Raw genomic sequence first — 115,343 nt, forward strand, 5'->3', positions numbered from 1 at the left:
TTGCAAAAACTTCTGAAGCTTTAGGTGATGTAAAAATGACGGTTACTCAAATCAATGCAGGTTCTCAGCACAATGTGGTTCCAGGGCACGTAGATTTGGTGATTGATGTTCGTGTAAATGATGCCTATTCAAATCAAGAAATTGCAACTATTTTGCAAGAAAAATCACCTTGCACCAAAATTACACCTAGAAGTTTACGATTGAATTCTTCATCGATATCCGTAGAACATGATTTGGTCAAAGCAGGAATTGCAATGGGAAGAGAAACCTATGGTTCTCCAACCTTATCAGATCAAGCGGCTTTGAGCTGTCAATCTCTAAAATTAGGCCCTGGAGATAGCACTCGTTCTCATTCTGCCAATGAATTTATTTATCTTGCGGAAATTGAAGAGGGAATTCAGATTTATGTTGAATTGTTGAATCGTGTAATTATTTAATTCACAATGTCTCCTCGAGCGCAGTCGAGAGGTTATTTATATTAGCTAATTTAATTTAGGTCTCGACTGCGCTCGACCAGACAAACCAAAAACCAAATAAATATGAAGTTGTGGGATAAAGGATTTTCAATAGACAAACAAATAGAAAATTTCACGGTGGGTAATGATAGAGAAATTGACATACATATTGCTAAATATGATGTTCAAGCTTCTTTAGCGCATGCCATCATGCTAGAATCAATAGGCATTATTACTACGGATGAATTAAAAGATTTAAAAAAAGGTTTAAACGAGTTAGCCAAAGATATTGAAAACGGAACCTTTGTTATTGAGGAATCTTTTGAAGATGTGCATTCTAAAATTGAGTGGGAATTGACCAATAAACTAGGCGAAGTTGGTAAGAAAATACATACAGCTCGCTCTAGAAATGATCAAGTTTTAGTAGCCTTACAGTTATACTACAAAGAGAATTTATCAATTATTAATGATAAAACAAAAACACTTTTTGATACGCTTTTAGGTTTAGCGGATATATATAAAGAAAACCTTTTACCGGGTTACACCCATTTGCAAGTGGCAATGCCATCCTCGTTTGGATTGTGGTTTTCTGCCTATGCAGAATTACTAATTGACGATGTGTACATGCTAAATGCAGTCGCTAAAGTTGTTGACCAAAACCCTTTAGGTTCTGCCGCTGGATATGGAAGCTCCTTCCCTATTGACAGAGAATTAACGACCAGAGAATTAGACTTTGCTACTTTAAAATACAATGTGGTTGCTGCACAATTAAGTAGAGGAAAAAGCGAACGTTCTATAGCTTCTGCTTTAGGAGGATTATGCAATACCATGGCCCGTTTTGCCATGGATGTTTGTTTGTATATGAGTCAGAATTTTAATTTTATTTCTTTTCCTGATGAATTAACTACTGGAAGTAGCATTATGCCACACAAGAAAAATCCTGATGTTTTTGAATTAATCCGTGGAAAATGTAATAAAATTCAGGCTTTGCATACAGAAATGGTCATGATCACCAACAACTTACCAACAGGTTATCACCGAGATTTTCAATTATTGAAAGAAAATATCATTAATGCTTTTGAAGATGTAAAAGATATTTTAGACATTTTTAATTACTCAATTCAACAAGTAATTGTAAAAGATATTGATTTGAATGATGAAAAATATCAATACTTATTTACCGTAGATAGTATCAATAATTTAGTGGTTGAAGGCATGCCTTTTAGAGAAGCCTATCAAAAAATTGGAGGCCAAGTGCAAGCTGGAACCTACAAACCAGATTTAGGAAAACAACATTCGCATGTTGGAAGTATTCATAATTTGAGCTTGGATAAAATTGCTGAGAAATATCCTAAACATTAAATTGTAATTACACTCCATACAATTTTCAAAAGCCCAAATTCATTATGAATTTGGGCTTTAAAATTTATTGAGTATTTTACTTTTATAAATTAAAAATAAAAATTTACACCAATATCAGCACTAAAAACATCAATTAAATTAACTTCTTTTGTTACTATTGCATACCATAAATACGTTTCTACAGTTCCGAATTCTAAATAAAAATCTACCCCTTTAAAAATTTTTGGTTTCTTAAAATCTTTATGAATTAATCCTCCAGCAAAAAAAGTAAAGTGGACAGCAGTAGGAACATAATATCCCTCAGGGTATTTACTTGGAAGCGTTGTAAATGAATTCGTTCCTATATCTAAAGTTGTTGCAAAACCTACAATTGGAGTTATTGTTAAGTTCTTACCAATTTTTTTTCTAAAAATAGGAAACGTATTTTTACTAGTTATAAGATGTATATTATCTGCTTTAGATGCAGATTTTGGCACAAAACCATATAATAACTCTGAATATAAAATTTTATCGAATAACTGGTAACCAGCACCAATAGAAACAAGACCTATATTTCCTGCAAATTGTGCTTTCACATAATCTGGTGTATACCACGATTTTTCTTTAACTGAAATCGAATCTTGAGCATAAAAATTGTTAAAAAAAAATACTATTATTGATCCTATAAATATGTCTCTAATTTTCATTTAATTTATAATTCTATCAATTCAACGCTAAAACCCTTGTCCTTCACGGACACTATAGTATACGCTTTCTCTTTAACAGCAGGTGCCGTTAAATAACTGACTTCACCTTCTTCAAAATTGTAAGTGTGCGTATGGCCGTGTATAGATAATGGAACCTTATTTTCTGCCATTAATGATTTATACTTTTGTTCTAATTCATCATCAAATTGATCTCCATAAGGAGGAATATGAGCAATAACAAATACTTGATTAAAATTTGTATTTCCTTTTAATTCTGAAGTTAACCAGTCAAAATCTAACTCCTTCTCACTTTCCCAAACTATATCATCAAAAAGCACAAATTTGTTATTATTAAATTCGAAAGAATAGTTATAATCGCCAAACATTTTTTTATAAATGATTCCTCCATTTATATTATAATCATGATTCCCAATAACTGTGAGGTAAGGCTTCTTAAGCTTCGACATTATATCATGAAAAATCTCATATTCCCTTAATAATGCTTGATCTGCAATATCACCTCCAAAGAGTATAAATTTAATATCATCTCTTTTATTTATATCTCCAACCACAGCACTAAGTTGATCATAAAAAAAATGTACATCAGAAATAAAAGCAAATTTAAATTCTTTAGAATTTACTGGAATACGCTCCAATAATTTCAAATTTTTAACCGTCGTATTTTGTTGGTTGGTTTTTACGTTTGCTTCATAAACACTAAATTCAAAAAGGTGATCACAAGCTGCAAAAACAAACACGAGACTTAATAGTGCTATTCTTAAATACTTCATTTTTTTTATATTTATACTTTTTAAATTTTAAAGGTTCATCATTAATCTTTTTATAATTAATATAGTTCAACAAGTTTACATTCGCTCTAATAGACGACAAGAACACAAAAGCTTACAATTAAGAAGTAGAAAAATAATTTATAGCTACTTTTTAAATATTTATTATGAATAACAAAAAGAGATTCTCAATTTTTAACCAAACTAAAGTTCGATTTATAAGCTATTTTTATATGAAAAATACAATAAAATTTATTGGGTTAAAAAAGATACATTCTTTTTGTAAACTTCAATCTAAATAAAAGAGAAAAACAAGAAGGATAAAAAATTAATACAGTAGAAGAAATAGAAAAAATAGAAAGAATTATCCGAAGTAAGAAAACCTCAAATTATTTTTGTTTGTCATTACTGAGACAGCAGGAATCTATACTTACTTCTTTATAGATTACTATTCATCAATCTAATTGATTTTAAGCTTCATCGTATTACAAAATAGGAATATCAGAAATTACAATTAGATTCAAACCAATTTGTTTTTAATATTTTTTACATTGATTAAAAATAAAAATTATGATCACAAAAATTGAACACGTAAATATTACAGTTCCTGATATTGATGCAGCTGTAGCTTTTCTAAAAATTGTTGCTCCAGATTTTAAAATCAGAAATGATGAAAAACCAATAAATGAAAAACGTTGGATGCATATTGGTAATAAAGAATTCTATTTTGCTTTGCAAGAATCTCCTTTAGAAACTGAACCCAAAAAACCAAATCAAACCTATATTAATTATGGTTTTAACCATATTGGTTTAGTGGTTGCTGATATAGAAAAAATTGAGAACGAACTTATTAAAGCTGGTTATAATAGAGGTATTGGAACTCCCAATGAGAAATTTAGAAAGAGAGCTTATTTTTATGATAATGCTGGTTTTGAATGGGAATTGGTAGAGTATTTTTCAGAAAATATTGATGATAAGTTTTTGTATGAGTAAGGTTTTTTTAATAAAAGTTTATTAAAAATTTATCTGTTATAAGTATTTCACTTATAGCAAACTTTTTAAATAAAAAAGTTCGTTTAATGTTTAGATAAGAATATTAGCCAGTGATAATAGTAATTTTTTTCTGTTAACTTTAAATTTTGATTGGAGTATAAAATTATATTTACTGCTTTTTAAATTATAATTTTATGCTTTACTAACTATTCTTTATTTTTTTTAGTTCAATATGTCTATTATTTCCACAATATTTTCACTATTAACTATTCTAACTTTATCTCCCTTTTCTTTATTCATTATTGATATTGCTAAACGCGATTTATAATTAATATTTTGTATTTCGTTTGTGTTATTACCTGATTGATATTCAGTTATTTGTATCTTAAATTCCTTTTTAAACCCTAAATACTTTAGTTTAACTATACTATTTAAGGTAATCTTTTTATCAAATAAGTTTGTTTGTATTGTTGTGTTTTTTTTTGAAGTATTATCTATTTCTTTTTCGTCATAATTAAAATTATCCTGATTATCGGGAATAACAAGAGGCCCAGTTAATAATCTTTTCTGTAATTCTTTTAATGCATGTAATGACCTTAAATCATTAATCTTATTTGCTTCAAAAGATGATTTTATAAGCTTTATTAGCATGAGACGTTCATTAAATGTTTTATTTTTATATATTTCCTCTATGTTTTTAATATCCTTTGCACCTAAACTATTTTTTCTCACAAGAACTGAAACTAGTAACTTGTGAGAATCTTGTATTTTTGTTGTCGATTTGATTGTTGCTATTTTATCATTTTTTTCTTTTTTATTTGACTTTAGAGATTTCTCAGATTTAATAATTAATTCATTTTCTAAAGTTGAAATATTTTGCTTCTTTTCTTGAAACGAGATTACTTTATCTTTTATCGTATTTTTCTCGATAAAATTTACCATTTTTTCAATCTCATTACTTGGGCTCCGTTTATATGCTGAATATAATATTCTATAAACTTTCCAACCAACACGTTCCAGAAATTCTTGTCTTTCTACATCATAAGCAACATCTTCTGGTAATGAATGAAATGGATCTCCATCACATTCAATTGCAACCATTTTACCATTATTAGAAACCACAAGGTCAAGTTTGAAATTTACATATGTTTCTTTTTGAGAATGATGATTATAAAACCTTTCGTCTTCTTTTACTTTATATTGAGGTTGAATATATTTATAACCTTTATCTATAAGATTGCTTGTAATATCATATTCAAACCAACTGTCAAATGGTTTGGGAATATTATTTAAGTTTCTATCACTATCACTTTCAGGTAAATCGAAAGGTTTAAGTTTTTTTGTTTCATTATAAAAGAAACTAATAATTTTTAACCTAAAATCATTAATTCTTAAATCTTCAGATTTAACAGAATGAAATAATATCATTTGTTCTTTCGCTCTACTTAATGCAACATTTATCTTTTTGAAATCATCTTTTAATTTTCCGTCATCGACTATCGACCTTGGTTTTGGGTTGTTGTTCGATCTTATCTTCTCAGAGTCTAAAGCAACACCTAATGAAACTAGCATTACATCTCTTTCATCTCCTTGAAATTTTGGAGAATCTTCAATAATTAATTTTATCTTTTCAAGTTTATCCCTGCCAAATAATTCAGATAAATCTTCTTTTATATCTTTTAGTTTTTCGGTATGCTTTGTTAAACCTAAACTGACAACTCCAATTGATTTATTTTGGTAAATTGGATTCTTAATAATTTCAATTAAATGGTTTTTAATAGATTCTATTTCGTTATAAACAATTTTATCTTCAAGAAAACTGTTTTTTACAAAAACGGCTTTTATAGGTTCTAATCTGTTTTCGGTATTAATTTGCTTTAAAGGTTTTAATGAATTATCATAAAAATGATATTTTGAAAACTCAATGATTTCTGATACGCACCTAAAATGTTCTTTTAGAGTCAAATTTGATGCGCCCGCTACCATTTTGGATAATGTAAATAAACTATTATCACTTCTTATTTGTATTATATCGTCTCCTAAAAATTCCAAATATTTATTTTTTATTGATTGGAAATCATTATCATTTGCACCCGTTAAAGCACTTGGAGAAGTTTGTTTGTCATCTCCAACAATAATCATATTCTTAGCATAATAACCTAAAATCAAACTATTAAAATCAAGTTGACTTGCTTCATCTACAATTATACAATCAAAAATTTCTGGTTCAGTTCCTACAGAATTTAAAACGTCATTAAATTTCATTACCCAACAGGAAAGTTTATTGCTAATTTTCGTACTGTTTTTTCTCGCTAAAATTTGAAACTTAACTTTATCTCTTATTACTCTACTTCCTTGATATAAATTGTTTTGATATTCAACTAATAAATTTATAAAACTATCAATTTCATTAGGGTTGAAATTGTTTTTAAAATTACCTTTTGCCAAATCAAATAATATTTCACATTTTAGTTCATAAATTTTATTATTTATTTGACGTAATTTTTCTTTTGTTTTTTGTAAATCTATAATCTCATTTTTTGAAAAATAATTATTTGCGTGAGCAAATTCTATATTTTCTTTTGTAATATATTCGGAAGGAATATCTTTTATTTTATTAAGCGTTTTGGGCAATATTTCTGTTAAATAAAGTAGCGATTTATTAAATTTTTGCTCTTTACTTATTTGTAAAGACGTATCCTCTAATTTTGTTTGAAGTCCTTTAAATACTGCGGTTTCTGAAATGTTTTCAATAGGAATAAATGCTCTGAAATCATTAAGTAGTTTGGAATTTAGTAATGTGTTTGATATTTCTTTTAGTTCGAATAAATCATTTTTTACACTTGTTTCTAACTGCTTTAATTTTTCTAAATCTTCTTTATAAAAAATTGAAGTATCGTAAATTTTCTCAATATTTGAAATCTCAATATCAAATATTTCAGAAAAATTAATAATGTCTTTGTTGTTTTGTAATATGTAAACAAGTGTGTAATTTCGTTCTACTTGTTCAATTACATTATTTAATAATTGGTTTTTACTTGATAAATTAGAGTCTTCATCAATTGCGATGTTAAAACCTGCTTTTGAAATGTTGTTTAACTCTGAATGTATTTTTAGAATATCCTTAATGTAAATTTTCAATTGTTTTAATGATGTTTTATTATCACAATTTCTGGAATTAAGTACAATGTTTTCTAAATAATTTACTTGCTTATATTTTCCTTTGAATTTATTTAAAAACCCTACTTTTTCTTTGTCATTTTCAATTTGAGCCAAATAAGATTCAATATCTCTTAAATACTTCGAAGCATTTTCTGTAATGTCCGAGAATTTTAAATTAGAGGTACAGTCTTCAAAATCTTCATTGCTTAAATTTATTTTATTTTTTAATTGATTTATCTGATGGTAACTATTAATTACGATATCAGAATTACTGTATTTTTCAGTTATTTGAATAATAGAGTTTAAGTCTATTTGAAGCAGTTTAGATTTTAAAAAATCATTAATTTTTAAATGTTTTTTAAGTTCCTCAATTTGGTTTTTTGAGTTTAAAAAATTATTAAAATTGAAATTATTAATTTTATTAGAAATTAAAATTAAGTCAATATCTACATTTTTTAAGATTGAATTTTCGTAGTTCGATAGTTTTATGTATTCATCTATGATACTTTTTAATTTGCTAAAGTTATTAATCTGTTCTAACGAAATTTCATCTTTTAGCCAATTCCAATTTTCACAATTTTTAGATTGTAATTTATCCCACAGTTTATAACTTCTTAAGCCCTTAAAACTATCGTTTAAAGAAATCTCGTTGTATTCCTTTTCTAAAACTTGATGTATTTCCGATTTAAATTGTAAGTATTCTCCTTTTAAAATATTTAAAATAGAAATTTTCTTTTCAATATTAAGATGAAAATCATCTATAAGAATTGAACGAATATTATTGATGCTTTTTTCGAGAGAAAACCTTGTTTTATCAATTTCTAATTGAATTTTCGTAAAAACTAAATCATCAAATGTTGGAGGGATTTTGTCTAATAAAGATTCTAATGCTTTATCAGTTTGTGCAGTAACTAACACTCTTTTTCCTTGAGCAAGTAATGAGCATAAAATATTTACAATAGTATGTGATTTCCCTGTTCCTGGAGGTCCTGTAACGACAGTTATTCTGTTTTTTAAATAATTGTCGTAAATCTGTTTTTGTTCTTTATTGTAAGGTAGAGGGAAGAAAACTGAAAAATCTTGATCTGGATTTAAGTTTGAATTATTTTCTTTATGCTCTTCATATAATTCATCAATAAAATAATTTGGTTTTATGTATGAATTTGTATGTTCATTTTCAGGATTCCTAATTAGTAGGTTAAATAATTCCGCATCATTTTCTTGATTTTCATTTTTATCAATTATTCCTTTAGTAAGTTTATCGAAAAATCTTGGTTTTTGTCTTTTTATATTTATTGATGGCGAAAAAGAAAATTTAAACGAATCAACATTTACAGTATCAGATAAAGGTTTTAATATGGAGTTTTCAAATGTTGAGTTGTCGGATATTTGCTGTAAATTTTTAGAAATTATTTCTTTAAAACGGTCTTCATAAATATATTGAAATCCATTAGTATCAACTTCTTCGTCAAATCTATCTACAATATTGTTTAAAATACTTTTTTCAATAGGAGTGCTATTTAAAAAGAAAAAGTCTGCATAAGGTTTGTCAATATCTGAAAATGATAAATTTATTTTATTAGATATTGCTAATTCGATCTTTAAAGGAAAATGAAATAGATGCTGGTTTGTTTTTGAAATGCTATTTATTTTTCCTCTTCCTTGTTTTGAATATTGAATTAACCCAACACTTAAAACAATTTCTATATTTGAATCATTTTTTATGTCGTTAAATGCTCGGTATAGTTTAGAATATATTGCTTTATTACTTATGAAAGTTTGAATTTTTTTATTCTCCTCTATTCCCGCATTTGAATTTTTAAATGCAATTAAGTCGTTTTCATTTTCGCTTTCAAATTTGTTTTTTGCATCATTAAACTCAATTTTGTCTGAAAATTCAAATGGAATATTTACTGGTGGTTTTAAAGGTTTGTCAAGCGAAAAAATGATTGATTTGGTATTGTCTGATTCTCCAACAAATAATTCGGTAAGTGCTGTTTCGCAAAGATTTTCATTTATTAGTTTTTGAATGTCGTCAATCCAAATAAAACTTGGCGCAACCGTTTTTGCGAATATATTTTTCACTCCACGCTCCAATAGTTTTTTGTACTCTTGTAAAAATGTAACGTAGTTATTTAATATATTCATCTAATTTTTTTGCTTTTTTCTGAAACTTAGAGGGTAGATAGTCTCAAATATGTATCCTTTTAATGATATCTATTCTAAAATAACGAAGTTCGGCTATTTAAACGAAAAAATCAAGAAGAAAAACACCCTTTATCCATCCTCACTTTCTACAACAATATAGTTTTCAATATCCATTAATATAAGCTAATTTGCACCTATCAAATTTTCAATCACTAACAATCTATATTCATCATGAAATCAGCAAAAACCTTACAACAAGCTTTCACACTACCTTGTGGAGTTACCATTCCGAATAGAATTGTAAAATCTGCGATGAGTGAAAACAATGCTGATAAAGGAGGAAAACCTTCTAAACGCATTGTACAACTCTATAAAACTTGGGGCGAAGGTGGTACAGGAATTTTGATTTCTGGAAATGTAATGATGGATAGCAAAGCATTAAATGAGCCAAGAAATGTGGTTGTGGAAGACGAAAAACACATGGCAGAACTTAAAGAATGGGCCGAAGTTGCACAAAGACATGGAAGCCATCTTTGGATGCAAATTAATCATCCAGGAAGACAATCGCCTAAATTTAATAAAGATGTCGTAAGTGCTTCAGATGTTCAATTGCCTATGAAATCTATGTTTCCAAAGCCACGTCCTATGACGGAAGATGAAATATGGAAAGCCATAGATGGTTTTGGTAATTGTGCATTGATTGCTAAAAAAGCAGGTTGGAAAGGGGTGCAAATTCATGGCGCTCATGGGTATTTGGTCAGTCAATTTTTGTCTACCCTTACAAATTTACGAACAGATCAATGGGGCGGTTCTTTAGAAAACAGAGCTCGATTTGCTATAGAAATCTATAGAAATATACGGACGAAAGTTGGCCCTAGTTTTCCTATCGGAATTAAAATTAACTCTGCAGACTTTCAACGAGGAGCCTTCACAGAGGAAGAATCGCTAGAAGTTATTGATATGCTTTCTGCTGAAGGAATGGATCTGATAGAAGTTTCTGGTGGCACGTATGAAAAAGCTGCGATGATGGGTGCAGGCAAAAAAATAAAGGAAAGTACACAAAAAAGAGAAGCCTATTTTGCAGATTTTATTGTAAAAGCAAGAGCAAGAACAAAAGCTCCGCTATTATTAACTGGAGGTTTTAGAACTGTAGCTATTATGGCAAAAGCAATTGAAAATAACGAGCTAGATTTTGTTGGTTTAGCACGTCCGTTTGCGGTGTTTCCTCATCTTTCTAAAGAGTTTTTTGAAGGAACAAGAACAGAAGTTCATATTCCAGCTGTAAAAACAGGTTTAAAATTTATTGATAAAATGGGGTTCTTAGACATTGCTTATTTTTCTCAACAAATGAAAATAATGGGTAAAGGTAATTTACCAAATCCTGCATTAAGTGTTTGGTCTGTTTTATTTAACTTTATAAGACATACTGTGTTTTAAATTCTATTATCAAATCTAAAAGTAGTCTAAAAAATCCGTCTTAAAATGGCGCTCATAAATTTTTTAGTAGGCATTTTTAGCATCAGTTCTACATCTTGGTAAAAACATGTTTCCTCATCTAAAAATTTAAAAATAGTTTGAACCGGTAACCTTTTAAAAAGTTGTGAAAATAAAGATGCTCCTAAATAATTCTTTTGGTGTAAAATATCTAACAATAATAAATCGTAATACCAAAATTTAGTGACTTTATGGAATTTTGGAAGAGGTTTGTGTTCCTTTAAATGATTGATAAGATTGGTAGTTTTTTTTATTGTATTTTTAAACGTAAACCCTGTGCTTGCTTTAGACCAGCCTCCTGCCGTGCCGATATGAATTATATTTTTTGAATTTTTTTCCCAAAACTTATAGCAGGTCATAGGGATAGACCCTTTCTCCTTTTCTACAATTTCATACTCAATAATATTTTTTTGTTTTAGGTATTTTTCAATTTCTGATTTGTAAACATCATACGCCAATAGATCTTTTGAAAACAAGGTATATTCAAACAAAGCTTCTTTTTTACTCGTTGGTAAAATATACATAAAACGGGTATTTCCTTTTTGATCCACGGTAAAATCCATGAAAGTTGCAGCGGTATCGTCAAAAGAATTTATTTTTGTTCGGATAAAAAATCCAACAAAATGTTGTTGTAAAACAGGATATTGAGTTTGTCTTTTATAGGCATCATCAAAAAGAATACTATTAAGCAACGTCCTTGTTTTAAAAACTTGGTTTTCTGTAATTACTTCCGCCTCAGCATGGAGCTGTTTGATCTCTAAAACCGTTTCCTTCTGAAAACTAATATTTGATTTTTGGTCTAAAACATTCCAAATTTTTGAGTAAAAATCTTTGCTCCGAATCATTTTATAGGAGTATGGGGCAATATTTTCTTCAGATGTGTAAAAATCACTTTTAAAGATAATTTTATCCCAAGATGTATTCAAAATATCATCCCATTCACCTTCTTTTTGCTCCCAATAACACCAAGTTCTATCGTTCGTGTTTTTCTTCTCTTTGTCTACAATCAATATTTTCTTATCATCAAAAAAAGTATCTTTAGACATTTTGTAGGCCATCATTAGTCCAGATGCTCCGCCGCCTACAATTATAAAATCGTAACTATTCATAAAGCTATTAAAAAGAATAATTTATTCATAAACGATCAATTGAAGTACTATTTTATTTCAAGAATTTTTAACTTAAATTACATTAAAAATAGGCTGATTTAAAAATAGCTATATTGTTTATTTTGACGAATTTACACATAAAATTAACAGTCACCATGCAAAGCGAAAAAATAAAAGGAACATTATTGAGTACAACGAAGCCATCTCATAAGTATAGGTATTCTGAGCTATAAAATACAATGAAATAATTCTACTATTTTAATTAAAAATTTTGAAGCTCCTTAATAAAATTGAATTTAGCAATAAATTTAAATAATATTTAATTTATACTTTACATAACTTCTTGCTAATAAGTTAATTTTCATAGGGTCAGAAATACGAATTCTTGTATCCATAATTTTTTCTGAAGGTACTTTACTCAACTTTTTTAACAATCTTCTATAATATCGATACGCCATATAAACTCCGAATTTGGCTTCAACTGGCAACTTTAAAATGCCGTTATTGTATGCATAATCAAAATCAGCTTCTATCTCATCAATGATACATTGTTTTGATTCTTTATTTAATTTTCCCAAATCTATATTCGGAAAGTACGAACGGTTTAAGAGTTCAAAATCATCTTTTAAATCCCTTAAAAAATTTACTTTCTGAAAGGCAGAACCCAAACGCATTGCTGCCTGTTTTAAATCCTCGAACATTTTATCATCACCATTTACAAATACTTTTAAACACATTAGGCCTACAACATCTGCAGAGCCATAGATATATTCATCATATTCTTCTTTGGTTGCATACTGTGTTTTGTGTAAATCAGCTTTCATACTTTTTAAGAAAGCTTGCACCATATGATCTGGAATATTATAGCGATGTACTGTTTGTTGAAAAGAGTTTAAAATAGGATTTAAACTAATTTTTTGTTCCATTGCAAAGTAATAATCACGCTCAAAATGCGCCATCAATGCTTCTTTATCAAAATCATGAAACGTATCTACAATTTCATCTGCAAAACGAACAAAACCATATATATTATAAATATCCGTCCTTATTTTTGGCGATAAAGTATTGACAGCCATAGAAAAAGAAGTACTATATTTTTTAGTAACTAATTCACTACAACTATTAGAAACGCTGTCAAATAATTCTTTCATATCCTACTGATTTTTGATAATTAAATCTGTCGCTATTTTACCTGAAATAAGAGCAGGAGGAACTCCCGGACCAGGAACCGTTAATTGACCGGTAAAATACAAATTATTTACTTTACTACTTTTAATTTTTGGTCTTAAAAATGCAGTTTGAAGCAATGTATTTGCCATACCATATGCATTCCCTTTATAAGAATTATATTCTTCTTTAAAATCCTTAACACAAAAAGATCTTTTAAACAAGACACTGCTTTTAACTTCTTGCTTCGTTAATTTTTCAAATCTATCTATTATTTTATGAAAATATTCTTCTCTTAAAGCTTCAGTATCCTCGATACCAGGAGCTAGAGGAATTAAGAAAAAACCAGCTTCTTTCCCTTTTGGTGCAGAAGTTACATCAGTCATAGAAGTAAAGTTAGCATAAAACAAAGGGTCTGTTGGCCACTGCGGATTGTCATAAATTTCTTCTGCATGGGTGTCAAAATCGGTATCAAAAAACAAGGTATGATGACTTGCATTTTTTATCTTTTTATCAAACCCGACATAAAATAATAATGAAGATGGTGCAAAGGTTTTCTTATCCCAATATTTCTCTGAATACTGCCTTAAATCTTGCTCTAATAATGTCTCTGTATGATGATAATCTGCGCCACTTAAAACTAAATCTGCTTCAATTTTCTCGTTATCAATCAATAATCCAATTACATTTTTATTGGCATCCGTTAAAATTTTAGAAACATTGGCGTTTGTTCTAAACTCAACTCCTAAATTTTTTGCTAAAGAAACCATGCCTTCCACTACTTTATACATGCCTCCTCTGGGATGCCAAGTGCCTAATCCGAAATCTGCATAATTCATAAAATTATAAAATGCAGGCGTATTATTTGGTTTAGCACCTAAAAATAAAACTGGAAATTCTAAAATTTTAATTAATCGAGGGCTTTTAATATTTTTTCTAACTTGAGTTCTAATCGTTGAAAAAAATTGTGAAACCCTAGCTATGGTTGTAGAATTTACCAACTCTAAAGGAGAAATTCCTGGTTTATAAACCAAATCTTTTATGGCTGTATCATAATTAGATTTTGCTGAATCTAAAAAACTTTTTAAATGTTTGCTGCTACCTTTTTCTTCCTCTTCAAACAGTTCATAAATTTCTTCTAAACGATCTGAAACTTTTATAGAATCATTTTCACCAAAATACACCTCATAACCAGGTCTTAATTTATCTAACGTGTAATAGTCCGATGGCTTTTTGCCAAAATCACCAAAAAAACGTTCAAAAACGTCGGGCATCCAATACCAAGAAGGTCCTAAATCGAAGGTAAAGCCTTCTTTTTTATACTGTCTTGCTCTACCGCCTAAAGTATCATTTTTTTCTAAAACCGTTACTTGATATCCTTCTTTTGCTAAATAACAAGAAGCTGATAAAGATGAAAACCCAGAACCTATAATATATACTTTTTTATTCATTAAAGTTGATTGTTTAACAAAGATATAAATTAACTAAACAAGAGAGTAAATTGATTGACATTTTTATAAGTCTTTTAACAAATCTTGCATAGAATCGAATAATCTAATATTTGCATTTAATTGAAGGTGTTTTACTTTATCCACTTTTCTACCAACCGCAATAAATTCATTTTTTGTGCCTTTCATGATATCATTTATTTCATGAAAATAATCTTCTATTTTTTCATCATAAGGCTGAATCGTAAATGCAGATATAAAGCAAATTTCGCGCTCTCCCTCTATAAAATAATTAAGATTGTTAAGCGGTAGACTTTGTCCTAAATAAATAGTATGCAAGCCTCTTAAAACTAATTCATAATTTAAATATAGTAAGCCTAACTCATGAATTTCATTTTCAGGTAAAAACAAAACATAAGTTTTATTTTTATCGGTAATGTTATATTGTAATTCTTCTATGTTTGCTTGAATTTTTTGCGCAATTAAATTTGAAATAAAATGCTCATGCGCAGGCAATAAGGTTTCTGTTTGCCACAATAAACCAATCTCTTCTAAAAAAGGAATAAAAACTTCCTTAAAAATTTCTCTGAAAGTTTTTTTATGAAGTAAGGTATGATACGTATTATTAAATAATATTTTATCAAACTGAAACATAGAAACTTTAAGCGAATTTATAGCTTCATCATTGATCCCTGAATCAAAAGCTAATTTTCTTGATTGTAGCGTAATATCATCTCCTGACATGGCTGCAATTTTAGATATTTTAAACCCGTTTTTATTTAACAAAACAATGTTTAATAGTTTTGTTAAATCTTCTGGAGTATAATATCTTATATTCGTCTCGGTCCTTTTGGGCTCTAATAAATTATATCGCTTTTCCCATATTCTAATGGTATGAGCCTTAATCCCTGAGATGTTTTCTAAGTCTCTAATTGTAAAATCTTGCTTAATATTGTTCAACCTAATTTCCTTTTTATGCAACAAAGCTAGTAATATTATTGAAATAAAAAATTAATTCCTTAAAATTGTAACGTTTTTAACGATTTAACTACTAATAACTAAACTAACTAAGCAAGGGTGCAAAAAAATTTAGAGACTAAATTTTTATCGGACTTTGAAAAAAATCAAAATATTGCGCATAAAGTTTGTAGAGTATATACTACAAATCAAGATGCTCATAAAGATTTGTTTCAAGAAATCACTATTCAACTTTGGAAAAATTATTCAAAATTTAGAGGTGATTCAAAATTTAGTACTTGGATGTATCGAGTAGCTTTAAATACCGCAATTTCTTTATATCGAAAATCTACAAGAACAGTAAAAACCCAAGATATTAGCGATGTTGCCTTTAAAATAAAATCATCGGCATATGATGATACTGAAGAACGACAGCTGAGCCAATTGTATAAAGCAATTCATCAATTAAATGATATTGATAAGGCATTAATTTTTCTCTATTTAGAAGATAAACCTTACAAAGAAATATCAGAAACATTAGGCATAACCTCTGTAAATGCGCGGGTAAAAATGAATAGAGCAAAAGAAAAGTTAAAAAATATTTTAAACCCATAAATATGGATTTATTAGACAATTATAAAAAAGCTTGGGACAATCAGCCAGAAGAAGTTCAACAACTTTCTACTATTGATATCTACAAAATGGCACACTCAAAATCATCATCAATTGTAAAATGGATTTTTATTGTGGGGCTTCTAGAACTTGGTTTTTGGTTAAGCATAAACTTTTTAGTGCCCGATAGTTTTTACAAAATTTATGAAGATTTAAATTTAAAAAAGCAAGCCTTTTTTTTCACAGTATTGCATTACATCGTCATTCTTATTTTCTTGTACTTTTTTTATACAAGTTTCAAAAAAATATCAGTGATTGACAATACCAAAAGTTTAATTCAACGAATTTTACATATAAGAAAAACTGTAAAATTTTATGTGTACTACAATTTAGCCATTGTTTTTTTAACCAGTTTAGCTTTAAATATTGTTTTAATAAGCGACTCGGATAAATTGATGAAAATTATGAATCCCAAAAACATGTCGGTTGATATCAATCAATTAATTACAATTACAATCATTAGTCAAGTCATTGCAATTCTTATTTTTATGGCATTGTTATGGTTGTTTTATAAATTAATTTACGGCATTCTACTAAAAAAATTGACCCTAAATTATAAAGAATTAATTACTTTGGATGCCTCTAATTAACGTAAATTTTTTGAAAAAATTTAATATCCACTTTATTTCTTATACCAAAGCTGTTTTGAAATTACTGTAAAACAAAATGATGATTTTTTTCTTTTTAGAAAATAGAAAAATAAAGCATAGTATTCTTTTACGGTTTATTTTTTATGTTGAAATAGCAAGGAAAAAAAGGCGTTTTTATTGCGGTCGTTATATCAAATAGAATTTGGCATTTAACTTTCTAGTGCATTCAATGGTAACTTTACAAAACAACAAAACCCGTTTGGCTTGGTGAACACCAATTTTTCCTGCTCATATTTGGATGTTGCGCATCAAGGTAGATTTGCCGTAGATATTCGTAATAATTTTTTGTTTGATGAAATGTTTTTTACTTCCCCGATATTGCCCTTTTTGCGTTTTATTTCTAGAAATTTTTCAATTCTTTCAATAAAATTTCGTGCATCTCATTGGTATAATCTAAATGAGTAACGATTCTAATTCGTCCTTCTCCCATGGGCGTTAAAAGAATATTTTTATCTTTCATCCTGTTGATAAAATTGTCTGCCCCTATTTTTTCATCCACATAAAAAATAATGATATTTGTTTCTATAGGTTCTAATTTAGTTACATAAGAGAGTGACGCCAACACAGCTCCGATTTCTTTTGCCTTTTGATGATCTTCCGCCAATCTTTCTAAATGATTATCTAAAGCATAAATTCCTGCTGCCGCTAAAAAACCAATTTGCCTCATGGCACCACCGAATAATTTACGAATTCGCAATGCTTTTGCTATATGCTCTTTAGAACCTACTAAAATAGAACCCACAGGCGCCCCTAATCCTTTAGATAAACAAATAGAAATTGTATCAAATAACTGTCCGTATTGTTTTGGAGATTCATTTTTTGCCACCAAAGCATTAAACAAACGAGCACCGTCTAAATGAAAAGCTAGGTTATTTTCTTTGGCTATTTTTTGAACTTTTTCTAATTCGGCAAAGTCCCAACAAGCTCCTCCTCCTTTATTTGTGGTATTCTCAATACAAACTAATCTGGAATAAGGAACATGAATATCTGATCTGCCAACAACCGCATCTTGAAGTTGTTTTGCAGTAAACATCCCTCTATTTCCATTGATTAATTTACAAGTTACACCCGAATTAAATGCGGCTCCTCCACCCTCATAATTATACACATGTGCATATTTATCACAAATTAATTTATCGCCTGGCTGTGTATGTAGTTTTATAGCTGTCTGGTTTGCCATGGTTCCAGACGGAAAAAAAAGTGCATCTTCCATTCCGAATAACTGCGCTGTTTTCTCTTGCAATTCATTCACTGTTGGATCCATTTTAAACACATCATCGCCAACTTTTGCGTTCATCATTGCTTCCAACATTTTTGGTGTTGGTCTGGTTACTGTATCAGATATTAAATCAATTACCATATCATAAATTTATTAATTTTTGTTCTTCTTTTGAATGCTTTAAAACTAACCTTTTTTTATGATAAAATAAGGTTTGTTTCTAATTATGCATTCTTCCTTTTCTGTGTCTATAGATTTTAAAAAATCCAAAAGAAAAAACTTTCTTTAGAACTGAAAAAATGTATGAAAAACAAAGAGGTTTTCTTTTAATTCCCGATAGGTGAACCATCCGGAATTTGAGGAGCACTTGTTCTCTTAAATGAAGTCGGATTCTTTAAAAATCCTTCAATCATTTTTACCATCGCCCCATCATATATTTTTTGTGTTCCTTCAGATTTTTTATTTTCTAAAAAGGTTTTGATTTCATCTAACTTAAAATTAACAATGGCATTTACTTGGTTATACTGATTTTTATGGGCTGCTAAATAAAACAACTGCTCTAAAACTTGCATATTAATTACATTTTGTAATTCTTGATAATAGCTATCTTTATGATTCTTTTGAATCGTTTTCGCAATTAATTCATCAATCAATTCTTCTAAACCTAACTGTTTTTTATCTAAGCTCTTATGTGCAATTAATCTTGAGACCCTTTGCGGATGTAATAGTAAACTCAAAGACATTTCAGCAGCTGTTTCTACCGCAGAAAAGGCATCAAAAGAAACCCCTAATTTACTTTTAAAAGATTCTCGCGTTCTATTATAACCCAATGCTCTTGGTGGAAATAACGCTAATTTTTCTCTCGGAATTGCAATCTCATCTACGGCAATTGTTCTTAAAACTGCCTGTAAAGCAATCCTTTCTGTGGTTCCTGAAACTCTTTCTACTACTTTTTGATTTCCGCCTTTTACAGCATAATTATAATGTAATCCCCCTATTAATTTGGTTGTTGCTTCAGTTTGAAAACGATGTAAAAAATAAAGTGGCACAAACACATCTTCCAAAACAGAATACGGTTGATTGGTCTTTATATTATCCTCAGAAAAATTTAAAATTGCTGTTTTTCTTACTTTTAAAAGATGGTACAATTCGTCGTGAATATTACCCCCATTATCCCATAAATGGGCCGAGGCACTTGCACTTCCTGCGGGTCTAGCGTCTGAATCTGATAAATATTTTAATCCGCTAGCAAACGCATTTTCTAAAATGGAATTTAATTCTTCTAATTCATTTTTATCGTCTGTAAAATCTTGATATGAATACGCAACAGTTACTTTGTCCCAAGCACCAATTTTGGTATCATACGCATCAGAGAAATCAATTTTACCATCTTTTAAGGTAAATTTTGGGTGTGGATAATCCATGACAGAAGTTCTTCCGTTGGTACTTGCCGCAAAATTATGTGCAAACCCCAAGGTATGACCAATTTCGTGAGCCGCCAATTGTCTTATTCTTGCCAATGCCATCTGTAACGCAAAATCGTCATCAACGGTATTATTTTTATAAGGAGCTTGCAGCGCTTGGGCTATTAAAAAATCTTGACGAATTCTTAAACTTCCTAAGCTTACATGTCCTTTTATAATTTCACCCGTTCTTGGGTCAGCAATACTTGCGCCATAACTCCATCCTCTTGTAGATCGATGCACCCATTGCACCACATTATACCGGGCGTCTAACATATCGGCGCCTTCTGGCAACATTTTAAATTGAAAAGCATCTTTGTAACCAATGGCTTCAAAAGCTTGGTTCCACCATCTTCCTCCATCCAATAATGCTGATCTTACCGGTTCTGGTGTTCCTCGGTCTAAATAGTAAATTATAGGCTCTTTAGGTTCAGAAATTTCTGCACTTGCATTTTTCTTTTCTAAGCGATGCCTTGTAATAAATCGCTTCGTAATCGGTTCATTTACTGGTGTGGAATAATCCATATAACTCATTTGCCAAGAGCCAGATCTTGGGTCATATTTCCTTGGTTTATACTTATTATCAGGCAATTCTACAAAAGAATGATGTTGATGCACTGTTACCAAACTTGCGTCTGGCGTTACACTTCGAATATTATATCCTTTGGGTGTTCCTTTAAACGTTAACATAACATCGAACTCAACATTTTTTGGAAATGCTTTTGTGCGCTCTAAATAAAAAGCAGATTTACTTTTATCTAAACCATAACTCCCCTGATTCTTTCTTGCCAAAGTACCAGCAACTCCATGTGCATCTCTCATAAAAAAATCAGTAGCATCTACTAAATACACTCCTTTTTTTTCTTCTTTGATGTTAAATCCATGTAAAACTGATTTTGCAAAAGCCTCTTTTACAGAATTTCTTTCCTCTTCATTATCGGTAATAGCTCTAAAATCTTGATTCGGCTGAATCATTAAAATTTTATCACCCACTTTTTTAAAATGAACCACAACACCACTTCCTAATTTACCGCGATCTAAACCAATATCATTAGAACCAATTCCTTGCGAAAGTGAATGGATGTATAGAAATTCTGCATCTAAAGTATCTATTTGAAGAAATATTTTATCTTTATCTTCATCATAATAAAAAGTAATATATCCTTCGTATTTAGTAATTCCTTTTTGCAAATCTTTGCCAGATTTTTTTATGAAAAATTGAGAAAATCCGTTTAAACTAAATGTGATAAAAAGTAAAAAAAGTAATATTTTTTTCATGGTTTGGTTATTTTGGATAAAACTATAAAATAACGATCAGTTTAAAAAACTTGAATTCTTAAAATTTATTTATTTATTTATTTCATTGTTGTCCGATAAAAGATAAAAAGACCGCTTTCGCTGTTAGAATCAAGAACAAAGACTTGATTTTAACTAACTGAAAAACAATATTATTACGATTTTAAATTTTTCGAGACACCATAAATTCTAAAGCGTTTTTAAAAGTAAGGTGTACTACTTTAAAAGCTCCTGAAAATCAATACGATCAATACTTTAAAACACTTTAGCTAATTTTATATTTTAATCGGACAACACTAATTTATTTATTTATTAATTTTTGAGATACTCTAGAATATTGCGCCAAAAGTTTATGAAATTTGCAGGGAGAATTAATGCCAATTTTTTATAAATCCCTACTTTTTTCTGTGTGAATCTGTTAAGAAACGTTTTTTTAATATCTGTCAACTTTTAAAAGAAGAGTTCTTAAAAATTCATTTATTTTTGTTCTACTTATGATTACACAAGAACAACTTAAAGATATTGATACAAGAATTGAGAAACTAAAATCTTATTTAGAAATAGATAAAAAACTGATTGAAATAGCGAATGAAGAGGAACAAACAGTAGATCCCGATTTTTGGAACAACCCAAAAGAAGCAGAAATTTTAATGAAAGAACTCCGTTTTAAAAAGAAATGGGTAGAAGATTACAGAAAAGTAATTACTTTAAATGAAGATCTTGCCATTTTATATGATTTTTATAAAGAAGGGGAAGTTGAAGAAGCTGAAATTGAGGAAGAATTCGAAAAAGTAAGTACTTTTTTAGAAGATATTGAGTTTAAAAACATGCTCTCAGAAGAAGGAGATTCTCTTTCTGCAACCATTCAAATTACGGCTGGAGCTGGCGGTACAGAAAGCTGCGATTGGGTAGAAATGCTGTCTAGAATGTATACGATGTGGGCAGAAAAACAAGGCTTTAAATTAAAAACGCTCAATTATCAAGCAGGTGATGTTGTAGGCATTAAAACCGTTACCATAGAAATTGATGGCGATTATGCCTTTGGTTGGTTAAAAGGAGAAAATGGAGTGCATAGATTGGTACGTATTTCGCCGTTTGATTCTAACGGAAAACGACATACTACCTTTGGTTCTGTATATGTTTTCCCTGTGGCAGATGATTCTATAGAAATTGACATCAACCCGGCAGATGTAGAAATTGTAACTGCCCGTTCTAGTGGTGCTGGCGGACAAAATGTAAATAAAGTAGAAACCAAAGTTCAATTAACACATAAACCAACAGGAATTCAGATTTCATGCTCTAATTCTCGCTCGCAGCATGATAATAGGGCTACAGCTATGAAAATGTTGAAATCTCAATTGTATGAAATTGAGTTGCAAAAACAGCAAGCTGCAAGAGACGAAATTGAATCTGGGAAATTAAAAAATGAATGGGGTAGCCAAATTCGTAACTACGTGATGCATCCTTATAAGTTGGTAAAAGATGTAAGAACAGGATACGAAACAGGAAATGTAGATAATGTTATGAATGGAGATATCAATCCGTTTTTAAAATCTTACTTGATGTTACATGGACAGAAAGAGTAGCCCATCTTAATCTTCCCAAAGGGAAGAGATACTCTTGTGTTAAAAATATAAAATTGAATACGAATTCATCTTTATGAAATAATTTTTAAATCAATTTACCTTTAAACTTTCCTAATAATTTAAGAAAAAAATGACAAAATCAGACAAATTCTCCCCTTTGGGAGAAAGGGGACTTCTAATATATCACAATCCACGTTGTAGAAAATCTAGAGAAGGATTAGAAATTTTAAAAAATTCAGGAAAAGAATTTGAAATTATTAAATATTTAGAGGTAGTTCCTTCTGAAAAGGAATTAACAGAAATCATCCATATATTAGGGATCTCTCCTATTCAATTAGTTCGGAAAAATGAGAAAATTTGGAAAGACAATTTTAAAGGGAAAGAATTGTCTGATGCCGAAATTATTAAAGCAATGATTGAAAATCCAAAGTTAATAGAGCGCCCTATTATTATCAATAACAACCGAGGAGTTATAGGCAGACCGCCAGAAACTATTTTAGAAATCATCTAAATAACAGCTACTAAAATTGTTTAACTTTATTTTAACTCGATTAAACTAAACTAAAGGTCAAATTTGTAGTCTTAATTTAAAACTTAATTAGATTTGACTAAAAGATTTACTATAGTGTTGTTTTGTTTATTCTCAATTTCTTTATTGACGGCTCAACAACGAGAAACAAAGAGTGAAATTTTAATAACAGGTAAAATTGTGGATGCAAATTCCAATCAACCTTTAGAATACGCAACCATTGTTTTAAAGAATACGGTAACTCAGAAAATTTCTGGAGGAATTACCGATGAAACTGGAAGTTTTAAAATTAAAACTCCTAAAGGAACCTACGAGATTAGTGCTGAATTTATTTCATTCAAATCAAAAAAATACCCAAAACAAAGCATTACAAAAGATTTAGATTTAGGTGTCATTAAACTTTCTGAGGATACTGCTAGTTTAAATGAAGTAGTGATTATTGCAGAAAAAACAACCGTAGACATTCGTTTAGATAAAAAAGTCTTTAATATTGGTAAAGATTTATCCATTAGAGGCGGAAATGCGAGTGATGTTTTAGGAAATGTTCCTTCTGTTCAAGTGGATGTTGAAGGAACTGTGAGTTTGCGTGGAAATGAAAATGTAACTATTTTAATTGATGGTAGACCAAGTGCACTCGTAGGTATGAACGGAGCGGATGCTTTAAGACAGATTCCTGCGGAGGCTATTGAAAAAGTAGAGGTAATAACCTCTCCATCTGCAAGATATGATGCAGAAGGTACCGCGGGAATTCTAAACATTATTTTAAGAAAAAATAAGTTGGTTGGCTTTAACGGTTCTTTACAACTAGATTTAGGAATGCCTGAAAGAGTAGGAACCGCTTTTAATGCGAATTGGAGGACAGAAAAATGGAATCTTTTCACGAATACAGGATTTCGCTACAATGAAACACCTGGTAATGCTTTTACTGACGCCAGCTATTTGCAACCAACAGCAAGAAATGCTAGAGTTGTAGAACAACGAAATTTTGGCAGATTAGGCAGGTCTTTATTTACAAGTTTTGGTGCGGAATATTACCTAAATAAAAGTTCTAGCATTATTGGAAATATCGTTTTTAATAGTGGTAATGATGATGATGTTAATACCAATGATATCAACAGATTTAACGGCCAAGGAGCTATCAATGAAGCAACACTAAGGACAGAAAGCGAAGGTGAAGATGAAGAACGGATTCAATACACCTTAGATTATGTCAATAATTTTGATGATTCAGGTAAAAAACTATCCATTAATTTACAATATTCTACAGAAGTTGAAGATGTTTTAAACAATATTACAGAAGTAGATACACAAGTAAATCTTTTAAACGACTTAGAGCAAGTTCTCGAAGATCAAGATGAAAACAGTGCTTTACTACAAATTGATTACGTACATCCGGTAGGAGAAAACATTCAATACGAAGCAGGTTATAGAGGAAACTATAGAGATATTTTTAATAGTTTTTATTTGGCCGAAAGACAAGATTTTTTAAATAACGGACCTTTAGTACCTGATACCGGTTTAAATAACTCTTTCAGTTATGAAGAATTCGTGAATGCTGCTTATTTTCAATATGGTCAAAAATTTAATAAAATATCTTTTTTAGGAGGTTTGCGTTATGAATACACTTCTATCGAAATTGTACAAGAAACGTCAACAACCACAGACAATAGAAGTTACGGAAACTTGTTTCCAACTTTAAATCTTGGTTTCGAATTTAAAGATGGGGAAAATATTACTTTAGGTTATAATAGAAGAATTAGAAGGCCAAGAGGTAGAAATTTAAATCCATTTCCAAGTCGTTCTAGCGAGAGTAATCAATATAGTGGTAATGTCGGTTTAAATCCTGTAATTACAGATGCTTTTGATGTCGGTTATTTAAAACGTTGGGATAAATTTACATTAAGCACTTCTCTTTACTATAATATTAGTAATGATAACTGGGAGAGAATTCAAGAAGATACCGGAGAAATAACAGATAACGGAGATCCTGTTACCAATAGATTTCCTATAAATTTATCTACAGAAGAAAGAGTTGGTTTTGAATTTACACTAAATTACAGACCCTTTAAAGTATGGAATATCAATAGTGATTTTAATTTATTTAACGTTAAGAGTGATGGAGATTATACGAATCAGACAACCAATGTTACACAAAGTTTCGATTTTGAAAACACCGCATTTTTTATTCGTTTAAATCAAAAAATCACGTTACCAGGAAAAACTGATCTACAAATTAACACGAATTATAGAGGTCCGTCTCAAAATGCACAAACTAAAAGCGAAGGTATTTTTAGTATGAATATTGCGGCAAGTAAAGATCTATTCAATGAAAAAGCTTCTTTAAGTTTAAATTTTAGCGATGTATTTAACAGTCGTATTAGTCAAAGAACAACCAACCTTCCTGGTTTTTTAGAACAATATTCCGAATTTCAATGGAGAGAACCACAAGTTAGAATAAGTTTTGTTTACCGTTTCAACCAACAAAAAAAGAAAGGACAAGGAGGTCGAGAAGATAATGGTGGTGAAGATTTTGAAGGATAATTTTTTGGGCGTTTTAACGGGCTTTTCGCACTCGCTTTTTTTCAGAAAAAGAAAAAAGAGCTCAAACAAATGCTGCAATCCCTAACGCACTCAATCAGACCCACAAAAAAACTCGTAACGCAAATTGCGTTACGAGTTTTTTTATGTATATGTCTTAAATTCTACTTTCCTTCAGCAGCTTTTTTTGCTTCTTGCTTTAATTTAAAATTTTCCCAGATAGTTCCACCAATCCAATAAGGAACTACAAATGTTAATAAAAAGATTAGCAACCAAAAACCCGCTGTAAAAACAAACATGAATAATACTAATCCTGAAAATTGAGAAAAATCTAACATTTAATTATTTTTAAAAAATTTGTGCAACAAAAATAAGATATATTTTCAAATTTTACGAATATTTTAAAAAATATTTTAACAGGATTTCTGCAATTCTGTTCATAACTAATCACCCTAGATTTTGTAAATTTGTAAACACATCAAAAATGCAATCAAAATGACAAAATACAGAGTAGAAAAAGACACCATGGGCAAGGTACATGTGCCTGCTGATAAATATTGGGGAGCACAAACAGAACGCTCACGTAATAATTTTAAAATCGGAGCACCTGCCTCTATGCCTCTAGAAATTGTGTATGGTTTTGCTTATTTAAAAAAAGCAGCGGCATACACGAATACTGAATTAGGCGTTTTGTCTGCAGAAAAAAGAGATTTAATTGCTCAAGTGTGTGATGAAATTCTAGCTGGTAAATTAGATGATCAATTTCCTTTGGTCATCTGGCAAACAGGTTCCGGAACGCAATCTAACATGAATGTAAATGAAGTAATTGCCAATAGAGCGCATGAAATTGCTGGAAAAGTAATTGGCGAAGGCGAAAAAACAATTCAGCCAAATGATGATGTAAATAAGTCACAATCGTCAAACGATACATTCCCAACAGGAATGCATATTGCAGCTTACAAAAAAATTGTAGAAACTACAATTCCAGGAATTGAACAATTAAGAGATACATTAAAAGTAAAATCAGAGGCTTTTAGTGAAGTGGTAAAAATTGGACGCACCCATTTAATGGATGCTACTCCCCTGACCTTAGGACAGGAGTTTTCTGGTTATGTGGCACAATTAAACTTCGGAATTAAAGCTTTAAAAAACACCTTAGAGCATTTAGGTCAGCTAGCTTTAGGAGGCACTGCTGTGGGTACTGGATTAAACACGCCAAAAGGGTACGATGTATTAGTGGCAAAATATATTGCGGAATTTACAGATATGCCTTTTATAACAGCAGAAAACAAATTTGAAGCTTTAGCTGCACATGATGCCTTGGTAGAAACACACGGCGCTTTAAAACAAGTGGCTGTCTCTTTAAATAAAATTGCAAACGATATTAGAATGATGGCTTCTGGTCCAAGATCCGGAATTGGAGAAATCATTATTCCTGCAAATGAACCAGGAAGTTCTATCATGCCCGGAAAAGTAAATCCTACGCAAGCAGAAGCAATGACCATGGTTTGTGCACAAGTAATGGGTAATGATGTTGCCGTTACTGTAGGCGGAACGCAAGGTCATTATGAACTCAATGTTTTTAAACCCATGATGGCGGCAAACGTGTTGCAATCTGCGCAATTAATAGGAGATGCTTGTGTTTCTTTTGATGTGAACTGTGCGGCAGGAATTGAACCAAATCATGCAAGAATCACAGAATTAGTAAATAATTCTCTAATGTTAGTAACTGCTTTAAATACAAAAATAGGCTATTATAAAGCTGCAGAAATTGCCAATACAGCGCATGCAAACGGAACCACCTTAAAAGTAGAAGCAGTGCGTTTAGGCTATGTGACTCCTGAGCAATATGACGAATGGGTAAAACCAGAAGAAATGACTGGAGGCCTTAAATAGTAAGCAGTTTACAGTTGCAGTATGCAATTGACTCTTTTAAATTGCACTTTACAGTAGCAGTGAAGAAAAATAAATTAATATATTTAAAGGTTTATAAATCAAAACCTTACCGAAAATTAAAAAAGTTTGCAGAAATTCAGTTGGTTTTTGAATACTCCACTGTTAACTGTTACTGAAAACTGAACACTAAATTATGAATCATAAACATTTTATGAGTGAAGCTGTAAAAGCGGCTTTAAAAGGAATGCAAAATAATGAAGGAGGACCTTTTGGATGTATTATTGTTAAAAACGGAGAAATTATTGGTCGTGGAAACAATAAAGTAACCTCTACAAACGATCCAACTGCGCATGCAGAAGTAACGGCAATTAGAGATGCTTGTAAAAACATGTCTTCTTTTCAATTAGAAGGTTGCATTATGTATACTTCTTGCGAGCCTTGCCCCATGTGTTTAGGAGCAATTTATTGGGCAAGACCCGAAAAAGTATTTTATGGAAGCAACCAACAAGATGCTGCTGATATTGGTTTTGATGACGAATTTATTTATAAAGAAATTCCGCTTCCCTACAATAAAAGAAGCATTCCTTTTGAACAAATAGGAAGAGAAATTGCGTTAGAACCTTTTCAAAAATGGACTGAAAAACAAGATAAAATTGCATATTAAACAAAAAATCCTGATGTTAACATCAGGATTTTTTGTTTAAAACATATTTATAATTAGTGATTTTTACATGGGCAAAATAGTATTTTTGCATTCTTAAAACAAGCACATGACAAGAACGGATTTTAATCCCATTATTGAAACAATAGAAGAAGCTTATGAAATTCCGCATTTAAATGCAACAAGAAGAATTTCGGCTTTACTACCTCACAATTATTATGAAACAGATAAACGTTATCCTGTATTATATTTACAAGATGGCCAGAATTTATTCAATCCGATGGCACAATATGGAGATTGGGCAATCGATAAATCGTTAGCAAAATTAGCCGAAAAAGGCGAAGCAGATATAATTATCATCGCTATTAATCATGGAGAAGAAGAACGTATCAATGAATACTTACCTTATTATCATCCTAGATTTGGAGAAGGAAAGGGCAACTTTTACATCCAATTTATGACGGAAAAATTGATTCCTTACATCAACAAAAAATACAGAACATTAACCGATTTTGAAAATACAGGAATTGGAGGCAGCTCTATGGGGGGGTTAATTAGCTTACACGCAGGTTTATCAAATCCGCATGTTTTTGGTAAATTGATGATTTTCTCTCCCAGCTTATGGATTTCTAAAAAAGTTTTTGACAATACAAAAAGTTTTACTCCATTAGAGGAAGCTAAAATTTATTTATATTCTGGAGGACAAGAAAGTAGAGAGCATTTACCAAATGCAAAAAAATTAGGCGCAATTATCAAAGAAAAAATGATCAAAGGCTATCATATAGATTTTCATTTTTCAATTAATCAAGAAGGCAATCATTCTGAAGTTCATTGGCGAAAGGAATTCCCGAATGCAATTCAATGGCTTTTTAACAAATAATAGGTATGACTTACAAGCAAATACAAGAAATAGATTTTAATAAAAACCTCATTTTACCTTGTAAAAAAGACGATTTAAAATCAATTCAACAATTTTTACCAATCGAAAATCCTGATTTTGATGGAAGTTTTTTAACGCATCATTTAATCTACGGAAAAGAAGGAAATAGAATTTATTTGGTGGGTTTAGGCGAAGAGAAAAATAAATCACAATTAGAAAGTACTTTTCAAAAATTTGCTTTTGAAACTTGTAAATATTGGAAGGATGAAATTCAGGTTTTTACCGATCATTTAAACAATGATGACATTTTAAAAATTGTCATTGGTTTAGAAATGTCTCAATATTTTATCGGACAATTTAAAACGACCAAAGAAGATAAAAAGGAAATTATCCTTTCATTTTCATCAAAAAATACGATTGAAAAAATTCTTGAAGAAGGAAAATTTACAGGAGAAACCATTAACAAAATTAAAGGTTTGGTAGATGCGCCACCAAATATTAAAACACCCGAATATTTAGGAGATTGGGCAAAAAAGTCATCAAAAGAAGCTTCGTATTCCTGTACGGTTTTAAAACATAAAAAATTAGAAAAGCAAGGCTTTGATGCTGTTTTAGCAGTCGGAAAAGGAAGTGTGCATCCGCCAGTTGTCATCATCAATGAATACAAAGCAAATGACTCTGACACCATAGATATTGCTTTGGTTGGTAAAGGAATTACTTTTGATTCAGGAGGTTTGTCTATAAAACCATCCACAAACCTGCACTATATGAAAAGTGATATGGGTGGAGCCGCCGTGGTTTTAGGGGTTGTCGAATTGGTTGCAAAACTAAAATTAAACATCAATATTGTAGGTATTGTTGCATCCGCAGAAAATGCTGTTGATGCCAATAGTTATCGACCTGGCGATGTGATCAATTCCTATTCAGGAAAGACCATTGAAATTATTGATACCGATGCAGAAGGTCGTTTAGTTTTAGCGGATGGCATTAGTTATGCTATCAAAACATACAACCCAGAATATGTAATCGATATTGCAACCTTAACGGGAAGTGTTGTGAGAACTTTTGGATATGCTGCCGCAGGAATGTTTACTCAAAATCAAGAAATGGCAAATACCATGTCTGACCTCGGTTTTAAAGTTCATGAGCGTGTTTGGCAATTGCCCATGTTTGAAGATTATGAGAAAGATTTAGAATCTGATGTTGCTGACATTAAAAACTTTAATGGTAAGCCAATTGAAGGTGCCATTAATGCTGCAAAATTTTTGGAATTCTTTACAGAGAAACATCCAAAATGGATGCATTTAGATATTGCAGGAGTCTCTTTTGGCAGTTCTCAATATGCACAAATGAAAAGCGCAACGGGTTTCGGAATTCAATTAATTACCAATTTCATTAAAGAAAAAGTTAGAAAATAATATTCAATATTGTAAATATAATCCTACTAAAAAATAAAGTTATGTCTCATAATCCACTAAATTTTCTTTGTATCACGACCTATTTTAAAGGTGAAGATTTTTTAAAAAGTTGCAAAGAAGATGGCAATAAAGTCTATTTATTAACTAAGAAAAATTTAGAGAATGAAAATTGGCCTTGGGAATCTATAGAAGATGTTTTCTACATTGATGATTGGCATCAAGAGAATGTGATTAAAGGAATCGCGTATAAATTTCGAACTATAAAGTTTGATCGTTTTGTAGCTTTAGATGATTTTGATGTTGAAAAAGTTGCCTTATTGCGTGAACATTTTAGAATGCCTGGAATGGGAAGAACTACCGCACACTATTTTAGAGATAAATTAGCGATGCGCCTAAAAGCAAAAGAGGAAAATGTAAATGTGCCTGAATTTACATCTCTTTTTAATAATGATGATATTAATACATATGCGGACACCATTACTGCACCTTGGTTGCTAAAGCCAAGGATGGAAGCTTCTGCAACCGGAATAAAAAAAATACACTCTAAAGATGAATTATGGCAAATAATTAATGATTTGGGCGATGAAAGAGATAATTATTTAGTTGAAAAATTTGCCCCTGGAGATGTTTTTCATGTAGACGGACTCAATGTAGATGGTAAAGTTGTTTTTGCTAGAGTGAGTAAATATTTAGATACCCCTTTTGAAGTAGCGCATGGAGGAGGGATTTTTAGATCTGCAACTTCTGAAATTGGCTCGAAAACAGAAAAAGATTTACAAAAAATGAATACTGATGTGATGAAAGCATTTGGAATGCAATTTGGGGCTTCTCATACAGAATTTATTCAATCGAAAGCCACAGGAGAATTGTTCTTTTTAGAAACGTCTTCTAGAGTTGGCGGTGCTAATTTAGCTGAAATGGTGGCATTTGCTTCTGGCGTAAATCTTTGGGGTGAATGGGCAAAAATTGAGTCTGCAACTCTTAAAAAGGAAGTGTATACCTTACCAAAAATAAATAATCAATATGCAGGGATTGTCGTTTCATTAAGCAGATTTGAACATCCTGACACCTCTAGTTTTACAGATTCAGAGATTGTTTGGAGAATGAACAAAGCCTGGCATATCGGCTTAATTGTGGTTTCTGATTCTAGTGATCGTGTTTTGGAATTGTTAGACAACTACACCCATAGAATTGGCAATGAATTTCATGCGAGTGCTGCTGCTCCAGATAAATCTTTGTAATAGATATAGTTCTTAATTTTTTGAGACTTTATAGAAAAGAAAAGACCTGACAAGTATTAAAATCTGTCAGGTCTTTTCTTTGATTAACAATTACCTCTCACTCGGTATCACCACTACTTCATTTACCTCTTTATCATAATCTACACCAGGAACTTTAAAACCGAATAAACTAAAAAACTCATCACTGTATCCCTGTAAATCTCCTATTTCAGCCAAATTTTCTGAGGTTGCTTTTTTCCAAAGTTCGGTGATTTCTGCTTGCACATCTTCACGCATTTCCCAATCGTCAATTCTAATTCTTCCTTTTTCATCCAACGCTAAATCACCACCAAACAAACGTTCACTATACAAACGCTGAATTTGCTCAATGCAACCTTCATGAATTCCTTTTTCTTTCATCACTTTAAACAAAAGTGAAATATACAACGGAATTACAGGAATTGCAGAACTAGCTTGTGTAACCAATGCTTTATTTACAGAAACATACGCTTTTCCACCAATCGATTTCAAATCTTCTGTAATTGTAAAAGCTGTTGCTTCTAAATGATCTTTAGCGGCACCAATCGTTCCGTTTCTATATACAGGTTTTGTAACATCTGGTCCAATATAAGAATAGGCCACCGTGGTCGCTCCTTCAGCCAATAAATTTTCAGCTTTTAAGGCATCAATCCACATTTTCCAATCTTCACCTCCCATTACTGTAATAGTATTTTCAATATCCTCACCTTCCGCAGGGTTTATAGAGATTTCTGAGACATTGCCCGTATGAAAATCTACTGTTTTATTTGTAAATGTTTCTCCTATGGGTTTTAAAACCGATTTGTAACGTTTTCCTGTATCTGGATGCTTTCTTACCGGTGAAGCCAAACTATAAATAATCAAATCTACCTGGCCTAAATCTTCCTTTATTAAATTAACAACCTCTTGTTTTATTTCATTTGAAAATGCATCTCCGTTAATACTTTTTGCATACAAACCGGCTTTATGCGCATGCTTTTCAAAAAATGCCGTGTTATAATATCCTGGAGTTCCTGGTCTACCCTCTACAGGAGCTTTATCAAAAAACACACCAATAGTCGCTGCATCTGAACCAAAAGCACTGGTAATTCTTGATGCCAATCCAAATCCTGTTGAAGAACCAATTACGAGTACTTTTTTTGCGCCTTCAATTTTTCCTTTCGATTTTATATATTCAATTTGATTGATCACATTTTGATCGCAACCTGTGGGGTGCGACGTTAAACAAATAAATCCTCTTGTTCTTGGTTCTATAATCATGCTTGTTTGTTTTGTTTATTTTTTATATTGAAGTAAAAACTTCGATACATTTTTATTAATTCTATCTAACACATTTTCTGTGGAAGCTTTTACAAATTTTTCTCCTGTAATTTGTTCATATAATTCTATATATCTATTGGATATTTCTAGAATTTTTGCATCCGACATTTCTGGTATTTGCTGATTTTCTTTACCCTGAAATCCTTGTTCTATCAACCATTGACGCACAAATTCTTTTGATAATTGCTTTTGAGATTCTCCTTTATCTTGCCTTTCTTGATATCCTTCAGCATAAAAATAACGAGAAGAATCTGGGGTATGAATTTCATCTATCAATACAATTTTACCTTCTTTTGTTTTACCAAACTCGTATTTTGTATCTACCAAAATTAAGCCTCGTTTTGCGGCAATTTCTGTACCTCTTTGAAACAATTTTCGAGTATAATCTTCTAAAACAAGATAATCGGTTTCAGAAACAATTTGGTTTGCTAAAATATCTTCTCTAGAAATATCTTCATCATGTTCGCCGTTTTCTGCTTTTGTAGATGGGGTAATTATGGGTGTTGGAAATTGATCATTTTCCTTTAAGTCATTTGGCATTGCTACTCCGCATAAAACTCTTTTACCTGCTTTGTATTCTCGCGCAGCATGGCCCGATAAATATCCGCGGATCACCATTTCTACTTTAAAAGGTTTGCATAAATGACCAATGGCTACATTTTCATCTGGGTTGGCAATGAGCCAATTAGGAACAATATCCGAAGTATCGTTCATCATTTTTGTAGCAATTTGATTTAAAATCTGACCTTTAAACGGAATTTGGCGTGGTAAAACAACATCAAAAGCAGAAAGCCTATCTGTTGCTATCATTACTAAAAGTTCATCATTTATATTGTAAACTTCTCTTACTTTTCCTTTATAAACAGATTTTTGATTCGAAAACTTAAAATTAGTTTCGTTAATTGTATTCATTATTTTAGCTGTATTGATCGTTGAACAAAAATAAGTTAATTTTTAGGAAATCATTTTCTTAACAAAGAAAAATTACCATTTAAAACCTCACCGGTTTCTAGCACTAATTTGAACCAATAATTAGAAGAAATCGCATTTTTACCTTTGTACGTTCCGTCCCAAAACTCCCTATTACTTTTAATGTGCTTTAACAAAACACCAAAACGATTGAATATATAGATGTTATACTTTACATCGGGAAAATTTTCTAAACGCCAAACATCATTTTTACCGTCATTATTTGGAGAAAAAAAAGTAGGATACGTTTTTACGAAAACCTCTTCTGTAAAAAATTCGCATCCATCCAAACCTCTTATGTAAACCGTTTGCGCACCGCCATGAACATTATTAAAAATATTTTCTGTTTGATATTCCATGCCATCTAAAGAATATTCATAACCACGAGTAGAGGGCACAAAAACTTCAATTGAATTATTTCTTGAAGAAAAATCTTTAACGTTGATGTGAACATTCTCTAATTCATTATTTTTTATCAACTCTATATTTACTGTGGAAGAAGAGGTACCACAGGGGCCTCTATCCACTGTATACGTATAGACTCCTGAAGCATGTATTTTTGGGTCAAATATATTATTTGGTAAACTTGGGCTCCACACACCTCCTTTATCTGGCTCGCCATCTAACAACTCAAAAAGGTTCTTTTCATCCGAGAATTCGCAAATTTGATGTATAGAACTTTCTCCACTATTTGGTTTTAACAAATTAGTTATTGATATTTTAGATTGCAGCGTTCCACAATTTCTATCTACAATTGTATATGTATATTCTGTATTTGTATCTATATTTCTTTCGAACACACTTGTTTCGCTATTTAAAGCTGGCGACCAAAAGCCACCTGGAGAAGGATTTCCTTTTAAAGCGTTGAATAAATCTAACTGCTCAATCCCGTCACAAATGACAACTTCTGTATCGATACCTGGTGTTAAATCAGATATGAATTCTATTTGAATTTCGGCACTTAAATCTCCGCATATAGCATCTGTATGTGTATAAGTGTATACACCTTCTTTATCAATAGCAGGATTAAAAATATTGCCACCTGAAGCTAACGACGGAAACCAAATCCCTCCTGGATCAGGCTCTCCCTGCAATACTGTAAGTAAATCTCTAGGAAGATCGTTACGACAAATTTCTAAAATATTATTTTTTCCTGGACTTAAAATAGTTGCCTCTTGAAAATCAAAAATACCATTTGCATCTATATCTGAAGGTTCTGTATATCCTGTAGCTTCATTTATAATTAATCCTCTAGAATTAACATCATTCGGCACACTTCCTAAAATACCGTCATTATCTGGATCTTCAAATCCGGCTTCAAGTACGTCGAAACATTCATCACCATCACTATCTAAATCTAGAGAATCTGGATAGCCATCATTATCAGTATCCAACAACCCGTTACCCTCTAAAATATCTAAAATACCGTCATTATCATCATCTTCATCAATAATATTTGCAATACCATCATTATCAAAATCTAAATCGCATATTAAAATGACAGCAATAGAATTTATACAATCTCCAATATTATCCTGAATGGTAAGTGCTCCCGTAACCTCTCCGTTATTGATTAAATTACAAAGCCAAGAACAATCACTTAACATTGGGTTATTTTGAACCTGCAAAAAACCTTCAACCTTTTCCAAAAGGCCAAAACCTTTTACATTATTTAAAACATTATTGTCACTGACAATAAACCAATCTTCTAAAAAGTACTTTTCCCCTATCCTTTTTAAATTATTAAAGCCCTCAAAACTTGCAATACTAGTATTTTGGATTCTAAAAGCGCCCCCAACATCTTCTAAAAGATTAAAACTAGGTATTTCTTGCACACCAATTCCTCTAATATCAAAAAAACGCTCAATAGTTTGTAGTTTTCCGAAACCTTGTATAACCTTTGCGGATTCTATATTTAAATCATTCCCAATGGTAATTAGCTCTTCAAAACCAATTACTTCATTCAAATTAGGATTTGAAGTAAGATTTAAATCCTCTACGATTCTTTGTACTTTATTAAAAGAAGGAATACTTAACAACTTTGGGTTTTTACTTATATTTAGCTGACCTCCTAAATTCTCAAGTTTATTAAAACCAGAAATAGCTTGTATGGAAGGACTATTACCAATCTCCAGATCTTTAAAAATTCGTGATAAATTGTTAAAGCCATTTACAATTTCTAAATTTGCATTTAAAGCAATTGTTAGGCTCCTTGTTTGCTCTAAATTATTAAAACCACTAATAGTCTTTAGTTGATTAGAACTGGTAATTTCAAGATCTCCATTCACATTGATTAGATTATTAAAACCATTTAATTCGTCTAATTGAACTGAAATTTTTAAATCACCGTTTATAGTTTCTAAAAAGTAAAGCCCTGTAATATCGGTGATGGGAGGAGGAGCTACTGCACCAATATCGCCCGAACCAACCAAATCTGCTATAATTTCTACATTTCCCTCAATGCTTGTGCAATTGCTATAGTTACTCACAAAAGCGTCTACTTTTTCTTGAGAAGATAATATATTATCTCCTGGAGGTGGGCATTGAGCTTGGGCTTTTGCTAAAAAGCAAAGACTTAGTATGACAAAAATAAATCTCATAAAAAATATATCGTAATTGTAAAATTAAGGATAATCTAAATTTTACCAAGAATTTTACTTAAAAAAGACTATTTTAATAACCACAAATTTTCTTTATTTCTTTTAAATTATCAACAATTGGTTTTTGATTACTTTTTCAACTGGAAAAAAAAATTAAAGAAATAAGAAGCGCTTTTGTCAACATTTTTAATATTTAATTGTGTACATCTTTATTAATTAAGTTTTGATTCGGAAATGCAAAAATTAGCTTTGTTGATAGAATTCATTTGTTAGTTGCTGTTGAAGGTGAAAAAATAAGCTATCTAAAATGATTACTTTTTATTTTCGAGTAATTTTATCTGCTTTAAATTATCTGTAATTGGTGTGGCTGTAATTACTTTTTCACCTGGTATAAAATAGAAAAAATAGGCTGAATTTTGACCTATTTTTCGGACATCTAATCTCATATTATCTTTAAAAATTAGTGTATGATTTGGGATGATTTCTTTATTGGCATATTTATACCTCATACCAATTCCCATACCTGTTCTCATAGAAATAAATAATAGAAAGAAGATAAACATCATTCCTGGTATTATATTTTTTTTCTTGGCTAACGTTTCATATTTTTTATCCCATTTTTCGATATTATACACTTTTTGATACCATTTTTTCTCTCTCAGATAAGCATAAAGTTTAAATATCCATTTGGTAAAATACAGGTACATCAACCAAAACATAAACCCTAAAAACAATGAGATTTTCCAATTGTTTGTTAATAAACTAATTGGAGAAATTAAAGCATCTAAAATTGTGGTATAATTTAAATAAGAAACTCCGAAGATTCCATAAAAGATAGCATCACTAACAATTCCTAAAATAATAAGGTATAAATACCCAATATAAAAATAATCTTGTAGGCCTAATTTGTCTTGTTCAATCTTGATCATTCTGTTTCTATACTTTTATAGGCTGTAATTATTTTTTTCACTAATCGATGCCTCACAACATCTTTATCGTCTAAATAAACCTGAGCAATTCCTTGAATATCTTTTAAAGCCAATAAAGATTCTTTTAAACCTGAAACTTGTTTTCTTGGCAAATCTATCTGACCAGGGTCTCCAGTAATAATAAACTTTGCATGCATTCCCATTCTAGTTAAAAACATTTTCATTTGATTATGGGTTGTGTTTTGAGCTTCATCTAAAATTACAAAAGCATTGTCTAATGTTCTTCCTCTCATAAATGCCAAAGGAGCAATTTGAATAATTCCTTTTTCTAAATGAGATTCTAATTTTTCGTACGGAATCATATCTCGCAAAGCATCATACAAAGGTTGCATATAGGGGTCTAATTTTTCTTTTAAATCACCTGGTAAAAAACCTAAATTCTCACCTGATTCTACAGCAGGTCTTGTTAAAATAATTTTTCTAACTTCTTTTTCTTTTAGCGCTTTTACCGCCAATGCAACGGCTGTATACGTTTTTCCCGTTCCAGCAGGCCCCACAGCAAATAGCATATCATTTTTTAGCATTTCTGTAACCATTTTACGCTGATTCTCAGTTTTAGGTTTAATTAATCTGCCATTAACACCGTGCACTAAAACATCTTTGGCATTTCGCGCTGAAACTGCTTTTTCTTCATTTCCTGAAGATGTTAAAATACGTTCGATACTATTTTCATCCAACTTGTTGTATCTTTCAAAGTGTTTAATCAAACGTTCTAAACGAATTTCAAATTCATCTAAAATATCTGATTCCCCAAAAATCTTTAATTTAGATCCTCGGGCAACAATTTTAATTTTAGGAAAGTATCTTTTTAACTGCTCTACTGTGCTATTCTGTGTACCAAAGAAATCTTTTGGATTTATTTCGGTTAACTCTATCGTCCGTTCGTTCAAATGATTATTTTGATTAAAATGTTAGTTTCAATTATTAAAATAAAAATAGGCATTAAAATTAGTAAAATGATTAGATTTGCCTAAAATAGTTTAAGATTTTTTACACAATTAATTAACAACAAAAAAGGGAATGTCTTTTATTACATTAACTACAGATTTCGGAACTAAAGACCATTTTGTTGGGGCTGTAAAAGGGGCTATTTACTCGGAGCTTGCTGATGCTAAAATTGTAGACATTACGCATCAAATATCACCATTTAACATTACGGAAACAGCCTATATTTTAAAGAATTCGTACAAAAGTTTTCCTGAAGGAACCATACATATTGTAGGTGTAGACTCTGAACTAAGTGACAACAATAAACATATTGCTTTAGAATTAGATAAACATTTTTTTGTTTGTCCGGACAACGGATTAATATCAATGATTGCTTCTGAAATTAATCCTACAAAAATTGTAGAAATTAATATTCATGACCGAATAGAAAGTAGTTTCCCTGTTTTAGATATTTTTGTAAAAGTAGCCTGTTTTATTGCAAGAGGCGGAAACTTAACGGTTATTGGTAAAGAGATAAAAGCATATAAGAAATTAATTGAAATTCAGCCAAAAGTAAACCGGGCACATAGTCAGATCATTGGTGGAGTCTTGTATATTGATAATTATGGGAATTTAATTAGCAATATCCGTAAAAAAATGTTTTTAGATATTGGTAAAGGACGTACGTTTAAAATAACAGCTTCTCGTTATTCTTTCGATAAAATTTATAATAAATACAGTGAAATTACCATAAATAACGACCATAATTTAAAGCTATTTGATGGCAATAAATTGGCCCTTTTTAACGCTGCTGGTTATTTAGAAATTGCAATTTATAGAAGTAATTTAAAATCAGTTGGTGGTGCATCTACGTTATTAGGTTTAGAATATAGAGATCCAATAATTATTAATTTTTTTACAGACTCTAAACCAGAATATACAACTCTAAAATAAAGGAATGTTTGTACGCATTGTAAAGATGAGTTTTCACTCAAAATATATTCAAGAATTTCTAGAAATGTTTGAAGAAAAAAAACAATTAATTAGAAATTCTGAGGGTTGTAACTTATTAGAATTATATCAAGATAAAAATAATCCTGAAATATTTTTTACCTATTCGTATTGGGAAAATGAAAGCGATATAGAGCGCTATAGAAATTCTGAGTTATTTAAAGAAACTTGGAAACAAACAAAAACATATTTTAATGATAAACCTCTAGCTTGGAGCGTACATAAAAAAGTAAGTTTACAATAATTATGAATTATAATTTTACACCTTTTCCTGTTTTAGAAACAGAAAGATTATCACTCAGAGCATTAAATTTAGACGATGCAAAATCTATTTTTGGCTTAAGAACCAACAAAGAGGTCAATGAGTTTATTGATAGAAAAACACCTAATAACCTTTCTGAAGCAAGAGCTTTTATTGATCTTATTTCTAATTTAACTGCCAATAACAAAGGTATTTTTTGGGTAATAGAATCCAAAAGTAATCATCAATTAATTGGTACAATTGGTTTACGTCATTTTGAAGATGAAGAAAATTATGCAGAGATTGGCTACGAATTAGATCCTGTTTACCAACAAAAAGGTTTTATGAGTGAAGCTTTTGAAGTAGTTTTAAATTTCGGATTTACAGATTTAGCATTAAATACAATTGAAGCTTTTACACATAAAAATAATATTCCTTCTATTGCGTTATTAAAGAAACAAAAATTTGTTCTACATCCTGAAAGAAGAGATGAAGGCTTTGAAAACAATCGTAGTTATCGATTAGAAAGTGCATAAAAAGAACAACCTTTAGGAAGACAACTTATTTAAGCGATTAAGGAATCTGCAAATTGAGATGAATTAATCATTAACAATTAAACATTTACGCATTGATTGCTATTTTAAAAAAAGAATTTAACTCATTTTTTGCATCTCCCATTGCATATTTGGTCATTGGAGTTTTCCTGCTAATTAATGGTTTATTTTTATTTGTTTTTAACGATGATTTTAATATCCTAAACGCTGGTTTTGCAGATATAACTCCATTTTTTTATTTAGCACCTTGGGTTTTTCTATTTTTAATTCCGGCTATTACGATGAAAAGTTTTGCTGATGAATTTAGTAACGGAACCATAGAATTACTGAAAACAAACCCACTATCTAATTGGCAAATCGTTTTAGGTAAGTTTTCAGCATCGCTACTTTTAATTACTATTTCAATTATCCCCACCTTAACATATATATATACTGTTTATAGTTTAGGAAATCCTGTTGGAAATATAGATTTTGGCAGTACCATTGGTTCTTATATAGGCTTGTTTTTTTTAGCAACAACCTACACTGCTGTTGGTTTATTTACGTCAACTTTATCTAAAAATCAAATTGTAGCTTTTATATTAGGTGTTTTTATCACATTTTTTCTTTTCTACGGATTTGATGCCATCGCAGCTTCTTTTGGCAACGACAGTTTAACGATTCAGAAATTAGGAATTAACGAACATTTTAAAAGTATTTCTAGAGGTGTTATAGATACAAGAGATATTATCTATTTTTTAAGTGTAACTTTTTTCTTTTTATTCATGACTAAAACACGTTTAGAAAATGAATAAGAACACAAAAAATATCGTATTTTTAATTATTGGATTGCTTGTTTTAAACGTTATCAACCAAGGGTTCTATAAGCGATTTGATTTAACTGCGGATAAACGCTACACACTTTCTAAAACTACTAATTTAATTCTTTCTTCAGTTGATAGACCACTCTTTATAACGATGTATCTAGAAGGCGATTTTCCTTCAGAATTTAAAAGATTACAGGTTGAAACACGCCAATATTTAGAAGAACTTTCAGCGGAAAACCCAAACATAAAAATCCATTTTGAAAACCCTGATGATCAAAGAGAAAGCCTGATAAAAAAAGGAATGATGCCAAGTCAATTAACTGTTGAAGAAGATGGTAAATTATCGGAAGCAATTATTTTTCCTTGGGCAGAAATCAATTTTGGTAAAAAAGCAACGATCGTTTCTCTCTTACCAACAGCTATTGTTGCCAGCCAAGAAGAACAATTACAAAAAGCAATTGAAAACCTAGAGTATGGTTTTAGCAACGCGATAAATTCAATTATTAAAACGAAAAATAAACGCATTGCTATTATTACGGGAAATGGCGAACTACAAGATATTTATCAATATAGTTTTTTAAGCGAAGTTTCTAAAAAATATAAATTAGCAAAATTTACGTTAGATTCTGTCGCCACAAATCCGCAGCAGACATTAAAAGATCTCACTACTTTTGATTTGGCAATTATTGCAAAACCGACTCAAAAATTTTCGGAAGAAGAAAAACTAACGTTAGATCAATTTATTACAAACGGAGGTAAAACTTTGTGGATGCTAGACAATGTGCAAGCAGATCAAGACAGTTTGTTTAATAGCGGAAAAATGTTAGCCTATCCTAGAGGTTTAAATTTAACCGATTTGTTATTTTCATACGGAATTCGACTTAACACCACACTGATTAAAGATTTATATGCTGCAAAAATTGCATTAGCGACTGGCAAAGTTGGCAACCAAACACAGTTTCAAAATTTAGATTGGTTTTACCATCCTTTAGTGGGCGGAAATCCGAATCATGCCATTACAAAAAACATTGCTCCTGTAAGATTACAATTTGCAAATCAGATAGATACTTTAAAAAATAATCTCAAAAAAACACCCTTATTAATGAGCTCGCCTTTAACTCAAAAAGTAGGAACACCTGCAATTATTGAGTTGCAATCTGTTGCTGATGAGCCTCAAGAAAAAGAATATATTTCAGGAAATCAACTATTTGCTATTTTGTTAGAAGGTGCTTTTAATTCGGGATATAAAAATCGAATAAAACCTTTTGAAACTTCACTTTTCAGAGAAAGTGCTATCAATAATAAAATGATTGTAATTGCTGATGGTGATGTTGGAAAAAATCAAATTTTAAAAGGACAACCAACAGATTTATCAAGAGATAAATGGACCAACGAACAATTTGGAAATAAAGATTTCCTATTAAATGCTGTTGACTATTTGTTGGATGATTCTGGTTTGATGGCGTTAAGAAATAAGACTTTAAAAATTAACATGCTCGATAAACAAAAAGCTTTTAAAGAACGTACTTTTTGGCAGTTTTTGAATATTGGTTTGCCCTTCATATTCCTCTTTGCATTTGGAATTATATTTACTTATTTGCGTAAACGAAAGTATAGTTAATCGTTATAACCGGTTCCTTTTTCTCCTATTTTTTTAAAGGGGCTTTAGTAAATCATCATGAATAAAGGTATACCCTAAAACTTGTTGTACTTTTTTAGAACTGATAATTTTCCATTTATAAATCTCGTTATTTTCGAATTGTGGCATTTCGAGACCCATACTTAATTTGGCTGTGGTATAAAACTCCCTTCTTGTTGGGTGATGATTTGAACATACATTAAAAGTTTCATTCCAACAATTTTGAGCAATAATCGTATGGATAATTTCAATACAATCTTCCCGGTGAACCATATTTACGAATCCGTTTGGTTGTGGAATTTTTCGCCCGTTTTTAAACCAATTTGCAGGGTGTCTTTCACCACCAAACAAACCAGCAAAACGAATAATGGTGGTTTCAAAAAAAGTAGTATCTCTAAATAAATTTTCAATTTCTGTTAACGGTGTTTCTAAAACAGCATCTTCTTCTGTCATTACCTTATTTAAACTAGGGTATACAGAAGTTGAACTGATAAAAATTACTTTCTGAATTTTAGAATCCTGAATTTGAGCAAGCAAGCGCTCAAATCCGTCAATATCTTTAGAGGTAATTGCAATAATTAAAATATCGGTATCTAAAAAAGCATCGAATTTCTCAAAATCACTAATATCAACCAAAAAAGCTTCCATATTATGAGACTCTAAATCCGCTAATTTCTCTTCGGAAGTTGTTGAACCTTTTACATGAAAACCATCCTCTAAAAAAGAAATTGCCAAAGGTTTTCCTAACCAGCCAGCCCCTAAAATACTAACGCTATTCATAAACTAAAACTAAATATGTTTCAACTTTATCAAAAAAAATAAAGCTGATTTTTAAAATAATTATGCAAATCTACAGGCTTTAAATGAAAAAAGTGGTGAATTATTTGATGTTTTTTTATTAGCTATATGTTTCAATAAAAACTAAAAAAAACCGCAAGTTGGCAATGGCTTCTTAATACATAACAAAAAAATAATCAACATAGAGAAAATAAACTGAATTAAATGATTGATTTTAAACACATGGCAATTCAACATAAAAAATTGTTCCTTCTTGATCATTACTAATAAAACCAATGTTCCCTTTTAAATAGTTTTCGCCCAATAGTTTCATACTGTAAGTCCCTAGACCTCTATTTCTACCTTTCGTTGAAAATGAACGTTGAAAAATTTGTTTTTGCACATCCTCTGGAATAACCTTTTTATTATGTACCCAAAACCTAGCGATATCGCACTTTTTAGTGGAGCCTATACTAATTACAGCGTCGGCATTACCTTCAGCTTCAGCAGCATTTTTTAGCATATTTACTAGTATTCTTGACAATAAAACTTTATCACTAATTAAAGTTATGTTCTCGCTATTTGGCAGTTTTGCAATATTTGCCTTTAATTCTTTATTGCTTGAAATAAGGCTTGCAGCTTCATCAATAACATCATTTGATTGTAATTCTAAATTATTAACTTCTAGCTCACCAGATTCAGCAGATAAGATATTCCTAAAGGATAAAATTTGTTCAAGTAAAACTTTACTCGCTTTACCGATGATATCTATAACTTCTTTTTTCGATTCCTCATTCTCAGAGAATTCCAAAACGTCAGAGAGGCCACTTATTCCTCCTGCTGAATTCACCAAATCGTGTATAAATATTTTTTCCAATTGCAGTTTTCTTTTCTCAGAACTGATGTCTGTGAGCGTTACAATATAAAACTGACTGCTCGCCAAACTTACTGGTACAGAGGTTACGGATAATTCTAACGGAACTGTAAGCCCCTTTTTAACGGTTGTTATTCGTGCTTCCTTTGAAACTTTTTCATTTGTTTTTGCACTTTGCAAAATAGTTTTAAGTAAACCACATACATCGCAAGAGACTGAGTTACCGCAACCATGAGGAGACTCTTTTGAATGTACACAAGATATAACTTCTCCAGGCCTTTCACCCAACAGCCCTATTTCAGAGGTCAGTTCAAACGTTTTTAAAAAATCATTACTAGCAAATATTATTTGTCGGTTGCTATTTAAAACGACCGTTACCGTAGAAATAGAATTAAATATGCCCGTGAAGAATCCTAACGAGTCAATTATAAGCCTTTCATTTTTTACCTCTTCAATAGATTGTCTTGTTTGTAGATCCATTCCCAAAATTTTATACCGTTAATTCTAAAAATTATATTTGAAATATTTCTATGTAAAAATAAAGTTTAAATTTAAAAATTTATATGACAAAAATCACAAAATTCTTGGGTATAAATTCTCTCTTAAAAAAGCCTGTAAGGACCAACACTTTAGATTATGTTGTATAAATCCTTGAATAATTTTGCTAAAAACGAGCAAAAACGCCAGTATTTTTTTTTAATTGATAAACGGTTTAAAATATTTAACGCTAGAAGACAGCTATAAATACAATAATTAATTTACGTAGTTTTAGAGGCATCATCAATGCCCAATATTAGATGTGTCAAATCTATTTCAGTATAATACAAGAAAAAAATAATTTATGAGTCTTTTGATTCCATTGTTTCTTGCAAAATTTCTGGTAATTTATTTTTAAAACTTGCTGCATTCTCTCGGTAAGAAACTAATTTTTGTTTCGAAATCATCACTAATAAATCTTGCTGTAATGTAAATAAAGTTCCTGTCCTGAAAGATTCCATAAGTAAGCTTTCTAATTCGAGCATAGCGTTTTTTAAAGAAAATTTTTTGTATTTATTTTCGGTGGCATGTCGATATTTAAATTCAAAAATCTCCTGACCATCAATGACAAATGCACGCACATAGACATTTAAAAGACCTTCTTTCTTTCTGAGCGGCTTACTTAAGGTTAATTTTACAAAAACATCGTCTTTAACACTCTGTTGCAATACTTCAAAAAAATGTTCAAGTTTATTCATGCTGTAAAGGTAAAATGTTTTACAACAAAAAACGTCACTTAAAAGGGACGTTTTTTAGACAATAAATATCATTGTTGTCGGATAAAAGATAAAAAGACCGCTTTCGCTGTTAGAATAAAGAACAAAGACTTGAATGTAACTAACTGAAAAACAATATTATTATGATTTTAAATTTTTCGATACATCATAAATTCTAAAGCGGTTTTAAAAGCAAGGTATGCTACTTTAAAGGCTCTTCAAAATCAATATTATCAATACTTTAAAACACTTTAGCTAATTTTAATCGGACAACACTAAATAAATCTATTTAAAATTTTAATAATTTTTCTATACGCTCAATACTTCTTGTTTTGCCAAGTTTGGTGTTTTCTCCACAAAATCTTCTAAAACAGCAAAGAAGTTCAAAATATCTTCTTTTTCGTTATTGGCGTTAATCGTTACCAATCTTATAAAGGTATCTTCTTGGAAAGAACCAAAACCAACTACTGTAATTTGGTTTTTATACAAGGCGGTACAAAGCGTCTTCGGATCTATATTTTTATAATTAAAACATACTGAAATGGAATCATTAAAACTATACAAAGTATAATCAGGATTGCTTCTAATATACGCTAAAGCAACCTCTGCTAATTCGAATTGTTGTTCTACAATTTCTTTTAAACCATTTGTTCCAACAGATTTCCAAAGCGTCCAAAACTTTAAGGCATCATTTCTACGTCCACATTGAAAAGAAGTTTTCCCTAAATTAAAATCATCACCATCTGTTTGATATAAATAATCAGCGTCATTACTAAACGAATTGTACAAATGTTTTTTATCATTCACTAAAATAATAGAACAGGTTAATGGTGTTCCTAACATTTTATGTGCATTGTAACTAAAAGAGTTCGATCTTTCTACTCCTTTTACCAAATGTTTGTATTGATCACTAAAAATTACGCTTCCGCAATAAGCACCATCAACATGCAACCAAATTTTATACTTTTCTGTAATATCTGCAATTTTATCAATCGGATCGAAAGCTCCGAGCACTGTTGTTCCGGCAGTAGCATTTACATAGGTCGGAATATCGCCGTTTTCAATATCTTTTAGAATTTGCTCCTCTAAATCCTCTGGAATCATTCTTCCTTTTGTATCTACCTTAATATAACGAATATTATTTCTCCCAATTCCGGCAAAACTTGCATTTTTATCATTTGAATAATGACATTCTTTAGAAGTATAAATAATCAATGGTTTCGTCATTCCATTTAATCTACAAGCAGGATCTTTAGCGTCACGCCCCATAATTAACCCCATATAATTACTCATAGAACCGCCAGTAGGAAATGTCCCATTACTTTTAGCTCCGTACCCAATTAAATTGCACGATTGTCTTATAATTTCTTGCTCAATACCCACTTGTGGTCCTGCAACTTTATAAGTATACATGCTATTATTTAGCATTACCGCTAATAAATCTCCTAAAATTGCTTTGCTTTGTCTTCCTCCAAAAAGCTGATTAAAAAATAAGTTTGTTGCCGTTTTTGGCGTAGAAATCAAAACTTCACGAAGTAAAGATTTAAACGCATCATCGATCATTCCACTCTTGTTTAGCGAAAGATCAATAGTATTGTATAATGCATTGGATTCTATTCTTTCTGCCACAGGGTTTTCTGCTTCTTCGTTGATTAAAACTTCCACAAGTTCATTAAATAAAATTAAATCACTTTTTAAATCTGCCATATAGTATTTTATCTTGTACTTTTATTATTGATTATGTAGGGGTATTGTAACACAAATTTTTGGAGACAAAAGTTTTTGATTTTTCATCAAACATGTTACATATTCGGATTGGCTTCGCATATAAATGAAGAGACATACTTCTTTTGTTAGCAATATTTTCTAATCGATGAAACCCCATAAAATCTTTCATATAGCTAATTTCATTCGCTTTTGAAATGGCTGTTTTTACAAGGTTCAAATGACCATTTTTATCTTGCTTATAAATGGTTTCTTTAAATTCACCTTCGATAATTTTTACCCAGCATTCTTCTCCACCATGATCGTGAATAGCTGTTCGATGCCCTTCGCACCAACATAGTAAGATTAATTGAAATTTATCTGTATCTACAATACAATTTCGAGTGTAGCATTCTTCAGACCACGAAGCATAATTCTCAACGTCGGTCTTTTGGAGTTTTGTAGTATGTATTATGTGATTAAAAGTCGTCCTCTCCCCTTCCGAAAGCGCCGTAATTAAATCGTTTAAAGTTTGAAGTGTTGTTGTGGTATTTTCGTTTGAATTCAAAATAATAGATTCTTTTTGTTATTCATTTAATGCACAAACCCAAAGTTTTTCCCTAAGTATAACTACATAATTGAGCTCATGTATGTAAAAACACAATTTTTCAAATATAGTCAATTTTAGCCTTTTTTATTCAATTTTTAGCAATTTATAAAGAATTTAAAACTAAAATCATCAAAAATATCATTTTTTTGACTCATTTTAAAAATCTTCAAAATCTTGTTTTCATCTACTTTGTAAGATTTTTTAAGATCATAACTCAGTAAAAATAAACCACAACAATATAGCATAATGAAAGGTTCAAATTTCATCATCAAAATAACTGAAATGCGTCTATATGTTGTGTTATTTTTCTAATCGGAATTCTAGCTTATAGCCGCATAAAAAGCATGAGCAAGTGCTATATTGATGGTAATAAAATGGGATTTTAGGCAGTTGCCTTTTCCGTAAAAGCAGTAAGAATTTGGTTGGCTATTAATTGAAGTTCCTACACCTTCTTTTGCTGTATTGATGTTTGTTGGTGGTACTGTTTCAAAAAACACCCTCTAAGAATTGACGCTAATAAAGAATTTCTTGAAACAAACTATACTCAAGGCAGCCCCATAGAGGTAGCCGCCTGCCGGCAGCCAGGTTTCGCACGTTTCATACTGAATCAAGTTGAGCACAAGCTTTGACCTAAAAAGGTCATAAACCAAAATTCTATTATTTAGATTCCCGTTACCCAATCTAGTTGAGCATAAATTTCACGGGAATGACAATTTCAATGCCCCCCCAGGCAGCCCATCGAGGAATTCTTTTCGATTAAAATGATTGAAGAAATTGATGCGCAATCTAAAAGATAAAAAACATTGAAAATAAAAGCGTTTATCATTTGAATTTAGTGGTATCACTCATAAAAAAAGCTCAAGAACTAAATCTTGAGCTTTTGGGTTTATAATTTTAAGATTTCTCTTATCATCAAAATATTTATAGAAAATAAATTATGGTCTAAAAACAATCTTACGCATACGCAAGCTTTCTGGAGTAACCTCTAAATATTCATCAGCCTTAATATATTCCATATTTTCCTCTAAAGAGAAATCTATTTTTGGTGCGATTTTCATGGCATCATCTGTACCAGATTTACGCATGTTTGTTAATTGCTTTCCTTTAATTAAATTCACAGCCATGTCATCAGATTTACTGTTCTCTCCAATTACTTGACCAATATAAATTTCTTCGTTAATATCGATAAAGAAGCGACCTCTATCTTGCAAACGATCTAAAGCATACGCTGTAGCTTTACCCGCAGCAGAAGAAACAATTGCTCCTTTAATTTCTTCAGAGAACTCTCCTTTAAAAGGACCGTATTCACTAAATCTATGATTTATGATGGCAGTACCAGCGGTTGCCGTTAAAATCTTATTACGCAAACCTATTAAACCTCTCGAAGGAATCGTGAATTCTAAATGTTGTAAATCGCCTTTTGGCTCCATGACCAATAAATCGCCTTTTCTTAAAGAAACTAAATTAATTGCTTTAGAAGCAACATCTTCAGGAACATCAATAGAAAGGGTTTCATAAGGTTCAGATTTTACACCATCAATATCTTTTATAATTACTTGAGGTCTTCCTACTTGTAATTCATAGCCTTCTCTTCGCATGGTTTCGATTAATACTGATAAGTGTAAAACTCCACGTCCGTAAACGTTAAATTTATCTTCACTATCTGTTGTATCTACGCGTAAAGCAAGGTTTTTTTCCATTTCTTTAAACAACCTGTCACGCAAATGACGAGACGTTACAAACTTACCTTCTTTACCAAAGAAAGGAGAGTTGTTAATTGTAAATAACATACTCATGGTAGGTTGATCTACTTCAATTCTTGGCAAGGCTTCCGGATTTTCTAAATCTGCAATCGTATCTCCTATTTCAAAACCTTCTAATCCCGTAATTGCACAGATATCTCCACTTCTAACTTTATCTGTTTTGGCTTTACCCATCCCTTCAAAAATATGAAGTTCTTTAATTCTTACTTTTTTAGTAGAGCCATCTGCCTTCATTAACATATAATCTTTACCTTCTTCCAAATCTCCTCGAAAAACACGACCAATAGCAATTCTACCTGTAAAAGCAGAAAAATCTAACGATGTAATTTGCATTTGTGGCGATCCTTCTCTGTAAGGCGCTTCTGGTATCGATTCAATTACAGCATCTAATAAATCTAAAATATCTTCTTTTGGGTCTTTCCAATCTGTAGACATCCAACCGTTTTTAGCAGAACCGTAAATAGTTGCAAAATCTAATTGATCTTCTGTTGCGTCTAAAGCAAACATTAAATCAAATACTTTTTCGTGTACTAAATCAGGAGTACAGTTTTCTTTATCAACTTTATTGACAACAACAATTGGCGTTAATCCTAACTCTAAAGCCTTTCCTAACACAAAACGAGTTTGTGGCATAGGACCTTCAAACGCATCTACTAAAAGCAAAACACCATCTGCCATTTTTAATACGCGCTCCACCTCTCCTCCAAAATCGGCGTGACCAGGAGTATCAATTACATTAATTTTTACATCCTTATAATTTACTGATACATTTTTAGAAAGAATAGTAATTCCTCTTTCTCTTTCTAAATCATTATTGTCTAACAATAAATCGGTACGTTCTTTACGGTCGTCTAAAATTTTTGCCTGATCTATAATTTTATCTACCAAAGTAGTTTTTCCGTGATCGACATGGGCAATAATTGCGATGTTTCTTATTGATTGCATTTGTGCTTTCTTAAATTTCGTGCAAAAATAGTGGTTTACAGCCGATATATTTGTTTTTTTTCTATTTATTTTATATCGTTTATTGTATGATAAAAATCTAGTACTTAAAAGAAGCACAAAAAAGTTTTGCGCATAAAAAAAACCATCAAAAATTATTTTTTTGACAGTCTTTTTTTCTGTTTATTTATATGATATTTTGCTAATTAAAACCCATCTCCTCCTTGTGCTGGTGGTTCACTTCCAGGTGAGGATGCTTGGGATTTTTGAGGGTTTAAAAATATATAAGTTCCTAAAGCAGTTAAAGCAGCATACTTACCATAATCCCCTATTATTTTAATAGCCTCTTTACGTGTAATTTCTTCAGGAGTATCTTGTGTTTTATTATTTTTTTTCATAATAATTAGTTTTTAAAAGTATCTTGATTATTCTAAAATTATTTTTTTATTCAATATCCCGTCTGATGTTTCTAGCTTTACAAAATAAATTCCTTTCGAAATATCATTCGGTATCGCAATGTCTTTCGTGCCCATAGCCTCAAAAGAGGTACTTAACACTTGTTTACCAAGTAAATTATACATTTCTACAGTAGCCTCTCCTTGAGTTAAGCCTGTTATTCTTAAGTTGGCATTGTTCACTTTATATATTTGAACTGTTGATAACCATTCATTGGTATCGACACTTAAAGCATCTTGGGTGGTATGCATGTAAAAGCGACCTACACCGTCTAAAGCATTTTCTGTGGTGGCTTTGTAAGTACTATTGGCTTCGTCTAAACGAGTAAAAGTATTGGTAACACGATCCTCTAAGGTTATTTGTATATTTTCATCAAAATTAGAAGCCTCTAGGGAAAATACAATTTCGCTATCTGCTACTGCGGTTACACCCACAGGCACTATAAAGCTTTCTATATTTGTATCTGGTAAGGTTTGTATTTCTAATTTTTGACCCTCACTACCCTCTACTAATTCTGTATAGATAGAAAAATCATCGTTGTCTGAGAATAAAGAAGAATCAGATCCGTTATCGAACCCTGTAGTTCTATTTTCTGCGTAAAATACTCTCGTGGATCTCATAGTACCATTATTATCTAAAAATAACTCATAGGTTGCAAAAGGAATTGATTTACTACCAAACGTATCGGCAGCATCATGACTTAAGTTGTTGGTTCTAGAAAATGAAGCCGAACCTCCTGTTCCGTTGGCTCGCACGAAAAAGCCTTGACCAGGAGCAATTTTTATAGGGCTAACATCGTTGTATGCTGTATAACCTGACCCACTGCGTACCCAAACCGTTTCTTGAGTAAGTCTAGCCGTATTCGCTGCCAAGAAGTTAATAACATTAAACGAAGCTGTAAAAGGGTTGCCTAAAAGTGTGAATGCATCTGTATTCAAGCCTACGGATGCTGAACTAGCAAGCGACCCAAACATCTCTAGGGATTTATCAGAAATCAAGTTCACTGATACACCTGTACCTGCAGACATACTGGGACCAAAAAAACCAACAGAAGATATGTAAGACCATGCAGTTCCATTGTATCCGGCAACAGCAGCGTTATTCCCGAATGAAGGATGAGCATTACCAGTTATAAAAGTTGCAGTACCTCCATTATCGTTAAACAAATCATTACCACTATAACCTTCAACAGGCGCAGCAATTAAATACCAGCCACCTCCAGTTACAAATCTCTTGTAAGTTATATTTCCTGACCTAGTACCATTAAAAATTAAGGTACCAGAATCTGAAGCAGTTGAATTTATTGTTACACTACCACCAGTATTGATGTTTAAGGCCCCATCTACTGTTAACCCACCATCACTATCAATCGTTAAGATAGCACCATCCTGCACTGTCAAAGCTGCCGAAACCGCTGTGATGGCGGATATAGTAGGCTGGTTTGCTGGCGCCGACGGTATCACAACATCATCTGTTGCTAATGGCACTGTCCCATCACTCCAATTTGCTGCAGTATTCCAGTTTGTACTCGAAGAACCATTCCAAGTGTTAGTTTGTCCTAGCATAGTGCTAGTAAACAACAATAGTGTTGCCACGCCTAAAAATTTAAGTAGTTTTCTTTTCATCTTTTTTTTTGTTTTTATTATTGTTTTTAATCTATACTTCCTTTAGCAAGTCTAAAACTCACATAAATTTATAACTATGTAACGAATCCCTAATTTTCTGGTTGTAACCTAACGCTACCCTCCAAACTTCGATTTGGGATTTTTTTAATTTAAAATTATTTTAATTAACATAAAAAATAATCGAATATTTAGTTTTTGTTTTCACTAAAAAGTATTATATAGTGCAAAAATAAACAAATATCTCTAAATGATAGAGAATTATAGTTAATTCTTAAAAATTATTTTTCAATAAAAAAGCGATATATTATAAGATTAAACTATATGCTTTATCTCTATACTTTGTAAAGTTTAAAGAATTAGGCATAACGGTTTAAATTTCATCCAATTTTCAAAATTAGTTTCTTTTTAGGTTCCTTTTTATCAAAAAAAAATGGCATTCATCGCTCTGTGCACTTCGTTTTAATTTCAAGGTATCAAGCAAGAATTTGTTCTCTTTAAACGCTGTTACAAAATTAAATGGATAGTCAACTTGCACTAAAAATGGGTAATGAAAAATAGTAAGAACTTATAGAACTTGAAGTTACCGTTGAAATGTAATTTAAATTGACATGAAACTAAAAAAAGTTGTGAGCATAAAAAAGACTATCAAAAATTATTTTTTTGATAGTCTTTTTTATATGTTTCATCAGCTGATAGTATGCTAATCAAAGTCATCTCCTACTCCTGGAGGTGAAGCTGCTTGAGCTTTTTGAGGACTTAAAATCATATAGGTTCCTAATGCGGTTAAAGCAGCATACTTGCCATAATTCCCCATTTTTTTTATCGCCTCTTTTCGTGTAATTTCCACGGGAGCATCTTGTGTTTTATTATTTTTTTTCATAATAATTCGTTTTTAAAAGTATCTTGATTATTCTAAAATTATTTTTTTATTCAATATTCCATCTGCTGTTTCTAGCTTTACCAAATAAATTCCTTTCGAAATATCATGAGGTATTGTAATGTCTTTAGTGCCTATGGCCTCAAAAGAAGTACTTAATATTTGTTTACCAAGTATATTATACATCTGAACAGTAGCATCTCCTTGAGTTAAACCTGTTATTCTTAAGTTTGCATTGTTCACCTTATATATTTTAACTGTTGATAACCAGTCATTTGTATCGACACTTAACGCAGATTGCGTTGTATGCATGTAAAAGCGACCCACACCGTCTAAATCAGTTTCTGTAGTAGCTTTGTACGTACTATTGGCTTCATCTAAACGAGTAAAAGTATTGGTAAGTCTATCCTCTAAAGTTATGTTTATATTCTCATCGAAATTAGAAGCCTCTATAGAGAAAATAATTTCGCTATCTGCTAATGCTTTTACGCCCACAGGCACTACAAAGCTTTCTATATTTGTATCCGGTAAGGTTTGTATTTCTAGTTTTTGCCCTTCACTACCCTCTACTAATTCTGTATATACAGAAAAATCATCGTCTTCTGAGAATAAAGAAGAATCAGATCCGTTATCGAATCCTGTCGTTCTATTTTCTGCGTAAAATACTTTCGTAGATCTAACAGTACCATTATTCTCTAAAGATAGCTCATAGTTTGCAAAAGGAATTGATTTACTGAACGTATCGGCAGCATCATGACTTAGAGTAGCTCTAGAAAACGCAGCCGAACCTCCTACTGAATTCGCTAGCACAAAGAAACCTTGACCAGGTGCAATTTTTATAGATGTCACACTGTTATGTGCCGTGTAACCTGATCCGCCGTGGACCCAAACTGTATTTTCTGTAAGTCTTGCCCCATTCGTTGTTAAGAAGGCTTCAGCATTTAGCGAAGCTGTATAAGGGTTGCCTAAAAGGTTGAATGTATCTGCAATCAAACTCTTTGATACTGAACCTCTAAGAGTCCCTGACATTACTAGGGATGCAGAAGAAATCAAATTTACTGACACACCAGTACCTGCTGACATACTAGGACCACCAAAACCAAGATTAGACATGTACGACCAAGCTGTTCCGTTGTATCCCCCAATAGCAAGGTTAGAGCCCGCTACAGGATGAGCCCCCCCTTGTATAAAAGTTGAAGTACCACCATTATCGGTAAACAAAGCAGTACTAGTTACATTTGCAACAGGAGCAGAAAGGAAATACCAAGCACCTCCAGGTACAAATCTATTATACGTCACACTTCCTGAGGTAGCACCAGTAACGATTAAAGTACCAGAACTTGAAGTACTTGAATTTACTGTTAAATCACCAAAAATAGCTAAATTTCCATCTACAGTTAACCCACCACCGCTATTAATGGTTACTAAAGAACTAGAGTCTATGGTTAAATTTCTCGCAAGCGCTAAAGTACCAGAACTTATAATAGGTTGGTTTGCGACATTTTCTATCAAAACATTATCCGTGTCTACTGGCACTGTACCGAAACTCCAATTTGTTGCAGTATCCCAGTCTGTATCCGTAGAACCATTCCAGGTATTTTGACCTAGCATACTATTAGTAAACAACAGTAGTGTTGCTATACCTAAAAATTTAAGTAGTTTTCTTTTCATTTTTTTTCTTTTTTTTATTATTGTTTTCAATTTTCACTTTTTTTTGGTGAGCGCCTAAAAGGCACATAAATTTGTCATTAAGTATCGTATCCCTAATTTTCTGATTGTAACTTAAAGGTATACAAACAATACTTAACAGTGTTTTTTTTTAAACCTACTCAACTTATAAAGTAAGCCTTTTAAAATTATTTTATTCAACAAAAAAATTCGAATATTTAGTTTTTTCACTAAAAAACATTATACGCTACGAAACTATACAAATATTTTTAAATTTTAGACCATTATAGTTTTTTTTTCTAATATTCTTTTTCAATAAAAAAGCAATTCACTAAAAGTTTAAACTATTTCTCTTATTTCTTTGCAGTATAAATTTAAGTCAGCAAGATACTTATTTAAACTTTATCAGGTTTTCTTAACTAGTTTATTTTTAGTTCTTTTCTATCAAAAATTTGGTATTCATCGGGGCTGTAAGCTTCCTTTTAATTGAAATGTATCAAAAAATAATCTAATATACGTATGCGAACTATAGATTGGAATTCGATCATGATTGGTATTATTTCGGAGGTTCTCGCTTAAAAGCAGAGGGTAAAATGTCTGGAAGTAATTTAATTAAAAGCGGCAATAATAAAGCACCTCCAGGAAGTAAAAAAACAGCAAGTGAAGGAATTGCTTTGCAAATATCTAATAATTGAATTTTTATTTTCTCTTTTTCTTCTGGCGTTAAATTTGTGCTCGCAGACTTCCTTATGAGATACATTGCTTCTTTACTCTGAGATAATTCTTGATACAATCTCCACTTATTTTTACGCAATAACACTTTTATCTCTTCTACGGTAGTCATTATAATTTTCTGCGTTTTCTTTCTGTATCTAACAAGTTTAATTCTCTACTCGTTTGTCCTGCTACAGAAGTGTTTTCTGCAGCTCTTCTAATTAAGTAGGGCATCACATCTTTTACAGGTCCAAAGGGTAAATATTTGGCAACATTATAACCTTCATTTGCCAAATTGTAACTTATATGATCACTCATACCAAATAATTGACCAAACCAAAGACGGTAATCATTATTTTTAATCTTATTTTTTTTTGCTAATTCCATCACCAAATAAGAACTATCTTCATTATGAGTTCCTACAAATAAAGCCATTTTAGGATGCTTCATCATATATGTTGTCGCTGCATCATAGTTTTTGTCTGTGGCTTCTTTGTTCTCGCAAATTGGTGAAGGGTATCCTTTTTCTTCGGCTCTTTCTCTTTCTTTTTCCATATAAGCGCCTCGAACAACTTTCATACCGATATAAAAATCTTTTTCTATAGCTTTTTTATGCAACGTTTTTAAATACTTCATCCTGTCATGTCTGTACATTTGAAGCGTGTTAAAAACAATCGCTTTCTCTTTGTTATATATTTCCATTAACTCTTCAATAAGCTCATCTGCAGCTTTTTGCATCCAGCTTTCTTCACCGTCAATTAATATAGGAACATCTTTTGCCAAAGCAGTTTTACATACGGTATGAAAACGTGCTTTTACCCTATTCCATTCTTCTTGTTCTTTATCTGTTAGTTTTTTTCCTTCGGTTATTTTCTGATACAGGGCAAAACGACCAAATCCTGTAGGCTTAAAAACAGCGAAAGGAATTGATTTTTTTTCTTCACAAAAATTAATGATTTTTAGAATTTTCTCTAATGCTTCATCAAAACTAGCTTCTTGATCCTTGCCTTCTACAGAATAATCTAAAACACTATGCACGTTTCCATTGGTATACATATTCTCTATAATCGGTAAACAATCGTCTTCTGTTATTCCCCCACAAAAATGATTAAAGACAGTAGCACGAATTACTCCCTGAATGGGCAAATTTAATTTTAAAGCAAATTTGGCAACCGCTCCACCAATTTTTACCAAAAGCTGATTTTTTATCATACTAAATAGAAAATAAGCTCGATTTAACTGGTAATCAGATTTTAATGCAAAAGCAATTTTAGTGTTATTAAAAATTTTCATAAAGTAGAATTAAAAAGTAACAAAGATACTTTAAGGAGACCTATAATTCAATAATTTATTTTTAATTTGCGCCTTTAACATCAACTACCATGAAAACCATACAAGCAGTTTCTTATCCTATTCATTTTCAAGAAGAAAGCTATCAAGAACTTGCTACTTTGATAGCGGAAAACAACTATTCTACTATTTTTATTTTGGTTGATGAAAATACTTTTGAACATTGTTATCCTAAATTTATTCCGAATTTAGCTACCGATAAGAGAATAGAAGTTATTGAAATTGAGTCTGGAGAAATTCATAAAAACCTAGAAACCTGCATGTGGGTTTGGAACGCTATTACGGAGTTAGGTGGTGATCGTAAAAGTGTTTTAATTACCTTAGGAGGTGGGGTTATTACAGACTTGGGGGGCTTTGTAGCTTCTTGTTTTAAGCGCGGAATTGACTTTATAAATATTCCGACTACCTTATTATCTATGGTTGATGCCTCTGTAGGTGGAAAAACTGGGGTTGATTTAGGGGTGCTAAAAAATCAAATTGGCTTATTTGCAAATCCTGAAATGGTGCTTGTTGATGACCGCTATTTAGAAACAGTTGCTCCTCGTGAAATTAAATCTGGAACTGCAGAAATTATTAAATACGGCATTACGTATGATGTAAAATTATTTAATGAAATCAAAAATAATTCAGCTTTAAAAATAAGTGATTTAATTTTTAGATCTATAGAAATAAAAAATGAAGTTGTCCTAAAAGATCCGAGAGAAAAAAACCTGCGTAAAATTCTAAATTTTGGTCATACTTTAGGGCATGCCATTGAATCTTTTTACCTAGAATCTGAAGACAAAGAAAACCTAACGCATGGAGAAGCTATTGCGATTGGCATGGTTTGCGAATGTTATATGTCATCAAAATTATTAAATTTTCCTGCAGAAAAACTTAAACAAGTCAAAGATCTTGTTGTTTCAATTTATGATAAAACAAATTTATTAAAAGAAGATTTTTCTGCAATTCTGGATTTATTAAAACACGATAAGAAAAACACAAACGGACAAGTAAACTTTGTACTTTTAAACGATTTTGAAGATTTTAAAATAGATTGTAACGTTCCAGAAGCTTTAATTATTGAAAGTATGGAGTTTTATAATGTATAAAGTTCTTAAGAAAAGAATCAAAGCAAAAAGATTGATTACTGAAGATCTATTTTACAAAAAAATCCTATCAATTTAAATTGATAGGATTTTTTTTTAATTTGAAAGAAAGTATTCTTTAGATTTTCTTAACTTTTACTGCATTCATTCCACGCATTCCTCTTTCTAATTCAAAAGAGACTTTATCGTTCTCTGCAATCTGATCTATTAAACCACTTACATGTGTAAAATATTTTTCACTATTTTCAGCGTCAATAATAAAGCCGAACCCTTTAGAAGTGTCAAAAAAGTTTACCTTTCCTTTTCTTACTGGGTCTTCTTCCGGCAAGTCTTCTTTTTTAGTTACAGATATTTGTATATCCTCTAACTCATACTCTACTTTTAATTCTGGATCTGGTGGTGTATCTGTTAAATTACCATTATGATCTACATACGCAAACTGAATACCAGAAGTTCCATGTTCTTCTTTTTCAGCTTTTCTTGCGTCCATTTTCTTCTGCTTATCTAAACGCTTTTTTAAACGTTTCTTTTCTTTCTCACTTTTACTAAAGGTTTGTTGCGATTTTGCCATTAACTATTTAAATGTTATTTTTTTTGGATTAAGTATTTTATATCTTTTGCGAGAAATAATCAATATTTATTTAGAATGCTAAAAAATAATGAACTACTAATTATTTGAGTGATAAAAGTAGATTTTTAAATGTAAAGCGCTGTCGCTTAATTTATAATAATTGAAAAATTTCTAACGGTACAAATATATTACAAAAAAACAAGTTTTACAAAAATGATTGAAATAATAAACTGAATTTGAAAACAGTACAAAAGAGTTATTTGAAAAAAGTAAGAAAAATAATATATTAACCTTATTACTGCACAAAAAAACATCAAAATTTTCGGTAAAACTTGGCAATATTTCTTTAAAAAAAAGGTATTTTATGCTATTGGATCTAAAATTTAGTTTCTATGAACTGTAGGAAATAGTTATGAATTTAAAATATGTTAAATAAAATATAAAAAAAAAGATTCTTTGTGAAAGTGATAGTAATGCTATTATATTTGCCGGCAAATATTCAACCATGAAAAGTTTATTATCAATTCTTAAAATATCGGTTCCTGACAAAATCTACATTAAAGATCCAGAAACCTCTGAGCTTGGAAAACGAATTATAGAAAATAGTATTCTATTAATATATGAAATTGGTTTTGAAAGCTTTACTTTTAAAAAGTTAGGAAAAAAAATTGGTTCTAATGAAAGTTCTATTTACAGATATTTTGAAAGTAAACACAAACTTTTATTGTATTTATCTTCTTGGTACTGGGCTTGGTTAGAATATCAATTGGTGATTGAAACTTTTAGCATTTCTAATCATCATGAAAAATTAAACAAGGCAATTAGAGTGGTAACAAGAACCGTAGAAGAAGATAGTAATTTTTCTCATATTAATGAAAACCTTTTGTATAGAATCATTGTAAAAGAAAACTCTAAATCGTTCTTAACCAAAGAGGTAGATAACGACAACAAAGAGGGTTATTTTGAAATCTATAAACGCTTAATTTCTAGATTAGAAGAAATGATTATCGCTGTAAAACCATCTTATCTTTTTCCTTTAAGTTTAGCAAGTACAATTATTGAAGGCGGTTTACATCAACATTTTTTAAATGAACATTTTCCTTCAATTACCAATAGTCAAAACGGCAAAACGCCCACAAACTTTTTTATAAATTTAGTTGAAAATACTTTAAAATAAATTAATGGAAACCAAAAAATTAACTCCCTGGCAACGTTTTATCAGTCTTGTAAAGCTAGAGAAAAAAGATATATTTCAAATATTTTATTATGCAATTTTTGGCGGTGTTGTTGCACTATCGCTTCCTTTAGGAATCCAAGCAATTATCAATTTAATACAAGGAGCACAAATATCTACTTCTTGGATTGTTTTGGTAGTTGTTGTAACTCTTGGTGTTATTTTTTCTGGAGCTTTGCAATTAATGCAATTAAGAATTATTGAAACGATACAACAAAGAATTTTTATGAGAGCTTCTTTTGAATTGAGCTATCGTTTTCCGAAAATAAAAATGTCTGAATTGCGTAATTATTATCCGCCCGAATTGGCAAACCGTTTTTTTGACACCTTAACGATTCAAAAAGGATTGTCAAAAATTCTAATTGATGTACCCACAGCAATTTTACAAATTCTTTTTGCACTAATTCTACTTTCATTCTATCATCCCTTTTTTATTGTGTTTGGTGTTTTATTGTTGTTATTAATTTACATCGTTTTTAAATTTACTGCTCAAAAAGGATTAGAAACCAGTCTAATAGAATCTAAAAATAAATATAAAGTTGCTCACTGGATTCAAGAAGTTGCAAGAACTATGGTAAGCTTTAAACTTTCTGGAAACACTAATTTATCCATGTCTAAAAATGATGAATTGGTTAGTAAATATTTGGAAGCAAGAGAAAATCACTTTAAAATATTAATCTTACAATATTCTCAAATGGTTGGTTTTAAAGTAATTGTAACCGCTAGTTTGTTGTTAATTGGTGGTGCTTTGGTCTTAAACCAAGAAATGAATATCGGACAATTTGTTGCCGCAGAAATCATTATTCTTTTGGTCATTGCATCCGTAGAAAAATTAATTATTGGTTTAGAATCTTTTTACGATGTACTTACTTCTATAGAAAAAATAGGTCAAGTAGTGGATAAAGAATTAGAGTCTCAAGACGGAGAAAGACCTCTTTTTAAAGATGGGCTTACGTTAGAATTAGACAATGTTTCTTATGCAGTTCAGGAAAGAAAAAAAACAATTATTAAAAATGTATCTTTAAAAATAACACCAAAAAGCAGAGTTTTAATTGTTGGCGAAAGTGGTGCTGGTAAATCTAGTTTATTACGTTTAATTTCTGGAATTATACAACCAACGGAAGGAAATATTTACATCAATAATTTATCCTTAAGCAGCTTACATTTAAATCATTACAGATCTCAATTAGGTTTATCTCTTTCGCAAGAAACACCTTTTGAAGGTTCTATTAGACAAAACTTAATTTTTGGAAACGAAAGAATTGATGATCATGCAATTTTTGATATTTTAGATATTGTTGGATTATCTCAATTTTTAAAAGAACAACCTAATGGTCTAGATTCTGTAATATATCCTGAAGGAAAACAAATGTCTTACACGATTGCTAAAAAATTAATTTTAGCAAGGGCGATCATTAAACAGCCAAAAGTAATGATTTTAGAAGACCCTTTAGATCAATTTAATTTAGATGAAACTTTAAGAATTATTAGTTATTTAACAGATCCTAAAAGGCCTTGGGCTTTAATTGTTGTGAGTAGTAGAAAAAGTTGGAGAACTCAATGCTCGCAAACAATTACATTAGAAAAAGGAGAAATTAAAGCCATAAATTAAAGCTATGTTAAATATATCGAACAATCCAGTTGCTAAAAAAATAGATTTTTCAACATTTAAATCTTCTAAAAATATTTTTCATAAAAACTATTATAAATCATTAAACAAATTCTTATTAGTTTTTGGTCTTTTAGGTCTGATAATCCTATTTTTACCTTGGACGCAAAATATTACAGGTAAAGGAATCGTAACTACCTTAACCTTAGACCAAAGACCACAAGATATACAATCTCAAATTCCTGGTAGAATTGAAGAGTGGTTTGTAAGAGAAGGAGATTTAGTACAAAAAGGAGATACAATTCTTAGAATCTCTGAAATAAAAAGTGAATATTTTGATGATCGCTTGATAGAAAGAACAAATATGCAGATCAATGCAAAAACATCATCTGTAAATGCATATCAATATAAAGTAGAAGCTCTTAACAGGCAAATAGTTGCTTTAAAACAAGAACGTGTTTTAAAAACAGCACAACTTCAAAATAAACTTTTACAATCTAAATTAAAAGTAAAAAGTGATAGCATAGAGTTTGAAGCTGCCAAAACAAATATTAAAATAGCAGAAAGACAATACCAACGTACAGTAACTTTAGAACAAGAAGGTATCTATTCGGTAAAAGATGTAGAAGAAAAACGTCTTAAATTACAAGAAACACAAGCCAAATTAATATCTCAAGAAAATAAATTACTTGCCGCTAAAAATGAAGTTTTAAACGCAGAACTAGAGCTTACACGAATTGGAGCAGCATTTGCAGATAAGATTTCGAAATCACAGAGTGATATGTTTACCGCAAAATCTAGCGGTTATGATGCTGAAGTTCAAGTTTCTAAATTAGAAAACAGCAACAGTAATTATAAGGTTAGAAATTCACTTTTATACGTAACGGCTCCTCAAAGTGGATTCATCAATAAAGCCATTAAAGGCGGAATTGGAGGTACTTTTAAGGAAGGCGAATCATTAGTGGGCATTATGCCACAAAAATATGATTTGGCCGTAGAAACTTTTGTAAGACCCATCGATTTACCTTTACTACATATAGACGAAAAAGTACGTGTTCAGTTTGATGGTTGGCCTGCCATTGTTTTTTCTGGTTGGCCCAATGTTTCTTACGGAACGTATGGCGCAAGAGTCATTGCTATAGAAAGATTTATTAGTAGCAATGGTATGTATAGAATTCTATTAGCACCAGACGAAACCGACCATACTTGGCCTGAAGCTGTGAGAGTTGGTTCTGGCGCAAGAACCATTGCATTACTCGAAGATGTGCCAATTTGGTATGAACTATGGAGACAATTAAACAGCTTCCCACCTAATTATTACCAACCAGAAGGTGGAACAAAAGGTAAATCTGACGCAAAAAAATAGTCGAATGAAAAAATATATAATTGTATTCTTTTTATTGATTTTTTATCAGCAAAATGCTCAAGATCAAATTGAATCGAAGATGACCTTGTCAGAGTTTTTAGGCTACGTAAAAAATTATCATCCTATTGTAAAACAAGCAAATCTTATGATTAATAATAGTGAATCAAAACTATTAAAAGCAAGAGGTGCATTCGATCCAAAAATTGAAGTAGATTACGATAAAAAACAGTTTAAAGACAAAGAGTATTTTAACAAACTAAATGCTTCTTTTAAAATCCCCACTTGGTATGGCGTGGAATTTAAAGCGAATTACGAAGAAAACGACGGACTCTTTTTAAACCCTGAAGCTAACGTGCCTTTAGATGGTTTGTATAGTGCAGGCGTATCGGTTTCTATTGCAAGAGGGTTTTTAATGAATGAAAGAATGGCTTCTTTAAAACAAGCAAAATTCTTTTTAAATCAAGCCAAAGAAGATCAACAAATATTGGTCAATGAAATTTTATATAATGCTTCTTTGTCCTATTTTAATTGGCTACAAACCTATAACGAAAAAAAGGTTTTCGAAGATTTTTTAGAGAATGCAAGTATTCGTTTTCAAGGAACTAAACGAGCATTTCAGCAAGGAGATAAACCCGCAATAGATACTTTAGAGGCCGGAATAACCTTACAAACCAGAAAATTAAATTTAGAAAAAGCACGTATAAAATTGATAAAATCTTCTTTAGAGCTCTCTAATTTTTTATGGTTAAACGATGATACCCCTGTAGAGTTACAAGACAATATTATACCAGATATTGAAGCTATCAATAACGTAGATACTACTTTTAACATCGCCTTGTTTAACAATGCCGATTTTGATATTGAGAATCATCCAAAAATTAGATCTCTAAATTTTAAAAGAGAAAGTTTAGACATCGATAAAAGATTAAAAATGAATAGTCTTTTACCAAAATTAGATGTGCAATACAATTTTTTAACAGAAAATCGTAATCAAATAAATTCATTTAATGCCAACGATTTTAAAGGCGGTATAAAATTTAGCATGCCCTTGTTTTTAAGAAAAGAACGCGGTGATTTAAAATTGGCAAAAATTAAACTACGAGACATTAATTTTGAAAATGAATCTACCAAAGTAATCATATCAAATAAAGTAAATGCTATTCAGCAAGAGTTAGAATCTTATGGTATACAAACTAACTACACAGAAAATATTGTAAGAGATTATGGAGTGCTTTTAAAAGCAGAAGAACGAAAATTCTTTTTAGGGGAAAGTTCTCTATTTTTGGTAAATTCTCGTGAATCGAAATTAATTGATTCTAAGTTAAAAGCCATAGATTTAGAGAATAAATTTTTCAAAGCAAAAGCTAGTTTATTTAAAGCAGCAGTTATTTCTATTGCTGAATAACGTTATTTTAGACATATAATACCGTAACAAATCATTGCTTTTTTGTTAATTTATTTTTTTAAAACAAAAATGACCAAAACGACAACTGCACTCATTCTTGTTGATTTCAATCTTTCTAATTTCAATGAAGCAGAAAATAAATCAATTTAGATTTATGATATCATAAACCTAAATTGCTTTTTGTTAATCAGTTTCTTCCAAAATAAAAAAATCGTTTACAGAAATTTTAAAAATTGCTGATAACTTTAAAGCCAAAACGGTTGATGGAACGTATCTATTTTTTTCTATAGAATTAATAGTCTGTCGTGAAACACCAATTTTTTTTGCAAGTTGCTCTTGGGTTAAATCTAAAATAGCACGTTGTACTTTTAAAGTGTTTTTCATCTTATTTGTTAAATCTTTTCAATTGCCAAAAAACCATCAACTGAACAATTAGCATAAAAAACAATACTTGAAAATAATCAAAAGATTTTAGCTCTTCGTTTTCATTTAATAAATATCCTACTCCATAATTAACCAATGGCTGTAAAAGTGAGTATACGATTACCAAAATAAATGCTATTCTATAGGATTGCGCGCGTAAACTATCTATAAACTCGTCTTCTATTTTTTCTTTCGCTAAAGAAATAAGTAATAATCCTATTAATAAAATACCCTGTAAAATTGGTCTTATCCACTCAGAATTTTCAACATATTTTCTACCAATCATCCCTAAAAATGTTACAATAGCAATACTGTAGCCTACTTTTTTATACTGATTACCCAGTTGAAATTTATTCATTTTTGATAAATGCCTTCTTTCCCTTTCACAAATTGATTCTTTTGACATAATTAATGCTTTACATTTAGATTTAAATACTTTCCATAATGACAAATATACTTTACTTTTATGATTCTAACAATTTTTTTTGTACATTTAAAAAATAAATTTTAAACTTTTTATTATGGCTACACATAGCGTTAAAGCGTCTACTTCTTTTTGGGTTATTGCCGTTATTGCTTTTATATGGAATGGATTTGGTGTTTTGGCTTATCTAGGCAACGCTTTTATGTCTGAAGAAATAAAAGCAGCTTTACCAAAAGAACAATTAAACATGTTAAACAATACTCCGGCTTGGGTCACAGCCGCCTTTGCCATTGCCGTTTGGGGAGGTCTTTTAGGAAGTATCTTATTATTGGCTCGAAAAAAACAAGCAAAAAGATTTTTTGAAATTTCTTTATTAGGACTTATCGTTCAATTAATTTATAACTTTTTCATTATTGATTCGGTAAAAATTTACGGAAACACAAGTGTAATTCTACCAATTATAACATTGGCTTTTGCCATATTTTTAATAGGACACGCTAAAAGATGTACCAAGGAAGATTTGTTAACATAGCAACTAAACCTCTTATTTTTTTTGTTGGATACATAATAATTAAGATCCATTTAAAATTCATATCACAAAAAACAACAAGGACAAAATCAAGAATTACACCCAAAATAACTAGATTTTTAATCTTGTTATTTTGGGTGTAATTGTATAATAAAGAATCCTTTTCATTGACCAAATAAATACATAAAAAGACACTATTCCATATCAAAATACGATCTCTAAGAACGAATCGCTAAACTAGTTATCACTCAAATAATGCCGCTAAAAACTCTGCTACGCAAGCGGGTTTCTCCTGCCCTTTTATCTCGATCGTACAAGAAAAAGTTACCTTAATTCCATTATTTGCTATCTTTTCAATTTCCTTTACGGTAGTCAACATTCTCAACTTACTATTTACAGGAACAGGGTTTGGAAAACGAACTTTATTCAAACCATAATTCAAGCCCATTTTTACACTTTTAATTGTAAAAGTTTCTGCTAATATATTAGAAATCATAGAGACGGACATAAATCCATGTGCCACAGTGCTTTTAAATGGAGATTCTTTTGCCGCTCTTTTTTCATCCACATGAATCCATTGTTTGTCTAATGTTGCATTGGCAAAATCGTTAATCATTTGCTGTGTTACTGAATACCAATCTCCAATCGGCAACTCTTTGCCTAACATTTTAGAAAAAGCTGAAAAATTATCAAAAACTATGGGCTTCATAATATTTATTTTTATTAATTATTTTTGTCTTTTTTTGTCTTTAAGAAATGCTTAATTTAGTCAAAAATATTTTCACATGAAACCTTATTTCCTATTCTTTACCCTTTTTTCTCTGTCAATTTTTGGTCAGAATACCCCACAATGGATGCGACATTCCGCCATTTCACCAGATGGAACTCAAATAGCTTTTACTTATAAAGGAGATCTTTATAAAGTAAGCGCTAACGGTGGAAATGCACAACAGCTTACCTATCATAATGCACATGACTATAAAGCCGTTTGGAGCAAAGATGGTTCTAAAATAGCTTTTGCTTCTAACAGATATGGTAACTTTGATATTTACGTAATGAATTCAATTGGCGGTGCAGCAACCCGATTAACTTTTCATTCTAACAATGAATACCCTTATTCATTTTCTGCAAACAATAAAGAAATTGTATTTGGGGCATTACGACAAGACGCTGCCAGCCATCGACAATATCCTCATAGATCACAATCAGAATTATATAGTGTTCCTGTAAAATCTGGAAGGGTTTCGCAGTTATTAACCATTCCGGCAGAATATGTACAGTATTCTAAAGACGGAAAAAGCATGTTGTATCATGATAAAAAAGGAGGAGAAAATGAATGGAGAAAACACCATACCTCTTCGATAACTAGAGATATTTGGTTGCTAAATACCAAAACAAATGAGCACACAATGATTACCCAGAATGCTGCAGAAGATAGACAACCTTTTTTTAGTGAAGATGAAAAAAGCATCTATTATTTAAGTGAAAGAAGCAGTAATTTTAATGTTCATAAACGCTCTTTAGAAAACACAGACCAAGATATTCAACTTACAAATTTTAAGGTACATCCCGTACGCTTTTTAAGTTTTGCCAATGGTGTGCTTTCCTTTGGTTACGATGGTGAAATCTATACGATGCGAGAAGGAGAGAAACCTAAAAAGATAAACATCAATATTATTACACAAGACAAAGAAAATACAGATCAATTTATTGCTGTAAATGGCGGTATTAATGAAATGGCCATTTCTCCAAATGGTCAAGAAATTGCATTTATTGCAAGAGGAGAAGTATTTGTAACTTCTGTAGATAAGTCTTTTACAAAAAGACTAACCAACACACCAGAAAACGAACGTTTTGTTTCTTGGGGACCAGAAGGTAAATCTGTAATTTATAGCAGCGAACGGAATGGTACATGGAGCATTTATAAAACCGAAAAGGTAAGAAAAGAAGAGCCTTTCTTTTATGCAGCTACACTGATTAAGGAAGAACCTGTCATAGAAAACAACGCTGATAATTATCTTGCTCAGTACTCACCAGATGGAAAAAAACTTGCATTTATAGAAGGTAGAAGAACCTTAAAAATTAGGGATTTAAAATCTAAAAAAGAAGTTACTTTATTAACTCCAAAAGACCTATTTCACATACGAGACGGTGATCAATACTACACATGGAGTCCAGATAGCAAGTGGTTATTGGTAGATTGGGGAAAGACATTAAGCAACAGCGAAGTTTTGTTAATGGCGGCAGATGGCTCTAAAAGAATCAACTTAAACGAAAGCGGTTATTATGATTCTAGTCCAAAATGGGTAAACAAAGGAAAACAAATGTTGTGGTTTAGCAATAGAAATGGTCTTAAATCATATGCTACCAGTGGGCGCTCTCAAAACGATGTGTATAGTATGTTTTTTACCCAAGATGCTTGGGATGAATTTAATTTAAGTGATGAAGATTACAAATTAATGCAAGCTATTAAAGCGGAAGAAAAAAAGCAAAAAGATAAAGCGAAAAAAGAAAACGAATCTGACAAAAAAGATGCTAAAAAAACAGCAAAAAAAGAGGATCAAAAAGACACCATAAAAAGCTTAAAGTTTGATTGGGATTCTATGAAAGATAGAACCAAAAGATTGACCATTCATTCCTCTAATTTAGGGGATGCAGTACTTTCTAAAAAAGGCGATATGTTATATTATTTAGCAAGTTTTGAAGGGAAATCTAATTTATGGAGCACCAATTTACGCACAAAAGAGACGAAGATGATTCTAAAACTAGAAACCCGTTCAGGAAGTTTGGAATGGGATAAAAAAATGGATAATTTATATCTTTTAAGCAGTGGTAAAATTACCAAACTAAATCCTGAAACAAAAAAGACTAAAGGAGTTGAGATTAATTCTGAAATAAAACTGGATGAATATGCGCAAAGAGAAGCGATGTTTAATCATGTTTGGATTCGGACCAATGCTATTTTTTATCATCCAGATTTTCATGGAATTAACTGGAATAAAATGAAAACAGCATACCAAAAATATTTACCACATATTGGCAATGGATATGAATTCTCTGAAATGTTATCAGAAATGTTAGGAGAATTAAATGTATCTCACGCAGGTTCTAATTACAGCGGTAGCGATGTTTCAAATGCAGACAATACAGCCTCTTTAGGTATTTTTATGGATTTAAATTTTAAAGACGATGGTATTTTAATTGAAGAAATCATTAAAGACGGTCCTTTAGATAAAGCTAAATTTGCGATAGAAGTAGGAAGTATTATCAAAAAAATAGACGGAATTACAATTGATAAAAATGAGGATGTTTCTAAATATTTAAATAGAAAAGTAGGCAATTTTATGTTGTTAGATATTTTAAATCCTAAAACTAAAAAAACACAAACTATTACTGTAAAACCTATTTCTATTCGGGAAGAAAATAGTCTTCTGTATAAAAGATGGGTTAAAATAAATGAAAAAGAAGTAGCAAAATTAAGTAATGGCGCACTTGGGTATGTCCATATTCCAGGCATGGGAGACGGTCCTTACAGAAGTATCTATCAAGATATGATGGGAAAATATTCAGATAAAAAAGGGGTCATTGTTGATACTCGTTTTAATGGTGGTGGTGATTTAGTTGCAGATTTAGCGATGTTTTTTACTGGGGTTCCTTTTATTACCTACGCCACAGAAGCAAAAGTAGTTGGGGGTGAACCTACTTCTCGTTTTACCAAACCAACACTCTCTATTTTTAATGAAAGTATGTATTCTGATGGACATTGTTATGCTTCTGGTTACACCGATTTAAAAATTGGAAAAACCGTTGGAATGCCAGTTCCTGGAACCTGTAGTTTTGCTGGTTGGGAAGGTTTACCAAACGGAGCTAGCTGGGGAGTTGTGCCTGTAAGCGCTAAAAACAAAGCCGGAGAATGGATGGAAAACAATCAAACTGAACCGATGATTAAGGTTAAAAATATGCCCAATAAGATTGTTAATGGAATTGATGAGCAACTTTTACGTTCTATCAAAGAATTAATGAAAGACGTAAAATAAAATCTTTTTAAAAAGTAATAGCATTTATTATTTGGAATTACGGATACAAAATAATCAAATAACCTCAAAAAGCTGAATGCTATTTGAGGTTATTTTATGTTTTACCAAAAAGATCGTCCTTTATTTTAGGCAGTTCTAATTTAAATTTTACAGAAACTAACCGAATAGTGATGATAACAGAGGCTGAAATTATAAAGTTAAGATCTTTAGGAGCCTCAAAAAAAGCTAATAGTAAATAGGTAATTCCGCCAGCTAAACAAGCGGAAGCATAAATTTCTTTTTCAAAAATTAAAGGAACTTTGTTAGTTAATACATCACGCAAAACACCTCCAAAAACCGCAGAAATCATACCCATAATTAAAGCAATCACAGGATGTAAGTCGTAAGATAATCCTTTTTGTAAACCTAGTAAGGTAAAAACACTCAAACCAACCGTATCAAACAAAAACATGGTTTTACTTAATGGTAAAATTTTACTTTTAAACAGAAATGTAGCAATTACAGCGAACAAAATAGTCCACAGGTAATTTAGGTCACCAATCCAATTTATAGGATGTGCATTCATTAAAACATCTCTTAACATGCCACCTCCAACAGCGGTTACAAATGCAATAATAATCACACCAAACAAATCAAACTTTTTATCTGATGCCACCAGTGCCCCACTAACTGCAAAAGCAAACGTTCCGAGAATATCTAAAACGTAAATCAACTCCATTTACACCGTTACTTCTGTAAAATGAATTTGTAATTCTTTTTGAATTTCATGAACTCGTTCCATTTCATACGGCAAAACTAAGGCTATAGAAATCCCTGTTTTTCCAGCTCTTGCGGTTCTTCCACTTCTATGTGTATAATACTCGGTTTGTTCTGGCAATTGATGATGAATTACAAATTCCAAATCACGCACATCAATTCCACGTGCTGAAACATCTGTAGAAATTAAATATTGTAAACTTTCATTTTTAAAAGCACGCATCACTTTATCGCGTTCTTTTTGTTGCATATCGCCTTCTAGAGCGGCGGCAGAAAATCCTTCATCAATTAATTGCGTTGCTAAATTTTGAGCTCCTGCTTTTGTTCTACAAAATATAATACCTCTTTGTGCTCCTCTTTTTTCTAAAAAAGAAATAATTAAGCCCGTTTTTTCTTTAATCGTTGTTTTTACATAATGATGTCTAATATTTTCATTCACCAAAGAATTGGGATTGATTTCAACTCTTGGCGCATTCGCATCCATATAGGTTTTTACAATCTTTTTAATTTCTTCTGGCATTGTTGCAGAAAACAACCATGTATTTCTATCATTTTTAGTGGTAAACTTTAAGATTCTATTTAAATCTTGTTTAAACCCCATACTCAACATTTCGTCTGCTTCATCTAAAATAACGGTCGTAACATGACTAATATCAACATCTCCACGCTCTATCAAATCAATTAATCGTCCTGGAGTAGCCACAACAATATGTGTTGTTCTTTTTAAATTATTGATTTGTCTATCAATTTTTTCACCTCCAAAAACAGCTTCCAAAAAGATTTTTTCATCCACATATTTTGTAAACTTAAAAAGTTGCTTTTTAATCTGTTGCACTAATTCTCTTGTTGGCGATAAAATCAACGCTTGTATATGAGTTGACTTTGAATCTATTTGGTGCAAGACAGGCAAACCAAAAGCAGCTGTTTTTCCGGTTCCTGTTTGCGCCAAACCAATAAAATCCGTTTTAGAATTTAATAAGATAGGGATGGCTTTCTCTTGAATTTCAGAGGGTGTAGAAATACCGATTTCTTTGATAGACTTTATATATTCTTTGCGAATTCCTAATTCAGAAAATGTAGACATTGTTTTAAATTTTGTGCAAAGATACTTTTATTAAAGTTTAATGACAGAAATTTCACAAATTTGAATCTATTTAAAAATTTGTAATCTTCAAGTCAAAAACGAATGTATCTATATTTTAAAATTATTATTTTCTAGGCTGTAAAACGTTCAAGACATCCTCCCTAATACGGGCAGGTTTGTAGGTTTTTGCATCTAACATCGCCCAAATTGTTTTTGCTTTTACAAGTAGAACCTCTTTTTTATAAAATTCCATAAAACGAATAGAAGTAATACCTTTGGTCTCTCCTACCCATGTTTTTACAACAATTTCATCCCCTAAAGTAGCTTGTTTTAAATAATCAATTTCATGCCGCATTACAACCCAAATGTATTGTGGTAATGGATGATTTTTCGTCAAAAAAGACCAATGTGACGCTGCAATTTTGTCCATCCATTTTACGTATACCAAATTATTTACATGTTGCAAAGCATCGATATCGTCTAATGAAACTGTGATTGTCAGCGTAAAAACGTCCTTCATTTTTATCAGTTTTCGCAAATTTAAAGGTTTTCATATACTTATAACAATAATTGATACTAGTTTTACTTAAAACCTGCAATTTATATTGATATTTGCACTATAACTATGGCACAACTAGCAAACGAATTAGGTACAGAAAAAATCAGTAAATTATTGATAAGACAAGCAGTTCCTGCAACCATAGGAATTCTTGTAATGTCTTTAAACATGATTGTCGATACCATTTTTGTTGGACAATGGATTGGTGTTTTGGCAATCGCTGCGATTACAGTAGTCTTACCCATTGCTTTTTTGATATCCTCTATTGGAATGGGAATCGGAATTGGAGGAAGCTCCATTATTTCTAGAGCCTTAGGAGCTGATCGTTCTGAAAAAGCATTTTTAACTTTTGGGAATCAAATTTCTTTAACGCTTATACTAGCCATCATTTTTGTTACCTTAGGAAACATTTTTAGTGTGCCTATTTTAAATTTATTCGGAGCAAAAGGCACTATTTTACCCATTGCATCAGAATATTTTGGCGTGATTATTTATGGTGTGCCCTTTTTAGCATTTGCCATGATGGGAAATCCTGTAATTAGAGCAGAAGGAAAACCAAAATTTGCCATGTATGCCATGATGATTCCGGCGGTTTTAAATGTTTTGTTAGATATTCTTTTTATCAAAATTTTTAACTGGGGCATGTGGGGCGCGGGTTTAGCGACCTCATTATCGTATGCTAGTTGTGGTATCTATATTTTATCATTCTTTTTATCTTCTAAAAGTGAATTGCAAATAATACCAAAAAACTTTAAACTAAATCTAAATATTGTCAAAGAAATTTTTGCTTTGGGAGGCGTTTCTATTGTTAGGCAGGGTGCAATTAGTGTATTAATGATTGTCTTAAATTATTCTCTTTTCACCTATGGTGGTGAAATTTCTATTGCTGTTTTCGGAATTATAAATCGGGTGATGATGTTTTCTTTATCGCCGGTTTTGGGTGTTTCTCAAGGATTTTTACCAGTGGCTGGTTTTAATATTGGTGCAGAAAAAAATGATCGAGTAAAAGAAACTATTAAAACCTCTATTTACTTTGGATCTATTTTGGGCACAATTATTTTTATTGGTATCTTACTGTTTAAAGAGCAAATAATTTGGATTTTTACAAATGACGCAACACTTCTTCAGGAAACTCCGAATGCTATGTTAATTGTATTTTTAGTAACACCGGTGGTTACCATGCAATTGATTGGTTCTGCGTATTTTCAAGCCGCAGGAAAAGCACTACCTGCTTTAATTCTAACATTGTTAAAACAAGGAATTTTCTTAATTCCGTTAGCCTATATTTTACCCATGTATTTTGGAGTTCTTGGTGTTTGGTGGTCTTTCCCAATTGCCGATATTTTATCTACAATTATTACTGTTTTTGTTTTAAAACGTGAGGTTGATAAGAATTTAAAGTAGCCTCATTTTCATTGCCCAAAGTAGAAAACTACTACTCTTAAATGCTCTGTGAAACTTTGTACTTTTCTCTATAAATATATGTGATATAATTATTAGAAACTATGAACTAGTTCTAAATCAAAGACTCTCCATTTAAATTGGTTGTCAGAATGTCGCTAAACAAGTTAAAAAATGGGCGCAAGGCTCTGAAGCTTTTATCAACTTCTACTGTAAAATTTTCGGATAAAACTTGTTCATCCGTAAAACTCTTACTCGCTATAAATCCTTTTTTGCGCAATAAATCTACATCCGGATGTTCTTTATCAAAACCGCGTGGTGCAGTTTTTAATTCGCTAAAACTTTCAAATTGATTTCCAAAATGCTTTTGAAATTCTTTGGCTTCTAAAATTGCTCGAATTTCTGATGCGTCTTGTTCTATTTCTTTTCTAATTCTGAACAAATCTTCTTTACTGGGCTCCCAAAACCCACCTGCTAAAAAAGATTCTCCTGGCCGTATCCTTAAAAAATAACCGCCTCTTAAGGAAGCTCCTAATCTTGAATAAGAGTTTGCAAAATGGGCTTTATAAGGAGTTTTATCGGTAGAAAAACGAACATCTCTATAAATGCGCATCATTTTAGATTTCTCTATTTCATCATGCATTTGCATGTTTTTATGAATTTCAGAAAAGATGTTTTTTGCATTCTTTTGAGCTTTTAAATAAACTTCTTTATGATCTGCAAACCAATCTCTATCATTGTTTTTTTGTAAATCTTTTAGAAATGTAAAAGTTGATTTTTCGAATTGCATTTTAGTGAATTTTAAAAGTTCAATTTACAAAATAGATTTGTAACTTCGAATTTGACATGCATCAAAAAACAAAAGAAATTCAGAAAAGGTACGAAGGCTTTTTACAAACGCCAAGTTTGTGGAAAAACAAGGCTGTTTATAAATTAAATCAATTTAAACTCAACCCAAGGGCCTCAAAAATAAATACTGAGATTGATGAAAAATTAAGACTCGGAAAGTATATCGAACGTTTTGTTTCTTATCAACTAAAGCAAGAAACCGATCTGGAAATTTTATCAGAAAATATACAAATTCAACAAGAAAAAAGAACTTTAGGAGAATTAGATTGCATTCTTTTAAAGGATAAACAACCGATTCATTTAGAAATTATTTACAAGTTTTATGTATATGACAATTCCGTTGGGGAAACGGAAATAGAACATTGTATTGGTCCTAATAGAAAAGATTCGTTAGTAGAGAAATTAACAAAATTGAAACAAAAACAGTTACCATTGCTCTACTCTGCCGAATGCAATACTTATTTAAAATCTATTGCTTTAAATAATGCAGATATAATTCAACAGGTTTATTTCAAAGCACAATTATTCGTTAAGATTTCTAATACAAACAAAAAACTAAAGATGCTAAATAATGATTGTATTGTTGGTTTTTACAGCAATCAAAAAGAATTAGAACAATTTTCTGATTGTAAATTTCACATTCCGAATAAGAAAGATTGGTTACAAATTCCTCATAAAAATGTAGATTGGTTACTTTTTAATCCCTTTAAAATAGCCACAAAAATATATTTGGAAAGACATTTTTCGCCGCTTTGTTGGATAAAAAAACCAAATGGTGCGTTAGAAAAATTCTTTTTAGTATGGTGGGAGTAAGTTTGTAATTATCTCAACAGCATCGACTTTAAAAGATCTCATGTGAAACAAAAAATTAATATCTATTGATGTTTTAAAAAAAATGATTTTTTGTTTTACGAAACTTTAGCACAAAAAAAAAGGAACTTAAAAAAATTAAGTTCCCTTTTTATATTTATGAATTTCTAATCATTAATTGGTTTTCTCATCATCAGATTTGGAAGCTTTGTTCCATACCTTAATTTTTTCATCAATCGTAACTCCTTCTAAAACCTCAACATTTACACCATCAGAAGTGCCTAATTTTAGGGTTTTCTTTTCAAACGTTCCGTCTTCTTTTTGAATCTCAACATATGGCTCTTCAGTTTTATTATCAAACCTTAATAATGCTTCTTTAATAGATAAAACGCTATCTTTTTTCTCTAAAACAATGTCTGCATTGGCACTATAACCGGCTCTAATAAAATATTTATCGTCTAGAGAAACATCTGCTTTAATTTTAAACTGAACAGCGCCTGCTTCTACTGTTCCCTTTGGAGCAATAAAATTTAATTTTGCTGGAAATTTAGCTCCTTCTATAGCTCCAATAGAAACTTCTATATCGCTTCCTTTAATGAGCTTGCCTACTTCAGATTCGTCTACTTTTCCTTCAAAAATCATTTTACTCATATCTGCAATAGATGCAATGGTAGTTCCCGCATTAAAATTATTCGATTGAATAACCTGATCCCCTTCTTTTACCGGTATCTCTAAAATAGTACCAGACATTTGCGCTATAATATTTGTATTCGCAGAACCTCCTGACCCAGCAGAACCTCTTTTGATAATTAAATAATCATTTTGAGCATTTTTTAAATCTTGCAAAGCAGAATTGTAAGTTAGTTCTACTGCTTCATAATCTGCTCTAGAAATTACTCCTTTATCAAATAATCCCTTATTCCTATTGTAAGAAATTTCTGCATTTTTTAAACGGATTTTAATGTTATCTACCCTACCCTTTGCACTAATTAAAGATTGTTCGTTAGGCACCACTCTTACCGTTGCAATTAAGTCTCCTTTTTTCACTTTTGAACCCTCTAACAACAATATTTTATCAATAATACCTGTAATTTGTGGTTTAATTTCTATTTCTTCTAAAGGAGTTACGGTTCCGGTAGCCACCGTTTTTTTCACAATTGTTGTTCTAAAAGGCGTCTCCGTTTCGTAGGTTACAATACTTGTCTTGTTCTTTTTACCGAACCAAATTAAGGCAGCAATAAACAATGCAACGATAATGCCTAAAATAATTTTTGATCTTGTACTCATGATTTTGTTAATTGATTAATTGATTGATTTTATTCTTCTCTTAATGCTTCTATTGGTCTTACTACTGTTGCCATGTGTGCAGGTATTAAACCAATCAATGTTCCCAACACGATTAAAGTGGCAAATGCGATTATTATAATAGGAATATTAACTGTTGGGTTTATCAATGCTGCATCTTCTCCTTGGCCAAAAGCAGTATCAATTATAAACAAAACAAAGCTTCCAAAAATAATTCCTAACATACCTGCTATGGTTGTTAAAAAAACGGATTCTAATATAATTTGCTGACGGATACTTTTTGGTGTTGCTCCTAATGCTCTTCTAATTCCGATTTCTTGAGTACGCTCTTTTACTGTTATTAAAAGGATGTTACCAATTGCAAAAACTCCAGCAATTAGGGTTGCAATGCCCACAAACCACGTTAAAAACTGCATTCCTGTTAAAAACCCCGTTACTTTGGCAATCTCTTTTCCAAGATTAACACTTCCAAAAGCTCTTTCATCTTCTGGGTGTACTTTATGCAATCCTTTTAAGGTTAACAAGATATCTTTTTCCATTTGTTCGATATTTGTACCCTCATTTGCCGTAATCATCATCCAATCTACCTTATTGGCGGTATTGTATACTTTTTTATAGGTAGAAAATGGAATGTAAGCACAGTCTCCGTCAAAGTCAATTGTATTAGAGGGTTTGTACACACCAATTACTTTATAACTAATACTGTTTATTTTTAGGTATTGCCCTATGGGCTGTTCGTTGATTTCAAACAATTGTTTGTACATATCTTCTGAAATCACCGTAACTTTTGCCGTTGATAAAATATCATTTTCATTCAAAAAGCGTCCATACAATAATTGTTTTTTTTGAATTTGATCTAATATAGGATAATCTCCACTTACTTGAAAATTGCCTGATTTAAAATCTTTTATAATTAAGTTATTTGTTTGATTCCTAGGCGCTAATAGTTTTATTTCATTAGAATATTCAGATTTTAAAACCTCTAGATCATTCATAGTTAAAGAAAATCTTCTACCCTCTTGAAATCCTTTAAAAGGTGTATCGGTAGATTGTGTCCAAACAAAAACACTATTGGTTGCAAAATTTCCAAAAAGTTTATTGAATCCATTTTCCATTCCTCTAGCTGCTCCTAAAAGTACTACTAAAAGAAAAATTCCCCATAAAACCCCTATAATCGTAATGGAGGTTCTCATTTTGTTTTTACGAATGCTTCCGTAAATTTCTTGCCAAGTATCTGAATCGAATAAAAACTTCATAATTAATCTGCTCTTAATGCTACAATAGGTTTAATGTTTGCAGCTCTTTTAGCGGGCACATATCCTGCAATTAACCCAGAAAGTATCAACACGATAGTTGCTCCGACCACAATCCCTGTGCTTACACTTGGATCTTTAATAAAATAATCTTTTTCTAAACTATCCCCAATTAAAGATAAAATATAAGTACCTAAAGAAAGACCCAGATAGCCTGCAATTGTGGTAATCAATACTGACTCCTGAACGACCATTCCTACAATAGAGGATGGTTTTGCGCCTAAAGCTTTTCTAATTCCGAATTCTTTTGTTCTCTCTTTGATGACAAATATCATAATATTGCTAATTCCAATAATCCCTGCAATCAACGTTCCTGAGCCCACTAGAATTACAATAGCATATAAAATTCCCATAAATTGGCCAACACCTTTGTTGGCTTCTGCCATATTCCTGACAGAAAGCGCACTTTGATCATCAGGATGAATATTCAATTTTTTACGCAAATCGCGCTCCATTTGATTTCCGAAAGCCACAGCAGCATCTAAACTTAAATTCGGGTTATAACCAAATGCCATTTGGCTTATATAATCGTTATTACCATAAATTGTTTGCGCTGTACTTAGAGGTATAAATGCTTTTCTTTCTTCATTATCACCTCCTTCATCAGAGAAAATACCTATAATAAGATAAGAACTACCGCTTACATTTAATCGTTTTCCTAAAGCTGGTCTTTCTCCAAATAAATCTTTTTTAATTAAACGACCAATTACAATTACTTTCGATTTTTCTTTGATATCTCTTTCATTTACATATCTACCCTCATTGATAATCGTTTTTTCTATAAATTGATGATCAGGATTTATAGCCATTACATTATAATTACCCGCCTCACTTTTATATTTTAAGGTAAAGTTTTTATAAATTCTTGCTGATTTGTACTCAATTTTGCTAGCATATTCATCCGTTACAAAATTATAATCATCATTTTTAAGCTGCACTGTTCGTCCTGTTTGCAACCCTTTATAAGGTTTTGAAGTTTTCCAAACCCTTACAAACATCGAGTTTTGAGCATCATCGGAAAAAGCACTTTTAAACGTATTGCTCAAACCACTTACGATGCCAAATAATAAGGTGAAAAGTAAAATAGCAAAAGCTACTGTAAAACCAGACATTACGGAACGTAATCTGTTTTTATTAATACTTTGAAAAATTTCTCTCCAACGATCTAAATCAAACATAATTATACAGCTTTTGATGCCTTGGTTAATTCATCACTTATAATTTGACCATCTTTTAAACGAACAATTCTCTTAGTTTGTTCTGCTACATCCTCTTCATGCGTAATCACAAAAACAGTCATTCCTTCATTATTAATATCCTTTAATAACTCCATTACTGAATCTGATGTTACAGAATCTAATGCACCTGTAGGCTCATCTGCTAAAACAACTTTTGGTTTTGTTACAAGAGCTCTTGCAATGGCAACTCTTTGCTTTTGACCTCCAGAAAGTTCATTTGGCAAATGATTTGCCCATTCTTTTAAACCTACTTTATCTAAATAATCTAAAGCTTCTACCAAACGCTCTTTTCTACTCATCCCTTTATAATACAAAGGTAATGCTACGTTTTCTAAAGCAGTTTTGTATGAAATTAAATTAAAGGATTGAAAGACAAAACCTAAAAATTTATTACGTAACAAGGCTGCCTTTTTTTCATTCATGTCTTTTATGAGCTGACCATTTAAATAATAATCGCCTTCATCATGAACGTCTAGCAACCCAACAATATTTAGTAATGTGGATTTACCTGAACCGGAAGACCCCATGATAGATACGAATTCACCCTCTTTTATATGCAAATTAATACCTTTTAGAACGTGTAAAGAGTCCTTTCCTATCGGATAAGATTTATGTAGATTTTCTATTTTAATCATCAGTTAGTTATTTTAATATAAAAGTATCGAATGCTTTTAGTTACAGATATTAATATTATGTTAAAAACTTTTAACTACCATCAAATACAAGAATAAGACGACCAATTTACAATAATGTTACAGGAATTTTAAAAAAAGTTAAAGTATCTTTGCATCAACAAATATTTAAAGATTTAAATGATTGATATCCCAAATAATAAGAAAATAATTTTATTTGATGGAATTTGTAACTTATGCAACGACGCCGTTTTAAAGATCATTAAATATGATAAAAAACAAGTCTTTCTATTCACGGCTTTACAATCTGAAACTGGCAAAAAAATTACTGATTATTTAAAAATTGATACTTCTAAAATTGATTCAATTATTTTATACGAACCAGGAATTTCTTACGATTTAAAATCTACTGCGGCCTTAAAAGTGATGAAAGATTTTGGTGGCTTTTGGTATTTTACTCAAATAACAATGTTTTTCCCTGAAGCTTTTAGAGATCATATCTACGACTATATTGCTAAAAACAGGTACAAATGGTTTGGCAAAAAAGAAAGTTGCATGATTCCTACAGACGAATTAAAAGCAAAATTTTTGAACTAAAATAATGGCTGTGTGCGTAAAAACTAATATCTAATTCATGAAGATCCCAAAAGAAATAAAATGTGTCATTTTTGATATGGATGGCGTAATTATCGATTCAGAAGAAATCCATAAAAAAGCCTATTATGAAACCTTTGATTCTATTGGAGTTGAGGTTTCTGACTCGCTTTATAAAACGCTCACAGGTTCGTCTACAAGAAATGCTTTTCAAAAGTTAATTACTCATTTTCAATTAAAGTTAAATCCTGAAGAACTCGTTGTAGAAAAAAGAAAGCGCTACGTAAACTTCTTTGAAAATGACCCTACATTGCATTTGGTAAAAGGAGTTGAAGCATTGATACAACATTGCTATCAAAAAAATCTTACTCTAATTCTAGCTTCTTCGTCTGCAATGGTTAATATTGACCGTGTTTTTAACCGATTTAAGTTACAAAAATTTTTTACTGCAAAAATTTCAGGTGCCGATTTAACGGCTTCAAAACCACACCCTGAAATTTTTGAAAAAGCGGCTCTTTTAGGAAATACAGCAAAAGAAAACTGTATTATTATTGAAGACTCAGACAACGGAATTAAAGCTGCCAATGATGCTAATATTTTCGTTTTTGGTTACAAAAACCCAATGGCCGCAGATCAAACTTTAAAAAACGCCAATTTTGTAATTAATGATTTTAAAGCGCTTCTAAAAATTATTTAAATTAAACTCAGATTAAGAAATATCTAACAATTCTTTTACTTGCATTTTTATCTTTCTACTCTTTTAGGCAAATTAAAAAGGAAAGGTCTTTTTAATTTTCAATCGCTCTAGGAATGCAAAAAGAATTTGAAAGTTCGGGTAAATTGTTGGTTCCTATCACCTTAAAAAATTAAAAAAATCTTAGGAATACTTTGCAAATCAAGATAGCAGTTGTGTTTTTAATGTCAACCTATAAAACTAAAATAAATACATTTTTTGATCATAAAAACCTTGCAGAAATCAAAAATGCAGTTATATTTGCAGCTCTTTACCACGCGAAAGTAGCTCAGTTGGTAGAGCGTCAGCCTTCCAAGCTGAATGTCGCCAGTTCGAACCTGGTCTTTCGCTCATAAGACCTTATTTATATAAATAAGGTCTTTTTTTTCATGTATATTTTTAATCTTAATGGATCAAGTCAATAAGTTGTGTAATTTGCGCATGAAGCAAAAACATCTCTTTTTAAAAATTAAAGTTCTTAAATTTTAAGCTACTCCACCACTTTTCTATTGAGTCATCATAATCGGTCAATTTTGATTGTTAAGATCTGAAGCTCAAATGCTTTTTAAGCAAAGAATAGAATTCAAGTTTGGCAAATATTTCGAATACCAAATTTAATTCGTCAAAAAACACTTATGTTTTCTGAAGTTATTTTAATTTTCACTTCAAAATAAAGGACAAAATAGAATCAATTTTAAGGATAAGAAATTCTCTATAAGTTTTTCAATTTATCTCCAAAAATTAAGACTAAAATAATCGGAATTGCCAATAAAGAAACAAAAATAGTATCTGTAGAAAATAAAGACGGAATTAAAACTAGCGTTAAAACAAACCCACCGATAGCGCCTCCTAAATGAGCTGCATGCCCTGTATTTCCTAATTGCTTTTTCATTCCGTAAATGGAATACAATAAATAACCTACCCCAAAAATATAGCCTGGAATCGGAATTGCAAAAAACAATAATAATTGCATGTCTGGAAACACTAAAATTGATGCATATACAATTCCAGAAACCGCTCCAGAAGCACCAACTGCACTATAATAAGGTTCATCTTTATGATAATGTAAGGTGTACAAACTACCTGCTAATAAACTTCCGAAATAAATAATTAAAAAAGGAATAATACCTAAATTATTGGCAACAAAACCTCCAAATATATACAAAGCATACATATTAAAACCAAGATGCATCCAATCTACATGTAAAAAACCAGAAGTTAACATTCTAATTTTTTCATCGCCCTTTATTCTGCCAACTTGAAATTTGTATTTATCTAAAAAACTATAATCATCAAAGCCCTTCATAGAGAATAAGACATTGGCAATAATAATTAATATAATGGTAGTATTTGAACCCTCTAGCATGCTACAAAAATAGCAAATCTCTTTGGCTTTATGATCTTCTTTTAAATTTAAATATAGATATTTGTACTTATAAAGATATACGTATGCCTTTTTTAGTTTTTGCACTTACTTATCCTTTTATTTGGGTATTTTCAAGATTACCAATGCGGATTTTATATATAAAATCTGACATATTTTTCTTTCTAATTTATTACGTTTTTCAATATCGCAAAAAAGTAGTTTTAGAAAATTTAAGTTTGGCTTTTCCAGAAAAATCAGAAAGAGAAAGAAAGGAAATTTCTAGAAAATTCTTTAAACACTTTATAGATTTAATAATGGAAAGTATCAAGTATTTTTCTATTAGTGAAAAGGAAATAAAGGCGCGTTATAAATATTTGAATCCAGAAATTGTAGATTTTTATGGAAAGAAAGGACAAAATATTATTATTGTAGGTGCACATCAAGGAAATTGGGAGTGGTCTACGAGTATGCCCTTAGCTTTAGAAACAACGGTTTTAGGTGCATACACCAGAATTGCCAATAAGTATTATGAAAAAGCCATTAAAAAAAGTAGAATGCGCTTTGGTATCGATGGTTACAAAACTTCACAAACTGTGGCCAACATCAAAAAAAACATAGCGAATCATAAACATGCTGCTTATATTTTATTAAGTGATCAATCTCCACAATTAACAAAAACATTTTATTGGAGTACCTTTTTTGGCGTTAAAGTTCCTATTCATACAGGCGCAGAAATGTTGGCTAAAAAATTTGATTGTGTAATGATTAATTATGTGGCAAAAAAAGTAAAACGAGGTTACTATGAAATTGAATTTGAATTAATTACAGAAACCCCGAAAGCTTTTCATGATTATGAATTAACAGAAAAATATTTGACAATTACAGAAAAAAACATCAATCAACAACCAGAAATTTATTTATGGTCTCATAAAAGATTTAAACATAGAAATAAGTTTGAGGAATGGAAAGAAATGAAAATTTCTAAACCGAAAACCAAGAATTAACTAATGTTTTTTCAATAGGTTTAATTGTTTTGTGCACAAAATCATTCTTTATAGAATCGTAGGTATAATCTTTAGACCAATTTTCTATATTTTCTGATAATTCTTTTAAAGAATTACAAATAAAATCTAATTCTTTTGTTGTTATTGTTGGATGCAAAGACAGACGAATCCAACCCGGTTTTTGCGTATTACAACCGTGCAAAATTTCATCTTTTATTTTATGAGATGTTTCTTGATCTACATTTAACAAAAAATGCCCATAGGTTCCGGCGCAAGAACAGCCGCCTCTCGTTTGAATTCCAAAACGATCATTTAATAATTTTACCACCATATTAAAGTGGTATTTTTCAAAATAAAAAGAAAAAATACTTAATCGTTTTTTATGATTTGGAGCTAATATATTTACGCCCTTTAATGACTCTAAAGTTTTAAAGACAACTTCGTTAATTTCATCCTCTCTTTTATTGATATTATAAATTCCCATTTTTTCTTTCAACTGAATAGAAAGTGCAATTTTTATGGTTTGTAAAAAAGCAGGTGTTCCGCCATCTTCTCTAGTTTCTACATCATCAAAATAATCATGTTCTCCCCAAGGATTGGTATAACTTACTGTTCCTCCTCCTGGATTATCTGGAACTGTATTTTTGTATAATTTCTTATTAAAGATTAAAACACCTGCACTCCCTGGACCTCCTAAAAATTTATGCGGAGAAAAGAAAATAGCATCTAAATATTCTTCTTCTATTTCTGGATGCATGTTTATACTTACATAAGGTGCACAACAAGCAAAATCTACAAAGCACAAACCATTATATTGGTGAATTAATTTTGCAACTTTATGATAGGGCGTTTTAATACCCGTTACATTAGAGCAAGAGGTTATGGAAGCTATTTTTATTTTTCGATGCTCGTGCTTCTGAATACATGCTTCAAAATTTTCTAAACAAACCAACCCTTGTTCATTACACGGAACTACTTCCACATCTGCAATGGTTTCTAACCAAGAAGTTTGGTTAGAATGGTGCTCCATATGTGAAATAAAAATAATGGGTTTTAATTCTTCTGGAACATTGGTATAATTCTTTAAACTTTCAGGTACCCTTAAACCTAAAATACGCTGAAACTTATTGATAACTCCAGTCATTCCAGAGCCCGTAGTAATTAATATATCATTAGAATTTGCATTTACATGACGTTTAATAATGTTTCTTGCTTCATGATAAGCAAGCGTCATGGCTGCTCCAGAAGTTGAAGTTTCAGTATGGGTATTTGCCACAAAAGGTCCGAATTCATTACAAATTTTTTCTTCAATAGGTCTGTACAATCTTCCGCTTGCCGTCCAATCACAATACACCAAATTCTGCTCGCCATAAGGAGATGTAAATGTTTGATTAACTCCAATAATATGTTTTCTATATTGAGAAAAAAATTGTTCTAAATTTTCCATTATATTCTAAATTTACTTCCGATTAAAATATTTTTTTGTAAAAACAAAGAATCTTTCGAATCGCTATCTGCTGCATTTGTATTAATTTTAATATCAGATATATTTACAAAACCCTCTTTTACATCAGCTTGCACAAAAAAGTGTTTTAAAAAAGTTATATTCATACCAAATCCAGCAGAAAGTACGTAACCAGAAATATGGAAATCATCATGTCTTTCTTTACCTAATAAGGTTGTATCTCTTTTTGGATATATTTAGGCAATAATGGCTTTTATTTCGTTGATAAATCGTATTGCCAAAGCATCAGCTGCCTTTTGAGATTTAGCTTCCGTATAAATTCTAATAATAGGCTCTGTATTCGATTTTCTAAGGTGAATCCATTCCTCAGCAAAGTCAATTTTTACACCATCAATCGTATTTACATCTTCATTTTTATAGGTTGATGCCATCGTTTCTAAAATCTCATCAACATTAATTTCTGGCGTTAATTGAATTTTATTTTTACTCATAAAGTAACTTGGATACGAATCTCTCAAGGTTTTACAAGACATTTTTTGATGTGCTAAATGCGATAAAAATAATGCCACACCTACCAAAGAATCACGTCCATAATGAGAAGCCGGGTAAATAATACCTCCGTTTCCTTCGCCACCAATAACGGTATTGGTTTCTTTCATTTTAATCACCACATTCACTTCACCTACAGCACTTGCTGTGTACGTTCCGCCATGTTTTTCAGTAACATCCCGTAATGCTCTAGAAGAAGATAAATTAGAAACCGTATTTCCGCCACCTAAACGTCCTAAAACATAATCTGCACAAGCAACCAAAGTATATTCCTCTCCAAACATAGAACCATCTTCAGAAACTAAAGCCAACCTATCTACATCTGGATCTACCACAATTCCTAAAGCTGCTTTTTCTTTTACAACTAGCTCAGAAATGTCTGTTAAGTGTTCTTTTAAAGGTTCTGGATTGTGAGGAAATTGACCATTTGGTGTACAATACAATTCAATACATGCTACATTTAATTCTTTTAACAAAGCAGGAATAAAAATTCCTCCAGTAGAATTTACGCCATCTACAACAACTTTAAAGTTGGCATTTTTGATAGCTTCCACATCCACCAATTCTAGGTTTAAAACTTCGTTAATGTGTTTTTCTAAGTACGAATTATCTTTTGTGTACGTTCCTAAATCATCTACTTCCGCAAATTCAAAATCTTCACTTTCTGCCAAAGCCAAAATTTGTTCACCATCTTCACCGTTTAAAAATTCTCCTTTTTCATTCAATAATTTTAGAGCATTCCATTGTTTTGGATTATGGGAAGCCGTTAAAATAATTCCTCCATCAGCATTTTCTAAAGGCACAGCAACTTCTACAGTTGGTGTGGTTGACAAACCTAAATCTACTACATTGATGCCCAAACCAACCAAAGTGTTGGCTACCAAACTAGAAATCATTTTTCCAGAAATACGAGCATCTCTACCCACAACAACTGTTAATTTTTCTTTATTCGGATTTCTTCTTTTTAAGAATGCTCCATAAGCAGCAGCAAATTTTACAGCATCTATAGGGGTTAAATTGTCTGCAGTTTTACCTCCAATTGTACCTCTAATTCCTGAAATTGATTTTATAAGAGTCATAATTTAAATTTACTCGACAAATATAAATTATTTCAATCATTTTTTTGATGATTTCATTTCTAATAAAGAATTTCTTAAAACGAACTATCCTAGAGGCAGAGCTATAGAGGTATTTCACTCGTTTCATACAGAATCAAGTTGAGCACGAGCTTTGAGCTAAAAAGGTCAAAAACCAAAAATCTATTATTTAAATTCCCGTTACCCAATCTAGTTGAGCATAAATTTCACGGGAATGACAATTTAAACGGAAACCCCGACGCAGAGCATCGAGGAATTCTTTTCGATTAAAGGTAGTATTGCTGACTACCATCTTTTCCATTGCTCCCGTGGCATATAAAATCTTATTTATCAAACCATTAACTGAAGTTTAGCCTATAACTTTCTTCATCTTTAAAATGAACTCCAAAACTAAATATATCCACAATTAAATCTTTTATAATCAATTAAATATTCGAAATAATTAAAAAAACATGGCTATTGACGGACATTCAATATTTCTATTGATAATCCTTTACTAACAAAACGTCCTCATTTTTTATTATCTTTAAAACCTAATTATTTTTAAATGATACATTTATTCCGAAAAATTAGGCTGCAATTGATACGTGACAATAGGATTCATAAATACTTACTCTATGCTTTAGGCGAGATTGTTTTAGTGGTTGTGGGTATTGTTTTAGCACTCCAGTTTAACAACTGGAATCTTGAAAATGAAAATTCTAAAAAAGAAGAATGGTATTTGATTAATGTTGCTGAAGATGTGGAATATCAGAAAGCAGAGTTGGTTGATTTAATTGTAAACTATAAATACAGTATTGCAGTTTCAAAGTCGCTTTTAAAAGATTTTAACCGCTTTAACAGTTTTGCAAAAATTGATAGTTTAAATGAAAAACTGAATGCCCTCACTTTTGCTGACAATTTTCCAAATATCAATAATACGTACCAAGAATTAGTCTCATCTGGCCAACAAACTTTAATAAAAGAAAAAGAGCTGAGTTTAGAATTGATTGATTTTTACCTTTTTTGTGAAGACAATTTTCTGGATGTTAAAAGCAATAATGATAATCTCTATTATAAAGAGGTATATCCTGTGCTGAACAAGTTATCTCAAATTTATGTAACCTTTGAGGATCTTAATGAAGATGAAGAAATCGCTATTAATAATGTTCATTTATTAAATAGTTATTTAACCTCTGAGCTTGAAAAACCAGCAAATATTTTAGCTCTTTTAAATGCTATTAAGACTCAAACCATGATTTTAGTCGAACATCTTGAATTGGCAGAAGAAACCTTAATAGGTGGCAAAGAATTGGTTGCTCAAATTGATGAATATTTGGGATTAACTGCTGATATGGTGAATCACTATGATTAACTTCTAAATTTTTAAACCATGACAATTCCTATGAAAAAGATATCAATCCTATGTACTTTATTATTTGCTATCCATAGTTTTTCTCAAGAAACAAAACTCAAAAAATACTCTCATACTGAGTTTTTTAAAATGATTACTGCCGAAAAAGACTCGATTTTTACATTAGAAAATGCATTTATCACCTTTACAGAAAAGGATATGAGTTTAAATTATTTATATGTTAACGACGAACCTAAGGATTCTATAATTCCTTTAATCATAGCTAAAGAAATTGTATTAAAAAACGTGCATTTTGAGCATCAAAGAAATGATGATGCTATTCAAGGTTTTTACAACATTGTTTTCACTAAAAATGTAAGTATTTACAACACTACTTCTTTGTTATTTTTCAATTGTGTTTTTAAAGGGATTTTAGATATGGACACTAGTGTTTTAGGGAATGATCAAATTAATAACCTTTCTCAAAAACACGAAAATTATGATTCTGATGTTGGATTTTACTATTGCACTTTTCAGGAAGATACCCATATAGATATTGGCTCTATTGAATATTATTCTTCCATTCATTTTCATCTTTTTTTCTCGAAATTTAATGCTATCTCAGAAAGCATAAATGTTGGAATCTACACCAATAGTGTAAAAGACACGTTTATTGACGAAAATATTTTTAATGGAAAAGGATTTCTCATGCTTGGTGTAGACAATTCAACTTTTACAAGTATTTACGGAAACGATTTTGGTAATTTTAGAGTAAATATATCAAAAGAATCCTTTAATGACTCTCAAGTATATTTGGTAGAGAAAAATATTTTTAACGATGCCTTTTTACTTCATATCAATCAATTTAGTATTAACAATGTATATCGCTGGACTCAGTGGAAAGGAAAAGTTCTTTCTTCTGCAGGATATGACAACTACCTGAAGTACTTACTAGCAGAAGGCACCGATCTAGAATACGAGGAACTGTATAAAAGTGACACCGTTTTTGAGAATTACAAAAACAGGGACAAAGTAGCATTGGCTGATTCTTATAAATTTGAAATGCAGCAATTAGGACAGTTTTACGATTTCTACAAATTACAACACGATTCAGATTATGCAAACCAAGTATATATTGAATTTAAAAATTTAGAAACCAAACGCTATGCATATTTGTACAAAAAAGATCCATCATTCAATTCGTTTTTTACCTGGAAGATCAACCAGTTTTTAAAGATATTTTCTGGGTATGGTACAAATCCTTCTTTGTCAATCATCTTCTCTTTATATGTTATATTTCTATTTGCTTTTGTGTACCTGTTATTCCCCAATTCTTGGGATGCACATGGGCGTAAGAGAATCATGAACAGATATGCCTTCTTCTTTACCTATATGAATAAAAAAAGCGGAATTCATGAAGTGTATTTAGACAACCAAAAAGAAGATTTATTAGAATTTGAAGAGTTTAAAACCTTGATAGAACAACAAGGGAAAACAGTTCCTTCATTTTTTACATTCACTGCACTCCCACTCTACAAATGGGCAGTTTCTGGTACAAAGTTTTCTGCAAATGTGTTAAAACGAGTAGATATTATGAAAGGCACTTGGAGCGATTTACCAAAATCTAAAAGAATCTGGAAATCAATCTTATTAATTGGTGCGTTTACCATTGCTGTGTTCTATGATATTTTGATAAAAATGATCAATGCCCTAATGCTTTCCATCAACACATTTACAACTCTTGGTTTTGGTGAAATACCCATAAAAGGTTTGCCAAGATATTTGGCAATAATACAAGGTTTTATTGGTTGGTTTATGTTAACTATTTTCTCTGTATCTTTAATTTCTCAATTATTAAACTAACCGAAAATTATTTCCTATGAAGTACAAAATAGTTTTAGTACTTGTATTTACCCTTATAATAGCAAGTTGTAAGAAAACAATAAATTGCATCATAGAAACAAATGAAGGGAACCTGTTGATTGAATTATATCCAGAAAAAGCCCCAATATCTGTGGCTAACTTTTTAGAATATGTAGATAAAGGTTTATACGAAAACTCTTCTTTTTATCGGGTTACAACTCCTGCAAATGAGGCTGGTAGAACGATAAAAATTGAAGTGATACAAGGTGGTATTTTAGATGAAGAAAAACAATTAGCTCCTATTAAAATTGAAACCACAAAACAAACAGGAATTCTTCATAAAAAAGGAACTCTATCTATGGCGAGAGATGAACCCAACACCGCTACTAACCATTTTTTTATCTGTGTTAATGCACAACCGTCATTAGATTTTGGAGGTAAACGAAATCCTGATGGGCTTGGTTTTGCTGCTTTTGGTAAAGTAATTGAAGGTTCTGAAATTGTAAAGAAGATTCAAAACAGAGAAAACGAAGAGCAACGTTTACTAAAACCTGTCATCATTAAAAATATTAAAAGGGTAGAATAGTAATGAAGTATTTTATTAGAATATACATATACAACTCAATTAAATTAATGATATCAATAATTATAAAAAAAAGGAAAACAAATAATGGACGGATTTAATATTATTATGGTTATTGCAATTATATTATTTGCAAGATTAGGAGTTCGTTTATTATTAGGCTATAAAAAAATAAAAAAAGATGATGAAAATGAATAAAATCCTTTATCAAAAAACAAAGCAAAAAAGGCATTGGATACATAATAAGTATCTTCTTTTTTATGGTCTAATTGGTGTTTTAATTACTGCCTGTAAACCCAATAATAATTTACCAGATCCTTTAGAGGCTGGCTGGAAAGAGGATAAAGTTTGTAAAGTATTAGTTGAAAATGAAAAAGTAAGAACTTTAAAATGTGTGTTTCCTCCAAGAGTTGGCCATGATAAACATTTTCATGCAAAACATTTCGGTTATGCTATTAAAGGAAGTAGATTCAGAATTACAGATGCTACGGGAACTCGTGAAGTTAATGTACCATCTGGGTACAATTTTTATAATGAAAAAATTAAATGGCATAAAGTTTTAAATATTGGCGATAGCACCGCCATATTTTTGATTGTAGAACCAAAATAAGCTACAAATAAAAACTGAAACAATCTTATATCTAGTAAATCAATAACCAATATAAAATCAGTTGTATTGGTATAAAGAGTAAAAAGAGGCATTAAATAATCTTTTAAAAACTATCAATTCAGAATTAGAAAAATAAAAAGACAACACATGAAATATTTATTGATAATTATTAGTTTCCTTTTTTTAACAATCGGTTGTGTTAAAGAAGAAAAAATAGCAGAAAGTACTTTTAAAACTAAAAGCTATTCAGATTTGGTTCGCCTTTTTAAAGAATGGAGAGTTTTTGAAAATCCTCCTTTATCAGAGGGTGCTCCAGATTACACAAAAGCAACTTTTGCAAAGCGCTGGTCAATTTTTAAAGATTTACAAAACGATTTAAAAGCGATAGACACTACAAATTGGCCTGTAAAAAATAAAATAGATTGGATGCTGGTATGGGCAGAAATGAATGGTTATGACTTTAACCATAATATCTTAAAGCCTTGGGAACGTGATCCTGCTTATTACAAAGCTGTTTGGATGTACAAAAGTGATGTTCCTGCACATGAAGGCCCTACAAATCATGGGATTACAGAAGTATGGCAATATACTTTTCCATTATCAAAAGAAGAAAGAACAAAATTTATTAAAGACCTTAATGTTATAAAACCACTAAATGAACAAGCTAAAATAAACTTAACTGGTAATGCTAAAGATCTTTGGATTGCTGGTATTCGTGATATAAAAAACCAAAGTATTGCCTTAAATGCTATTAAAAAAAAAGAAGGAATTGAAACTGATACTGAAATCCTTAAAATCATAAACGAAGCAATTGTATCTACAAACGATTTTGTAAAATGGTTAGAAAATAAAGCTACAACTAAAACTGGCGTTTCAGGAATTGGGAAAGAAAACTATACTTGGTACCTACAAAAGGTGCATTTGGTTCCGTTAACTTGGGATGACGAAGTAATGATTCTAAAACGCGAATTAGCAAGAGCCTGGACTGCTTTAAAATTAGAAGAACATAGCAATAGAAATCTACCAAAACTCATCGCTGCCAATTCTCCTGAAACTTATAATAAAATGGCAGATGAAGCCGCTAAAAGTTTAATTACGTTTTTAGAACAGCAAGATATTGTAACGGTAAAACCTTATTTTGATACTGCTTTAAGAAAACATTTAGGAGAGTTTATCCCTCAAGAAGAACGAAACTTTTTTTCAATAGGAGAGCATTTTGATCCAAGACCTTTATACTCTCATTTTTATCATTGGTTTGAGTTGGCAAGAATGGATAATGAGCCTCATAAAAGCGAAATAAGACGTGAAGCTTTATTATATAATATTTTTGATTCAAGAAATGAAGGAACGGCAACTGCTGTAGAGGAAATGTTTATGCAAGCTGGTTTGTATGATGATAGCCCAAGAACAAAAGAAATTGTTTACATTATGATTGCTCAAAGAGCTGCAAGAGGTTTGGGTTCTTTATACGCGCATGCCAATATAATGACGATGGAAGAAGCTGGAGGAATTCATAGTGCATATACGCCTCGTGGTTGGATGAAAACAGAAAAAGAACTTTTAATTTTTGAACAACATTTATATTTGAGACAACCTGGTTATGGAACAAGTTATATTACCGGCAAATATTTATTAGAAAATGCCTTAGCTGATTTTGCAAGAATTAAAGAACAAGAAGGTACACCATTTAAAATTAAAGATTTCTTTGATACTTTAAATAATATTGGCAATATCCCGATTTCATTGGGCCATTGGGAAATGACAAAAGAAAAAAAACATCTTACACCAATTCTTCATTGAAATGATTAGATTCCGAAGAAAAAAATCTTTTAAATACTTTTAGACAGAAATTATAATTTAATAGCAAATAGATTTTTGGTCGAAGTAAAAAATATTAGGTCAATATTAAATAGTCTCTACATAGCATGGCTTTTTAAAAATTACAATAATTCATAAATATGGTTTATGCAATGCATAATTATTGTAAACCTCAAATCCGCAAAAAGATTAAACGATTAATTATTGAACTTTTTTTATAGTTATTATTCTTTTAAATTTAAATTTTGCCGTGTTTTACTATAGAAAGTAGCAAAATTGAAGCGGTGATTTATCAAAACTAGATTACTATTTAACATGCTATATCTGTTAAATTACATATTTCTAAACAGCTAAAATGCGCTTAAGCTAAATCACTGATTATAATTCACTTAAGTTTGTGAAATAAATGTAGTTATCCCTTTAAAGTCAGTTGATTACATTTTTAAATCAACTTTTTAAATCAAATTTTTAAATCAAAATAGGGTTTATCAGAGAACAATCTAAGCTTATATTGTCTTGCTTCATAAATCCACTGACCTGCTACGGCTATAAATTTAAAAACAAAACGTTTTAATCGAGAGGTGGGCTTTAAATCCTCAAATTTCTCTGACACCATATGTATGAAATACGTATAGAAATTTTTAATCATTGCTGTAATGATGATAAATGTACCGTTCTGATCTAAAAACGAAAAAGGGAAGTGTTTCCATTCAAAATCATTATTCATCACATCAAAGGTAGACACTCCAATTTTCTCACTTTTGCCTCGTTGATTATAATATTCAATCACTTCTTTTTCAGCAGAATCCCAGTCATTTGTTAAGATTTTTCGGTATTTCAGATTTTCTTGTGTAAAAAATCTATTTGTGTTGAGTTTGATTTTTCTCTCATAATTACTAGACGATAATTACGCTCTTGATGAAATTACTTGAATGGTATCGAGGCTACTTCGTATTTTTTATAGTTCAGCTCTATGTCTTGCCAATTTTCAATCTCGTTAATCTGCTCAAATACACTAGTACTTTTATTTGCTCTAAAGAATATCCTTTAGGTGTTTTCTAAAACTTGTGTTTAAATCCTCTATAACATCACCGCCACTCATAAACATGCTGGTTAAACTTTTGAAAATGTCACTATACTGATAACCAACGGTTTTTACACGTTTACCCAAGGTTGAATCAATAAGATTGGCTATCCCAGATGTTTTAAAAGATTCGTTTACAAAAGATATTCCTACAAAAGGATTGATTGTTTTGTTGCTTTTTATTACTTTCGTAAAAATATTCACATTTTTTAAAATGTAGGAATCTTAAAAATACGTGATATTTTTTTAATGTCAAAACAGTAAGGGATATATCTCCCTTACTGGATTTGACTAAGGTTGGTCTAATCTGTCTGCGGATTTAAGGATAAATAAAAATAAAATCTTCAGTTAAATTAAATTAATCTTCAAACTTTAAAGGTGTATTTATCCAAAAATCATTTTTAAAGTCAAATACAGCTAAATTCGCATTCAACAATGGCTTATTCTTATCAATAAAATTTTTATTTTTAGGTAGTTCTTTATTTTTAAATATTTTCTGCACAAACAACTCTCTAAATTGATAAAATTTAAAAGGTGGTGCATCGTTTACAAAAAAATCATTTCTATCTTTTATTCTTTTAAACTCTACTGTAATTCTATTAATAAAATCAGTTTTATTATTAGTTCCATTAAAAAATGAATCCAATCTTTTACTATCAATAGTAATAAATAGAAATGGTGATTTCTTATTAGTAACCATCATTTGTTTTATCTTGACACTAGAAATTTTAAGTCTTTTGTTGTCAAAAAATAAATTTATTTTTCTCTTCCAAGACTTTACAGAACCATAATTAACAGGATTATTAAATTTAAAAACAAGCGTGTTATCTTTTGGTAAAAACCCAACATAATTAAGTTCTGTTTGCTCTGTATTCTTTATTTCTAATAAATTATTGAAAGAAATATAGTCTAAATACATTTTACCATGATAAGGCTTGTATTCTAAATTTATACTATACTTTGGTTTTTTTATAGGATCAAAAAATAAATAGTAATTTAGTTTAAAAATCGCAAAATTATTTTTTGATATATAAATTTTACCATTGCCTTTATGAATTTTAGTAGTTTTAGCCTTTATAGTTCTGAATGAAATTTCATATAGCGTATCATTTTGTACTTTTTGCTTTCCTTCTAATTTAAAATAATGATTTTTAATAAAGTCTTTATAAAATGAATTTATAAAGGATATTGATTGTGATTTATAGTTTCTTATTGGATTTGCTATTTTTAAAATATTAAGCTCATTTCCGCCAAATGATTCGATTCTAATACCTTCACTAAATTTAGCATTAAAATTGTCATAAGGTATAATTAAAGTTGTATCAACTATGTACTTGTTATTTAATTTAAAATCATATAATGCATCTTGATTGTTAACACCTGAAACAGGTTCACTTTTAAAGCCACTATCAAACACCTCAACAACTCCTTCGTTTAAATTCAAGTATTTCACATCTTCTTTTAGCTCTTTTGATATTTTGTAAATATCATTTGTAGGCTGAAGGTAATCTCTATAATGTGCTATATAAGAGTACGGTTTTGTTGGGTGATTATTTAAAATTTCATCAATTGCTCGTTGTACGATTTCTTTTGCTTCAAGGTTCCTTTTCTTACCCTTTTGAGCCTTAAGTATAATGTCATCCAAAACAAAAACAGCGTTTGTTAGATATATTTTGTTTACACCATTTTTGGAAAAATCTGATAAGATAAATTCTATAGTATTATAGCCAATTGCAGAAACTACAAAAATCTCATTAGTTGTCAAAAGCTTAGGGAGTTGAAAAAATCCATTAAAATCAGCATGTGTTCCTCTGTTTTGTTTTTTTAATAAAACTGTTGCATAAGAAATAGGCTCTTTTGTTTCATAATCAAATACTTGGAATGTAAATTGATTATTTTCCTGTGCATGTATAAAACCAACAAAAAAGAAAACCAAAAACTTTATACGGTTTTTCAGTTTTAATGAACTACCCCGAGGCAGAGCCATCGGGGTATCAAAACAATCGGAGTTGATCTGTATGTAACTTTTCATATTCTGATTTACCTTGATTTTGAAGATACTTTTTGATAACTTCTTCATTTGCATACTGACCAACTGTATTGACATAATAACCACTTGTCCAAAATTTCCCTCCCCATAAAAATCTTTTAACTTCTGGATGTAACCTGAAAATCTCCTTTGCTGTAATACTTTGAACAGCACTAATTATCTTTTTAGCTGAATTCAGAGGAACACTCTGAATCAAAAAATGAACATGATTACCATCAATACCAATTTCCAAAAAATGAATCTCATACCTTTCTGATATTTTCAAACAAACTTCTTTAAATGTATTTGAAACTTCTGGACTAAAAACTGTTCGTCTATATTTTACAGGACAAACAAAATGATATAATATCAAGCTTTTATTATGACTTTTATGAATATGTTCGCTCATGGAAAACAAAAGTACATATCTTTACGCTACACCCGAGGCAGAGCCTCGGGGAATTCTTTCGATTAAATATTTACAATGCGGTAATTCTTGCAGAAAAATTATAATTAAAAACTTTGTACTCCCAAATGAAGTAAAAGCATACTATATATGTTTAGACTAATATATAAAATTTAAAGCTTAATAATATTAGTAGTGATTTTAAAAACATTGTTATAATTTCAAAAAAATGAAATCAATCCAACTCCTAATTGAAAACTATCATATTCAACAAAAAACGGATAATCTAATTAAATTCTCTAATATAGAAAAACTTAAAAATCAAATTAGAGAATCAAAAAAATTATTAGATAGCTTAAGAGAAAATATCATAACAACACAAGACGAACTTTTTAAAGCATCTATTGCAGATAAAAAAAACCTTCAATCAATCGTAAATCCTCTGTTATTATTTCACCTGTGCCCCTCATTTCTTTCTTAAAAATAATATTTTTATTATAAGATGTAATTAATTTTTTTGGTGAAGAAACGTCTGTAGTATAAAAACCATCTTTATGAGATATTTCAGAAATACTTCTACTATTGCAATGTAATGGATGAAATCCTTTTATCTCGTTACGATTTATTCCTGAAAAACAAAATCAAAACGCATTTAAGCCAAACCTCAACGAGTAGGAACTAGAAGAAAGATATGGGAATCGTGTGCATTCTCGAATGCGACAGCTCTTTAATTTAATTGCTTTTAACCAAACGAGTAAAGATAAAAGAATGTGAGAAAATGAAGATAGCAAATAATTCAACCCCTCCTAAATTTAATTTTAAAAGCTTATTTGTAGGTACTTTTAGAAGAACTTTAGCTTTAATAAATGGCAGATAATCTAACAGATAATCGCGTTCATATTTTAAAAGCAATTATTTAAAATAGCAATTGTTCATAAATATGGTTTATGCAATTCATAATTATTATAAATAAAAATACTCGAATTTAATATTACATCTTTGCAGCGTTCAAAAAATCATAAACCAAAACACAACCAAACTACTAAAATTATTAAGATGGATCTTGAAAAAAATTTAAGCACAAACCCCCAGACTTCAGATGCGAAGCCTGTAGTCGCGATGCTTGTCACTTATTTCCTATGGTTTCTTTTTATTGGAAACCTCACCTATCTAACTCTCAATTTCTTCAATATGCCAGATTGGAAATTTGAAAACATTTTAAAAATAAATGGGTTTACAATTTTAATATGGACCACTGTTACTTTTTTTAGTGCTGTTGTAAGCAGTTATGCGAAGAGCTATTTGACAGGTTTTCAGTATTATTCTAAATTCATGATACTTTGCTTGACGTTCACTTTATCTGTAATGCTATTGGTCATGTCTAATCACATCTTTCTTTTACTTTTTAGCTGGTTGATGATGGGTGTATTAATGTCGCAATTAATTGGAATTGACAAAACTTGGGGAGAAGCCACTGAAGCCTCAAAATTTACACTAAAATATTTTCTAACCGGTACCTTGTTTTTAAGTATTGGCTTGCTACTTTTAGCTTTTACTAGTGATCAATTTACGGTAACTGGTTTGGCTAAGACGGTCAAAGATGTCCCTACTTACATTACCATGATCGCTGCCCTATGTGTTATTGCAGCCGCTATTGTACAATCGGCAATCTACCCTTTTCATCGCTGGTTATTATCAGCAATGACCGCTCCTACCCCAGCCTCTGCTTTGATGCACGCAGGCTTTGTGAACGGTGCAGGAATTTTATTGTCGTTGTTTGCCACCCTATTATTTGCTTCAGATACCTTAACAATTTTGTTTGTCATTGGTGGCTTAACCGCCATTCTTGCTCAATTTACCAAACTTTTACAAGTAAATGTAAAGCAGCGATTGGGTTGTTCTACCATCGCTCAAATGGGTTTTATGATCATGCAATGTGGTCTTGGCTTTTTTAATGCTGCCGTGGTACATTTAATTCTTCATGGTTTTTACAAGGCCTATTTATTTCTTTCATCTGGAGAAGAAATTGCCCAAACAAAACCAGAAAAAACAGAACCTTTAAAAATTAAACCCTTTCAAGCTTTGGTTGTTTTAATTTTTGGTGGATTGGGTGCATATCTTTTTATTCTGTGGACAGGAAAAAGAATGGAAATGGATAGTAGTGTGTTTTTAACTTTAGTGGTTGCTATTACCGTTGGACAGGCGACCTATAATATTGTCAAAGAAAAAAGTTTATCCATAGTTCAAAAAATTGTCTTTCCCGCAGTGTTGTTTATCGCAGGGATTGGCATCTATGCACTGATGTATAACGGCGTTACTATTTTAATGGCGGATATGCCAATGATTGCAAAACCAATGCCTTTATCTTGGGTGCAGATTGTCTTTGGATTTATTTTCTTGATTGGATTTTTTGTCATGAAATTAAGAGTGTATAAAAAAATTCCTTGGCTCTATGTAAAATTAATGAACCTTTCTCAGCCTTTTAACAAATCCGTTCTAATGTTTAAATCTAAATAATGATGAAGCAGCACATAATAAACAGTATTGACGAAGCATCAAAAGTAATCGGAAAGACTTGGCCTTTATACACATTTGTAGCTTCGAACCCTTTATCAGGTTATGAAAACTCATCGTTTTCTGAAGCTGTAAATTCGGCAGAAAAAAACTTTAACGCCAATGCTTTTCCATCCGCAGCCTTATATCAACAAGCCTTTAAGAAAGGTGATATCGATACCACTATTTTAACAGGTTTATTAAAAGAAAACAAACTAACTGAATCACCTGAATTCTATTTAAATCTTTTAGATTCAAAAAAGAAAACACAAGTTTTAAATGAAAATCACGCTGTAGATGTGGTCATGGTAAAGTGGTTGTCTTCTTTTATGGATGAAGGTTTGGCAGAATGGGAAATGCCTTATAAAACGGAAGGTTTTTACACGGCATGGAGACTTCTCGTAGTATACGATTCTGAATCTACAGGAAAAACCGCATTAAAAGATATTCCAAAAACAAGTATTGCAACCTTAGAAGAAATTTTAAAAGATTATAAAGAAAGTGATTATACGGCCATTTTTACGCATCATTTGGCTGCACTTCCAGGTTGGACGGGCTATTTAAATCATAGAACACAATCAGGCTCAGATTGGCAAAAAGAATACCCAATTGAAGCAATGGATTATTTAGCGGCTAGACTTTGGACTGCTAAAAAATTAAATTCGCCTATTTTACCTTCAAAAGTAGCCGAAAATAAAGACGCGCTTGTATTTAAAATTCAATATACTTTTTTAAAAGCTTGGGAACAAAGCTGGCAAAATCAATTGGTAAAAACGTTAGAAAATGAATCGATTGCGACAACTGCCGTAGAAAATGCAGTTCCTGATGCCCAACTCGTATTTTGTATTGACACGCGTTCTGAATTGATTCGAAGACACATAGAATCTAAAGGGAATTACGAAACTTTTGGATACGCAGGTTTTTTCGGAATTACGATGGATTATGAAAGTTTAAACGACGGAATTACGCGTAAATCATGTCCGCCAATTGTAAATTCTGCCTATAAGGTTTCAGAAATAGCACAAACAAATAAGGAAGGAAACCTCAAAAACTATCAAAATAAAAATAGCATCTCAATCTTTAAGGAATACTTTAGAAAACGAATGAAAAATATGATTCCTTCTGCTTTTGGGTATGTTGAGGGTTCTGGTCTTTTCTATGGAATTTCATTAGTCGCAAAAACTTTAATGCCTCGAAAAATGTATCAATTAGAGGATAAAAAAGCTTCTAAAGTGGAAGGAATGTGTCAACCTGACATCAACAAAAGCATCATTGAAAATTCTGAAGATGTAGGCATTCCGTTAACAGAAAAAGTAGCGATTGTGAAATCTGCTTTCGATTTGATGGGCTGGAAACAATTTGCGCCATTAGTCATTTTTGCCGGTCATGGAAGTCATTCGGCTAACAATCCTTTTAGTTCTAGTTTAGATTGTGGCGCCTGTGCAGCAAGTCCTGGAAGACACAATGCAAGAATGCTCGCCAAATTAGCAAATTTACCAGAAGTTAGACAAGTGCTAAAAGAAATGCATCACATCAACATTCCTGAAAACACCTTATTTTTAGGTGCCGAGCATAACACGACGACAGATGCTATCATCCTTTTCGATTCTGAGGCTTCAGATATTCATCAACCTTTGATTCATAATTTAAAGGTCAGTTTAATTCAGGCTCAAAAAACGGCTACAGAAGATCGATTAGGGAATAAAGGGAATAGTGTTTCATCCGCAGAAAAAAAAGCAAATAATTGGGGGGAAACAAGACCAGAATGGGGATTGGCAAAAAACGCAGGTTTTATTGTTGGCCCGAGAAATTTAACCAAAAACACAAATTTAGACAGCCGTTGTTTTTTGCATTCTTATGAATGGGAATTAGACACGGAAGGCAAAGCTTTAGAGGGCATTATGCAAGGACCTATGACTGTAACACAATGGATTAACAACCATTATTACTTCTCAACGGTAGATAATAATGTGTATGGAGGTGGTTCTAAAATAACACATAATATTACGGGAAAATTTGGAGTTGTTCAAGGAAATGGCGGAGATCTTAAAATGGGTTTACCCTTACAATCTTTATTCGGATCTGATGAGGTGATGTATCATCAACCCTTGCGATTATCGGTGATGATTCAAGCGCCTTTGACTAGAGTTTCTGAGATTATCGCCAGAAACGAAGGCATGAAAAGATTGTTAGATAATGAATGGATTTACTTAATGGTGATGGATCCTACTAGTAAAAATGAGATTTTTAATTATAAAAAATCGATTCAATGGAAATCGAATTCGATATAACTTTTGAAACTTTTAAAACCAGTAACTTTTGTTGCTGGTTTTTTATTTCGAATAGTTGACCCGATTTAAATATTTAACTTGAATTTAAATCTCAATTTTGTACTTTTGTTTTACTAATGAAAAAAATATTCCATAAAATAGCATCTTTATTAATGGCATTTGTAGTGTTACTTTCTACAATGTCATTTACTGTTGATATGCATTACTGTGGAGATACGTTAGTAGAAACCGCCGTTTTTCATAAAGCTACAGGCTGCGGAATGAAAATGCAAAAACCTTCGAGCAAAGATTGTGAAATCATCAAAAATAATTGTTGCAAGGACGAGCAATTAGTGCTTAACGGTCAAGAGGAGCTTCAACTAAAAGTAGATACAATTTCTTTTGATCAGCAACTTTTTATAGCTTCATTTATTTTTTCTTATCAACAGCTTTTTAAAGGCTTTGATAAAAATAGCTCTTTTTATAAAAACTACAAAGTACCACTCGTCAGTAGGCAACGCTACAAACTAGACGAGACGTATTTAATTTGATTTAAAACAATAGACTGTAATATCCTTTAACCACTGTGTTATTTGGATGCATTTCTGAACGCGATATTTTCGTGCGCTTCCAATGTCTAACTCTTTAATAATCAAATCTAATGCTCAATAAAAGCATCAAATTTCTAATAGAAAATAAACTCGTAGCGGTTTTATTACTCGTACTTTTTGTAGGTTGGGGAACTGTAAATGCTCCTTTTAATTGGAACATTCCATTTTTACCAAGTAACCCGGTTGCTGTAGATGCCATTCCAGATATTGGCGAAAATCAGCAAATAGTTTTCACAAAATGGGAAGGTCGCTCACCACAAGATATTGAAGATCAAATTACCTATCCTTTAACCACTTCTCTATTAGGTATTCCAGGAGTTAAAACTATTCGTAGCTCTTCTATGTTTGGTTTTTCAAGTATCTACATCATTTTTGAAGAAGATATCGAGTTTTATTGGAGCAGAAGTAGAATTTTAGAAAAACTAAATTCTTTACCAAGCAACCTATTGCCAGAAGGAGTAAATCCTGCTTTGGGTCCAGATGCCACAGGTTTAGGTCAAATTTTTTGGTACACGCTAGAAGGTCGTGACGAAAAAGGAAATGTTACTGGTGGTTGGGATTTACAAGAATTACGAAGTATTCAAGATTACTATGTAAAATACGGATTATCATCTGCGAGTGGTGTTTCTGAAGTTGCCTCTATTGGTGGTTATGTTCAGGAATATCAAGTGGATGTGAATCCTGAATTAATGCGACAATACAATATTGGTTTGAATCAAGTTGTAAAAGCGGTTAAAAGTAGCAATCAAGATATTGGAGCGCAAACTTTAGAAATAAATCAAGTTGAATATTTAGTCCGTGGATTAGGGTATGTAAAATCCATCGAAGATATTGAAAACGCCGTAGTTACTTCCGAAGATTTTACAGCCATCAAAATAAAAGATATTGGTAAAGTTTCTTTAGGCCCAGCAACAAGAAGAGGAATTTTAGACAAAGAAGGTGCAGAAGTTGTGGGTGGTGTTGTCGTTGCAAGATATGGCGCAAACCCGATGGAAGTAATTACGAATGTAAAAACTCAAATTGAGGAATTAAAAGGAGGTTTACCAACTAAAGTTTTAGCCGATGGAAGAACCTCTCAATTAACAATTGTTCCTTTTTATGATAGAACAGAATTAATTGAAGAAACATTAGACACGCTTAATGAAGCATTAACATTAGAAATTCTGATTACCATTTTGGTAATTATTGTCATGGTTTTTAATCTTCGAGCTTCAATTTTAATATCTGGTTTATTACCAGTTGCCGTATTAATGGTATTTGTGACCATGAAACTATTTAATGTGGATGCAAATATTGTGGCACTTTCAGGAATTGCCATAGCGATAGGAACCATGGTTGATGTTGGCGTCATACTCGCCGAAAATATGATCCGTCATTTAGATGATGAAAAATCACAAATTCGTGAAGATGGTACAAAATATACTACAGACGAGATAATTTACAATGCAACTGCAGAGGTTTCTGGCGCCATCTTAACAGCCGTTTTAACTACAATTATTAGTTTTGTTCCTGTATTTACAATGATTGGTGCAGAAGGAAAATTGTTTAGACCTTTAGCTTTTACCAAAACAATGGCTTTATCTGCATCTTTGGTCATTGCTTTATTTTTAATTCCGCCTTTTGCAGCCTATTTATTTAGAAAATCAACTCTTAAAAATTCAACCAAATATATCTGGAATGGTCTTTTAATAGCTGCTGGACTCTTTACGATGATTTCTGGATTTTGGTTGGGTATTATTTTGATTGCTTTCGGAATTATAAATATTCAAAGATTCACTAATTTTCTTCCCTTTGGGAAGATGCCAATGGCAGATGGGATTGTTTCTTGTACTGCTATTATATTTTTACTTGCAGAATATTGGCGACCATTAGGTTTTGATAGAAGTATACTGATCAACTTGATTTTTGTAGCCATTATTTGCTTCGGTATTTTAGGAATATTCTCAGTTTTCAGAAAATATTACTCGCAAATTCTAAAATTAGCTTTGGCTCATAAAATCATGTTTTTAATGATTCCTGCAACCGTGCTTATTGCTGGAGGTTGGATTTTAAACAACACTGGTAAAGAATTTATGCCTTCGCTAAATGAAGGATCATTCTTATTAATGCCCACTTCATTACCGCATTCTGGTGTTGCAGAAAATAAGCGAGTTTTACAACAATTAGATATGGCCGTTGCCACCATTCCAGAAATTAAAACTGTGGTTGGTAAAGCTGGTAGAACAGCATCTGCTTTAGATCCTGCACCTTTATCAATGTATGAAAATATGATTCAGTATAAATCTGAATATATGCGCAATTCAGAAGGAAAAAGGCAACGTTATAAAGTAAATGAAGATGGTTTATTTGAATTAAAAAATGGAAGTTTTTGTGCTGATGGTTCTAACAAAAAAGCCCAAAACGCCTCACAGGTTTTTAAAACTTGTGAGGTCTCAAACAAAGAATTAATTGAAGACAATGATGGCGAATTTTACCGTAATTGGAGACCAGAGATCAATAGTCCAGATGATATTTGGAATGAAATTGTAAAAGTTACCAAATTACCAGGCGTTACTTCTGCTCCAAAATTACAACCCATAGAAACAAGGTTAGTAATGTTGCAAACAGGTATGCGTGCACCCATGGGAATAAAAATAAAAGGGCAAGATTTAAAACAAATTGAAGCTTTTGGTCTGCAATTAGAAAGCCTTTTAAAACAAGCAGAAGGCGTTAAAATAGAAGCTGTTTTTGCTGATAGAATTGTTGGAAAACCTTATTTACTGATTGATATTGACAGAGAAAAAATTGCACGTTATGGAATTTCTATTGAAGATGTGCAGAATATTTTAAAAGTTGCCGTTGGCGGAATACAATTAACGCAAACTGTGGAAGGAAGAGAGCGTTATGGAATTCGAGTGCGTTATCCGAGAGAATTGCGCAACAATCCAGAATCTATAAAAGATATTTATATTCCTGTTTCAAAAGGAAACCCTATTCCTTTAAGTGAATTAGCAACCATTAGATATGAAAAAGGTCCACAAGTTATTAAAAGTGAAGATACTTTTTTAGTAGGGTATGTTTTGTTTGATAAATTAGATGGTTTTGCTGAAGTTGATGTGGTTGAAAATGCCCAAGCTTTATTTCAACAAAAAATAGATGCTGGCGAATTAACGGTTCCAAAAGGCATCAGTTACAAATTTACTGGAACGTATGAGAATCAATTAAGAGCAGAAAAAACACTGTCTGTTGTAGTTCCTTTAGCCTTGGCAATTATTTTCTTGATTTTATATTTTCAATTTAAATCGGTTGCTACATCATTCATGGTTTTTACAGGAATTACGGTGGCTTTTGCCGGTGGTTTTATTATGATTTGGTTGTATGGTCAAGATTGGTTTTTCAATTTTAGCTTTTTTGGAGAAAATATGAGAAATCTCTTTCATATGAAAACCATCAATTTAAGTGTGGCTGTTTGGGTTGGTTTTATTGCGTTATTTGGCATTGCAACAGATGATGGTGTTGTAATGGCAACTTATTTAACGCAAACATTTGAACGTGAAAAACCTTCGGATAAAGAAAGTATTAGAGCGGCTGCTTTAAAAGCTGCAGAAAAACGAATTCGTCCTTGTTTAATGACAACGGTTACTACAATTTTAGCATTATTACCCGTTTTAACTTCCACAGGAAAAGGAAGTGATATTATGATTCCGATGGCAATTCCGATTTTTGGTGGAATGGTCATTGACATTACCTCCTATTTTATTGTGCCGGTTTTATTTAGTTGGCGAGAAGAGTTGAGGTTGAAAAGAAAAGAAAAAAAAGAGAATAGTATATAGACCAAAAAAAATCACAATGAAAAATTATACATATCCAATTATATTAAAAGTAGTCTTTGTTCTTTCTTCTATTTTCTCTTCGCTACAAGGAACTACTCAAGAACTAGAATCTTTAATTAACGAAGCTCTAAAAAACAATCCTGAAATTCAAAAATTTGAATTACAATATAAAATTGCCAAAGAAAAAATAAATGAAGCAAATAGTTTACCCAATACCGAATTTGGTGTGGGCTACTTTGCAAGCGAACCAGAAACCAGAACGGGAGCGCAACGGTTTAGAGTATCTGCAAAACAAATGCTGCCTTGGTTTGGCAATATTACTGCAAGAGAGAATTATGTAAGTTCTTTGGCGAATGCTAAATATGAAGACATTGTGATTGCTAAAAGAAAACTAATGGCATCGGTATCACAATCCTATTACAATTTGTATGCACAGAAAACAAAGCAAAAAGTATTTCTTGAAAACATCAAATTATTAGAAACCTACGAAAAATTGGCACTGACTTCTGTTGAAGTTGGCAAAGCATCTGCAGTCGATGTTTTGCGCTTACAAATGCGACAAAACGAACTAAAACAAATCAAGCAAATTTTAGAGCAACAGTATATAGCAGCACAAAATGCCTTTCATAATTTATTGAATAGAGAGCGCAATGTGGTCATTAACGTTGTTGATGAATTGAATATTCCTTCGGATGATTTTGATATCACTACTGAAAATTTAGCATTGCATCCTGAACTATTGAAATATGACAAATTATATCAATCTATAGAAAAATCAGAATTATTAAATCAAAAAGAAAGCAGTCCGATGATTGGTTTTGGGTTAGATTACATCAATGTAGAAAAACGCCCAGGCATGACTTTTAGTGATAACGGAAAAGATATTATCATGCCGATGGTTTCTGTTTCTATTCCGATTTTCAATACTAAATACAAATCAAAAACCAAACAAAATAAATTGCAACAACAAGAAATTGATGCACAAAAAGCAGAACGTTTAAACTCTTTAGAAACCATTTTAGACAAAGCCATAAACGATAGAATTTCTGCAAGAATAAGCAATACGACCCAAGCTAAAAATATACAACAAGCAAAAAATGCAGAAGAAATTTTAATAAAAAGCTACGAAACGGGAACAATCGATTTTAAGGATATTTTAGACATTCAAGAATTGCAATTAAAGTTTCAAATTAATCAAATTGAATCGGTTAAAAACTATTATTTACAAACCACGATTATTAACTATTTAACACAACAATAATGACACATCTATATACCATAAAAGGAATGACCTGCAACGGCTGCAAGGCTTCTGTAGAAAAAAATCTGCTAGCTTTAGAGCACGTTAGCGATGTTTCTATAAATCTTGAAAAAGAGGAAGCCTCTATAAAAATGGATAGCCATATTGAACTCAAAACTTTTCAAAAAGCGTTATCTGACAAGTATCAAATTTCCGAAAAAGAAGAACTAAAAAAAGAAATACCCGAAGTTGCTTTTGAAGGTGAAGAGCAATCTAAATTACAACAACTAAAACCACTGCTTCTCATCATTTTTTATATTTCAGCAGCAAGTATTTTATTGCATTTTAAAAACTGGAGTTGGAACGATTTTATGCTCGATTTTATGGGCTTATTTTATATCGTATTTAGCTTTTTTAAAATGTTAGATTTAAAAGGTTTTCCAGAGTCTTTTAGAATGTACGATCCACTTGCAAAAAGAATTCCTGTTTATGGGAAAATCTATCCATTTATAGAGACTGGTTTAGGTTTGATGTTTTTAATGCGATTTGAAATCAAGATTGCTTTGATAATTACGCTGATCATTTTAGGAATTACAACCCTTGGCGTAACCAAAACTTTGTTGGATAAAAAATCAATTCGTTGCGCCTGTCTAGGAACTGCTTTAAAACTGCCTATGACCGAGGCAACTTTTATAGAAAACACCATCATGATTTTGATGGCAATATTGATGTTAGCAAACTTACTGTAGTATGAAAAAATATATCGTTTACGTTGGAATTTTAGTAATTGGAATCATCTTTGGATGGTTGCTTTTCGGAAATTCATCCGAAGAAAAAAAAGCACATGACCATGCTGAAGTATCAGAAACCAATAAAATGTGGACCTGCTCAATGCATCCGCAGATTATGCAACCAGAAGCTGGTGATTGCCCAATTTGTGGGATGGATTTAATTCCTGCAGAAACAAGCCAAGACGGTTTAAATGCTAATGAGTTTAAGCTCACTAAAAATGCAATGGCTTTAGCAAATATTCAAACATCTCTTGTGGAAAACACCATCAATAGGGATGCCACTGCTACGCTATCCGGAAAAATAGCAGAAAATGAAGAAACAAATGAGATACAAATAAGCTATTTTTCAGGAAGAATAGAACGTTTGTACATCAATTTTACTGGAGAAAAGGTTCAAAAAGGCCAGTTATTGGCAACGATGTATTCTCCAGAATTAGTTGCCGCACAACAAGAATTAATGACAACAGCCTCATTAAAAGAAACACAACCTGCGCTATACAATGCAGTTCGAAACAAATTAAAACTTTTAAAAATTTCTGAAAGTGCTATTCAAAAAATAGAAAAATCTGGAATCGTAAAAGAGAATTTCCCTATTTACGCAACGGTTTCAGGAACGATATCTGAAAAATTAGTTACCCAAGGAGAAACCGTAAAACAAGGTACCACTTTGTTTAAAATTGTAAATCTGAATACGGTTTGGGCAAATTTTGATGTCTATGAAAATCAAATAGAGCAATTTAAAAAGGGGCAAGAAATTTTAATTACAACCCAAACAAATCTTAATAAAGAATTTAAAGGAACAGTGGCTTTTATAGATCCTGTGGTAAACACAAACACAAGAACTGTAAAATTAAGAGTTGAGCTCAATAATAAAGAACAATTTTTAAAACCCGGAATGTTTGTAAAGGGCAAGATCAAAATTGTACATAACAGCAGTGAACAAAATCTTACAATTCCTGCCTCTGCAGTTTTATGGACGGGAAAAAGATCTGTTGTATATGTAAAAACCACACCCGAACAACCCATTTTTAAAATGCAAGAAATCACTTTAGGATCTAAAATCGATGCGAATTATGAAGTTCTAGAGGGATTAAAAAGTGGAGATGAAATTGTAACCAACGGTACCTTTACTTTGGATGCTGCTGCGCAATTGCAAGGAAAAAAATCAATGATGAACAGAAACGGAGGAAAAACTATGACCGGACATGAAGGACATCTTGATATGGAGGAATCTACCGCGTTAAATAATGAAAAATATACGAATATCAATCAAAGAATGGAGGTCTCTAAAGATTTTCAAAAGCAATTAAAGGTAGTTTTTAATGAGTATATCAACTTAAAAGATGCTTTCGTGAAAGGGGATTCGGAAGCCGGAATTGAAATATCAAAAAAACTTTTAAATAATTTATCTCAAGTTGATATGAAATTACTAATAAATAAAGAAGTTCATCAACATTGGATGTCTATAGAAAAAGAAATAAAAGCATCGGCTACTTTCATTTCAAAGACAGCTGATCTCAAAAAACAACGAAATCATTTTAAACAATTATCATCCTGGTTAACAAAAGCAATTGAGGTTTTTGGCATCAATGAAAAAGTATATCATCAATTTTGTCCAATGGCAGATGGCAATAAAGGCGCCTATTGGTTAAGTACAGAAGAAAAAGTAATCAATCCATATTTTGGGAAAGCCATGCTAACCTGCGGAGAAATAAAACAAGTAATAGAGTAATAATTAAATTTTTAAACAATGAAAAAAGTAATTTTAAGTGTAGCAATCATCGCTGCTATGGGTTTAACCAGTTGTAAAAACGAGACCAAACCAAAAGAAACGGTAACAACAGAAGCAGCTACAAAAATAGCTGTAAAAGTAGCAATGACCGACTTATCCTTTGGTGTTCGAGGTAATTGTGGCATGTGTAAAACGACCATAGAAGAGGCCGTAACAAAAGTTGAGGGAATCTCTAAAGCTAACTGGGATAAGGATAAAAAGAAAATAGACGTTTCTTTTGATGAAACAAAAACAGACGTTATGGCAATTCATAAAGCCATTGCAGCATCTGGCTACGATACCGAAAAAATGATGGGTAGCGAGGAAGCTTACGAAAACTTACCTGGTTGTTGTAAATATGACCATAGTATGGAAATGAATATTGAATAAAAATTCATTTTAAAGTTACCTTGACCAGTAATGGTGAAGGTAACTTGCTTTTTTTTCCTTTTGTCTGTGGCTTTAATTGCGTCTCACCTACTTCTTTTGAAATTTTCAAATTGGTTGAAGATAAATTTAAAACTGTCGAAATTCAAATACAACTTCCAACTATAAATTTTAACGTAACTTTTGTTTAGCTAAAAACAAAACAGATTAAACAATTCGTATCTTTGTATCTCTAAACAAGAAATTAGGATACATGAAATGTTTTGATAGTAACGATATTAATAGCTTAGACAAGATTTTTAGAATCAACTTAATTAATAGTTGTTCAGGCTTTAAATCTGCCAATTTACTGGGCACTATTTCCACAGAAGGCAATACAAATGTTGCTGTTTTCAGCTCAGTAACGCACCTTGGCTCCAATCCGCCGACTTTAGGTTTTATTTTAAGACCTACTACAGTTCCAAGAAATACCTATAAAAATATCAGAGATATGGGTGTATTTTCTATCAATCATATTTTTGAGGAAATTATCGAAGACGCCCATCACTCTTCAGCAAAATACCCAGAAGAAATATCAGAATTTAACGTAACTGATTTAGAAGCCGAGTTTAAAGAGGGCTGTAAAGTTCCTTTTGTAAAAAATTCGCCCGTACAAATGGAAATGAAATATGTAGAACAAGTATATATAAAATCCAACGATGTCATTATGGTGGTGGCGCAAATAGAAAAGTTGTTTGTAAATGAACATTTAATTCATGAAGACGGATTTATAGATTTATCATCTGGTAATGTAGTGGCGATAAACGGATTAGATGGATACGCAGCTCTCACCCTAAAAGAAAGATTCGGCTACCAAAGACCTAAAAAATAAATACAATGAAAATATTAGTTACAGGTGCAACAGGATACATTGGCAAAAGATTGATACCCTTATTAATCAAAGATGGTCATGTGGTGGTTTGTCCTGTAAGGGATGTAAAAAGAGCTGAAAGTTATTTTAAAGAAGAAAAAAATATTAGTTTAGTTGAAGCCGATTTTTTAAATGCAGACTCATTAAATAACATTCCGAAAGATATTGAAGTTGCCTATTATTTAATCCATTCGATGTCTAATTCTGCCAAAGAATTTCATGTTTTAGAGGAAAAATGTGCCTTTAACTTTAAACGATTTGCAGAAAACACAACGTTAAAACAAGTCATTTATCTAAGCGGAATTACCAATGACACCAAGCTTTCAAAACACTTGTTATCTCGCAAAAATGTAGAAAAAACATTAAGCTCTAACAAATATGCCTTAACCACCTTTAAAGCAGGAATTATAGTGGGTTCAGGAAGCTCTTCTTTCGAAATTATTAGAGATATTGTAGAAAAACTACCTATTATGGTCGCGCCAAAATGGCTAAATACAAAAACGCAACCTTTAGGAATTAGAGATGTTCTCACCTTTTTACACAAAGCATTGTTCAACGAACAATTATACAACACTTCTTATGATATTTTTGGTCCAGAAATTATGACCTATAAAGAAATGTTGTTACAGTTTGCTGAGTTTAGAAAGTTAAAAAGAAGAATTATTACAGTGCCGGTTATGACCCCGAAATTATCTTCCTACTGGCTATATTTTGTAACCTCAACTTCCTATAAACTAGCTACTTCTTTGGTCAATTCAATGGGAGTAGAAGTTATCGGAAACAAGAGTAATATCAATGAAATCATTGGCATTACACCAATGGCATATAAAAAAGCATTGGAGTTAGCCTTCAAGAAAATTGAGCAAAATAGCATCATTTCTAGCTGGAAAGATTCTTACGTAAGCAGTCAACTAGGAGGTTTTGTAGACCAATTTATCAATGTTCCGGAATATGGTTGTTTTAAAGATTTTAAACAACGAAAAGTAAAAGATCGAAAAATTGTACTCGATAGAATTTGGGCAATTGGAGGCGAAACTGGCTGGTATTATGGAACATTTTTATGGAAAATTCGTGGATTTTTAGATCAGTTTTTTGGAGGCGCCGGGTTGCGAAGAGGAAGAAGACACCCTACGGAATTAAATTTAGGTGACGCCCTAGATTTTTGGCGTGTTATTTTTGCAGATAAAGAAAAAGGTAAATTATTATTATATGCAGAAATGATTATGCCGGGAGAGGCATGGCTAGAATTTAAGATCAAAGATGGTATTTTATACCAAACCGCAACCTTTAGACCTCATGGCTTGGCAGGCAGATTGTACTGGTATGCAGTAATGCCTTTTCACGGGTTCGTTTTTAATGGAATGATCAATAATATTAACAAATTAAAATAAAAAGCAAGATTTTTTTCTTGGTCACAAAAATGCATAAAAAACCACATTTACCAGAAAAAGAGTGTATCGTTTGTAAAAAACCTTTTTCATGGAGAAAAAAGTGGGAGAAGAATTGGAACGAAGTTAAATTTTGTAGCGAAAAATGCAGGAGAAACAAAAAAAATTAGGGATCGTATGGTTTCGTAATAACTTACGAACACAAGACAATATAGCATTAAAAAAAGCAATTGACCAACACGATCAAGTGATTGCACTGTATATTTTTGATCCTAAAATGTTTGAAAAAGATACATTCGGATTTAAAAAAACAGAAAAGTTCAGGGCACAATTTTTATTGGAAACCATAGCCGATTTAAAAGTAAACTTAGCCAAATTAAACATCACTCTCCTCACCTATTTCGAAAAGCCGTCAGTAGTTTTTAAAAATATTTGTACAGATTTTAAGGTGGATGCCATTTATACGCAAAAAGAGTGGACTCCTGAAGAAGCAAAAACTAATAACTTTATTAGAGAAGGAATCTCTAATAACATCAAATTTATAGAAGATTACGATCAGTTTTTATACCATCCGGATACGGTCAGTAAAAAGTTTGAAAACATCCCAAACGTATTTACTAGCTTTCGAAAAAAGCTAGAAAAATATGTGGCTATTTTACCCGAAAATAACGTCGGAAAATTAGCTTCAGAAAATCTGATAGAAAATCATACTGAAATTCCTACTTTAAAAATGTTAGGTTTTGATGCTTTCGAAACGCATAGGAATTCAGCTTTTCCTTTTCACGGGGGAGAAACTGAAGCGTTGAAAAGAATTGAAAATTACTTTTTTGAAACGAAAAAAGTTGGATTTTATAAAAAAACTAGAAACGGATTGGTAGGCGTTGATTATTCTACGAAATTTTCTCCTTGGTTGGCAAATGGAAGTCTATCGGCGAAAACTATTTATTATAAAATTAAAGAATACGAAAAAGAAAATGGAGCAAATGAGTCTACTTATTGGGTGATTTTTGAATTGATTTGGAGAGATTATTTTAAATATATATCACTTAAATATGAGTCTAAACTATTTAAAATAGGAGGAATTTTAGATAGAGCTTATGACTGGAATACAAATCAGGAAATGGTTCAGCAATGGATTGAAGGAGAAACTGCAGATGATTTTGTAAACGCAAACATGATTGAGTTAAAAGAAACGGGTTGGATGAGCAACCGAGGCAGACAAAATGTAGCTTCGTATTTTGCAAAAGAATTATTACTAGATTGGCGTATTGGAGCTGCTTATTTTGAATCCCTTTTGCTTGATTATGATGTGCACAGCAATTATGGAAATTGGATGTATGTTGCCGGTGTTGGTAATGACCCAAGAGACAGAAAATTCAACACGCAATTGCAGGCAGAGCGTTATGATGGCAATTATAAATTTAGAAAAATTTGGCTAGAAAAAACATTATTTTAAAATGAAAAAGTTACGATTAGTTTTAGGAGATCAATTAAATAGTCAACATTCTTGGTATCAAAAAGTCGATGACAACATTTTGTATTGTTTTTTTGAAATGCGACAAGAAACAGATTATGTAACCCATCATATTCAGAAAATCGCTGGCTTTTTTGCTGCCATGAGAAATTTTGCAGAAGAATTAAAAAGTAATAATCATGCTGTTTTTTATGTTCGTTTAAACGATGAAAACAATACACAAAGCTTAACGGATAATCTCTCTAAAATTATCAAAGAACAGGGTGTTAACAAGTTTGAATATCAATTGCCCGATGAATATCGCTTAGATACCCAATTAAAAGATTATTGCAAGAATTTAAACATTGCATCTGAACCCTTTTCAACCCAACATTTTTATACCAAAAGAGACGATTTAAAAACTTTTTTCAAAGGAAAGAAAACTTTTCTAATGGAAAATTTTTATCGAGATATGCGCAAAAAACATCAGATTTTAATGATTTCTGAGCAACCTGAGGGTGGCAAATGGAATTTTGATGCAAGCAACCGTAAAAAATGGAAAGGAGATACGTTTATTCCACCTCCAAAAAACTTCGATAATGATGTATCAGAAATTGTTGTTGAACTTGAAAAATCTGGAGTACAATCAATCGGGAAAATCAATCCAAAATATTTTGAATACCCTATTTCTAGAAAACAGTCTTTAGAGCAATTAGCATATTTCTGTGAACATTTATTAATTCATTTTGGCGATTTTCAAGATGCCATGCATACCGATAATTGGTATTTATTCCATTCCAAATTATCTTTCGCCATGAACACCAAAATGATTTCTCCGAAAGAAATTATAGCTGCAACTTTAAAAACATATAGAGCGCGTAAAGATGAAATCGACATCTCTCAAGTAGAAGGTTTTATAAGACAAATTATTGGTTGGCGCGAATATATGCGCGGCATGTATTGGATGTTGATGCCCTCTTATAAACAAGAAAATTTCTTAGACAATAAGAATAAGCTCCCTGATTTCTTTTGGACCGGCAACACAAAAATGAATTGCATAAAAAATGCCATTCATAATTCTTTGGATAATGGCTATGCGCATCACATTCAACGTTTGATGATTACGGGTAATTTTGCCTTGTTAGCGCAAGTAAATCCTGATGAGATTGATGCCTGGTATTTAGGCATTTATGTGGATGCCATAGAATGGGTGCAGCTGCCTAATACCAGAGGTATGAGTCAGTTTGCAGATGGCGGTAAAATTGCTACAAAACCGTATGTTTCTAGTGGAAGTTACATCCATAAAATGAGTAATTATTGTGATGGATGCAAATACAATAAAAAAACAAAATTCGAGGATGATTCTTGTCCGTTTAATACGTTGTATTGGAACTTTTTAGATGAAAAGAAAGAAAAATTAGCATCGAATTTTAGAATGAAAATGATGTACAGTCTACTCAACAAAATGTCATCCGAAGATAGAAG

General features: G+C 31.2%; 96 protein-coding genes, 1 tRNA gene and 2 pseudogenes (2 of these 99 cut by a window edge). 52 read left to right on the forward strand and 47 right to left on the reverse strand.

Features of this window, described 5'->3' with window-relative positions; all coding sequences use genetic code 11:
• Window positions 1-437, forward strand: partial view of a M20 family metallo-hydrolase gene (locus K8354_RS08835; protein ID WP_223447356.1) — the final stretch only. It extends 631 nt beyond the left edge of the window; only the last 437 of its 1,068 coding nucleotides appear in the window; its start codon lies off the left edge, out of view; the stop codon is at window positions 435-437.
• Between the two features lie 102 nt (window positions 438-539).
• The gene (argH, locus tag K8354_RS08840; RefSeq protein ID WP_223447358.1) at window positions 540-1,817 is read left to right on the forward strand and encodes an argininosuccinate lyase; all 1,278 of its coding nucleotides are present in this window, start codon (window positions 540-542) and stop codon (window positions 1,815-1,817) included.
• Between the two features lie 89 nt (window positions 1,818-1,906).
• Here argH and K8354_RS08845 read toward each other — a convergent pair whose 3' ends face one another.
• Together K8354_RS08845 and K8354_RS08850 are read right to left on the reverse strand one after the other, a co-directional pair.
• Entirely contained in the window at window positions 1,907-2,503 is a 597-nt protein-coding gene (locus K8354_RS08845; protein ID WP_223447360.1) for a hypothetical protein, read from the reverse strand.
• 5 nt (window positions 2,504-2,508) lie between these two features.
• Window positions 2,509-3,294, reverse strand: coding sequence for a metallophosphoesterase family protein (locus tag K8354_RS08850; RefSeq protein WP_223447362.1), 786 nt, complete (start codon window positions 3,292-3,294; stop codon window positions 2,509-2,511).
• Window positions 3,295-3,861: 567 nt separating this feature from the next.
• On the opposite strand from K8354_RS08850, the gene K8354_RS08855 reads away from it, so the two are divergent.
• Complete coding sequence (locus K8354_RS08855; RefSeq protein WP_223447364.1) at window positions 3,862-4,284, forward strand: VOC family protein; 423 nt, start codon at window positions 3,862-3,864, stop codon at window positions 4,282-4,284.
• Between the two features lie 222 nt (window positions 4,285-4,506).
• Here K8354_RS08855 and K8354_RS08860 read toward each other — a convergent pair whose 3' ends face one another.
• Window positions 4,507-9,594 carry a PDDEXK-like endonuclease domain-containing protein gene (locus tag K8354_RS08860; protein ID WP_223447366.1) on the reverse strand — a complete coding sequence of 1,696 codons (5,088 nt, stop codon included), beginning with the start codon at window positions 9,592-9,594 and terminating at the stop codon, window positions 4,507-4,509.
• 231 nt (window positions 9,595-9,825) lie between these two features.
• On the opposite strand from K8354_RS08860, the gene K8354_RS08865 reads away from it, so the two are divergent.
• A complete protein-coding gene (locus K8354_RS08865) occupies window positions 9,826-11,031 on the forward strand; it encodes an NADH:flavin oxidoreductase/NADH oxidase family protein (protein WP_223447368.1) in 1,206 nt (401 codons plus the stop codon).
• Between the two features lie 26 nt (window positions 11,032-11,057).
• Here the strand turns inward: K8354_RS08865 and K8354_RS08870 are convergent, their stop codons facing one another.
• From K8354_RS08870 to K8354_RS08885, 4 genes are all read right to left on the reverse strand, one after another.
• A complete protein-coding gene (locus tag K8354_RS08870; protein ID WP_223447370.1) occupies window positions 11,058-12,197 on the reverse strand; it encodes a lycopene cyclase family protein in 1,140 nt (379 codons plus the stop codon).
• 308 nt (window positions 12,198-12,505) lie between these two features.
• A complete protein-coding gene (locus K8354_RS08875; RefSeq protein WP_223447372.1) occupies window positions 12,506-13,348 on the reverse strand; it encodes a phytoene/squalene synthase family protein in 843 nt (280 codons plus the stop codon).
• Window positions 13,349-13,351: 3 nt separating this feature from the next.
• The gene (gene crtID / locus K8354_RS08880) at window positions 13,352-14,815 is read right to left on the reverse strand and encodes a bifunctional phytoene desaturase/3,4-desaturase (RefSeq protein WP_223447374.1); all 1,464 of its coding nucleotides are present in this window, start codon (window positions 14,813-14,815) and stop codon (window positions 13,352-13,354) included.
• A gap of 63 nt (window positions 14,816-14,878) precedes the next feature.
• Entirely contained in the window at window positions 14,879-15,772 is an 894-nt protein-coding gene (locus tag K8354_RS08885) for a MerR family transcriptional regulator (RefSeq protein ID WP_223447376.1), read from the reverse strand.
• Between the two features lie 117 nt (window positions 15,773-15,889).
• On the opposite strand from K8354_RS08885, the gene K8354_RS08890 reads away from it, so the two are divergent.
• On the forward strand, window positions 15,890-16,384 hold the full coding sequence (locus K8354_RS08890) for an RNA polymerase sigma factor (protein ID WP_223447378.1): 495 nt from the start codon (window positions 15,890-15,892) through the stop codon (window positions 16,382-16,384).
• A 2-nt stretch (window positions 16,385-16,386) separates the two neighbouring features.
• The gene (locus K8354_RS08895; RefSeq protein ID WP_223447380.1) at window positions 16,387-17,031 is read left to right on the forward strand and encodes a DUF8845 family protein; all 645 of its coding nucleotides are present in this window, start codon (window positions 16,387-16,389) and stop codon (window positions 17,029-17,031) included.
• Window positions 17,032-17,431: 400 nt separating this feature from the next.
• Here K8354_RS08895 and K8354_RS08900 read toward each other — a convergent pair whose 3' ends face one another.
• Together K8354_RS08900 and K8354_RS08905 are read right to left on the reverse strand one after the other, a co-directional pair.
• The gene (locus K8354_RS08900; RefSeq protein ID WP_223447382.1) at window positions 17,432-18,451 is read right to left on the reverse strand and encodes a threonine aldolase family protein; all 1,020 of its coding nucleotides are present in this window, start codon (window positions 18,449-18,451) and stop codon (window positions 17,432-17,434) included.
• Between the two features lie 185 nt (window positions 18,452-18,636).
• Entirely contained in the window at window positions 18,637-21,051 is a 2,415-nt protein-coding gene (locus K8354_RS08905; RefSeq protein ID WP_223447384.1) for a zinc-dependent metalloprotease, read from the reverse strand.
• Window positions 21,052-21,563: 512 nt separating this feature from the next.
• On the opposite strand from K8354_RS08905, the gene prfB reads away from it, so the two are divergent.
• The 3 genes from prfB (at window position 21,564) to K8354_RS08920 (ending at window position 25,725) form a co-directional block, all read left to right on the forward strand.
• Window positions 21,564-22,655: a peptide chain release factor 2 gene (gene prfB / locus K8354_RS08910; protein WP_223447385.1), complete on the forward strand. Its 1,092-nt coding sequence runs from the start codon at window positions 21,564-21,566 to the stop codon at window positions 22,653-22,655.
• Between the two features lie 130 nt (window positions 22,656-22,785).
• Window positions 22,786-23,166, forward strand: a complete 381-nt coding sequence (gene arsC, locus K8354_RS08915) for an arsenate reductase (glutaredoxin) (RefSeq protein ID WP_223447387.1) — start codon at window positions 22,786-22,788, stop codon at window positions 23,164-23,166.
• Between the two features lie 93 nt (window positions 23,167-23,259).
• Entirely contained in the window at window positions 23,260-25,725 is a 2,466-nt protein-coding gene (locus K8354_RS08920; RefSeq protein ID WP_223447389.1) for a TonB-dependent receptor, read from the forward strand.
• 161 nt (window positions 25,726-25,886) lie between these two features.
• Here K8354_RS08920 and K8354_RS08925 read toward each other — a convergent pair whose 3' ends face one another.
• On the reverse strand, window positions 25,887-26,060 hold the full coding sequence (locus K8354_RS08925; RefSeq protein ID WP_223447391.1) for a hypothetical protein: 174 nt from the start codon (window positions 26,058-26,060) through the stop codon (window positions 25,887-25,889).
• A 157-nt stretch (window positions 26,061-26,217) separates the two neighbouring features.
• Here K8354_RS08925 and fumC point away from each other — a divergent pair, with 157 nt between their 5' ends.
• The 5 genes from fumC (at window position 26,218) to K8354_RS08950 (ending at window position 31,818) form a co-directional block, all read left to right on the forward strand.
• On the forward strand, window positions 26,218-27,618 hold the full coding sequence (fumC, locus tag K8354_RS08930; RefSeq protein ID WP_223447393.1) for a class II fumarate hydratase: 1,401 nt from the start codon (window positions 26,218-26,220) through the stop codon (window positions 27,616-27,618).
• 193 nt (window positions 27,619-27,811) lie between these two features.
• Window positions 27,812-28,282 carry a nucleoside deaminase gene (locus K8354_RS08935; protein WP_223447395.1) on the forward strand — a complete coding sequence of 157 codons (471 nt, stop codon included), beginning with the start codon at window positions 27,812-27,814 and terminating at the stop codon, window positions 28,280-28,282.
• A 106-nt stretch (window positions 28,283-28,388) separates the two neighbouring features.
• Complete coding sequence (locus tag K8354_RS08940) at window positions 28,389-29,159, forward strand: alpha/beta hydrolase (RefSeq protein ID WP_223447397.1); 771 nt, start codon at window positions 28,389-28,391, stop codon at window positions 29,157-29,159.
• 5 nt (window positions 29,160-29,164) lie between these two features.
• On the forward strand, window positions 29,165-30,577 hold the full coding sequence (locus tag K8354_RS08945; protein WP_223447399.1) for a leucyl aminopeptidase family protein: 1,413 nt from the start codon (window positions 29,165-29,167) through the stop codon (window positions 30,575-30,577).
• A gap of 41 nt (window positions 30,578-30,618) precedes the next feature.
• On the forward strand, window positions 30,619-31,818 hold the full coding sequence (locus K8354_RS08950; RefSeq protein ID WP_223447401.1) for an ATP-grasp domain-containing protein: 1,200 nt from the start codon (window positions 30,619-30,621) through the stop codon (window positions 31,816-31,818).
• 90 nt (window positions 31,819-31,908) lie between these two features.
• On the opposite strand, the gene fabV is transcribed toward K8354_RS08950, so the two are convergent.
• From fabV to K8354_RS08975, 5 genes are all read right to left on the reverse strand, one after another.
• Window positions 31,909-33,096, reverse strand: a complete 1,188-nt coding sequence (gene fabV / locus K8354_RS08955) for an enoyl-ACP reductase FabV (RefSeq protein ID WP_223447403.1) — start codon at window positions 33,094-33,096, stop codon at window positions 31,909-31,911.
• A 15-nt stretch (window positions 33,097-33,111) separates the two neighbouring features.
• Window positions 33,112-34,068 carry a phosphoribosylaminoimidazolesuccinocarboxamide synthase gene (locus K8354_RS08960; RefSeq protein WP_223447405.1) on the reverse strand — a complete coding sequence of 319 codons (957 nt, stop codon included), beginning with the start codon at window positions 34,066-34,068 and terminating at the stop codon, window positions 33,112-33,114.
• A gap of 50 nt (window positions 34,069-34,118) precedes the next feature.
• Complete coding sequence (locus K8354_RS08965; RefSeq protein ID WP_223447407.1) at window positions 34,119-36,725, reverse strand: T9SS type B sorting domain-containing protein; 2,607 nt, start codon at window positions 36,723-36,725, stop codon at window positions 34,119-34,121.
• A gap of 311 nt (window positions 36,726-37,036) precedes the next feature.
• Window positions 37,037-37,654, reverse strand: coding sequence for a hypothetical protein (locus K8354_RS08970; protein WP_223447409.1), 618 nt, complete (start codon window positions 37,652-37,654; stop codon window positions 37,037-37,039).
• Window positions 37,651-38,604, reverse strand: coding sequence for a PhoH family protein (locus tag K8354_RS08975; RefSeq protein WP_223447411.1), 954 nt, complete (start codon window positions 38,602-38,604; stop codon window positions 37,651-37,653). The genes K8354_RS08970 and K8354_RS08975 overlap by 4 nt, the downstream gene beginning before the upstream one ends.
• A gap of 130 nt (window positions 38,605-38,734) precedes the next feature.
• Between K8354_RS08975 and K8354_RS08980 the strand changes: the two genes are divergently transcribed.
• The 5 genes from K8354_RS08980 to gldG all read left to right on the forward strand — a co-directional run bounded on the left by K8354_RS08980 (window position 38,735) and on the right by gldG (window position 42,874).
• Complete coding sequence (locus K8354_RS08980; protein WP_223447413.1) at window positions 38,735-39,595, forward strand: SAM hydrolase/SAM-dependent halogenase family protein; 861 nt, start codon at window positions 38,735-38,737, stop codon at window positions 39,593-39,595.
• Between the two features lie 4 nt (window positions 39,596-39,599).
• Entirely contained in the window at window positions 39,600-39,896 is a 297-nt protein-coding gene (locus tag K8354_RS08985) for a putative quinol monooxygenase (protein ID WP_223447415.1), read from the forward strand.
• A gap of 2 nt (window positions 39,897-39,898) precedes the next feature.
• The gene (locus K8354_RS08990; RefSeq protein WP_223447417.1) at window positions 39,899-40,429 is read left to right on the forward strand and encodes a GNAT family N-acetyltransferase; all 531 of its coding nucleotides are present in this window, start codon (window positions 39,899-39,901) and stop codon (window positions 40,427-40,429) included.
• Between the two features lie 92 nt (window positions 40,430-40,521).
• On the forward strand, window positions 40,522-41,241 hold the full coding sequence (gene gldF / locus K8354_RS08995; RefSeq protein ID WP_223447419.1) for a gliding motility-associated ABC transporter permease subunit GldF: 720 nt from the start codon (window positions 40,522-40,524) through the stop codon (window positions 41,239-41,241).
• Window positions 41,234-42,874: a gliding motility-associated ABC transporter substrate-binding protein GldG gene (gene gldG, locus K8354_RS09000; RefSeq protein WP_223447421.1), complete on the forward strand. Its 1,641-nt coding sequence runs from the start codon at window positions 41,234-41,236 to the stop codon at window positions 42,872-42,874. The genes gldF and gldG overlap by 8 nt, the downstream gene beginning before the upstream one ends.
• A 33-nt stretch (window positions 42,875-42,907) precedes the next feature.
• On the opposite strand, the gene K8354_RS09005 is transcribed toward gldG, so the two are convergent.
• The 12 genes from K8354_RS09005 to K8354_RS09060 all read right to left on the reverse strand — a co-directional run bounded on the left by K8354_RS09005 (window position 42,908) and on the right by K8354_RS09060 (window position 57,448).
• Window positions 42,908-43,672, reverse strand: coding sequence for an NAD(P)H-binding protein (locus K8354_RS09005; RefSeq protein ID WP_223447424.1), 765 nt, complete (start codon window positions 43,670-43,672; stop codon window positions 42,908-42,910).
• Window positions 43,673-43,904: 232 nt separating this feature from the next.
• Window positions 43,905-45,023 carry an ATP-binding protein gene (locus tag K8354_RS09010; protein ID WP_223447427.1) on the reverse strand — a complete coding sequence of 373 codons (1,119 nt, stop codon included), beginning with the start codon at window positions 45,021-45,023 and terminating at the stop codon, window positions 43,905-43,907.
• Window positions 45,024-45,382: 359 nt separating this feature from the next.
• A complete protein-coding gene (locus K8354_RS09015; RefSeq protein ID WP_223447429.1) occupies window positions 45,383-45,778 on the reverse strand; it encodes a hypothetical protein in 396 nt (131 codons plus the stop codon).
• 327 nt (window positions 45,779-46,105) lie between these two features.
• Entirely contained in the window at window positions 46,106-47,503 is a 1,398-nt protein-coding gene (locus K8354_RS09020; protein ID WP_223447432.1) for a pyridoxal phosphate-dependent decarboxylase family protein, read from the reverse strand.
• Window positions 47,504-47,534: 31 nt separating this feature from the next.
• On the reverse strand, window positions 47,535-48,068 hold the full coding sequence (locus K8354_RS09025) for a cysteine dioxygenase (RefSeq protein ID WP_223447434.1): 534 nt from the start codon (window positions 48,066-48,068) through the stop codon (window positions 47,535-47,537).
• Window positions 48,069-49,045: 977 nt separating this feature from the next.
• The gene (gene typA, locus K8354_RS09030) at window positions 49,046-50,818 is read right to left on the reverse strand and encodes a translational GTPase TypA (protein ID WP_223447436.1); all 1,773 of its coding nucleotides are present in this window, start codon (window positions 50,816-50,818) and stop codon (window positions 49,046-49,048) included.
• A gap of 203 nt (window positions 50,819-51,021) precedes the next feature.
• Window positions 51,022-51,213 carry a hypothetical protein gene (locus tag K8354_RS09035; protein WP_223447438.1) on the reverse strand — a complete coding sequence of 64 codons (192 nt, stop codon included), beginning with the start codon at window positions 51,211-51,213 and terminating at the stop codon, window positions 51,022-51,024.
• Window positions 51,214-51,240: 27 nt separating this feature from the next.
• The gene (locus K8354_RS09040; protein ID WP_223447440.1) at window positions 51,241-52,896 is read right to left on the reverse strand and encodes a T9SS type A sorting domain-containing protein; all 1,656 of its coding nucleotides are present in this window, start codon (window positions 52,894-52,896) and stop codon (window positions 51,241-51,243) included.
• 700 nt (window positions 52,897-53,596) lie between these two features.
• Window positions 53,597-53,776: a hypothetical protein gene (locus tag K8354_RS09045; RefSeq protein WP_223447442.1), complete on the reverse strand. Its 180-nt coding sequence runs from the start codon at window positions 53,774-53,776 to the stop codon at window positions 53,597-53,599.
• Between the two features lie 27 nt (window positions 53,777-53,803).
• Window positions 53,804-55,444: a T9SS type A sorting domain-containing protein gene (locus K8354_RS09050; RefSeq protein ID WP_223447444.1), complete on the reverse strand. Its 1,641-nt coding sequence runs from the start codon at window positions 55,442-55,444 to the stop codon at window positions 53,804-53,806.
• A 553-nt stretch (window positions 55,445-55,997) separates the two neighbouring features.
• The gene (locus K8354_RS09055; protein WP_223447446.1) at window positions 55,998-56,285 is read right to left on the reverse strand and encodes an LETM1 domain-containing protein; all 288 of its coding nucleotides are present in this window, start codon (window positions 56,283-56,285) and stop codon (window positions 55,998-56,000) included.
• The gene (locus tag K8354_RS09060) at window positions 56,285-57,448 is read right to left on the reverse strand and encodes a proline dehydrogenase family protein (protein ID WP_223447448.1); all 1,164 of its coding nucleotides are present in this window, start codon (window positions 57,446-57,448) and stop codon (window positions 56,285-56,287) included. Before K8354_RS09060 ends, K8354_RS09055 begins: the two co-directional genes overlap by 1 nt.
• 89 nt (window positions 57,449-57,537) lie before the next feature.
• On the opposite strand from K8354_RS09060, the gene aroB reads away from it, so the two are divergent.
• Window positions 57,538-58,596 carry a 3-dehydroquinate synthase gene (aroB, locus tag K8354_RS09065; protein ID WP_223447450.1) on the forward strand — a complete coding sequence of 353 codons (1,059 nt, stop codon included), beginning with the start codon at window positions 57,538-57,540 and terminating at the stop codon, window positions 58,594-58,596.
• A gap of 115 nt (window positions 58,597-58,711) precedes the next feature.
• Here aroB and K8354_RS09070 read toward each other — a convergent pair whose 3' ends face one another.
• Complete coding sequence (locus K8354_RS09070) at window positions 58,712-59,164, reverse strand: cold-shock protein (protein WP_223447452.1); 453 nt, start codon at window positions 59,162-59,164, stop codon at window positions 58,712-58,714.
• A 505-nt stretch (window positions 59,165-59,669) separates the two neighbouring features.
• Here K8354_RS09070 and K8354_RS09075 point away from each other — a divergent pair.
• From K8354_RS09075 to K8354_RS09090, 4 genes are read left to right on the forward strand one after another with little or no spacing between them, the layout of a single operon-like run.
• A complete protein-coding gene (locus tag K8354_RS09075) occupies window positions 59,670-60,341 on the forward strand; it encodes a TetR/AcrR family transcriptional regulator (RefSeq protein WP_223447455.1) in 672 nt (223 codons plus the stop codon).
• A 4-nt stretch (window positions 60,342-60,345) separates the two neighbouring features.
• Complete coding sequence (locus K8354_RS09080; protein ID WP_223447457.1) at window positions 60,346-62,010, forward strand: peptidase domain-containing ABC transporter; 1,665 nt, start codon at window positions 60,346-60,348, stop codon at window positions 62,008-62,010.
• 4 nt (window positions 62,011-62,014) lie between these two features.
• The gene (locus K8354_RS09085; protein WP_223447459.1) at window positions 62,015-63,373 is read left to right on the forward strand and encodes an HlyD family secretion protein; all 1,359 of its coding nucleotides are present in this window, start codon (window positions 62,015-62,017) and stop codon (window positions 63,371-63,373) included.
• A 4-nt stretch (window positions 63,374-63,377) separates the two neighbouring features.
• Window positions 63,378-64,778, forward strand: a complete 1,401-nt coding sequence (locus K8354_RS09090; protein ID WP_223447461.1) for a TolC family protein — start codon at window positions 63,378-63,380, stop codon at window positions 64,776-64,778.
• Window positions 64,779-64,961: 183 nt separating this feature from the next.
• On the opposite strand, the gene K8354_RS09095 is transcribed toward K8354_RS09090, so the two are convergent.
• Both K8354_RS09095 and K8354_RS09100 read right to left on the reverse strand, forming a co-directional pair.
• A complete protein-coding gene (locus K8354_RS09095) occupies window positions 64,962-65,162 on the reverse strand; it encodes a helix-turn-helix transcriptional regulator (protein ID WP_223447463.1) in 201 nt (66 codons plus the stop codon).
• Between the two features lies 1 nt (window position 65,163).
• A complete protein-coding gene (locus K8354_RS09100) occupies window positions 65,164-65,559 on the reverse strand; it encodes a hypothetical protein (RefSeq protein WP_223447465.1) in 396 nt (131 codons plus the stop codon).
• A gap of 163 nt (window positions 65,560-65,722) precedes the next feature.
• On the opposite strand from K8354_RS09100, the gene K8354_RS09105 reads away from it, so the two are divergent.
• The gene (locus K8354_RS09105; RefSeq protein ID WP_223447467.1) at window positions 65,723-66,157 is read left to right on the forward strand and encodes a hypothetical protein; all 435 of its coding nucleotides are present in this window, start codon (window positions 65,723-65,725) and stop codon (window positions 66,155-66,157) included.
• Window positions 66,158-66,398: 241 nt separating this feature from the next.
• Here K8354_RS09105 and K8354_RS09110 read toward each other — a convergent pair whose 3' ends face one another.
• The gene (locus K8354_RS09110; protein WP_223447469.1) at window positions 66,399-66,863 is read right to left on the reverse strand and encodes a MaoC family dehydratase; all 465 of its coding nucleotides are present in this window, start codon (window positions 66,861-66,863) and stop codon (window positions 66,399-66,401) included.
• A 76-nt stretch (window positions 66,864-66,939) separates the two neighbouring features.
• On the opposite strand from K8354_RS09110, the gene K8354_RS09115 reads away from it, so the two are divergent.
• Window positions 66,940-70,191 carry a S41 family peptidase gene (locus K8354_RS09115; protein WP_223447470.1) on the forward strand — a complete coding sequence of 1,084 codons (3,252 nt, stop codon included), beginning with the start codon at window positions 66,940-66,942 and terminating at the stop codon, window positions 70,189-70,191.
• A gap of 94 nt (window positions 70,192-70,285) precedes the next feature.
• Here the strand turns inward: K8354_RS09115 and K8354_RS09120 are convergent, their stop codons facing one another.
• The 3 genes from K8354_RS09120 to K8354_RS09130 form a co-directional block, all read right to left on the reverse strand.
• Window positions 70,286-70,909: a trimeric intracellular cation channel family protein gene (locus K8354_RS09120; RefSeq protein ID WP_223447472.1), complete on the reverse strand. Its 624-nt coding sequence runs from the start codon at window positions 70,907-70,909 to the stop codon at window positions 70,286-70,288.
• Window positions 70,910-72,031: a DEAD/DEAH box helicase gene (locus tag K8354_RS09125; RefSeq protein ID WP_223447474.1), complete on the reverse strand. Its 1,122-nt coding sequence runs from the start codon at window positions 72,029-72,031 to the stop codon at window positions 70,910-70,912.
• A gap of 124 nt (window positions 72,032-72,155) precedes the next feature.
• The gene (locus tag K8354_RS09130) at window positions 72,156-72,551 is read right to left on the reverse strand and encodes an acyl-CoA thioesterase (protein ID WP_223447476.1); all 396 of its coding nucleotides are present in this window, start codon (window positions 72,549-72,551) and stop codon (window positions 72,156-72,158) included.
• Window positions 72,552-72,656: 105 nt separating this feature from the next.
• On the opposite strand from K8354_RS09130, the gene K8354_RS09135 reads away from it, so the two are divergent.
• On the forward strand, window positions 72,657-73,994 hold the full coding sequence (locus tag K8354_RS09135; RefSeq protein WP_223447478.1) for an MATE family efflux transporter: 1,338 nt from the start codon (window positions 72,657-72,659) through the stop codon (window positions 73,992-73,994).
• A gap of 112 nt (window positions 73,995-74,106) precedes the next feature.
• On the opposite strand, the gene K8354_RS09140 is transcribed toward K8354_RS09135, so the two are convergent.
• Entirely contained in the window at window positions 74,107-74,781 is a 675-nt protein-coding gene (locus K8354_RS09140) for a DUF2461 domain-containing protein (RefSeq protein WP_223447480.1), read from the reverse strand.
• Window positions 74,782-74,837: 56 nt separating this feature from the next.
• Between K8354_RS09140 and K8354_RS09145 the strand changes: the two genes are divergently transcribed.
• Window positions 74,838-75,653, forward strand: coding sequence for a DUF1853 family protein (locus K8354_RS09145; protein ID WP_223447482.1), 816 nt, complete (start codon window positions 74,838-74,840; stop codon window positions 75,651-75,653).
• A 171-nt stretch (window positions 75,654-75,824) separates the two neighbouring features.
• Here K8354_RS09145 and K8354_RS09150 read toward each other — a convergent pair whose 3' ends face one another.
• Genes K8354_RS09150 through K8354_RS09165 form a run of 4 tightly spaced genes read right to left on the reverse strand, consistent with a single transcriptional unit; the run spans window position 75,825 to window position 80,141 of the window.
• Complete coding sequence (locus K8354_RS09150) at window positions 75,825-76,937, reverse strand: efflux RND transporter periplasmic adaptor subunit (protein ID WP_223447484.1); 1,113 nt, start codon at window positions 76,935-76,937, stop codon at window positions 75,825-75,827.
• Between the two features lie 29 nt (window positions 76,938-76,966).
• Entirely contained in the window at window positions 76,967-78,211 is a 1,245-nt protein-coding gene (locus tag K8354_RS09155) for an ABC transporter permease (RefSeq protein ID WP_223447486.1), read from the reverse strand.
• A 2-nt stretch (window positions 78,212-78,213) separates the two neighbouring features.
• Window positions 78,214-79,446: an ABC transporter permease gene (locus K8354_RS09160; protein WP_223447488.1), complete on the reverse strand. Its 1,233-nt coding sequence runs from the start codon at window positions 79,444-79,446 to the stop codon at window positions 78,214-78,216.
• Between the two features lie 2 nt (window positions 79,447-79,448).
• Window positions 79,449-80,141 carry an ABC transporter ATP-binding protein gene (locus K8354_RS09165; protein ID WP_223447490.1) on the reverse strand — a complete coding sequence of 231 codons (693 nt, stop codon included), beginning with the start codon at window positions 80,139-80,141 and terminating at the stop codon, window positions 79,449-79,451.
• Window positions 80,142-80,318: 177 nt separating this feature from the next.
• Between K8354_RS09165 and K8354_RS09170 the strand changes: the two genes are divergently transcribed.
• The 3 genes from K8354_RS09170 to K8354_RS09180 all read left to right on the forward strand — a co-directional run bounded on the left by K8354_RS09170 (window position 80,319) and on the right by K8354_RS09180 (window position 81,816).
• Complete coding sequence (locus K8354_RS09170) at window positions 80,319-80,735, forward strand: thiol-disulfide oxidoreductase DCC family protein (protein WP_223447492.1); 417 nt, start codon at window positions 80,319-80,321, stop codon at window positions 80,733-80,735.
• A 37-nt stretch (window positions 80,736-80,772) separates the two neighbouring features.
• On the forward strand, window positions 80,773-81,429 hold the full coding sequence (locus tag K8354_RS09175; protein ID WP_223447494.1) for an HAD family hydrolase: 657 nt from the start codon (window positions 80,773-80,775) through the stop codon (window positions 81,427-81,429).
• A 314-nt stretch (window positions 81,430-81,743) separates the two neighbouring features.
• Window positions 81,744-81,816: transfer RNA gene (locus tag K8354_RS09180), tRNA-Gly, on the forward strand.
• Between the two features lie 361 nt (window positions 81,817-82,177).
• Here K8354_RS09180 and K8354_RS09185 read toward each other — a convergent pair.
• A complete protein-coding gene (locus K8354_RS09185; protein WP_223447653.1) occupies window positions 82,178-82,831 on the reverse strand; it encodes a rhomboid family intramembrane serine protease in 654 nt (217 codons plus the stop codon).
• Window positions 82,832-82,914: 83 nt separating this feature from the next.
• On the opposite strand from K8354_RS09185, the gene K8354_RS09190 reads away from it, so the two are divergent.
• A complete protein-coding gene (locus K8354_RS09190) occupies window positions 82,915-83,835 on the forward strand; it encodes a lysophospholipid acyltransferase family protein (RefSeq protein WP_223447496.1) in 921 nt (306 codons plus the stop codon).
• On the opposite strand, the gene K8354_RS09195 is transcribed toward K8354_RS09190, so the two are convergent.
• From K8354_RS09195 to glmM, 3 genes are all read right to left on the reverse strand, one after another.
• Window positions 83,813-85,282: an aminotransferase class V-fold PLP-dependent enzyme gene (locus K8354_RS09195; protein ID WP_223447498.1), complete on the reverse strand. Its 1,470-nt coding sequence runs from the start codon at window positions 85,280-85,282 to the stop codon at window positions 83,813-83,815. The two genes, K8354_RS09190 and K8354_RS09195, sit on opposite strands and share 23 nt — an antisense overlap.
• The gene (locus K8354_RS09200) at window positions 85,282-85,446 is read right to left on the reverse strand and encodes a hypothetical protein (RefSeq protein ID WP_223447500.1); all 165 of its coding nucleotides are present in this window, start codon (window positions 85,444-85,446) and stop codon (window positions 85,282-85,284) included. The genes K8354_RS09195 and K8354_RS09200 overlap by 1 nt, the downstream gene beginning before the upstream one ends.
• Window positions 85,447-85,536: 90 nt before the next feature.
• Window positions 85,537-86,928, reverse strand: coding sequence for a phosphoglucosamine mutase (gene glmM / locus K8354_RS09205; protein ID WP_223447502.1), 1,392 nt, complete (start codon window positions 86,926-86,928; stop codon window positions 85,537-85,539).
• Window positions 86,929-87,493: 565 nt separating this feature from the next.
• Here glmM and K8354_RS09210 point away from each other — a divergent pair.
• From K8354_RS09210 to K8354_RS09230, 5 genes are all read left to right on the forward strand, one after another.
• Window positions 87,494-88,300, forward strand: coding sequence for a DUF6090 family protein (locus K8354_RS09210; RefSeq protein WP_223447505.1), 807 nt, complete (start codon window positions 87,494-87,496; stop codon window positions 88,298-88,300).
• 30 nt (window positions 88,301-88,330) lie between these two features.
• The gene (locus K8354_RS09215) at window positions 88,331-90,142 is read left to right on the forward strand and encodes a potassium channel family protein (protein ID WP_223447507.1); all 1,812 of its coding nucleotides are present in this window, start codon (window positions 88,331-88,333) and stop codon (window positions 90,140-90,142) included.
• 16 nt (window positions 90,143-90,158) lie between these two features.
• On the forward strand, window positions 90,159-90,728 hold the full coding sequence (locus tag K8354_RS09220; protein ID WP_223447509.1) for a peptidylprolyl isomerase: 570 nt from the start codon (window positions 90,159-90,161) through the stop codon (window positions 90,726-90,728).
• A gap of 187 nt (window positions 90,729-90,915) precedes the next feature.
• Window positions 90,916-91,335 (forward strand): cupin domain-containing protein, encoded by a 420-nt coding sequence (locus K8354_RS09225; protein WP_223447511.1) that lies wholly within the window; start codon window positions 90,916-90,918, stop codon window positions 91,333-91,335.
• Window positions 91,336-91,482: 147 nt separating this feature from the next.
• Entirely contained in the window at window positions 91,483-93,135 is a 1,653-nt protein-coding gene (locus tag K8354_RS09230; protein ID WP_223447513.1) for a hypothetical protein, read from the forward strand.
• A gap of 478 nt (window positions 93,136-93,613) precedes the next feature.
• Here the strand turns inward: K8354_RS09230 and K8354_RS09235 are convergent.
• The 4 genes and pseudogenes from K8354_RS09235 to tnpA all read right to left on the reverse strand — a co-directional run.
• Window positions 93,614-94,194 (reverse strand): annotated as a pseudogene (locus tag K8354_RS09235) (transposase family protein); the annotation flags it as partial.
• On the reverse strand, window positions 94,187-94,441 hold the full coding sequence (locus K8354_RS18900; protein ID WP_437440122.1) for a hypothetical protein: 255 nt from the start codon (window positions 94,439-94,441) through the stop codon (window positions 94,187-94,189). The pseudogene K8354_RS09235 and the gene K8354_RS18900, both read right to left, overlap by 8 nt.
• Before the next feature lie 154 nt (window positions 94,442-94,595).
• A complete protein-coding gene (locus K8354_RS09240) occupies window positions 94,596-96,269 on the reverse strand; it encodes a carboxypeptidase-like regulatory domain-containing protein (protein WP_223447515.1) in 1,674 nt (557 codons plus the stop codon).
• Window positions 96,232-96,675, reverse strand: coding sequence for an IS200/IS605 family transposase (gene tnpA / locus K8354_RS09245; RefSeq protein WP_223447517.1), 444 nt, complete (start codon window positions 96,673-96,675; stop codon window positions 96,232-96,234). The genes K8354_RS09240 and tnpA overlap by 38 nt, the downstream gene beginning before the upstream one ends.
• Before the next feature lie 226 nt (window positions 96,676-96,901).
• Here tnpA and K8354_RS09250 point away from each other — a divergent pair, with 226 nt between their 5' ends.
• The 15 genes and pseudogenes from K8354_RS09250 to K8354_RS09325 form a co-directional block, all read left to right on the forward strand.
• Window positions 96,902-97,153, forward strand: coding sequence for a restriction endonuclease subunit S domain-containing protein (locus K8354_RS09250; RefSeq protein ID WP_223447519.1), 252 nt, complete (start codon window positions 96,902-96,904; stop codon window positions 97,151-97,153).
• 105 nt (window positions 97,154-97,258) lie between these two features.
• A pseudogene (locus K8354_RS09260) lies at window positions 97,259-97,446 on the forward strand (ATPase); the annotation flags it as partial.
• Between the two features lie 282 nt (window positions 97,447-97,728).
• Window positions 97,729-99,189, forward strand: a complete 1,461-nt coding sequence (locus tag K8354_RS09265) for a proton-conducting transporter transmembrane domain-containing protein (RefSeq protein WP_223447521.1) — start codon at window positions 97,729-97,731, stop codon at window positions 99,187-99,189.
• Complete coding sequence (locus tag K8354_RS09270; RefSeq protein ID WP_223447523.1) at window positions 99,189-101,516, forward strand: DUF2309 domain-containing protein; 2,328 nt, start codon at window positions 99,189-99,191, stop codon at window positions 101,514-101,516. The genes K8354_RS09265 and K8354_RS09270 overlap by 1 nt, the downstream gene beginning before the upstream one ends.
• Window positions 101,517-101,632: 116 nt before the next feature.
• Entirely contained in the window at window positions 101,633-102,046 is a 414-nt protein-coding gene (locus K8354_RS09275) for an HYC_CC_PP family protein (protein ID WP_223447525.1), read from the forward strand.
• 110 nt (window positions 102,047-102,156) lie between these two features.
• Window positions 102,157-105,918, forward strand: coding sequence for an efflux RND transporter permease subunit (locus K8354_RS09280; RefSeq protein WP_223447527.1), 3,762 nt, complete (start codon window positions 102,157-102,159; stop codon window positions 105,916-105,918).
• A 16-nt stretch (window positions 105,919-105,934) separates the two neighbouring features.
• Window positions 105,935-107,179: a TolC family protein gene (locus K8354_RS09285; protein WP_223447529.1), complete on the forward strand. Its 1,245-nt coding sequence runs from the start codon at window positions 105,935-105,937 to the stop codon at window positions 107,177-107,179.
• Complete coding sequence (locus K8354_RS09290; RefSeq protein ID WP_223447531.1) at window positions 107,179-107,907, forward strand: heavy-metal-associated domain-containing protein; 729 nt, start codon at window positions 107,179-107,181, stop codon at window positions 107,905-107,907. The genes K8354_RS09285 and K8354_RS09290 overlap by 1 nt, the downstream gene beginning before the upstream one ends.
• A gap of 1 nt (window position 107,908) precedes the next feature.
• Window positions 107,909-109,681 (forward strand): efflux RND transporter periplasmic adaptor subunit, encoded by a 1,773-nt coding sequence (locus K8354_RS09295; protein ID WP_223447533.1) that lies wholly within the window; start codon window positions 107,909-107,911, stop codon window positions 109,679-109,681.
• 18 nt (window positions 109,682-109,699) lie between these two features.
• Window positions 109,700-110,110, forward strand: a complete 411-nt coding sequence (locus K8354_RS09300; protein ID WP_223447535.1) for a heavy-metal-associated domain-containing protein — start codon at window positions 109,700-109,702, stop codon at window positions 110,108-110,110.
• 250 nt (window positions 110,111-110,360) lie between these two features.
• Window positions 110,361-110,978 (forward strand): flavin reductase family protein, encoded by a 618-nt coding sequence (locus K8354_RS09305; protein ID WP_223447537.1) that lies wholly within the window; start codon window positions 110,361-110,363, stop codon window positions 110,976-110,978.
• Between the two features lie 5 nt (window positions 110,979-110,983).
• Window positions 110,984-112,408: an SDR family oxidoreductase gene (locus K8354_RS09310; protein WP_223447539.1), complete on the forward strand. Its 1,425-nt coding sequence runs from the start codon at window positions 110,984-110,986 to the stop codon at window positions 112,406-112,408.
• 29 nt (window positions 112,409-112,437) lie between these two features.
• Entirely contained in the window at window positions 112,438-112,575 is a 138-nt protein-coding gene (locus K8354_RS09315; RefSeq protein WP_223447541.1) for a DUF2256 domain-containing protein, read from the forward strand.
• Window positions 112,551-113,861, forward strand: a complete 1,311-nt coding sequence (locus K8354_RS09320; RefSeq protein ID WP_223447543.1) for a DASH family cryptochrome — start codon at window positions 112,551-112,553, stop codon at window positions 113,859-113,861. Before K8354_RS09315 ends, K8354_RS09320 begins: the two co-directional genes overlap by 25 nt.
• Window position 113,862: 1 nt before the next feature.
• Window positions 113,863-115,343: the 5' portion of a cryptochrome/photolyase family protein gene (locus K8354_RS09325; protein ID WP_223447545.1), read on the forward strand. It continues 52 nt past the right edge of the window; only the first 1,481 of its 1,533 coding nucleotides appear in the window; its start codon is at window positions 113,863-113,865; the stop codon falls past the right edge of the window.

The organism is Polaribacter litorisediminis (genome assembly GCF_019968605.1).
Lineage (GTDB): Bacteria > Bacteroidota > Bacteroidia > Flavobacteriales > Flavobacteriaceae > Polaribacter > Polaribacter litorisediminis.

Bases quoted from the DNA above. Each gene is read 5' to 3' on its own strand.
- tnpA (WP_223447517.1), bottom strand. From the start codon at position 96,675: ATGAGCGAACATATTCATAAAAGTCATAATAAAAGCTTGATATTATAT.
- K8354_RS09215 (WP_223447507.1), top strand. From the start codon at position 88,331: ATGAAAAAGATATCAATCCTATGTACTTTATTATTTGCTATCCATAGT.
- K8354_RS09160 (WP_223447488.1), bottom strand. From the start codon at position 79,446: ATGTTTGATTTAGATCGTTGGAGAGAAATTTTTCAAAGTATTAATAAA.
- K8354_RS09125 (WP_223447474.1), bottom strand. From the start codon at position 72,031: ATGTCTACATTTTCTGAATTAGGAATTCGCAAAGAATATATAAAGTCT.
- K8354_RS09320 (WP_223447543.1), top strand. From the start codon at position 112,551: ATGCAGGAGAAACAAAAAAAATTAGGGATCGTATGGTTTCGTAATAAC.
- K8354_RS09250 (WP_223447519.1), top strand. From the start codon at position 96,902: ATGAAATCAATCCAACTCCTAATTGAAAACTATCATATTCAACAAAAA.
- arsC (WP_223447387.1), top strand. From the start codon at position 22,786: ATGACAAAATCAGACAAATTCTCCCCTTTGGGAGAAAGGGGACTTCTA.
- K8354_RS09120 (WP_223447472.1), bottom strand. From the start codon at position 70,909: ATGGAGTTGATTTACGTTTTAGATATTCTCGGAACGTTTGCTTTTGCA.
- K8354_RS08860 (WP_223447366.1), bottom strand. From the start codon at position 9,594: ATGAATATATTAAATAACTACGTTACATTTTTACAAGAGTACAAAAAA.
- K8354_RS09155 (WP_223447486.1), bottom strand. From the start codon at position 78,211: ATGAAGTTTTTATTCGATTCAGATACTTGGCAAGAAATTTACGGAAGC.
- K8354_RS09005 (WP_223447424.1), bottom strand. From the start codon at position 43,672: ATGAATAGCGTTAGTATTTTAGGGGCTGGCTGGTTAGGAAAACCTTTG.
- K8354_RS09295 (WP_223447533.1), top strand. From the start codon at position 107,909: ATGAAAAAATATATCGTTTACGTTGGAATTTTAGTAATTGGAATCATC.
- K8354_RS09220 (WP_223447509.1), top strand. From the start codon at position 90,159: ATGAAGTACAAAATAGTTTTAGTACTTGTATTTACCCTTATAATAGCA.
- argH (WP_223447358.1), top strand. From the start codon at position 540: ATGAAGTTGTGGGATAAAGGATTTTCAATAGACAAACAAATAGAAAAT.
- K8354_RS09280 (WP_223447527.1), top strand. From the start codon at position 102,157: ATGCTCAATAAAAGCATCAAATTTCTAATAGAAAATAAACTCGTAGCG.
- K8354_RS09095 (WP_223447463.1), bottom strand. From the start codon at position 65,162: ATGAAAAACACTTTAAAAGTACAACGTGCTATTTTAGATTTAACCCAA.
- K8354_RS09225 (WP_223447511.1), top strand. From the start codon at position 90,916: ATGAATAAAATCCTTTATCAAAAAACAAAGCAAAAAAGGCATTGGATA.
- K8354_RS08935 (WP_223447395.1), top strand. From the start codon at position 27,812: ATGAATCATAAACATTTTATGAGTGAAGCTGTAAAAGCGGCTTTAAAA.
- K8354_RS09080 (WP_223447457.1), top strand. From the start codon at position 60,346: ATGGAAACCAAAAAATTAACTCCCTGGCAACGTTTTATCAGTCTTGTA.
- K8354_RS09170 (WP_223447492.1), top strand. From the start codon at position 80,319: ATGATTGATATCCCAAATAATAAGAAAATAATTTTATTTGATGGAATT.
- K8354_RS09140 (WP_223447480.1), bottom strand. From the start codon at position 74,781: ATGCAATTCGAAAAATCAACTTTTACATTTCTAAAAGATTTACAAAAA.
- K8354_RS08965 (WP_223447407.1), bottom strand. From the start codon at position 36,725: ATGAGATTTATTTTTGTCATACTAAGTCTTTGCTTTTTAGCAAAAGCC.
- K8354_RS09050 (WP_223447444.1), bottom strand. From the start codon at position 55,444: ATGAAAAGAAAACTACTTAAATTTTTAGGTATAGCAACACTACTGTTG.
- K8354_RS08875 (WP_223447372.1), bottom strand. From the start codon at position 13,348: ATGAAAGAATTATTTGACAGCGTTTCTAATAGTTGTAGTGAATTAGTT.
- K8354_RS09270 (WP_223447523.1), top strand. From the start codon at position 99,189: ATGATGAAGCAGCACATAATAAACAGTATTGACGAAGCATCAAAAGTA.
- K8354_RS09200 (WP_223447500.1), bottom strand. From the start codon at position 85,446: ATGAATATAACTTTTTTAAAACACTTTTTTGTGCAAGCTGATGTAAAA.
- K8354_RS08900 (WP_223447382.1), bottom strand. From the start codon at position 18,451: ATGGTAATTGATTTAATATCTGATACAGTAACCAGACCAACACCAAAA.
- fabV (WP_223447403.1), bottom strand. From the start codon at position 33,096: ATGATTATAGAACCAAGAACAAGAGGATTTATTTGTTTAACGTCGCAC.
- K8354_RS09165 (WP_223447490.1), bottom strand. From the start codon at position 80,141: ATGATTAAAATAGAAAATCTACATAAATCTTATCCGATAGGAAAGGAC.
- K8354_RS09315 (WP_223447541.1), top strand. From the start codon at position 112,438: ATGCATAAAAAACCACATTTACCAGAAAAAGAGTGTATCGTTTGTAAA.
- K8354_RS08845 (WP_223447360.1), bottom strand. From the start codon at position 2,503: ATGAAAATTAGAGACATATTTATAGGATCAATAATAGTATTTTTTTTT.
- K8354_RS09060 (WP_223447448.1), bottom strand. From the start codon at position 57,448: ATGAAAATTTTTAATAACACTAAAATTGCTTTTGCATTAAAATCTGAT.
- K8354_RS08980 (WP_223447413.1), top strand. From the start codon at position 38,735: ATGTCTTTTATTACATTAACTACAGATTTCGGAACTAAAGACCATTTT.
- K8354_RS08945 (WP_223447399.1), top strand. From the start codon at position 29,165: ATGACTTACAAGCAAATACAAGAAATAGATTTTAATAAAAACCTCATT.
- K8354_RS08855 (WP_223447364.1), top strand. From the start codon at position 3,862: ATGATCACAAAAATTGAACACGTAAATATTACAGTTCCTGATATTGAT.
- K8354_RS08925 (WP_223447391.1), bottom strand. From the start codon at position 26,060: ATGTTAGATTTTTCTCAATTTTCAGGATTAGTATTATTCATGTTTGTT.
- K8354_RS09195 (WP_223447498.1), bottom strand. From the start codon at position 85,282: ATGGAAAATTTAGAACAATTTTTTTCTCAATATAGAAAACATATTATT.
- prfB (WP_223447385.1), top strand. From the start codon at position 21,564: ATGATTACACAAGAACAACTTAAAGATATTGATACAAGAATTGAGAAA.
- K8354_RS08850 (WP_223447362.1), bottom strand. From the start codon at position 3,294: ATGAAGTATTTAAGAATAGCACTATTAAGTCTCGTGTTTGTTTTTGCA.
- K8354_RS09210 (WP_223447505.1), top strand. From the start codon at position 87,494: ATGATACATTTATTCCGAAAAATTAGGCTGCAATTGATACGTGACAAT.
- K8354_RS09130 (WP_223447476.1), bottom strand. From the start codon at position 72,551: ATGAAGGACGTTTTTACGCTGACAATCACAGTTTCATTAGACGATATC.
- K8354_RS09285 (WP_223447529.1), top strand. From the start codon at position 105,935: ATGAAAAATTATACATATCCAATTATATTAAAAGTAGTCTTTGTTCTT.
- K8354_RS09105 (WP_223447467.1), top strand. From the start codon at position 65,723: ATGGCTACACATAGCGTTAAAGCGTCTACTTCTTTTTGGGTTATTGCC.
- gldG (WP_223447421.1), top strand. From the start codon at position 41,234: ATGAATAAGAACACAAAAAATATCGTATTTTTAATTATTGGATTGCTT.
- K8354_RS09230 (WP_223447513.1), top strand. From the start codon at position 91,483: ATGAAATATTTATTGATAATTATTAGTTTCCTTTTTTTAACAATCGGT.
- K8354_RS09085 (WP_223447459.1), top strand. From the start codon at position 62,015: ATGTTAAATATATCGAACAATCCAGTTGCTAAAAAAATAGATTTTTCA.
- K8354_RS08870 (WP_223447370.1), bottom strand. From the start codon at position 12,197: ATGAATAGTTACGATTTTATAATTGTAGGCGGCGGAGCATCTGGACTA.
- K8354_RS08950 (WP_223447401.1), top strand. From the start codon at position 30,619: ATGTCTCATAATCCACTAAATTTTCTTTGTATCACGACCTATTTTAAA.
- K8354_RS09275 (WP_223447525.1), top strand. From the start codon at position 101,633: ATGAAAAAAATATTCCATAAAATAGCATCTTTATTAATGGCATTTGTA.
- glmM (WP_223447502.1), bottom strand. From the start codon at position 86,928: ATGACTCTTATAAAATCAATTTCAGGAATTAGAGGTACAATTGGAGGT.
- K8354_RS08960 (WP_223447405.1), bottom strand. From the start codon at position 34,068: ATGAATACAATTAACGAAACTAATTTTAAGTTTTCGAATCAAAAATCT.
- aroB (WP_223447450.1), top strand. From the start codon at position 57,538: ATGAAAACCATACAAGCAGTTTCTTATCCTATTCATTTTCAAGAAGAA.
- K8354_RS08990 (WP_223447417.1), top strand. From the start codon at position 39,899: ATGAATTATAATTTTACACCTTTTCCTGTTTTAGAAACAGAAAGATTA.
- K8354_RS09110 (WP_223447469.1), bottom strand. From the start codon at position 66,863: ATGAAGCCCATAGTTTTTGATAATTTTTCAGCTTTTTCTAAAATGTTA.
- K8354_RS09070 (WP_223447452.1), bottom strand. From the start codon at position 59,164: ATGGCAAAATCGCAACAAACCTTTAGTAAAAGTGAGAAAGAAAAGAAA.
- K8354_RS08905 (WP_223447384.1), bottom strand. From the start codon at position 21,051: ATGAAAAAAATATTACTTTTTTTACTTTTTATCACATTTAGTTTAAAC.
- K8354_RS09045 (WP_223447442.1), bottom strand. From the start codon at position 53,776: ATGAAAAAAAATAATAAAACACAAGATGCTCCCGTGGAAATTACACGA.
- K8354_RS09305 (WP_223447537.1), top strand. From the start codon at position 110,361: ATGAAATGTTTTGATAGTAACGATATTAATAGCTTAGACAAGATTTTT.
- K8354_RS08865 (WP_223447368.1), top strand. From the start codon at position 9,826: ATGAAATCAGCAAAAACCTTACAACAAGCTTTCACACTACCTTGTGGA.
- crtID (WP_223447374.1), bottom strand. From the start codon at position 14,815: ATGAATAAAAAAGTATATATTATAGGTTCTGGGTTTTCATCTTTATCA.
- K8354_RS09055 (WP_223447446.1), bottom strand. From the start codon at position 56,285: ATGACTACCGTAGAAGAGATAAAAGTGTTATTGCGTAAAAATAAGTGG.
- K8354_RS08940 (WP_223447397.1), top strand. From the start codon at position 28,389: ATGACAAGAACGGATTTTAATCCCATTATTGAAACAATAGAAGAAGCT.
- K8354_RS09300 (WP_223447535.1), top strand. From the start codon at position 109,700: ATGAAAAAAGTAATTTTAAGTGTAGCAATCATCGCTGCTATGGGTTTA.
- K8354_RS08970 (WP_223447409.1), bottom strand. From the start codon at position 37,654: ATGATCAAGATTGAACAAGACAAATTAGGCCTACAAGATTATTTTTAT.
- K8354_RS09075 (WP_223447455.1), top strand. From the start codon at position 59,670: ATGAAAAGTTTATTATCAATTCTTAAAATATCGGTTCCTGACAAAATC.
- K8354_RS09015 (WP_223447429.1), bottom strand. From the start codon at position 45,778: ATGAATAAACTTGAACATTTTTTTGAAGTATTGCAACAGAGTGTTAAA.
- K8354_RS09040 (WP_223447440.1), bottom strand. From the start codon at position 52,896: ATGAAAAGAAAACTACTTAAATTTTTAGGCGTGGCAACACTATTGTTG.
- K8354_RS09100 (WP_223447465.1), bottom strand. From the start codon at position 65,559: ATGAATAAATTTCAACTGGGTAATCAGTATAAAAAAGTAGGCTACAGT.
- K8354_RS09020 (WP_223447432.1), bottom strand. From the start codon at position 47,503: ATGGCAGATTTAAAAAGTGATTTAATTTTATTTAATGAACTTGTGGAA.
- K8354_RS09310 (WP_223447539.1), top strand. From the start codon at position 110,984: ATGAAAATATTAGTTACAGGTGCAACAGGATACATTGGCAAAAGATTG.
- K8354_RS09175 (WP_223447494.1), top strand. From the start codon at position 80,773: ATGAAGATCCCAAAAGAAATAAAATGTGTCATTTTTGATATGGATGGC.
- K8354_RS09150 (WP_223447484.1), bottom strand. From the start codon at position 76,937: ATGAGTACAAGATCAAAAATTATTTTAGGCATTATCGTTGCATTGTTT.
- K8354_RS09145 (WP_223447482.1), top strand. From the start codon at position 74,838: ATGCATCAAAAAACAAAAGAAATTCAGAAAAGGTACGAAGGCTTTTTA.
- K8354_RS09035 (WP_223447438.1), bottom strand. From the start codon at position 51,213: ATGAAAAAAAATAATAAAACACAAGATACTCCTGAAGAAATTACACGT.
- K8354_RS09185 (WP_223447653.1), bottom strand. From the start codon at position 82,831: ATGCTAGAGGGTTCAAATACTACCATTATATTAATTATTATTGCCAAT.
- K8354_RS09135 (WP_223447478.1), top strand. From the start codon at position 72,657: ATGGCACAACTAGCAAACGAATTAGGTACAGAAAAAATCAGTAAATTA.
- K8354_RS09240 (WP_223447515.1), bottom strand. From the start codon at position 96,269: ATGAAAAGTTACATACAGATCAACTCCGATTGTTTTGATACCCCGATG.
- K8354_RS09290 (WP_223447531.1), top strand. From the start codon at position 107,179: ATGACACATCTATATACCATAAAAGGAATGACCTGCAACGGCTGCAAG.
- K8354_RS09115 (WP_223447470.1), top strand. From the start codon at position 66,940: ATGAAACCTTATTTCCTATTCTTTACCCTTTTTTCTCTGTCAATTTTT.
- K8354_RS09090 (WP_223447461.1), top strand. From the start codon at position 63,378: ATGAAAAAATATATAATTGTATTCTTTTTATTGATTTTTTATCAGCAA.
- K8354_RS09190 (WP_223447496.1), top strand. From the start codon at position 82,915: ATGCCTTTTTTAGTTTTTGCACTTACTTATCCTTTTATTTGGGTATTT.
- typA (WP_223447436.1), bottom strand. From the start codon at position 50,818: ATGCAATCAATAAGAAACATCGCAATTATTGCCCATGTCGATCACGGA.
- K8354_RS08895 (WP_223447380.1), top strand. From the start codon at position 16,387: ATGGATTTATTAGACAATTATAAAAAAGCTTGGGACAATCAGCCAGAA.
- K8354_RS09265 (WP_223447521.1), top strand. From the start codon at position 97,729: ATGGATCTTGAAAAAAATTTAAGCACAAACCCCCAGACTTCAGATGCG.
- K8354_RS09010 (WP_223447427.1), bottom strand. From the start codon at position 45,023: ATGGATCTACAAACAAGACAATCTATTGAAGAGGTAAAAAATGAAAGG.
- fumC (WP_223447393.1), top strand. From the start codon at position 26,218: ATGACAAAATACAGAGTAGAAAAAGACACCATGGGCAAGGTACATGTG.
- K8354_RS08985 (WP_223447415.1), top strand. From the start codon at position 39,600: ATGTTTGTACGCATTGTAAAGATGAGTTTTCACTCAAAATATATTCAA.